The 109,164-nt window shown below is 69.1% G+C and carries 118 protein-coding genes and 1 pseudogene (2 of these 119 cut by a window edge); 60 read left to right on the plus strand and 59 right to left on the minus strand.

The window, feature by feature from the left end:
• The 4 genes from AB0M01_RS13665 to AB0M01_RS13680 all read right to left on the minus strand — a co-directional run.
• A protein-coding gene (locus tag AB0M01_RS13665; RefSeq protein WP_363669001.1) for a type 1 glutamine amidotransferase domain-containing protein crosses the window boundary here: on the minus strand, positions 1 to 148 show its 5' end (the start). Its footprint begins 437 nt before the window's first position; the window shows 148 of its 585 coding nt (coding positions 1–148); the start codon lies at positions 146 to 148; its stop codon lies beyond the left edge, outside the window.
• A 1-nt stretch (position 149) separates the two neighbouring features.
• A complete protein-coding gene (locus AB0M01_RS13670; protein WP_363669003.1) occupies positions 150 to 1,304 on the minus strand; it encodes a glutathione-independent formaldehyde dehydrogenase in 1,155 nt (384 codons plus the stop codon).
• A 156-nt stretch (positions 1,305 to 1,460) separates the two neighbouring features.
• Entirely contained in the window at positions 1,461 to 4,319 is a 2,859-nt protein-coding gene (locus AB0M01_RS13675; RefSeq protein ID WP_363669004.1) for an alpha-L-fucosidase, read from the minus strand.
• A 106-nt stretch (positions 4,320 to 4,425) separates the two neighbouring features.
• Positions 4,426 to 5,631, minus strand: a complete 1,206-nt coding sequence (locus AB0M01_RS13680; protein ID WP_363669006.1) for an ROK family protein — start codon at positions 5,629 to 5,631, stop codon at positions 4,426 to 4,428.
• Between the two features lie 115 nt (positions 5,632 to 5,746).
• Between AB0M01_RS13680 and AB0M01_RS13685 the strand changes: the two genes are divergently transcribed.
• From AB0M01_RS13685 to AB0M01_RS13710, 6 genes are all read left to right on the plus strand, one after another.
• Positions 5,747 to 7,045, plus strand: coding sequence for an extracellular solute-binding protein (locus AB0M01_RS13685; RefSeq protein WP_363669008.1), 1,299 nt, complete (start codon positions 5,747 to 5,749; stop codon positions 7,043 to 7,045).
• A 30-nt stretch (positions 7,046 to 7,075) separates the two neighbouring features.
• Positions 7,076 to 7,948, plus strand: a complete 873-nt coding sequence (locus AB0M01_RS13690) for a sugar ABC transporter permease (RefSeq protein WP_363669010.1) — start codon at positions 7,076 to 7,078, stop codon at positions 7,946 to 7,948.
• Complete coding sequence (locus AB0M01_RS13695; RefSeq protein ID WP_363669012.1) at positions 7,945 to 8,760, plus strand: carbohydrate ABC transporter permease; 816 nt, start codon at positions 7,945 to 7,947, stop codon at positions 8,758 to 8,760. The genes AB0M01_RS13690 and AB0M01_RS13695 overlap by 4 nt, the downstream gene beginning before the upstream one ends.
• On the plus strand, positions 8,757 to 10,874 hold the full coding sequence (locus AB0M01_RS13700) for an alpha-galactosidase (protein ID WP_363669014.1): 2,118 nt from the start codon (positions 8,757 to 8,759) through the stop codon (positions 10,872 to 10,874). The genes AB0M01_RS13695 and AB0M01_RS13700 overlap by 4 nt, the downstream gene beginning before the upstream one ends.
• Positions 10,875 to 11,003: 129 nt before the next feature.
• Positions 11,004 to 11,939 carry a ring-cleaving dioxygenase gene (locus AB0M01_RS13705; RefSeq protein WP_363669016.1) on the plus strand — a complete coding sequence of 312 codons (936 nt, stop codon included), beginning with the start codon at positions 11,004 to 11,006 and terminating at the stop codon, positions 11,937 to 11,939.
• Positions 11,939 to 12,634 carry an alpha/beta hydrolase gene (locus AB0M01_RS13710; protein ID WP_363669018.1) on the plus strand — a complete coding sequence of 232 codons (696 nt, stop codon included), beginning with the start codon at positions 11,939 to 11,941 and terminating at the stop codon, positions 12,632 to 12,634. The genes AB0M01_RS13705 and AB0M01_RS13710 overlap by 1 nt, the downstream gene beginning before the upstream one ends.
• A 721-nt stretch (positions 12,635 to 13,355) precedes the next feature.
• Here AB0M01_RS13710 and AB0M01_RS13715 read toward each other — a convergent pair.
• Positions 13,356 to 14,153, minus strand: a complete 798-nt coding sequence (locus AB0M01_RS13715; protein WP_363669020.1) for an NPP1 family protein — start codon at positions 14,151 to 14,153, stop codon at positions 13,356 to 13,358.
• A gap of 242 nt (positions 14,154 to 14,395) precedes the next feature.
• On the opposite strand from AB0M01_RS13715, the gene AB0M01_RS13720 reads away from it, so the two are divergent.
• The 4 genes from AB0M01_RS13720 (at position 14,396) to AB0M01_RS13735 (ending at position 17,475) form a co-directional block, all read left to right on the plus strand.
• Positions 14,396 to 15,280, plus strand: coding sequence for a patatin-like phospholipase family protein (locus AB0M01_RS13720; RefSeq protein ID WP_363669022.1), 885 nt, complete (start codon positions 14,396 to 14,398; stop codon positions 15,278 to 15,280).
• 89 nt (positions 15,281 to 15,369) lie between these two features.
• A complete protein-coding gene (locus AB0M01_RS13725; RefSeq protein WP_363669024.1) occupies positions 15,370 to 15,945 on the plus strand; it encodes a TetR/AcrR family transcriptional regulator in 576 nt (191 codons plus the stop codon).
• 86 nt (positions 15,946 to 16,031) lie between these two features.
• Entirely contained in the window at positions 16,032 to 16,799 is a 768-nt protein-coding gene (locus AB0M01_RS13730; protein ID WP_363669026.1) for an SDR family oxidoreductase, read from the plus strand.
• A 4-nt stretch (positions 16,800 to 16,803) separates the two neighbouring features.
• Positions 16,804 to 17,475 (plus strand): GNAT family N-acetyltransferase, encoded by a 672-nt coding sequence (locus tag AB0M01_RS13735; RefSeq protein WP_363669028.1) that lies wholly within the window; start codon positions 16,804 to 16,806, stop codon positions 17,473 to 17,475.
• 27 nt (positions 17,476 to 17,502) lie between these two features.
• Here the strand turns inward: AB0M01_RS13735 and AB0M01_RS13740 are convergent, their stop codons facing one another.
• Positions 17,503 to 18,498 carry a hypothetical protein gene (locus AB0M01_RS13740; protein WP_363669030.1) on the minus strand — a complete coding sequence of 332 codons (996 nt, stop codon included), beginning with the start codon at positions 18,496 to 18,498 and terminating at the stop codon, positions 17,503 to 17,505.
• Positions 18,499 to 18,542: 44 nt separating this feature from the next.
• On the opposite strand from AB0M01_RS13740, the gene AB0M01_RS13745 reads away from it, so the two are divergent.
• The gene (locus AB0M01_RS13745; RefSeq protein ID WP_363669032.1) at positions 18,543 to 19,103 is read left to right on the plus strand and encodes a helix-turn-helix domain-containing protein; all 561 of its coding nucleotides are present in this window, start codon (positions 18,543 to 18,545) and stop codon (positions 19,101 to 19,103) included.
• A gap of 34 nt (positions 19,104 to 19,137) precedes the next feature.
• On the opposite strand, the gene AB0M01_RS13750 is transcribed toward AB0M01_RS13745, so the two are convergent.
• Both AB0M01_RS13750 and AB0M01_RS13755 read right to left on the minus strand, forming a co-directional pair.
• Positions 19,138 to 20,538, minus strand: coding sequence for an amidase (locus AB0M01_RS13750; protein WP_363669034.1), 1,401 nt, complete (start codon positions 20,536 to 20,538; stop codon positions 19,138 to 19,140).
• Between the two features lie 11 nt (positions 20,539 to 20,549).
• Positions 20,550 to 20,954 carry a nuclear transport factor 2 family protein gene (locus AB0M01_RS13755; RefSeq protein ID WP_363669036.1) on the minus strand — a complete coding sequence of 135 codons (405 nt, stop codon included), beginning with the start codon at positions 20,952 to 20,954 and terminating at the stop codon, positions 20,550 to 20,552.
• Positions 20,955 to 21,055: 101 nt separating this feature from the next.
• Between AB0M01_RS13755 and AB0M01_RS13760 the strand changes: the two genes are divergently transcribed.
• The 3 genes from AB0M01_RS13760 to AB0M01_RS13770 all read left to right on the plus strand — a co-directional run bounded on the left by AB0M01_RS13760 (position 21,056) and on the right by AB0M01_RS13770 (position 23,671).
• The gene (locus AB0M01_RS13760) at positions 21,056 to 22,447 is read left to right on the plus strand and encodes an MFS transporter (RefSeq protein WP_363669038.1); all 1,392 of its coding nucleotides are present in this window, start codon (positions 21,056 to 21,058) and stop codon (positions 22,445 to 22,447) included.
• Between the two features lie 15 nt (positions 22,448 to 22,462).
• Positions 22,463 to 23,140 (plus strand): alpha/beta hydrolase, encoded by a 678-nt coding sequence (locus AB0M01_RS13765; protein ID WP_363669040.1) that lies wholly within the window; start codon positions 22,463 to 22,465, stop codon positions 23,138 to 23,140.
• 93 nt (positions 23,141 to 23,233) lie between these two features.
• On the plus strand, positions 23,234 to 23,671 hold the full coding sequence (locus tag AB0M01_RS13770; protein WP_363669042.1) for an SRPBCC family protein: 438 nt from the start codon (positions 23,234 to 23,236) through the stop codon (positions 23,669 to 23,671).
• Between the two features lie 23 nt (positions 23,672 to 23,694).
• Here AB0M01_RS13770 and AB0M01_RS13775 read toward each other — a convergent pair whose 3' ends face one another.
• From AB0M01_RS13775 to AB0M01_RS13800, 6 genes are all read right to left on the minus strand, one after another.
• Complete coding sequence (locus AB0M01_RS13775) at positions 23,695 to 24,210, minus strand: 2'-5' RNA ligase family protein (RefSeq protein ID WP_363669044.1); 516 nt, start codon at positions 24,208 to 24,210, stop codon at positions 23,695 to 23,697.
• A 35-nt stretch (positions 24,211 to 24,245) separates the two neighbouring features.
• Complete coding sequence (locus tag AB0M01_RS13780; protein WP_363669046.1) at positions 24,246 to 24,734, minus strand: DUF427 domain-containing protein; 489 nt, start codon at positions 24,732 to 24,734, stop codon at positions 24,246 to 24,248.
• 74 nt (positions 24,735 to 24,808) lie between these two features.
• Positions 24,809 to 26,410 carry a cytochrome bc complex cytochrome b subunit gene (locus AB0M01_RS13785; RefSeq protein ID WP_363669048.1) on the minus strand — a complete coding sequence of 534 codons (1,602 nt, stop codon included), beginning with the start codon at positions 26,408 to 26,410 and terminating at the stop codon, positions 24,809 to 24,811.
• A gap of 99 nt (positions 26,411 to 26,509) precedes the next feature.
• The gene (locus tag AB0M01_RS13790; RefSeq protein ID WP_363669050.1) at positions 26,510 to 27,394 is read right to left on the minus strand and encodes a MerR family transcriptional regulator; all 885 of its coding nucleotides are present in this window, start codon (positions 27,392 to 27,394) and stop codon (positions 26,510 to 26,512) included.
• 119 nt (positions 27,395 to 27,513) lie between these two features.
• Positions 27,514 to 28,032, minus strand: coding sequence for a fasciclin domain-containing protein (locus AB0M01_RS13795; RefSeq protein ID WP_363669052.1), 519 nt, complete (start codon positions 28,030 to 28,032; stop codon positions 27,514 to 27,516).
• 11 nt (positions 28,033 to 28,043) lie between these two features.
• Positions 28,044 to 29,522: a cryptochrome/photolyase family protein gene (locus AB0M01_RS13800; RefSeq protein WP_363669054.1), complete on the minus strand. Its 1,479-nt coding sequence runs from the start codon at positions 29,520 to 29,522 to the stop codon at positions 28,044 to 28,046.
• 63 nt (positions 29,523 to 29,585) lie between these two features.
• On the opposite strand from AB0M01_RS13800, the gene AB0M01_RS13805 reads away from it, so the two are divergent.
• Positions 29,586 to 29,903: a hypothetical protein gene (locus AB0M01_RS13805; protein WP_363669056.1), complete on the plus strand. Its 318-nt coding sequence runs from the start codon at positions 29,586 to 29,588 to the stop codon at positions 29,901 to 29,903.
• 140 nt (positions 29,904 to 30,043) lie between these two features.
• On the opposite strand, the gene AB0M01_RS13810 is transcribed toward AB0M01_RS13805, so the two are convergent.
• Complete coding sequence (locus AB0M01_RS13810; RefSeq protein WP_363669058.1) at positions 30,044 to 30,376, minus strand: hypothetical protein; 333 nt, start codon at positions 30,374 to 30,376, stop codon at positions 30,044 to 30,046.
• Positions 30,377 to 30,496: 120 nt separating this feature from the next.
• A complete protein-coding gene (locus AB0M01_RS13815; RefSeq protein WP_363669060.1) occupies positions 30,497 to 30,637 on the minus strand; it encodes a hypothetical protein in 141 nt (46 codons plus the stop codon).
• Positions 30,638 to 31,089: 452 nt separating this feature from the next.
• Here AB0M01_RS13815 and AB0M01_RS13820 point away from each other — a divergent pair, with 452 nt between their 5' ends.
• The 3 genes from AB0M01_RS13820 (at position 31,090) to AB0M01_RS13830 (ending at position 33,275) form a co-directional block, all read left to right on the plus strand.
• Positions 31,090 to 31,692: a matrixin family metalloprotease gene (locus AB0M01_RS13820; protein WP_363669062.1), complete on the plus strand. Its 603-nt coding sequence runs from the start codon at positions 31,090 to 31,092 to the stop codon at positions 31,690 to 31,692.
• 139 nt (positions 31,693 to 31,831) lie between these two features.
• Positions 31,832 to 32,236 carry a hypothetical protein gene (locus tag AB0M01_RS13825; RefSeq protein ID WP_363669064.1) on the plus strand — a complete coding sequence of 135 codons (405 nt, stop codon included), beginning with the start codon at positions 31,832 to 31,834 and terminating at the stop codon, positions 32,234 to 32,236.
• A gap of 322 nt (positions 32,237 to 32,558) precedes the next feature.
• Positions 32,559 to 33,275, plus strand: a complete 717-nt coding sequence (locus AB0M01_RS13830) for a DUF6193 family natural product biosynthesis protein (protein ID WP_363669066.1) — start codon at positions 32,559 to 32,561, stop codon at positions 33,273 to 33,275.
• A gap of 28 nt (positions 33,276 to 33,303) precedes the next feature.
• Here AB0M01_RS13830 and AB0M01_RS13835 read toward each other — a convergent pair whose 3' ends face one another.
• The 4 genes from AB0M01_RS13835 to AB0M01_RS13850 all read right to left on the minus strand — a co-directional run bounded on the left by AB0M01_RS13835 (position 33,304) and on the right by AB0M01_RS13850 (position 37,153).
• Positions 33,304 to 34,524: an MFS transporter gene (locus AB0M01_RS13835; protein ID WP_363669068.1), complete on the minus strand. Its 1,221-nt coding sequence runs from the start codon at positions 34,522 to 34,524 to the stop codon at positions 33,304 to 33,306.
• Positions 34,514 to 35,089: a helix-turn-helix domain-containing protein gene (locus AB0M01_RS13840; protein WP_363669070.1), complete on the minus strand. Its 576-nt coding sequence runs from the start codon at positions 35,087 to 35,089 to the stop codon at positions 34,514 to 34,516. The genes AB0M01_RS13835 and AB0M01_RS13840 overlap by 11 nt, the downstream gene beginning before the upstream one ends.
• 63 nt (positions 35,090 to 35,152) lie before the next feature.
• Positions 35,153 to 36,268, minus strand: coding sequence for an epoxide hydrolase family protein (locus AB0M01_RS13845; protein ID WP_363669072.1), 1,116 nt, complete (start codon positions 36,266 to 36,268; stop codon positions 35,153 to 35,155).
• Between the two features lie 102 nt (positions 36,269 to 36,370).
• The gene (locus AB0M01_RS13850) at positions 36,371 to 37,153 is read right to left on the minus strand and encodes an SDR family oxidoreductase (RefSeq protein WP_363669074.1); all 783 of its coding nucleotides are present in this window, start codon (positions 37,151 to 37,153) and stop codon (positions 36,371 to 36,373) included.
• Between the two features lie 165 nt (positions 37,154 to 37,318).
• Between AB0M01_RS13850 and AB0M01_RS13855 the strand changes: the two genes are divergently transcribed.
• Complete coding sequence (locus AB0M01_RS13855) at positions 37,319 to 38,170, plus strand: helix-turn-helix transcriptional regulator (protein ID WP_363669076.1); 852 nt, start codon at positions 37,319 to 37,321, stop codon at positions 38,168 to 38,170.
• Between the two features lie 44 nt (positions 38,171 to 38,214).
• Here the strand turns inward: AB0M01_RS13855 and AB0M01_RS13860 are convergent, their stop codons facing one another.
• Entirely contained in the window at positions 38,215 to 38,763 is a 549-nt protein-coding gene (locus AB0M01_RS13860) for a carboxymuconolactone decarboxylase family protein (RefSeq protein ID WP_363669078.1), read from the minus strand.
• Positions 38,764 to 38,825: 62 nt separating this feature from the next.
• A complete protein-coding gene (locus AB0M01_RS13865; RefSeq protein WP_363669080.1) occupies positions 38,826 to 39,542 on the minus strand; it encodes an SDR family oxidoreductase in 717 nt (238 codons plus the stop codon).
• Between the two features lie 203 nt (positions 39,543 to 39,745).
• Here AB0M01_RS13865 and AB0M01_RS13870 point away from each other — a divergent pair, with 203 nt between their 5' ends.
• The 8 genes and pseudogenes from AB0M01_RS13870 to AB0M01_RS13905 all read left to right on the plus strand — a co-directional run bounded on the left by AB0M01_RS13870 (position 39,746) and on the right by AB0M01_RS13905 (position 47,242).
• On the plus strand, positions 39,746 to 41,146 hold the full coding sequence (locus AB0M01_RS13870) for an FAD-dependent oxidoreductase (RefSeq protein WP_363669082.1): 1,401 nt from the start codon (positions 39,746 to 39,748) through the stop codon (positions 41,144 to 41,146).
• Positions 41,147 to 41,174: 28 nt separating this feature from the next.
• The gene (locus AB0M01_RS13875; RefSeq protein WP_363669084.1) at positions 41,175 to 42,413 is read left to right on the plus strand and encodes a beta-propeller fold lactonase family protein; all 1,239 of its coding nucleotides are present in this window, start codon (positions 41,175 to 41,177) and stop codon (positions 42,411 to 42,413) included.
• 55 nt (positions 42,414 to 42,468) lie between these two features.
• Positions 42,469 to 42,771 (plus strand): urease subunit gamma, encoded by a 303-nt coding sequence (locus AB0M01_RS13880; RefSeq protein ID WP_363669464.1) that lies wholly within the window; start codon positions 42,469 to 42,471, stop codon positions 42,769 to 42,771.
• A 7-nt stretch (positions 42,772 to 42,778) separates the two neighbouring features.
• Positions 42,779 to 43,075: pseudogene (ureB, locus tag AB0M01_RS13885) on the plus strand (urease subunit beta); the annotation flags it as partial.
• A gap of 80 nt (positions 43,076 to 43,155) precedes the next feature.
• Entirely contained in the window at positions 43,156 to 44,874 is a 1,719-nt protein-coding gene (ureC, locus tag AB0M01_RS13890; RefSeq protein WP_363669086.1) for an urease subunit alpha, read from the plus strand.
• Positions 44,874 to 45,587, plus strand: coding sequence for an urease accessory UreF family protein (locus AB0M01_RS13895; RefSeq protein ID WP_363669088.1), 714 nt, complete (start codon positions 44,874 to 44,876; stop codon positions 45,585 to 45,587). Before ureC ends, AB0M01_RS13895 begins: the two co-directional genes overlap by 1 nt.
• A gap of 18 nt (positions 45,588 to 45,605) precedes the next feature.
• The gene (ureG, locus tag AB0M01_RS13900) at positions 45,606 to 46,307 is read left to right on the plus strand and encodes an urease accessory protein UreG (protein ID WP_363669090.1); all 702 of its coding nucleotides are present in this window, start codon (positions 45,606 to 45,608) and stop codon (positions 46,305 to 46,307) included.
• Entirely contained in the window at positions 46,304 to 47,242 is a 939-nt protein-coding gene (locus AB0M01_RS13905) for an urease accessory protein UreD (protein WP_363669092.1), read from the plus strand. The genes ureG and AB0M01_RS13905 overlap by 4 nt, the downstream gene beginning before the upstream one ends.
• A gap of 4 nt (positions 47,243 to 47,246) precedes the next feature.
• Here AB0M01_RS13905 and AB0M01_RS13910 read toward each other — a convergent pair whose 3' ends face one another.
• Both AB0M01_RS13910 and AB0M01_RS13915 read right to left on the minus strand, forming a co-directional pair.
• Positions 47,247 to 49,931: an AAA family ATPase gene (locus tag AB0M01_RS13910; RefSeq protein WP_363669094.1), complete on the minus strand. Its 2,685-nt coding sequence runs from the start codon at positions 49,929 to 49,931 to the stop codon at positions 47,247 to 47,249.
• Between the two features lie 8 nt (positions 49,932 to 49,939).
• Positions 49,940 to 50,806, minus strand: a complete 867-nt coding sequence (locus AB0M01_RS13915) for an alpha/beta hydrolase (RefSeq protein ID WP_363669096.1) — start codon at positions 50,804 to 50,806, stop codon at positions 49,940 to 49,942.
• A gap of 241 nt (positions 50,807 to 51,047) precedes the next feature.
• On the opposite strand from AB0M01_RS13915, the gene AB0M01_RS13920 reads away from it, so the two are divergent.
• Positions 51,048 to 52,481, plus strand: a complete 1,434-nt coding sequence (locus AB0M01_RS13920) for an amidase family protein (RefSeq protein ID WP_363669098.1) — start codon at positions 51,048 to 51,050, stop codon at positions 52,479 to 52,481.
• A gap of 36 nt (positions 52,482 to 52,517) precedes the next feature.
• Here AB0M01_RS13920 and AB0M01_RS13925 read toward each other — a convergent pair whose 3' ends face one another.
• The 4 genes from AB0M01_RS13925 to AB0M01_RS13940 all read right to left on the minus strand — a co-directional run bounded on the left by AB0M01_RS13925 (position 52,518) and on the right by AB0M01_RS13940 (position 59,497).
• On the minus strand, positions 52,518 to 53,957 hold the full coding sequence (locus AB0M01_RS13925; protein WP_363669100.1) for an ATP-binding protein: 1,440 nt from the start codon (positions 53,955 to 53,957) through the stop codon (positions 52,518 to 52,520).
• 62 nt (positions 53,958 to 54,019) lie between these two features.
• The gene (locus tag AB0M01_RS13930; RefSeq protein ID WP_363669102.1) at positions 54,020 to 56,794 is read right to left on the minus strand and encodes an AAA family ATPase; all 2,775 of its coding nucleotides are present in this window, start codon (positions 56,792 to 56,794) and stop codon (positions 54,020 to 54,022) included.
• A gap of 186 nt (positions 56,795 to 56,980) precedes the next feature.
• The gene (locus tag AB0M01_RS13935; RefSeq protein ID WP_363669104.1) at positions 56,981 to 58,465 is read right to left on the minus strand and encodes a LuxR C-terminal-related transcriptional regulator; all 1,485 of its coding nucleotides are present in this window, start codon (positions 58,463 to 58,465) and stop codon (positions 56,981 to 56,983) included.
• A gap of 228 nt (positions 58,466 to 58,693) precedes the next feature.
• Complete coding sequence (locus AB0M01_RS13940; RefSeq protein ID WP_363669105.1) at positions 58,694 to 59,497, minus strand: SDR family oxidoreductase; 804 nt, start codon at positions 59,495 to 59,497, stop codon at positions 58,694 to 58,696.
• 208 nt (positions 59,498 to 59,705) lie between these two features.
• On the opposite strand from AB0M01_RS13940, the gene AB0M01_RS13945 reads away from it, so the two are divergent.
• The gene (locus tag AB0M01_RS13945) at positions 59,706 to 60,584 is read left to right on the plus strand and encodes an alpha/beta fold hydrolase (RefSeq protein ID WP_363669107.1); all 879 of its coding nucleotides are present in this window, start codon (positions 59,706 to 59,708) and stop codon (positions 60,582 to 60,584) included.
• Entirely contained in the window at positions 60,584 to 60,835 is a 252-nt protein-coding gene (locus AB0M01_RS13950; RefSeq protein WP_363669109.1) for a hypothetical protein, read from the plus strand. Before AB0M01_RS13945 ends, AB0M01_RS13950 begins: the two co-directional genes overlap by 1 nt.
• Before the next feature lie 14 nt (positions 60,836 to 60,849).
• Here AB0M01_RS13950 and AB0M01_RS13955 read toward each other — a convergent pair whose 3' ends face one another.
• The gene (locus tag AB0M01_RS13955) at positions 60,850 to 61,980 is read right to left on the minus strand and encodes a beta-propeller fold lactonase family protein (protein ID WP_363669111.1); all 1,131 of its coding nucleotides are present in this window, start codon (positions 61,978 to 61,980) and stop codon (positions 60,850 to 60,852) included.
• A 46-nt stretch (positions 61,981 to 62,026) separates the two neighbouring features.
• Positions 62,027 to 63,262 (minus strand): cytochrome P450, encoded by a 1,236-nt coding sequence (locus AB0M01_RS13960; RefSeq protein WP_363669113.1) that lies wholly within the window; start codon positions 63,260 to 63,262, stop codon positions 62,027 to 62,029.
• A 177-nt stretch (positions 63,263 to 63,439) separates the two neighbouring features.
• On the opposite strand from AB0M01_RS13960, the gene AB0M01_RS13965 reads away from it, so the two are divergent.
• Both AB0M01_RS13965 and AB0M01_RS13970 read left to right on the plus strand, forming a co-directional pair.
• Entirely contained in the window at positions 63,440 to 63,799 is a 360-nt protein-coding gene (locus AB0M01_RS13965; RefSeq protein ID WP_363669466.1) for an STAS domain-containing protein, read from the plus strand.
• Complete coding sequence (locus tag AB0M01_RS13970; protein WP_363669115.1) at positions 63,769 to 64,065, plus strand: hypothetical protein; 297 nt, start codon at positions 63,769 to 63,771, stop codon at positions 64,063 to 64,065. Before AB0M01_RS13965 ends, AB0M01_RS13970 begins: the two co-directional genes overlap by 31 nt.
• Before the next feature lie 34 nt (positions 64,066 to 64,099).
• Here the strand turns inward: AB0M01_RS13970 and AB0M01_RS13975 are convergent, their stop codons facing one another.
• The 6 genes from AB0M01_RS13975 to AB0M01_RS14000 all read right to left on the minus strand — a co-directional run bounded on the left by AB0M01_RS13975 (position 64,100) and on the right by AB0M01_RS14000 (position 70,495).
• Complete coding sequence (locus AB0M01_RS13975) at positions 64,100 to 64,993, minus strand: ribokinase (protein ID WP_363669117.1); 894 nt, start codon at positions 64,991 to 64,993, stop codon at positions 64,100 to 64,102.
• A complete protein-coding gene (locus tag AB0M01_RS13980; RefSeq protein ID WP_363669118.1) occupies positions 64,990 to 65,820 on the minus strand; it encodes a carbohydrate ABC transporter permease in 831 nt (276 codons plus the stop codon). The genes AB0M01_RS13975 and AB0M01_RS13980 overlap by 4 nt, the downstream gene beginning before the upstream one ends.
• Complete coding sequence (locus tag AB0M01_RS13985) at positions 65,817 to 66,683, minus strand: sugar ABC transporter permease (RefSeq protein ID WP_363669120.1); 867 nt, start codon at positions 66,681 to 66,683, stop codon at positions 65,817 to 65,819. Before AB0M01_RS13985 ends, AB0M01_RS13980 begins: the two co-directional genes overlap by 4 nt.
• On the minus strand, positions 66,680 to 68,035 hold the full coding sequence (locus AB0M01_RS13990; RefSeq protein ID WP_363669122.1) for an extracellular solute-binding protein: 1,356 nt from the start codon (positions 68,033 to 68,035) through the stop codon (positions 66,680 to 66,682). Before AB0M01_RS13990 ends, AB0M01_RS13985 begins: the two co-directional genes overlap by 4 nt.
• A 1-nt stretch (position 68,036) precedes the next feature.
• Complete coding sequence (locus AB0M01_RS13995; protein WP_363669124.1) at positions 68,037 to 69,353, minus strand: ADP-ribosylglycohydrolase family protein; 1,317 nt, start codon at positions 69,351 to 69,353, stop codon at positions 68,037 to 68,039.
• Between the two features lie 146 nt (positions 69,354 to 69,499).
• Positions 69,500 to 70,495, minus strand: a complete 996-nt coding sequence (locus tag AB0M01_RS14000; RefSeq protein WP_363669126.1) for a LacI family DNA-binding transcriptional regulator — start codon at positions 70,493 to 70,495, stop codon at positions 69,500 to 69,502.
• Between the two features lie 169 nt (positions 70,496 to 70,664).
• On the opposite strand from AB0M01_RS14000, the gene AB0M01_RS14005 reads away from it, so the two are divergent.
• Complete coding sequence (locus AB0M01_RS14005; protein WP_363669128.1) at positions 70,665 to 71,720, plus strand: nucleoside hydrolase; 1,056 nt, start codon at positions 70,665 to 70,667, stop codon at positions 71,718 to 71,720.
• Between the two features lie 30 nt (positions 71,721 to 71,750).
• Entirely contained in the window at positions 71,751 to 72,308 is a 558-nt protein-coding gene (locus tag AB0M01_RS14010; protein WP_363669130.1) for a sigma-70 family RNA polymerase sigma factor, read from the plus strand.
• Positions 72,309 to 72,389: 81 nt separating this feature from the next.
• On the opposite strand, the gene AB0M01_RS14015 is transcribed toward AB0M01_RS14010, so the two are convergent.
• Positions 72,390 to 73,103 (minus strand): alpha/beta hydrolase, encoded by a 714-nt coding sequence (locus AB0M01_RS14015; protein ID WP_363669132.1) that lies wholly within the window; start codon positions 73,101 to 73,103, stop codon positions 72,390 to 72,392.
• A gap of 80 nt (positions 73,104 to 73,183) precedes the next feature.
• Here AB0M01_RS14015 and AB0M01_RS14020 point away from each other — a divergent pair, with 80 nt between their 5' ends.
• The 5 genes from AB0M01_RS14020 (at position 73,184) to AB0M01_RS14040 (ending at position 76,000) form a co-directional block, all read left to right on the plus strand.
• Complete coding sequence (locus AB0M01_RS14020; protein WP_363669134.1) at positions 73,184 to 73,795, plus strand: TetR/AcrR family transcriptional regulator; 612 nt, start codon at positions 73,184 to 73,186, stop codon at positions 73,793 to 73,795.
• Positions 73,796 to 73,950: 155 nt separating this feature from the next.
• Entirely contained in the window at positions 73,951 to 74,196 is a 246-nt protein-coding gene (locus tag AB0M01_RS14025) for a hypothetical protein (protein WP_363669136.1), read from the plus strand.
• The gene (locus AB0M01_RS14030) at positions 74,197 to 74,814 is read left to right on the plus strand and encodes a DUF4394 domain-containing protein (RefSeq protein ID WP_363669468.1); all 618 of its coding nucleotides are present in this window, start codon (positions 74,197 to 74,199) and stop codon (positions 74,812 to 74,814) included.
• Positions 74,811 to 75,344: a sigma-70 family RNA polymerase sigma factor gene (locus AB0M01_RS14035; RefSeq protein ID WP_363669138.1), complete on the plus strand. Its 534-nt coding sequence runs from the start codon at positions 74,811 to 74,813 to the stop codon at positions 75,342 to 75,344. Before AB0M01_RS14030 ends, AB0M01_RS14035 begins: the two co-directional genes overlap by 4 nt.
• The gene (locus tag AB0M01_RS14040; protein ID WP_363669140.1) at positions 75,341 to 76,000 is read left to right on the plus strand and encodes a zf-HC2 domain-containing protein; all 660 of its coding nucleotides are present in this window, start codon (positions 75,341 to 75,343) and stop codon (positions 75,998 to 76,000) included. The genes AB0M01_RS14035 and AB0M01_RS14040 overlap by 4 nt, the downstream gene beginning before the upstream one ends.
• Positions 76,001 to 76,105: 105 nt before the next feature.
• Here the strand turns inward: AB0M01_RS14040 and AB0M01_RS14045 are convergent, their stop codons facing one another.
• From AB0M01_RS14045 to AB0M01_RS14065, 5 genes are all read right to left on the minus strand, one after another.
• Positions 76,106 to 76,624 (minus strand): hypothetical protein, encoded by a 519-nt coding sequence (locus tag AB0M01_RS14045; protein ID WP_363669141.1) that lies wholly within the window; start codon positions 76,622 to 76,624, stop codon positions 76,106 to 76,108.
• Between the two features lie 123 nt (positions 76,625 to 76,747).
• A complete protein-coding gene (locus AB0M01_RS14050; RefSeq protein WP_363669143.1) occupies positions 76,748 to 77,065 on the minus strand; it encodes a hypothetical protein in 318 nt (105 codons plus the stop codon).
• Between the two features lie 215 nt (positions 77,066 to 77,280).
• On the minus strand, positions 77,281 to 77,910 hold the full coding sequence (locus AB0M01_RS14055) for a ferritin-like domain-containing protein (RefSeq protein WP_363669145.1): 630 nt from the start codon (positions 77,908 to 77,910) through the stop codon (positions 77,281 to 77,283).
• Positions 77,911 to 77,922: 12 nt separating this feature from the next.
• Positions 77,923 to 78,582 carry a ferritin-like domain-containing protein gene (locus AB0M01_RS14060; protein WP_363669147.1) on the minus strand — a complete coding sequence of 220 codons (660 nt, stop codon included), beginning with the start codon at positions 78,580 to 78,582 and terminating at the stop codon, positions 77,923 to 77,925.
• A 79-nt stretch (positions 78,583 to 78,661) separates the two neighbouring features.
• A complete protein-coding gene (locus AB0M01_RS14065; RefSeq protein WP_363669149.1) occupies positions 78,662 to 79,294 on the minus strand; it encodes a class E sortase in 633 nt (210 codons plus the stop codon).
• Positions 79,295 to 79,537: 243 nt separating this feature from the next.
• On the opposite strand from AB0M01_RS14065, the gene AB0M01_RS14070 reads away from it, so the two are divergent.
• Both AB0M01_RS14070 and AB0M01_RS14075 read left to right on the plus strand, forming a co-directional pair.
• Positions 79,538 to 80,773: an Nramp family divalent metal transporter gene (locus AB0M01_RS14070; RefSeq protein WP_363669151.1), complete on the plus strand. Its 1,236-nt coding sequence runs from the start codon at positions 79,538 to 79,540 to the stop codon at positions 80,771 to 80,773.
• Between the two features lie 337 nt (positions 80,774 to 81,110).
• The gene (locus tag AB0M01_RS14075) at positions 81,111 to 82,103 is read left to right on the plus strand and encodes a ferritin-like domain-containing protein (RefSeq protein WP_363669153.1); all 993 of its coding nucleotides are present in this window, start codon (positions 81,111 to 81,113) and stop codon (positions 82,101 to 82,103) included.
• A gap of 33 nt (positions 82,104 to 82,136) precedes the next feature.
• Here AB0M01_RS14075 and AB0M01_RS14080 read toward each other — a convergent pair whose 3' ends face one another.
• Positions 82,137 to 83,000, minus strand: coding sequence for a helix-turn-helix transcriptional regulator (locus AB0M01_RS14080; RefSeq protein ID WP_363669155.1), 864 nt, complete (start codon positions 82,998 to 83,000; stop codon positions 82,137 to 82,139).
• Between the two features lie 101 nt (positions 83,001 to 83,101).
• Here AB0M01_RS14080 and AB0M01_RS14085 point away from each other — a divergent pair, with 101 nt between their 5' ends.
• From AB0M01_RS14085 to AB0M01_RS14100, 4 genes are all read left to right on the plus strand, one after another.
• Complete coding sequence (locus AB0M01_RS14085) at positions 83,102 to 83,995, plus strand: oxidoreductase (protein WP_363669157.1); 894 nt, start codon at positions 83,102 to 83,104, stop codon at positions 83,993 to 83,995.
• A 47-nt stretch (positions 83,996 to 84,042) separates the two neighbouring features.
• Positions 84,043 to 84,837, plus strand: coding sequence for an SDR family NAD(P)-dependent oxidoreductase (locus AB0M01_RS14090; protein ID WP_363669159.1), 795 nt, complete (start codon positions 84,043 to 84,045; stop codon positions 84,835 to 84,837).
• A gap of 33 nt (positions 84,838 to 84,870) precedes the next feature.
• Positions 84,871 to 85,320 carry a DUF6069 family protein gene (locus tag AB0M01_RS14095; RefSeq protein WP_363669161.1) on the plus strand — a complete coding sequence of 150 codons (450 nt, stop codon included), beginning with the start codon at positions 84,871 to 84,873 and terminating at the stop codon, positions 85,318 to 85,320.
• A 63-nt stretch (positions 85,321 to 85,383) separates the two neighbouring features.
• Positions 85,384 to 86,256: a nuclear transport factor 2 family protein gene (locus AB0M01_RS14100; RefSeq protein ID WP_363669163.1), complete on the plus strand. Its 873-nt coding sequence runs from the start codon at positions 85,384 to 85,386 to the stop codon at positions 86,254 to 86,256.
• A gap of 66 nt (positions 86,257 to 86,322) precedes the next feature.
• On the opposite strand, the gene AB0M01_RS14105 is transcribed toward AB0M01_RS14100, so the two are convergent.
• The 6 genes from AB0M01_RS14105 to AB0M01_RS14130 form a co-directional block, all read right to left on the minus strand.
• Entirely contained in the window at positions 86,323 to 86,904 is a 582-nt protein-coding gene (locus tag AB0M01_RS14105; RefSeq protein ID WP_363669470.1) for a GAF and ANTAR domain-containing protein, read from the minus strand.
• On the minus strand, positions 86,793 to 87,539 hold the full coding sequence (locus AB0M01_RS14110; RefSeq protein WP_363669478.1) for a GAF domain-containing protein: 747 nt from the start codon (positions 87,537 to 87,539) through the stop codon (positions 86,793 to 86,795). The genes AB0M01_RS14105 and AB0M01_RS14110 overlap by 112 nt, the downstream gene beginning before the upstream one ends.
• The gene (locus tag AB0M01_RS14115; protein WP_363669165.1) at positions 87,529 to 88,230 is read right to left on the minus strand and encodes a GAF and ANTAR domain-containing protein; all 702 of its coding nucleotides are present in this window, start codon (positions 88,228 to 88,230) and stop codon (positions 87,529 to 87,531) included. The genes AB0M01_RS14110 and AB0M01_RS14115 overlap by 11 nt, the downstream gene beginning before the upstream one ends.
• Positions 88,231 to 88,316: 86 nt before the next feature.
• Complete coding sequence (locus AB0M01_RS14120) at positions 88,317 to 89,147, minus strand: sigma-70 family RNA polymerase sigma factor (protein WP_363669167.1); 831 nt, start codon at positions 89,145 to 89,147, stop codon at positions 88,317 to 88,319.
• A gap of 150 nt (positions 89,148 to 89,297) precedes the next feature.
• Positions 89,298 to 90,449, minus strand: coding sequence for an MFS transporter (locus tag AB0M01_RS14125; RefSeq protein WP_363669169.1), 1,152 nt, complete (start codon positions 90,447 to 90,449; stop codon positions 89,298 to 89,300).
• Positions 90,450 to 90,490: 41 nt separating this feature from the next.
• Complete coding sequence (locus tag AB0M01_RS14130; protein ID WP_363669171.1) at positions 90,491 to 90,976, minus strand: MarR family winged helix-turn-helix transcriptional regulator; 486 nt, start codon at positions 90,974 to 90,976, stop codon at positions 90,491 to 90,493.
• 97 nt (positions 90,977 to 91,073) lie between these two features.
• Between AB0M01_RS14130 and AB0M01_RS14135 the strand changes: the two genes are divergently transcribed.
• From AB0M01_RS14135 to AB0M01_RS14145, 3 genes are read left to right on the plus strand one after another with little or no spacing between them, the layout of a single operon-like run.
• On the plus strand, positions 91,074 to 93,386 hold the full coding sequence (locus tag AB0M01_RS14135; protein ID WP_363669173.1) for a molybdopterin oxidoreductase family protein: 2,313 nt from the start codon (positions 91,074 to 91,076) through the stop codon (positions 93,384 to 93,386).
• Positions 93,386 to 93,844 (plus strand): hypothetical protein, encoded by a 459-nt coding sequence (locus tag AB0M01_RS14140; RefSeq protein ID WP_363669175.1) that lies wholly within the window; start codon positions 93,386 to 93,388, stop codon positions 93,842 to 93,844. Before AB0M01_RS14135 ends, AB0M01_RS14140 begins: the two co-directional genes overlap by 1 nt.
• 37 nt (positions 93,845 to 93,881) lie before the next feature.
• Positions 93,882 to 94,208 carry a hypothetical protein gene (locus AB0M01_RS14145; RefSeq protein WP_363669177.1) on the plus strand — a complete coding sequence of 109 codons (327 nt, stop codon included), beginning with the start codon at positions 93,882 to 93,884 and terminating at the stop codon, positions 94,206 to 94,208.
• On the opposite strand, the gene AB0M01_RS14150 is transcribed toward AB0M01_RS14145, so the two are convergent.
• Positions 94,209 to 95,036 (minus strand): sigma-70 family RNA polymerase sigma factor, encoded by an 828-nt coding sequence (locus tag AB0M01_RS14150; RefSeq protein ID WP_363669179.1) that lies wholly within the window; start codon positions 95,034 to 95,036, stop codon positions 94,209 to 94,211. It lies immediately after the preceding gene.
• Entirely contained in the window at positions 94,960 to 95,271 is a 312-nt protein-coding gene (locus AB0M01_RS14155; RefSeq protein WP_363669181.1) for an SDR family NAD(P)-dependent oxidoreductase, read from the minus strand. Before AB0M01_RS14155 ends, AB0M01_RS14150 begins: the two co-directional genes overlap by 77 nt.
• Before the next feature lie 137 nt (positions 95,272 to 95,408).
• Between AB0M01_RS14155 and AB0M01_RS14160 the strand changes: the two genes are divergently transcribed.
• A complete protein-coding gene (locus AB0M01_RS14160) occupies positions 95,409 to 96,302 on the plus strand; it encodes an SDR family oxidoreductase (RefSeq protein ID WP_363669183.1) in 894 nt (297 codons plus the stop codon).
• A 59-nt stretch (positions 96,303 to 96,361) separates the two neighbouring features.
• The gene (locus AB0M01_RS14165; protein ID WP_363669185.1) at positions 96,362 to 97,297 is read left to right on the plus strand and encodes a helix-turn-helix transcriptional regulator; all 936 of its coding nucleotides are present in this window, start codon (positions 96,362 to 96,364) and stop codon (positions 97,295 to 97,297) included.
• On the opposite strand, the gene AB0M01_RS14170 is transcribed toward AB0M01_RS14165, so the two are convergent.
• The gene (locus AB0M01_RS14170; RefSeq protein ID WP_363669186.1) at positions 97,294 to 97,983 is read right to left on the minus strand and encodes a GAF and ANTAR domain-containing protein; all 690 of its coding nucleotides are present in this window, start codon (positions 97,981 to 97,983) and stop codon (positions 97,294 to 97,296) included. The two genes, AB0M01_RS14165 and AB0M01_RS14170, sit on opposite strands and share 4 nt — an antisense overlap.
• Before the next feature lie 220 nt (positions 97,984 to 98,203).
• Between AB0M01_RS14170 and AB0M01_RS14175 the strand changes: the two genes are divergently transcribed.
• From AB0M01_RS14175 to AB0M01_RS14200, 6 genes are all read left to right on the plus strand, one after another.
• On the plus strand, positions 98,204 to 99,253 hold the full coding sequence (locus AB0M01_RS14175) for an NAD-dependent epimerase/dehydratase family protein (RefSeq protein WP_363669188.1): 1,050 nt from the start codon (positions 98,204 to 98,206) through the stop codon (positions 99,251 to 99,253).
• Positions 99,250 to 99,900, plus strand: coding sequence for a hypothetical protein (locus tag AB0M01_RS14180; protein ID WP_363669190.1), 651 nt, complete (start codon positions 99,250 to 99,252; stop codon positions 99,898 to 99,900). The genes AB0M01_RS14175 and AB0M01_RS14180 overlap by 4 nt, the downstream gene beginning before the upstream one ends.
• A gap of 1 nt (position 99,901) precedes the next feature.
• Entirely contained in the window at positions 99,902 to 100,387 is a 486-nt protein-coding gene (locus tag AB0M01_RS14185) for a CinA family protein (protein WP_363669192.1), read from the plus strand.
• A 107-nt stretch (positions 100,388 to 100,494) separates the two neighbouring features.
• Positions 100,495 to 101,451, plus strand: coding sequence for a TIGR03557 family F420-dependent LLM class oxidoreductase (locus tag AB0M01_RS14190; protein ID WP_363669194.1), 957 nt, complete (start codon positions 100,495 to 100,497; stop codon positions 101,449 to 101,451).
• 29 nt (positions 101,452 to 101,480) lie between these two features.
• Positions 101,481 to 101,828, plus strand: a complete 348-nt coding sequence (locus AB0M01_RS14195) for a hypothetical protein (protein ID WP_363669196.1) — start codon at positions 101,481 to 101,483, stop codon at positions 101,826 to 101,828.
• A gap of 72 nt (positions 101,829 to 101,900) precedes the next feature.
• A complete protein-coding gene (locus tag AB0M01_RS14200) occupies positions 101,901 to 102,230 on the plus strand; it encodes a DUF3140 domain-containing protein (protein WP_363669198.1) in 330 nt (109 codons plus the stop codon).
• Between the two features lie 34 nt (positions 102,231 to 102,264).
• Here the strand turns inward: AB0M01_RS14200 and AB0M01_RS14205 are convergent, their stop codons facing one another.
• The 7 genes from AB0M01_RS14205 to AB0M01_RS14235 form a co-directional block, all read right to left on the minus strand.
• Entirely contained in the window at positions 102,265 to 102,948 is a 684-nt protein-coding gene (locus AB0M01_RS14205; protein ID WP_363669200.1) for a DUF6766 family protein, read from the minus strand.
• An 87-nt stretch (positions 102,949 to 103,035) separates the two neighbouring features.
• Positions 103,036 to 103,428 carry a hypothetical protein gene (locus AB0M01_RS14210; protein WP_363669202.1) on the minus strand — a complete coding sequence of 131 codons (393 nt, stop codon included), beginning with the start codon at positions 103,426 to 103,428 and terminating at the stop codon, positions 103,036 to 103,038.
• A 122-nt stretch (positions 103,429 to 103,550) separates the two neighbouring features.
• Positions 103,551 to 103,991: a GNAT family N-acetyltransferase gene (locus tag AB0M01_RS14215; RefSeq protein WP_363669204.1), complete on the minus strand. Its 441-nt coding sequence runs from the start codon at positions 103,989 to 103,991 to the stop codon at positions 103,551 to 103,553.
• 72 nt (positions 103,992 to 104,063) lie between these two features.
• Entirely contained in the window at positions 104,064 to 104,639 is a 576-nt protein-coding gene (locus tag AB0M01_RS14220; RefSeq protein WP_363669206.1) for a hypothetical protein, read from the minus strand.
• 1 nt (position 104,640) lies between these two features.
• Positions 104,641 to 105,648 (minus strand): DUF6286 domain-containing protein, encoded by a 1,008-nt coding sequence (locus tag AB0M01_RS14225; RefSeq protein WP_363669208.1) that lies wholly within the window; start codon positions 105,646 to 105,648, stop codon positions 104,641 to 104,643.
• Positions 105,641 to 105,823, minus strand: a complete 183-nt coding sequence (locus AB0M01_RS14230; protein ID WP_363669210.1) for a hypothetical protein — start codon at positions 105,821 to 105,823, stop codon at positions 105,641 to 105,643. The genes AB0M01_RS14225 and AB0M01_RS14230 overlap by 8 nt, the downstream gene beginning before the upstream one ends.
• 152 nt (positions 105,824 to 105,975) lie before the next feature.
• Positions 105,976 to 106,443, minus strand: coding sequence for an Asp23/Gls24 family envelope stress response protein (locus tag AB0M01_RS14235; protein ID WP_363669212.1), 468 nt, complete (start codon positions 106,441 to 106,443; stop codon positions 105,976 to 105,978).
• A 211-nt stretch (positions 106,444 to 106,654) separates the two neighbouring features.
• On the opposite strand from AB0M01_RS14235, the gene AB0M01_RS14240 reads away from it, so the two are divergent.
• The 4 genes from AB0M01_RS14240 to AB0M01_RS14255 all read left to right on the plus strand — a co-directional run.
• The gene (locus AB0M01_RS14240; protein ID WP_363669214.1) at positions 106,655 to 107,254 is read left to right on the plus strand and encodes a sigma-70 family RNA polymerase sigma factor; all 600 of its coding nucleotides are present in this window, start codon (positions 106,655 to 106,657) and stop codon (positions 107,252 to 107,254) included.
• Complete coding sequence (locus AB0M01_RS14245) at positions 107,251 to 107,814, plus strand: hypothetical protein (protein WP_363669216.1); 564 nt, start codon at positions 107,251 to 107,253, stop codon at positions 107,812 to 107,814. The genes AB0M01_RS14240 and AB0M01_RS14245 overlap by 4 nt, the downstream gene beginning before the upstream one ends.
• Positions 107,811 to 108,191: a hypothetical protein gene (locus tag AB0M01_RS14250; protein WP_363669218.1), complete on the plus strand. Its 381-nt coding sequence runs from the start codon at positions 107,811 to 107,813 to the stop codon at positions 108,189 to 108,191. The genes AB0M01_RS14245 and AB0M01_RS14250 overlap by 4 nt, the downstream gene beginning before the upstream one ends.
• A 99-nt stretch (positions 108,192 to 108,290) precedes the next feature.
• Positions 108,291 to 109,164: the 5' portion of a DUF929 family protein gene (locus AB0M01_RS14255; protein ID WP_363669220.1), read on the plus strand. 20 nt of this gene lie beyond the right edge of the window; only the first 874 of its 894 coding nucleotides appear in the window; the start codon lies at positions 108,291 to 108,293; the stop codon falls past the right edge of the window.

Genomic DNA, 109,164 nt, shown 5'->3' on the forward strand with positions numbered 1-109,164 from the left:
CCTGGATCTTGCCGCTGGTGATGGAGACGACGTTGGTGGCGGCACCGGCGTCGTCCAGGGCCTGGCGCGGCCGTTCCAGTTCGACCCGCTCCACGCCGTCGGCCGCGAGAATGGCGATCCGGCGTCCTTTGAGTACCGTGGTGGACATCTCAGGCACCCGCCGTCGCCGGGTGCAGCACGACCTTGGTCCAGCCGTCGTCGCGCTTGTCGAAGTGCTCGTAGGCCTCGGGCGCCTGGTCCAGCGGCAACTCGTGGCTCACGATGAACGACGGCTCGGCCTTGCCGCCGGCGATCAGGTCGCGCAGCTGCCGGTTGTACTTCTTGACCGGCGCCTGACCCGCCCCGAGGTGCTGGCCCTTGAACCAGAACATGCCGTAGTCGAACGCGAGTTTGCCCTGCTTGGCCAACTCGTCGCCGGCCCCGGGGTCCTCGGGCACGAAGACGCCGACGCACCCGATCTTCCCGGTGAACCGCACGGACGCGACCAGCCGGTTCATCGTCAGGTTGGGTTGCTCTTCGCCGCTGGGGTCGTGCGCCTGGTAGCCGACGCACTCGCAGCCGTTGTCGGCGCCCAGTCCCATCGTCTGGTCGAGCACGGCCTGGACCGGGTCGACCTTCGAGTCGTCGATGGCGATCGCGCCGATGGACTCGGCCAGCCGCAACCGATCGCGCTGCCGGTCGACGACCATCACCTTGCTCGCGCCGCGGATGGTCGCCGAGAGCGCGGCCATCAGCCCGACCGGCCCGGCGCCGTAGATGACGGTCTGGTCGCCGGGTTTCACGCCGGCCATCTCGGTCGCGTGGTAACCGGTCGGGAAGATGTCGGCCAGCATGACGTAGTCGGTCTGCCGCTGCTCGGCGTCCTCACCGAGCCGCAGACAGTTGAAGTCACCCCACGGCACGCGCAGCAGCTCGGCCTGGCCCCCGCCGTACGGGCCCATGTCGGCGAAGCCGTACGCGGCACCGGCCAGCTTCGGCTCCGGCTGGGCGGTCAAGCAGTAGTTGGTGAGCTGCCGCTCGCAGTTCTTGCAGTGCCCGCAGGCGATGTTGAACGGCATGACCACCCAGTCGTCCACCCGCACCTTGTCGACCCCGTCACCGACCTCGACGACCTGGCCCAGGTTCTCGTGCCCGAACCACCGGCCGGTCTCGAAGTCGGTCCGGCCCTCGTACATGTGCAGGTCCGAACCACAGATGTTCGCCGACGTGATCCGCACCAGTACATCGGTCGGCCGCTCGATCCGCGCGTCCGGCACCTCCTTGACGCTGACCTTCCCCGGGCCTTCGTACACCACTGCCTTCATGCTGCCTCCTCGTCGCGGATACGTCGTACGGTCCTGACCACGCGCTTCCATTAGAGCCAGCGCGCCCCGTACGCCGGTATCGGCAGAACTACCGACAAGGGAACGCGGGCGGGACCCCCGTCGGAGGTCCCGCCCGGGATTCGGGGTTAAGTGAGGTCAGCCGATGGAGATGCGGTCGAGGTCTGGTGCGGAGTCCTCGTTGTTGAAGACGCGGATGGTGTTGGCGCCCGCCTGGAGTTGGATCGGTACGGAGACGGTCTGCACGGTGGAGTTTCCGATGCCGGACACCGAGGCCTCGACCGGGGCGCCGTTGTTGACGGACACGAAGTACGACCTGGTGCCGTTGACGGTGTAGTCGAGGTAGAGCGTGTACGGGCCGGCCGCCGGTGCCGTGACGTCGGGGAAGACGACATGTGCGTCGTCGGAGCCGCCGAGGTTGCGGACCTTCTGGCTGCCCGAGCACCCGGAGCAGCTGGTGATGCCGGCGCTGCCGATCTGGTTGAGGGAGCTTTCGGCCTCGCGCACGAAGACGCGGTCAGCCGGGCGGATCTGAACCGGGACGGTCTTCGTGACCTTGTGCGGCAGGCCGACGGTTTCGAAGGTGAACTCGATCGGGATCTGCGCGGCCGCCGAACCGGTGAGGGTCCAGGTCCCGCTGATCGTCTGGCCGAGCCGCATCCGCGATGCCGTGACGGCGGGACCGGAGATGGTCCATCCGGTCGGCGCCACCGGCGTGAGGCGGACGTTGTCGACCGAGTCCTCGTCCAGCCGAACGTCGGCGGACACGGTGACCGACTGCAGGCCGGGGCCGACCCACACGATGCCCGACGGCTTCACGGTCATCGTGGTCTTCGGCGTGTACGACGCCGGCGGCATCGGGCCGACGCTGATCCGGTCGAGGCCAGGCTTGCCGGACACCTGCACGGTGTTCCGGCCGGCCCGGAGCTGGACGGCGATCGCCGTCGATCCTGGGACGTCCGGGTTGCCGGCGTCCAGGACGGCGCTGACCGGGGAACCGCCGTTGACCCGGACCGAGAAGGTTCCGGCCGCTGACGTCGTACCGTCGAGCTGGAGCCGGTAGGTGCCGTCAGCAGGTGCTTCGATGTTCTCGTACGTCGCGCCTCCGATCACCTGGGCTGATCCGGAGCAGGCGGTGCAGAGGTCGAGGCGGGCGCCGGGGCTTCGGTTGAGCTCGGCCTCGAGCGGCAGCGGGTTGAGCAGCGCCTGGGGACGGGCGTACCCGACCTTCACCTCGTCGATCTTCAGCTTCTTGTAGTACGTCGGCGACTGCGGCCCGGCCCAGGTGTCGAGCACCTCGAGCTTCACGTACCTGGCCAACTGGTCGCCGATGTCGATGAACTGCACCGCGCGACGGCTGGGCATGGCGTCGTTCCGGACGGATTTCCAGTGCTTGCCGTCAATGCTGACCGAGACCTTGTAGTCCTTGATCCGCGCGGAGTCCTCCGGCCGCCCGAACGACTCCCGGGCGTGCGTCGGCGACCATTCGGTCTGGTTCACCGCCAGGTACGTCGCGAGCCGCGGCCGGCCAAGGTCGAGCGTCATCGCGACCGGGAACTGCCCGTTCGCGTCCCAGTACGACGGGAAGCTGCCGTCGACCAGGTTCGCCGCCGGGTGGTCGGTGGTCTGAGCCGAAGCGGTTGCCTTGAGCATCGACTGCGGGTACAGCCCGAACTGCCCGGCGGTGGTCACCTTGAACACCGTGTCGTACGCGTCCCACGCTGTGACGCCCAGGATGCTGAGGTAGCCGCCCGACTGGTTGAACCGGAACCGCTTCCCGGTCCGCACGTCGGTGACACCGGTGACGACGTACCCGTTGTCGCGCAGCCGCACGTAGTCCTGCGAGGTGGGTTTGGTCAGCACGTGCACGTACTGCGTGCGCGCGTTGTCGGCGACGGTGATCACGCCGTGCGCGCCGTCGTTCCAGAACCCGGGCTGCATCCCGCCGTACAGGTAGCCGCCGCCCTGGGTCCTGGTCAGCGACGAGGTGATCGGCGGCAGCCACTGCGCCATGAAGTTGTTGAAGTTCGCCTGCTGCGGCGGGAACTTGCCGTTGACCATCGCGGTCTCGGCCATCAGTGACTTGATCGACGAGCCGGCGTTGGCGACGTACCGGCCGATGCTGAGGCCGTAGTCGACCTTGCTGTCACTGCCGTCGTACCACCACTGCCCGGTGGTCGGCAGCTTGTAGTCGGCCTCGGTCAGCCGCGGCATCGGAGTGAAGGTGGCCTGCGGGTAGTCGTAGGCGGGTGTGATGCCGGTCTTCTGCTCGTTGCTGACCGTGTCCATGATCGGTGTGTCCTCGTTGTTGTTGCTCAGCAACCACGAGGGCCTCTGCTCGCGGATCTGTTCGTACAGACCGTTGCGCTCCCAGTAGGCGTTGTCGTTGTCGATCCAGAAGCCGGACAGGTCGGCGTAGCGGTCCATCACCTCGTGGAACAGGTCGTAGCTGTACTCGCCGAACCCGTCGCGGGTGGTCAGGTCGACCTGCTTGCCCTTGTACGCCGAGTAGGCGGCCGAGTCGAGCGTCTGGACACCCGGGACTTCGTTGTGCCACTGCGGGTCATCGGTCATGTAGAGCAGCACCCGGACGCCCTTGGCCTTGCCGGCGGCCACCAGTTCGCCGAGGAAGTCGCGCTTGGTCGAGCAGCTGCCCGGGATCGAGGACGGCCACGGCCGCGCGTAGCCGAGTCGGCTGTGGAACGTCGCGAGGACGATGTACGACGCGTGCAGCTTCTGCGCCTCGTCGACCCAGTAGTCGGCGTTCCAGCCGCCTTCGGTGACGTCGCGTTCCCAGGCCGCGCAGTCGGTGTGGCGGGGTGCGGTGAACATGCCCCAGTGCAGAAAGAGCCCGGCGGTGGAGTCGCGCATCCACTGCTGACGCGGGTGTTCGACCTCGGCGCGGGCCGGGGTGGTGCTGAGCAGCGCGGCCACGAGGGCCAGCGCGAGGGCGGCGGCGGTCAGGCCACGGCGCCGCCAGGGTAGTCGGAGGACCATCGGATCTTCACTCCTCGGGAGTGGCAGGCGGAATAATGACAACAAGCTTGCCTATTCAGAGATCCGATGATTCCAACGGTTCCGCCCCGAGGTCAAGACCCCGGCCTCAGCTTCCCGGTACGGCGAGCAGGTCGGCCAGTACGGCGTCGAGCGCGGTCCGGGCGGCGCCGAGCGCGACCGAGTCGGCGCCCATCGTCGACGTGAGCACCTCGATCGGGACCAGCGTCCATCGGGCCAGCTCGCGCCGGAACGGCTCGGTGACGATCGCGCCGCCCCGTGACATGCCGCCGCCGAGCACCACGACCTCGGGGTCGACCGCCAGCGCCAGGACGGCGGCGCCGCGCGCCAGCACCTCGCTGAACTCGGTGAGCACCGCGAGGCTCTCGGCGTCCTGCCGGGCCGCCGAGGCGATCACCAGCTCACCTTCGCGTCCCGGGGTGACGCCCTGCGAGGCCGCGAGCGCGGCGCCGCGGGCGTGCAGGCGGTCCACCGCGGCCTCCCAGCCGAGCATCGGCATCGCGCCGATCTCGCCGGCCGCGCCGTGGCGTCCCTGGTGGACCTGACCGCCGATGAGCACCCCGGCGCCGGCGCGGTGGCCGGCGAACATGTAGACCACGTCGCGGTGCTCCCGCGCGGCGCCCTTCCAGTGCTCGGCGAGCGCGGCGAGCTTCACGTCGTTCGCCACGGCGACCGGTTTGCCCAGTTCTGCGCTCAGTTCCGCCGCCACGTCGACCTCGGTGAATCCCGGCAGCGAGTACGGCGCGAGCCCGGCGCCGACCGGGCCTTCCCGGACGTCGTGCACGCCTTCGGCCGCGTGCAGCGTCCCGGTGACTCCGCAGGCGATCGCGGAGATGTCGCCCGGTTCGAGGCCGGCCGTGGACCAGCACTGCCGCGCGGCGCAGACCGCGGCCTGCAGCCGTTCGGCGGCGGGCAGAGCGGGGTCGAGCTCGATCCGGTGCGAGGCGAGCGCGGTGCCGCGCAGATCGGTGACCACGGCCATCACCTTGTGCGCGCCGATGTCGAGCCCGCTCACGTACCCCGACTCGGCGCGGAACCGGAAGTACCGCGCGGGCCGGCCGGCGCCCCGGCCCGGCAGGCGGCGTGGTGGTGTCGTCTCCTCGACCTTGCCCTCGGTGAGCAGTTCGGCGAGCAGGTCCTCGGCCGTCGGCCGGGACACCCCGATGGCCGCGCGCAGATCGCGCAGGGTCAGCGCCTCCGCGTCGAGGAAGGTTTTCAGTGCCGCGGTCAGGTTCATCCGCCGCAGCAGCGACGAGTCGCCCATCCGGCCGCCGGCGGCTGTGTCTTGACTCATCCGATGAATCGTCCCTATGCTCGCGCCAATATTGCTAACTGACCTGCATATTACCGCCGGAGCGGTTATCGCAGGGTCGCCGGTGGCCGCTCGGCCGCCGTACGGAAGGAATCCGATGGCTTCACGGTGGAGAGCGGCGGTCGCCGCGGCGACGCTTCTGACGGTAGCGCTCGGCGGCTGCACGAGCGGTGGCACCACGGCGAACAACGCCGGCAAGAACGACGGCACGGTCGAGCTCACGATGCTGACGTTCGAGACGCCGAACCTGCCCGCCGCGCTGTGGGACTCGGCGATCGAGCGCGTCTCGGCCAGGGTCCCGGGCGTGAAGATCAAGAAGCTGGTCACCCCGAACGTGGACCGGACGACGTACGCCAAGCAATTGGCCAGCTCCGGGCAGCTTCCGGACATCATGCTCGCGGTGAACCCGCAGGGATTCGCCGAGGGCGGCCAGCTGGCCGACTTCACCAAGGAGGAACTGGCCGGCTTCGCCAGCCCGGAGGCCGGTGCGATCAAGGGCAAGATCTACCAGCTGCCCACGAACGCGCAGCCGCAGTCGTTGCTGTACTACAACAAGGCCGACTTCGCGAAGGCCGGCATCACGGCCCCGCCGAAGACCTGGACCGACTTCCTGGCCGCGTGCGCGAAGCTCAAGGCGGCCGGTACGACGCCGATCGCCGTCGGCGGTGGCGGCCAGGACACCTTCGCCGCGATGTACCCGTGGGTCGGAACGGTCGGCACCGATGTGTACCTCGAGGACCCGAAGTTCTCCGCCGGGATCGCCGACGGGTCGAAGACGTTCGCCGATGCGGCGTTCGTGAAGGCGACGGCCAAGATCGCCGAGCTGGCGAAGCTCGGCTATCTCGACAAGCAGGGCACCAGCCGTTCCTACGCCGACCACGAGAAGGCCTTCCGGGGCGGCTCGGCAGCGATGTACCCGATGGGGTCGTGGTTCGCGACCTCGGCCGACAACGACAAGCCGCCGTTCGAGGTCGGCGTGTTCGCGTGGCCGTCGGACGACGGCCGGGCGGTGGTCCCGACACTGACCGGCGGCGGGCTCAGCGTCAGCGCACAGGCCGAGAACGTCGACCTGGCGAAGAAGTTCGCGCTGGAGTGGACCAAGGACAAGGAGACCTCGGACGCGTTCACCCGCGCCGACGGCACCTTCAACACCGTCAGCGGGTACCAGCCGCCGGCGGACATGGGCCCGTTGTTCAAGGCAACTCTTGCCCTCTACAACCAGGCGGTGAAGGACGGCACCGTCACGCCGGCGCTGTCGATCGAGCAGGGCGACAACGGGCTCCCGGCCGACCTCACCGTGCCGACCCAGCAGCTGGCGGTCGAGTTGCTGAACGGCAAGTCCGACGCACAGGGGGTCGCGGCGAAGCTCGACAAGGAGTACGCCGCGCTCAAGTAGGCCCTGCTCACCCCGACTGGAAGGCGCGAGATGTTGCGGCGTGTCCGCGAGTTCTCCGGGTTCGCCCTGCCCGGACTGTTGTTGTACGGCGTACTGGTGCTGGTCCCGATCGGCTGGACGGTGGCGCAGGCGTTCACCGACCGCAACCGGTTCGCGGCGTCGACGCACTGGGTCGGCCTGGACCAGTTCCAGCGGCTGGTTCAGGACGACCAGTTCTGGCTGGTGCTCAGGAACACGGTCGTGGTGACCGCGATCGTGGTCGTCGTACCGAACGTGGTCGGCCTGGCGATCGCCCTGCTGCTGGATCGCGAGACCCGCCTGTACCGGCTGCTCCGCTCGGTGTTCTTCACGCCGGTGATTCTCAGCGGCATCGTGGTCAGTGTCATCTGGCAGAGCCTGCTCCGGCCCGACGGCGTACTGAACGCGCTGCTCGCTGACGCGGGTGTCGAGTCGGCGCCCGGCTGGTTGTCGGATCCCGGCATCGCGCTGTTCTCGATCGGCGGCATCCTGTGCTGGCAGATGCTCGGGTTCTGCGTGGTGGTGTACCTCGCCGGGCTGAACGGCGTACCGCGAGAACTGTACGAAGCGGCGGTCGTCGACGGCGCCGGATGGTGGCGCCGGTTCGGCTCGGTGACATGGCCGATGATCGCGTCGTCGGTGACGATCAACACGGTCATGCTGCTGATCAGCGGCTTCAAGGTCTACGAGCACATCCTGGTCCTGACCAACGGCGGACCCGGCCGCAACACCACCGCCTCGATCGCGTTCGACGTGATCGAGAAGGGCGTCCGCGGTGACCGGATCGGATTCTCCGCCGCCGAGGCGACCGTCATGCTGGCGATCATCGTCGTCCTGAGCGGCGTCGTACTGAGGCTGCTTCAGCGCCGGGAGGTGCACCTGTGACGCGCGTGATCCGTCCGGTCGCGGCGATCGCGCTGGCTGCCGTGTTCTTCTTCCCGATCTACGTCGTGGTCACCGGGCTGCTCAAGCCGGCCGACCAGATCCAGTCGTCACCGCTCGGGCTGCCGAGTCGGCCGACCGCGGACAACCTGAGCGCTGTGCTCGGCCGGGAGGACGGTCTCTACTGGTCGGCGCTGCTGAACAGCGTCCAGATCACTGTGCTGTCGGTGGTCGCGCTGACGCTGCTGTCGGCAATGCTGGCGCACTACCTGGTCCGCTCGACAGCGCGCTGGACCAAGCCCGCGTTGCTGATGCTGCTCGCCGGGCTGATGATCCCGCCGGCGGTGATCCTGCAGCCGGTCACCCAGGTGCTCGGCGCGTTCGGCCTGATGAACTCGGTCGTCGGAGTGGTCTGCAGCAACGTCGCGTACTACCTGCCGTTCGGCGTGTTCGTGTTCTCCGGTTTCATCGCGACGGTGCCGGTCGAGATCGAGGAAGCGGCGAGCATCGACGGAGCCGGGCGGTTTCGGATGTTCTGGCAGGTGGTCTTCCCGACCCTGCGGCCGGCCGCGGCCAGCGTGATGATCTTTCTCGGCGTCTGGGTGTGGAACGACTTCCTCAGCCCGCTGGTGATCCTCGGCCCGGAGGCCGGCACCACGGTCACGGTCGGCGTCTACCGCTCGGTCGGGGAGTACTCGACCAACTTCGGCACGCTGTACGCCTTCTCGTTCCTGGCGTCGTTGCCGGTGCTGCTCTTCTTCGTTGCCCTGCAGAAGCAGTTCGTCGCAGGCCTGACCGCGGGATCCGTCAAATGAACGCACATGTCTCCTTCACCGATCGCGTCCTTCTCCTGCAGACTCCGGGTACGTCGTACTCGGCGTACCTGGGTGCCGGCGACGACATCCCGATCCACACCTACTGGGGTCCGCGCGTCACCGCGGCCGACGCCGCACAGCTCGCCACCGCGACGGCCGACCGCCTGGCGGGGGAGTGGACGAGCTTCCGGTCCGCGGCGAACGGGCACGAGGAGCTTCCGCTCGACGGACGGCTCCAGTTCGGCCGCGCCGCGGTCTCGCTGGAGTTCGCCGGCGGCGTCCGCAGTACGGAGTGGACGCTGACCGAGCCCCGGATCCACGACGACGCCAGGCACCTGGAGCTGGTCTTCGACGTCGAGCGTCACGAGGTCGTGCTGAGCCTGCACTACCGGGTGCACGACGACTCCGACGTGATCGACCGTTGGGTTGCCATCAGCAACAACTCCGGCGAGCCGGTCGCCGTCCACCGGCTCGACTCTGCGGCCTGGGTGATGCCGGAGTGGACGCAGTACCGGATGTCGCACCTGACCGGGCGGTGGGCGGCGGAGACCGGACTGCAGCGCACCAACCTCACGAACAGCCAGTTGGTGCTGGAGAGTCGCCGTGGGATCACCAGCCATCACGCGAACCCCTGGTTCGCGGTCGACGACGGAACCGCGACCGAGGAGTACGGCGACGTCTACAGCGCCGCGCTGCACTGGAGCGGCTCGTGGCGGCTGCTCGCGCAGCGAGACCTGGACGAGCCGGTCCAGGTGCTGCTCGGCTGGGGGCACGAGGACTTCGGGCCGCGCCCTCTCGACCCTGGAGAGCAGCTGACGTCTCCAGTGAGTTCCGGGCTGTTCAGCAACGCGGGCTTCGGTGCGGCGAGCCGCGCGTGGCACACCTACGCGCTGAACCACGTCCTGCCGCGGTCGAACGAGCTTCGGCCCGTCCTGTTCAACTCGTGGGAGGCCACGGAGTTCGCAGTCGACGAGGCGAGTCAGCGCAAGCTCGCCGCGCAGGCCGCCGAGCTCGGGTGCGAGCTGTTCGTCCTCGACGACGGCTGGTTCGGGCGCCGCAGCGACGACCGGACCGGTCTGGGCGACTGGTGGGTGAACCGGGACCGCTTCCCGGGCGGCCTGCAGCCGTTGATCGACGAGGTGCACGGGCTCGGCATGGACTTCGGTCTGTGGGTCGAGCCGGAGATGGTCAACCCGGACTCCGACCTCTACCGGGCGCATCCCGACTGGGTCTACCACTACGAAGGCCGGGCGCCCGCGGAGCTGCGCAACCAGTTGGTGCTCAACCTGGCGCGGCCGGACGTGCAGCGATGGATGCTGGAGCAGCTGGACGGGTTGCTCGCGGCGCACGACATCCAGTTCGTGAAGTGGGACATGAACCGGCCGTTCGCGGACACCGGCTGGCCCGCGGAGCCGGAGCGGCAGGGTCGGATCTGGTTCGACCACGTCACCGGGGTGTACGCCGTACTGGACGCGCTGCGGGCGAAGTACCCGAGCGTCGCGTTCGAGGCGTGCTCCGGCGGTGGCGGCCGGGTCGACCTGGGGATGATGCACCGGACCGACCAGTTCTGGACCTCGGACAACACCGACGCCGTGGACCGGCGGACGATCCAGCACGGGTTCAGCCAGCTCTACCCGGCCCGCACGATGTCGTGCTGGGTGACCGACGTCCCCTCGTTCATCAACAAGCGGCGCGTTCCGCTGGCGTACCGGTTCCACGTCGCAATGGCCGGCGTGCTCGGCATCGGGGGTGATCTCGACGCCTGGTCCGACGAAGAACGCGAGCAGGCCCGCGAGCTGATCGCGCAGTACAAGACGATCAGGCATGTGGTGCAGCACGGCGCCCAGTACCGGTTGGGAGAACCCGGCAGGTCCGCGTCGGCGGTGCAGTACGTGACCCGCGACCGGACCGAGTCGGTCGTGCTGGCCTATCAAGACTCCCAGCAGTACGACAGCCAGCCGCCACCGATCCGCCTGCGGGGCTTGGATCCGCGCGCCGTCTACGAGCTGGAGGGCGCAACCTGGTCGGGTGCGGCGCTGATGGCGCACGGCCTCCATCTCCATCTGACCGGCGACTACGCGAGCCGGCTGATCACGCTCCGCGCGGTGACCTGACGGACGCCGCTCTGGTGGTGATCCGGCGTCCGGTCGTACTGTCGAAGAGGGCGGCGCGGCCGTCCACGGTCTCCGGGGCGGGAGGGTTGGACGATGGGTGACGCGGTTGCACCACACGGACTACATCATGTGACGGCGATTGCGGAGGATCCGCAGCGAAACGTTGATTTCTACACGACGGTGCTGGGGTTGCGGCTGGTCAAGAGGACGGTCAACTTCGATGCTCCGGACACCTACCACCTGTACTACGGGGACGCCGCGGGCCGGCCGTCGACGCTGCTGACCTTCTTTCCGTGGCCGGGAGCGCCGTACGGCAGACAGGGGACGGGGTTGACGACAGCGACAGCTTTCAGTGTGCCGCCGGAGTCGATGGGGTGGTGGCAGCAGCGGTTGCAGAGCCTGGGGGTCGCGTCGGACGGTCCGGTGGCAGGCTCTGACCAGGAGATCCTGCGGTTGCGGGATCCCGACGGCTTGGTGATCGAGTTGGTGGCGTCCGACGGCGACTCCCGATCGGGGTGGGACGGGGTGGCCGCGATCGGGGCCGACAACGCGATTCGCGGTCTGTTCTCGGTCACGATGACGGAGAAGGCACTGGACCCGACGGCCGAGATGCTGGCGGGCATGCTGGGGATGCAGCACGGCCGGGACTCCGCCGAGGGTTCGCGGTTCGTGATGTCGGGTGGAGCCGAGGGGACGGCGGTGGACGTCGTACCGAGCGACGCCTCGCGCGGGCTCCAGGCGGCCGGAACGGTTCACCACATCGCGTTCCGGGCACCCGACCGTGAGACGCAGACGAAGTGGCGCCAGGAGCTGATCGAGGCCGGGGTCCAGGTCACGGAGATCCTCGATCGGCAGTACTTCACCTCGATCTACTTCCGGGAGCCGGGCGGCGTCCTGCTGGAGATCGCGACCGATCAACCGGGTTTCACGGTGGATGAGCCGTTGCTCGAGCTGGGTCAGCACTTGAAGCTCCCGCCCTGGCTCGAACCGGACCGCGAGCAGATTCAGGCATCGCTGCCGTCGTTGCGCGTGCCAGAGGCTCCCGCGGCGGGCGAGTTCGGCTGATGGGCGAGGACCTCCTCCGGCGACCGCACGTGTGGCAGCCGGGCTCGGCCGACCCGCCGCTGCTTCTGCTGCACGGCACCGGTGGCGACGAGCACGACCTGCTCGGACTGCGCGAGCATCTGGCGCCGGGTGCTCCCGTGCTGTCGCCCCGAGGAACGGTGCTGGAGCAGGGGATGCCGCGGTTCTTCCGGAGGCTGCGGGAGGGCGTGTTCGACGAGGACGATCTCCGGGCCCGAGCCGACGAGCTCGCCGCGTTCCTCCACGCGGCCGAGGCGAAGTACGACGTACCGGCCGGCTCCTGGCTGGCGGTCGGCTTCTCCAACGGCGCCAACATGGCCTCCGCCCTGCTCCTGCGCCACCCCGAGGCGCTCGCCGGCGCGGTCCTGCTGGCCGCGATGGTGCCGTTCGCCGACGACGAGCCCGAGGATCTCGCTCTGGCAGGCAAGCGGGTCCTCATCGTCAACGGCGACAGCGACCCGATGGCCACTCCCGGCCAGACCACCCGGTTGGCCGAGCAACTCCGCCGACGCGACGCACACGTCGAACTGCTGCCGTTCCCCGGCGGCCACACGATCGATCCCGCCCAACTGCCCCGCATCCGGCAGTTCATCGGTGCGGGCGGGGTGGGACCTGACCTTGCCCCAGTGGTCACGGGCCAGCGATGCCCGCATCTGATCCAGCTGTGGAGTCCATGAGGCGAAGTGCTTCGGGGTGCGCCAGGGCCCTGCGGGTCTACACGGCCAGGCTCACGCGTGTGGTTAAGGTGCGTGTTCCCCCTCGGACACATATCGACGGGCTGATGGAGACATCAGCCCGTTTTTCTTTGTCGTCCTCCGTGATCGCCAGGCCGAGCGCGACTTGGGCCTCGGGAAGCGGGCTCCGCGCGGCACATCGGTAGAAGACCACGTGGTTCCTGGGAGCGGCTTCCTTCTTCCGCCCGCACCGCGGGCACCGAGTGGCGACCGAAAGACGCGGACCCGCTTCGCGGTAACCTGGGTTCGCTCGCGCTTGGAAAAGTTGGTCGGTTCAGCTCCTCGCCGCGATCGCATCACCAGTTGCGCGTTGGCTGGGCCACAACGCCTGGCTGTACGCTGTGGTAGGAAGACGGTCCGGTTCAGAGCGGTTGCTGCCTTCGGACGGGGCCAGGGGTCGGTGAAGTCCGGTGACTCGATGACTGGGTTTTGTCGCCGCTGTCGCCCTCGCAACGTTGGGGAGGGTCACGTTCGGCAACGGCGTCGAGGTCGTTGCCTCCGGCCCTAAGACTTCCAGTTGGGTGAACACCAGGCCCGCCCATGAGATCGGTGCACACCTGGCGTTGCTGCGCTCACCGGATGACACGCAGATCGGCAAGAGATGGCCGCAGCGGCGTGGCCGCCGGTCTGTGGTCCGGCGGCCACGTTTCGTGTTGTGTGTTGGTCAGGCCCAGGGGTTGAAGGGGATGCCGCCGGGCTTGGTGCTGTTCAGGAGGTTGCGGAAGCGGTCGTCGCGGTCGGCGATCTTGATCGTGGCCGAGCCGAAGTTGTAGTTCATGAGGGTGTCGCGCATGCCGGTGCTCGGCCAGCCGTTCCAGCCGACGAGCGGCGGGTAGCGCCAGTTGTGGTAGTGGTTCTCCGGCGGCTCGTCGTTGCCGTTGGCGAGCCGGAAGTAGTGGGTGAAGCCGCCGTCTTTGTGGTAGACGACCTTCGGGTGCGAACCGTCGAAGCGCACCTGCGAGCGCGGGAAGGTCTTCGATCCGCTGTGCACGGTGGTCGACACGTACTCGACCTGGTTCGAGGACTGGTTGACCCAGGAGATCACGTGCTCCCAGTCGTTGCGGTGGCCGTTGGTCCCGCCGGCGATCTCACCGACGCCGTTGGAGGCTTGGTCCTTCTCGAAGTAGCTGGCGTAGACGATCGCGCACCAGCCGTTGTTGCACTTGGACCTGGAGTAGGTCTGGGACCGGTCGAGGTCGATCTGGTCGTGGCAGTTGCCGTTGACCGCGCCTCCGAGGCCGAGGCCGTTGTTCACGTGCCAGTCGGGAGCGATCGCGGAGACGGCGTAGCAACCGTTGCCGTCGTAGTCGTACGCCGGGGAGAACGACTGCTCGTACCCGTCGGCGTTCTGGGGGAGGTTTCCGATGGACTCGGCTGACGCGGCTGTCGCGGTCAGCGTCGCGGTGACGACAACGAGCCCCAACACGGCGGCCAGCCGGGAGACAATGGGCGGTTTTCGCATACCTGGCTTCTTTCTCGTTGATGGCAACGGGACCTGGGCAAGTCCCGGAGCGTACGAAGTACACCTGCCATCGCGGAGGCAACCAGCCCGCCCTATACGTTCCATACACGCCGGGATACAGGCGGTGACCGGGCGTGCGGACGGTCGCTGCACAACTCCTCGCGGTTCCGCGCAAATCTCGTCTATACGTTTTGTAAACGAATGCGTTTACAGGAGATGGGTTCTTGCCTACGCTGGTCGTCGTGACGACCGAGGCGGTGTGCTGGGTGTCGAGGGGGTTGGTGCTGGGTGGTGGAGGGCCTGTCGGTCGTGCCTGGCAGACGGGGCTGATGTCCGCAGCACTTGAGCATGGGCTTGACCTCGACGCGGCGGACTTGATCGTCGGCACCTCAGCCGGCGCGATCGTCGGCGCCGAGCTCGCCCTTGGGCTCGACCTGCGTGCTGTCCTTCCGAGCCCGACTCCTTCGCAGGCGAGCGTGGCGCCTTCGCGGCCCGACGCGGCGATCATGGCGATGATCGGCCGCGCTGCCACCTCCAGTGATCCGGACGAAGCTCGCCGACGCATCGGAGTGGCTGCTCTCGAGGCGGAGACACCCGACGAGACGGCAGCGATGGACCGGCCGAACGTCGCCGCGATGCGCGGAGTTCCGTGGCCGCCACGGTTCACAGCCACAGCGGTCAGCATCACCACAGGCCGTCTCGTGCTGCTGGACGAGTCGTCGGGAGCGTCGCTGCAGCAGGCGTTGGCGGCCAGCTCGGCGCTTCCGGGAGTATGGCCACCGATCACGATCGGTTCGGATCGCTACATCGACGGCGGTGTGCGGAGTTCGCTGAATGTGGACGCCGCCGTAGGCGCGGATCGCGTGCTGGTCATCAGCTGCCACTCGGTCGGCGGGACCGGGGGACGCCCGGGCGTACTCGCTGAGGAGATCGAGACCGCGCGACGTCAGGAGGTCGGCGTGGAAGTCGTGGCGCCGGACGAGGTGTTCCTCAGTCTCACCGACGGCGGTCGTGACCTCCTCAATCCGGGGCTCGAGGCCCCTGCTTTCGAGGCAGGCAGGCGGCAGTGGGATGTCGAGGCGGATCGGGTCAAGGCCTTCTGGGCCGGCAACGCCGACCATCGTTGATCGACGGCTGAACAACGCGTTGGGGCCCAGTCTTTTGATTCTCCGCGTAGTATGTAAGACAGGATATATACCTGTGAGGAGAACGTGCCATGCCACGGAGAAGTGACGCCCGGCAGAAAATGATCGATGCGGCTCGGGGACTGATCCGTGAGCGCGGGCTGAACGCGACGGCGATCTCTGACGTCCTGGAGCGCAGCGGGGCGCCGAAGGGGTCGGTGTACTTCCACTTTCCCGGGGGCAAGGCGCAACTGGCGGTCGAGGCGGCCGCTTCCCATGCTCATCAGCAGGTACGGATGATCGACGAGTTCGCGGCCGAGTCCTCCTCGGCGGCAGAACTGATCGGGTGGTACGTCGACGCCGGCCGGGACGGCATGCTGGCCAGCGATTTCTCGCGAGGCTGCGGCCTGGCGCCGCTGGTCACCGAGGGGCCGCACGACCTCGAGGAGGTTGCCGGGACGAGCAGGCGCGGATTTACGGAGATGGTCGATCGGGTCGCGTTCCACTTCGTTGCCTTCGGCATTGACCGTGCCGCCGCCCGGAGTCTTGCGGACGCGGTCGTCGCGGGCGTGGAAGGCGCGATGATCACCGCGCGAGCGTTCCGCAGTACGAGCCCTTGGGACGCGGTGAAGGCTGCTCTGCTGGCGTACGAGAAGACCATCCGCTGACTCGAGTCCGCCGGAGAAGCTCCCCTTTCAGCAACACGTACTATGTATGATGGACTACATAGTAAACCGATGAAAGGGCGAGAGTCATGGCACGTGTACTCATCACCGGCGCCTCACGCGGCATCGGCCGCGGCCTCGTGGTCGAGCTGTCGAAGCGCGGCCACGAGGTCATCGCGACCGCCCGGGATCTCTCGTCGCTCGACGACGTTCCGGCCGCGCAGAACCTCCAGCTCGACGTCACCGACCAGGCGTCCGTCGAGACCGCGATCGCGGCCGCCGGGCGCGTCGACGTGCTGATCAGCAACGCCGGTGCGACCGTCCGTGCTCCGCTCGAGACGGTTCCGCTGGACGAGGTGAGCCGGCTGTTCGAGCTGAACACCTTCGGCGCGCTGCGCGTCGCGCAGGCGGTGCTGCCGCAGATGCGCGGGCGCGGGTCAGGACGGATCGCGTTCGTCTCCAGCGTGCAGGGCAGGCTCGCGATCCCGCTGATCGGGCCGTACTCGGCGTCGAAGTGGGCGCTGGAGGGAATCGCGGAGAGCCTCGCGATCGAGGTGCGGCACTTCGGCGTCGAGGTGCAGGTGTTCGAGCCGGGTGCGGTGTCATCGGGCGGCGCCGAGCGGGCGAAGGTGTTCCTCGACGAGGACGACCCGTACTTCCCGATGCTGGAGCAGCTCGCCGGGTTCCGGACCGCGCCGGTCACCGTCGAGGAGTTCGCGACCGTTGTCGCCGACGCGATCGAGAGCAGCGACGTACCGTTCCGCATCCCCGTCGGCGAGGCCGCCATCGCGCAGCTGCAGGCCCGCAAAGCAGCACCTGAGGATCAGCCGTTCGTCGCAGCACCGCTGAACTGGTGACTCGATGATCGACAACTCCGTACTACGGTCGCTCGCCGGCCCACATCACCACCTGGCCGTCACCTCCGGCCGGGTCGCTCGCTACCCGGCAGACGTCTCACCGTTCATGGCGATCCCGGCCGACGCTACGGCTGAGGACTGGGCACGACTGAGCGAGCTGGCTGGAGGCGACCCGGTCACCCTGATCGACCCACCTCCAGCGCCGCGGAGTTGGGCGCTGATCCGCGATCTGACGGTCGTCCAGATGATCGGCCTGGGTGTGAACCGCGCCGTCGAGGAGCCCGACGTGAAGATCGTGCCGCTGGACGACAACGACGCTCCGGAGATGCTCGAGCTGGCCCAACGCACCAAACCCGGTCCGTTCGCGGCGCGGACCCACCGGCTCGGTTCGTACTTCGGGGTCCGCGACAACGGCGTTCTCATCGCCATGGCAGGAGAACGCCTGCGCCCAGGCGGCTGGACCGAGGTCAGTGCGGTGTGCACCGATGAGACCTACCGGGGACGCGGCCTCGGCCGTGCCCTGATGGAACGTGTGATCGGCGGCATCCGCATTCGAGGCGAGGAGCCGTTCCTGCATGTCGCCGCGACGAATGCCGGCGCGATCGGTCTCTACGAGCGGATGGGCTTCCGAGCCCGCCGGACCTCACAGGTGACCGTCTTCGACCCAGGCGCCTGACCCAGAACTGCCCGTCGCGTCGCGCCCTCACGCGACGCGGCGGGCTTCTCGCGCTCGAACAGTCGTCTCGATGGTGCGCACCGCAACGAAAAGGATGAACGCAGTGGTGCATCCCAGTGCCACCCAGACGTACGCCGACCAGCCGGGCGGCCGGACCGCGGAGAACCAGCGGATCGCGTAGTTGGCTGTCGATGCGAGCGGGAAGGTGAAGATCCACCAGCCGCCGTTGAAGGTGAGGGTGCGGTACTCGCCGATCAGCGCGCCTTGCACGAGCAGCATCAGGATGAGGACGCCGGTCATCAGCTCCTGCGCCTGGTCGACACGTCCGGGGTGGGCGATGATCCAGGCGAGGTTGGCGGTTGAGGTGCCGGCGACGAACGCGGTCATCGCCGGCCGGAGCGCGTCGGGGAGCCGTTCGCCGACGAGCATCCGTACGGCGACGATCGCGGTCATCGCGACCCAGAAGAACAACCCCGCGCCGATGGCGGCGATGGCGAGGGATCGCAGCCCGATGGTCGACAGCCCGATACTGGCGATGAACGGTCCGGCGACCGCGGGGATGTAGTACCCCGGATGGATCGTCCGGAGATCGACGGCGCCGCTCAGCCAGTGAGCGATCAACTGGGCGACGACTACGGCCAGCGCCACGATCGCCGCGCCGCAGATCCAGGCGAACACCGTGAAGCTGTACGCCGTGTAATGCGCGGACAGCAGCACGGCGACGAGCGGGATCACCGACGCGAACGGCCCGCTCATCGGATGCCGCAGGTCGTCGCCGAACGCGCCGCGCGTCCGCAGGCCGCCGCGCAGGTACGTGATCACAAAGGCGAGCCAGAGCGCGTCGCTGACGCCGAAGAAGATCTCGGCGGGCCAGGTGGGTGCGTGGACGGCGGTCGCGGCGGCTGACCAGGCGCCGCCGAGTCCCGCCATCCCGAGCGGCATGCCGAAGAGGTTCAGCGGGAGACGCTGGTGGGTGTCGATGATCTCGATCCTTATGTAAACGGCGTCGTTTACCAGGAGCATATCGGGATGATGGACGTAGGTAAACGGCGGCGTACACTTCTGAGATGACCGAGACGGTGAGACCGGCGGCCGGTCGCGGTGCCCGGGAGCGGATCCTGACCGCGGCGACGCGGTTGTTCCGCGCGCAGGGGATCGTCGCCACTCAGATGGAGGCGGTGGCGGCCGCGGCGCCGGTGTCGAAACGCACGCTCTACAAGCACTTCCGCGACAAGTCCGAGCTGATCGACGCGTACCTGCAGCAACGCGACCGGCGGATGTTCACCGAGCAGCTCGGGTCGGACGAGGATGCGCGCGGGCAGATCCTCGCCCTGTTCGCCCGGACCAGTAGCGACGGCCCGATCGGCGCCTGTCCGTTCGTTGCCGCGTCGACCGAGTTCCCCGAGCCGGGCAGTGCGCCGCATCGCGCCGCCGTACGGCACAAACGGGCGTTCCAGGAGCGGCTGCAGCAGCTGGTCGCCGGTGCGGGCGTCGAGAATCCCGACCAGGTCGGAGCCTTGATTTCGCTGTTGTACGACGGCGCGATCAGCCGTTCGCAGACGCTCAACGACCCGCGTCCACTCGAAGAGGCCCGCGATCACGTCGCCGCCTTGCTCGGGCCGGAGTAGCGGGGTCCGTCAGCGAGTGCCGGACCCCGCTCGCTCAGATCTCGGGATGCAGGTCCCGGACCGCGCTGGCCTCTTCGAGAAGGCCGCCGATGTGCAGGACGGTCGACTCGGCATGCCACGTGGCAGCAACCTGTACGCCGATCGGCAGCCCCTCCGAGCTGGTCCCGAAGCGCATCGACAGCGCGGGCAGCCCGGTCACGTTGAACTGGACCGTGTACGACTGGATGTGGCCTGCGTCGACGGTCTGTCCGTCGACGACGAACTCCGATGCGCCGTGCGGGTAGGCCGGGATCGGCAGTACCGGTAGCACGACGGCGTCGTACCGGGAGAAGTACTCGGCGTACCCGTCGCGAATCCGGTCGAAGGCCTGCTCGACGTCGACGTACTCCTCCACTGGCGTGAGCGGTGTCGCCATCAAGGCTTTCGTGTACTTGTACATCTGGTCCTCGTGCCCAGCCGTTGCCGCGGCGACGGCCGGCTTGAGCTCGTTGACGTGCTGCTTGTAGAACAGCGCGAGCGGGGTGTCGGCGCGCAGTGCGGGAATCGAGACTTCCTCGACCTGTACGCCGGCCGCCTCGAGCGCCTTGGCGGCGTTCCGGACGGTCTCGGCGACCTCCGGGTCGACCGGCCCGAGCCCGGAGTCGACGAACCACCCGACGCGCAGTTGCCGCGACGTACCGGTCCCGGCGTCATACCCGTGCGGAGCGACCGACGCGCCGTCGTGGCCGTCCGGGCCGTTGAGCACGGAGTACGCCAGCGCGACGTCACGGACCGAGCGGGCCATGGGGCCGACGTGCCACACCCGGCGGGGTTCGCGCGGCCAGATCCCGGTCATCGGAACCCGGCCGTACGTCGGCTTTAGCGCCACGATGCCGGTCAGGGACGCCGGGCCGCGCACCGAGATCGTCAGGTCGGTGCCGAGCCCGATCGGGCTCAACCCGGCCGCGATCGCGGCGGACTCACCGCCGCTGGACCCGCCCGGGGTTCGCTCGAGGTTCCACGGGTTGTTCGTCGTACCGGTGAGTAGGTTGTCGCTCTCGCAGGCGTAGGAGAACTCGGGCAGGTTCGTCTTGGCGAGCAGGATGCCGCCGGCTGCCTTCATTCGCGCGACGCTCGTGGCGTCGGCGCCGGGAACGCGTCCCGCGAAGATCGGCGATCCGCGCTGGGTGAGGACGCCGGCGGTGTCGATCGAATCCTTCACGGTGAACGGCACGCCGTGGAACGGGCCGACCGCTTGCCCCGCGGTCAGTGCCTCGTCGGCCGCCCGTGCTTCGTCGAGGGCGTTCTCGTTGAGCGTGACGATCGCGTTCAGCTGCGGATCGACGGCGCGGATCCGGTCGAGATGCGCCTGGACGACCTCGACCGAGGTCATCTTCCCGGTGCGGATCAACTCGGCGAGGGCCGAGGCGTCGGAGTAGATCAGTTCGGTGTTCATAATTCTCCTTCTCACGCGCCGGTGGCGGCGGCGGTGTCGGCGTACAGCTGGGCTTGCGAGATGCGGCCGGCGGTGATTTCGAACAGCCAGAGGTTGTGGATGACCTTCTGCCTGCCAGTCGCTCTCGGGATGACGGTGTCGGTGAGTTGGACGACCAGGTATCCGTCGGCCTCGATGACTCGGTCGACCCGAATGTCGAAGGATTCCCAGACCGCGTCTCCGCCGGGTGGGCCGACGAACAGGTCCTCGAACGGCTTGATGCCGGTGAACTCGCCGCCGTACGGCAACGAGGCCGGCAGCTTCAGGGTCAGGTCCTCGCGGAGCATCGGTCTGATCGCGCTGGTGTCGTTGCGCTCGAACAGCTGGGTGAGGGCTTGGGTGAGCTCGGCCGTGCTGTACGACGTCTTGGCGTGCATGGGGCTCCTCTCAGCGGCCGCAGGGGCGGGTTGGCTGTTGGGTCAGCCATCGTGGACCGATACTATGTAGGTCACTATACATAGTTAGAGGATGCCATCTGATGACTGGAACGCGCTCGCAGCGACCGGCGGTCCTGCTCGCCCTGCTGTGCACGGCCACGTTCATGACCACGCTGGACGTCTTCATCGTCAACGTCGGGCTGCGGCCGATCGGCGCGGCTCTGCAGCACAGTGCGCTCGCGGATCTGAGCTGGATCCTGAACGCGTACGCGATCGTGTTCGCGGCACTTCTGGTTCCCGCCGGCCGCCTGGCCGACCGGTACGGCGTGAAGGCAACCTTCTGTTTCGGGCTGGCGGTCTTCGGCGCCGGCAGTCTGGGCGCGGCCCTGGCCGGGAACGTCTGGCTGCTGGTCGCGTTGCGGGCTGTCCAGGCGGTCGGCGGCGCGGCGATTGTGCCGACCAGTCTGGCGCTCATCCTCAACGGCATGCCGAAGGACCGCGTCGCCCGGTCGATCCAGATCTGGGCGATCAGTGGTTCTCTCGGGGCGTCAGCCGGTCCGACGCTCGGCGGCCTGCTGGTGGAGGCGTCGTGGCGCTGGATCTTCATCGTGAACGTGCCGATCGCTCTGCTCGCCCTCATCGTGGCGGTGTGGACGGCGCCGGACCCGCGGCACCACCCGGATGCGAGCAGGCCGGACCTGCTGGGCGGTGGGTTCCTCATGGTGGGGATCGGGGCGCTGACGCTCGCCCTGGTGCAGGGACCGACCTGGGGCTGGGGGAGTGCCGCGATCGGCGGCGCTTTCGTGGTGTCCGTCGTGGCGATCGCCGCGACCGTCCTGCGCTCGGCCCGCGCGAGTTCTCCGGTGATCGATCTGGCCCTGTTCCGGGACCGGACCTTCGCCTGGGCCAACATCGCGACCTTCCTGCTGGCGCTGGCATTCGGGCTGCAGTTGCTCGGACTGGTGTTCTGGATGCAGGAGGCTTGGGGCTGGTCCGCGATCCGCACCGGCCTGGCGATCTCGCCCGGGCCGATCATGGTCTCGGTGGCCTCACTCGGTCTGCGGCGATTCACCGCCAGGATGCCGGCCGGTCTGGTCGCCGCTCTGGGCGGCGTTGCTCTGGGCCTCGGCGCTGTGCTGATCGGTACGTCGCTGGGAGCGCAGCCGCAGTACCTCGACGTCCTGCCGGGCTGGATATTGTGCGGTATCGGCACCGGTCTGTGGACGCCGACCCTGCTCGGTACGGCGACCAGCGGCCTGGCCCGCCACCAGACCTCGACCGGCAGCGCCATCGTCCAGATGAACCGGCAGATCGGCCTGACCCTCGGTGTCGCCGTCCTGGTCGTCATCGTCGGATCCGCGCAGCTCGACCTCGCTGCGCTGCCCCGTTTCGTGCACGCCTGGTGGTGGTCGGCGGCAACGGCCTCGATCGGCGCGCTCACCTGCCTCGCCCTGCTGCGCCGTACCTCGGCCGTGGCCACTGTTGCCAAGTAGCTCCAGGAGTCTTCGATGCGATATCCCACCCTCGTCCTGGTCCACGGCGCCTTTCACCACCAGGAAATGTGGAACCCGTTGATCGAGCACCTCGCCGGCGTCGACGTGCGCACCATTCAGCTCCCGTCCGTCGATCGGCTGGGCAGCATGTACGACGACGCGCAGGCGATCAAGGATCTCGTCCTCGCCGTCGACGAACCGGTCGTCGTCTGCGCCCATTCGTACGGCGCTGTCCCTGTCACGCAAGGGCTCGCGGGAGTCGGCGCGGTGCGGCACATCGTCTACCTGAACTCCTTCGTGCTCGACGTCGGCGAGTCCATGCTCGGCAACCGCGGCGGCAGCTATCCGCCGCACTGGCGCGTCCACGAGGAGCGGTACGTCGAGATGCTCGGCGCCGAGCAGGTGTTCTACAACGACCTGCCCCCGCGGGAGGCGGAGGCCGCGGCGCGGAGCCTGGGGACCCAATCCCTGAGCTCGATGCAGCAACCCGTCACCCAGGCGGCTTGGCACACCACACCAGGCACGTACGTGATCGGCGAGCGCGACGCCGGCCTGCCGGTCGCGATGCGGGAGAAGTTCGCAGCCCGCATCGGCAACGTCCGCCGGCTCGACACCTCGCACTCGCCGTTCTACTCCCGTCCCGCGGAAACGGCGGCCGTCGTGCGGGCCGCGCTCACGAGAGCGTCGGCATGAACGAATCGTCCGACCAGACCGCGGTCGGTGTGCGTAGGGGACGGCCTGCAGGGGAACCGGTGCGGTTCCAGCAGCTTCGTCGAGGGAGAGTAGATGCCCACCGTGTCACGGACGTTCGTGGTCGAGGCCGTGCCTGGCGTCGTCGTACCGTATCTGGCGGATTTCGGGAACGCCGAGGAGTGGGACCCGGGGACCGAGCGTTGCGTTCGCAACGACGGTGGGCCGGTTCAGGTTGGTTCCTCGTGGCACAACAGCTCGAAGATCGCGGGTGTGTCGACCGAGTTGACCTACACGTTGGAGCAGCTGTCCGACGACCGGGTCGTGCTCGTGGGGCGGAACGACACCGCGACCTCGACCGAGACCATCGAGGTGATCGCTGACGGGACCGGGTCGCGGATCACCTACACGAACGAGATCGAGTTCAACGGTGTTGCCAAGGCGGCGGCGCCGTTGAGCAAGGTCGTGTTCGAGAAGGTGGCCAACGACACCGAGAAGCAGTTGACCGATGTGCTGAACCGCTTGCCCCGGTAGGGACGGCGGAATGACCGGTCGGCCTACGGACCGAACGGGACTTGGGCCTCGGCGGCCCAGGGGCCGCCCAGGTAGCGCCACAGCGACCAGTCGGTGGCCAGAGCGGTCGGCCAGTGCCGGACTTCGGCGAGATCCGAGTGCAGGCGCCGGGCTTCAGTTGGGTCGACCTTGTTCTGGACCGTGATGTGTGGGCGAAACGGTTGCCGGTCCTGCGGTACGAGCCACGGCTGCCACCGGTCGGACAGTTGCCGGTGCAGGACGGTGAGCTGCGCGGAGCGGAGATCGATCGCGACGCCGCGGCCGAGTAGGCGCGGTCGGGTGACCACCAGGTCGAACGGCGCGGGGCGGATCTCGTGCAGGTCCGCCAAAACGTTGTCGAGCCGGTCGCCCGGGAGTTGGTGGAACAGGGTGAGGTGTGCGCCGACTCGGTTGAGGTGGGCGGGGAAGTGACGCCGGCGGAGGTCGTCGAAGATCGCGGTGCTGTGCTCGTCGAGGCCGAGCGTCAGGATCAGAGGAGGTTCGGGGGAGGTGGTTTCCACGTGTCTGCTCCTGATCGTCGCGTGAAGCGCCGAGCTCACCAGAAGCTCGTACCGGGGGAGCCTTTGAAGGGACCGACGATGCGGGAGGTGATCCAGCCGCCGTAGAAGCCGCCGGGTTGCGGTTTCACCGGCTCGCCGTCGACCGTGCACAGATCCACGGCCCCCGGGTACAGCGCCACGTGGTCGCGCAGGGCGGCGAAAGGTTCGGTGGGTCGTGGGTAGTACCAGGCCTGACGTTCTGCGACGCGATCGCCGCTGATGATGTCCAGATAGGCTGCTGAACCTTTCCATTCGCAGAACGACGATCCGGCGGCCGGTCGCAGGCTTCCGTCGACGAAGGCGGATCGCGGCAGGTAGTACGTCGGCGGATGGCTGGTTTCGAGCACTCGCCAGGAGCGCGAGGTCTCGGCGATCGCGCGACCGCCGTACGTGACGATCAGGTGCTCCGTCGACGGTTCGAGCCGTGGTGGCCTCGGGTAGTCCCAGACCGACTCCTGGCCAGGGTTGGGGACAACTCGCTCCATCGTTCCTTCTTCCTGTTGCATACCGGCACTACGGCCGTCACCAGATCGTCCCCAACCACCAGCCGTGCTCGGACTCAGCGATGGTCGGCCGACTTCAGTTGTTTGGGGGAGTCGGCCGACGCGGTGAGTTCGGGAGTCGTGTCGGCGAAGTAGAACCGCGAGAGTGCCCGGCGAAGGCGGTGCAGGCGACGACCTGGCCGGGCGACGCCGTTCGGATCAGTGTCCGGCTCCTCGTCGAGCACCACGTCCTGGGCGCGAGCACTCAGGGCGTACGCCTCGTACTTCGAGATCGGGGCGTGCCGCTCGGTGTACTCGCCATCCGGCGAGCGCATGATGACGCCGGTCTCCAGACCGTGCAGCAGCCGTTCCCGGTCGGCGCGCTGCAACGAGATGGCGATTCTCCGCGTGATCCAGAAGGCGATCGGTGGCCCGAAGATCACCAGGATCCGGCAGATCCAGGTGATCGTGTTGATCGAGCTGTGGAAGTGGGTTGCGATCAGGTCGTTGCCGCTGTTCAGCCACAGCACGCCGTAGAAGGTGATGAACGCGGCGCCGATGCCGGTGCGGGTCGGGACGTTGCGCGGCCGGTCGAGCAGGTGGTGCTCGCGCTTGTCACCGGTGATCCACCGCTCGATGAACGGGTACAGCGCGACGAGCAGAATGAACAGCGGCGGCACGATCAGTGCCGGCAGCAGGATGTTCCAGCTCAGCGTCACGCCCCAGAAGTGGGACTCGAAGCCGGGCATCAATCGGACGGCGCCGTCCAGCCAGCCCATGTACCAGTCGGGCTGGGAGCCTGCCGTCACCTCGGCCGGGTTGTACGGGCCGTACAGCCAGACCGGGTTGATCTGCAGCAGCGCGCCCATCACCGCGGTGACGCCGAACACCACGAAGAAGAACCCGCCGGCCTTGGCGGCGTACACCGGAAGCAACGGGAACCCCACCACGTTCTTCTCGGTCCGGCCGGGACCCGGGAACTGCGTGTGCTTGTGGTACACGACCAGCATCAGGTGCACGGTGATCAGTGCGAGCAGCAGCCCGGGGATCAGCAGCACGTGCACGGTGAAGAACCGCGACACGAAGTCGTCGCCGGGGAACTCGCCGCCGAAGATGAAGAAGCTCAGCCAGGTGCCGATCACGGGCGAGGCAAGGACCAGGCCCTCGGTGATCCGCAGCCCGGTCCCGGACAGCAGGTCGTCGGGCAGGCCGTACCCGATGAACCCCTCGACCACGCCGAGGAACAACATCGCGATCCCGATCAGCCAGTTCAGCTCGCGTGGCTTGCGGAACGCGCCGGTGAAGAAGACCCGCAGCAGGTGCACGCTCATCGCCGCGACGAACAGCACGGCCGCCCAGTGGTGGATCTGCCGCATCAGCAGCCCACCGCGGATGTCGAACGAGATGGTCAGCGCCGACTCGTACGCCTCGGACATGTGCAGGCCCTTGAGCAGGCTGTACGAGCCCTGGTACTCGACCTCGGCCATCGACGGCTTGAACCACAGGGTGAGGAAGACGCCGGTCAGCAGCAGGATGATGAAGCTGTAAAGGGCGATCTCACCGAGCATGAACGACCATTGGTCGGGGAAGACCTTGCGCAGGTTCTTCTTGCCGAGCTTGGACAGCCCGGTCCGGTCGTCCAGCCACGCCACCGGTGCCGGTAGTTCCGTGCCCGCCATCGCAACCTCCTGGCTGATGGATCGCCGTTCGGTCGAACTTATTCAAAACTTATGCACCGCCGGGTGTGAAGTAAAGCCTGGTGCTGCGATTGCACAAGTTCAGGAGTGCGCGGTCAGGCGGCCGGCGGCGTCATCGAGGCTGGACAGCGGATGCAGTCGTTTCGGCCACCCTGGTCCGGCCGGCAGCGCAGGCCTGCCGGTCGCACTCACGGCGGAGAGCAGGCTCGCCTGGCTTGCTCGTCTGATGCTTGACCAGAGGACCACGACCAGTGGGCTGACCCGTTGGACGAACTCGAGGATCGCGGCTCGGGTGGTGTCCGGCCCGAGCAGGACGACGGGCTGCGATCGCTCCAGCAGGACCGCGCGAAGCGCGACGAGCGGCAAGGAATGTCGTTCGGCCGGGCAGTGGACGAGCAGGACCGGCCGATCGCCCTTCGGGTCGAAGCGTCCGCCGGCCAGGTATCGCTCGACAGCAGACTCGGCGGCACCGGCCAGGACGAGCTCGATGTCCGTGCAGTCGCCGTCGGAGGCGAAGCGGGCCTCCAGCTGCCGGAACGCCGGTACGAGAACCTCGTTCCACGTCCACCGAACGCCCCGGCCCTCGAGGCAGCTGTCGAGATGATCCCCGATCTCACCCACCGCAAGAGACTCCGCAGCGGTGATCAGATGGACGGAGTGGTCGATCACGTCGGTGCCACGAGTCGATGGTTCGGTGGCGTAGCCGGAGGTGCTCAGTCTCGCGGCCTCGCGCGGGGGCGTGCCTCGTCCGATGAGCCGCTGCATCGTGCGTAGCTGATCGATGTCGGCCTCGGTGTAGCGCCGGTGCTGTCCGGGGCTGCGCTCCGAAGGGCCGATGCCGTAGCGCAGCTCCCAGCTGCGCAGCGTGATGGCCGGAACCCCGAGCAGGGCGGAGACATGTCCCACCGGAACGACGGGCTGCGTCGGGGCGACCTCGCCCTCAGCAGGGTCCTCACCGGACGCCATGCACCCAAGACTGGCACAACTGGGGCCTCATCGGCGGCGATGAGTAACTTTGCGGCCTGGTTCAGCCGGCTCCTGAGGGCCGACACCGAGTGGACCGGACCTCAGGAGCGGGCCGGAACTCAGATGTCGAGCGGGCGAAGGACCAGCCAGATGCCGTGCGCGATCTGCTTGTTGCCCTTGTTGATGTCCAGAGCGTACGGGTTGAGCAACGGGTCGGCGTCGTTGCGGTCGGCGTCGATCAGCCGGATCAGCCGGTAGCGTTTGCTGAGGACATCGACCTCGAGGGTCCCGCCGGGCAGCGCCGTGGTCAGCTTCGCGCCGTCGGACTTGAGGGCGGTCCGGCTGCCGATCGTCGCGCCCGGAATCACGTGGTACAGCAGAACGGACTCGATCGTGTCCACGCCGAGCGTGGTCGCCAGGCCGCTGAACAGCTGACTTTCGGAGCGGTACCACTTGCCGGTCAGGTCCTTGGCGAGCAACTGGAACGCGCGATCGCTCGGCAGGAAGGCGGTCAGTGGCACGGTGCCGTCGGCGAGCACCTTGACCGGACTGTTCGGCTTGGCGGCCAGTACGGCGCCGACGGCCTGGGTCAGCACGTCGTAGTCGTTGGACGGCACCGATCGGATGCAGTTGGGCACGGCCGTGAGGATCACGGGGCGTCGTTTCCGCGTTTCTGCTCCTGGTCGACGAGGTCGGGCAGGTCGTCGAGGCGTTGGCGCGCCGACAGCTGGCGGGCGATGCGCTGGTTGCCCTGCAGGCGATCGGCGTTGCGGTCGAGGAACCACCAGTACCCGGCGGTGAACGGGCAGGCGTCGTCGCCGACCCGGACCTTCGGGTCGTAGCGGCACGACCCGCAGAAGTCGCTCATCCGGTCGATGTACGCGCCGCCGCCGGCGTACGGCTTGGTGGCGAGCAGGCCGCCGTCGGCGTACTGCGACATCCCGACGACGTTGGCCACCATCACCCAGTCGTAGCCGTCGACGAACGACCGGTGGAACCAGTCGGTGACCTCGTCCGGGCGCCAGCCGCGCTGCATTGCGTAGTTGCCGAGCACCATCAGACGCGGGATGTGATGGACCCAGCCGTGCTCGCGGACACCGCGCAGGGTTTCCGACAGGCAGCGCGCTTCGACGGTGCCGTCGGCGTCGAGGTCGGCGAACCAGTCCGGGACGTGCCGGCGGGCCAGGAGGGCGTTGCGGTGCCGGTAGTCGGCGCCGAAGTGCCAGTACAGGTGCCAGATGTAGTCGCGCCAGCCGATCAGCTGCCGGACGAACCCTTCCACCGAGCTCAACGGCGCGGCACCCGTCCGGTAGGCGTCCTCAGCTCGTTCGACGGCCTCGAGCGGATCGAGCAGGCCGAGGTTCAAAGGTGCTGAGAGCAACGAGTGCGCCATCCAGTCGTCGCCGGTCAGCATCGCGTCCTCGTGCGGACCGAACGCCGGCAGCCGGTGCGCGACGAAGTCGCGGAGTACGTGCAAAGCCTCCCGCCTGGTGGCGGCGAAGCGCCGCGGTCCGTCCTGACCGGTGAACCGTACGTCGCCGTCGCGCTCCCAGCGGTCGAGATCCGCCCGGACCTCGTCGTCGATCTCGTCCTCGTGGGGCCACCACGGCTCGGTCAGGCCCAGCGTGGGTTGGTGCGGCGGGGGTTCGCGGTTGTCGTGGTCGAAGTTCCACTGCCCTCCAGTGGGGTTCGAGCCATCCATGAGGACCTCGAGCCGGACCCGGGCCTCGCGGTAGAAGTCCTCCATCAGCAGCCGCTTCGAGCCACGCCGCGAAGCCCACTGCGCGAAGTCGTCCCGACTCGTGCAGAACCCACGGGCCGGCAGCACCTCCACGCCGTCCAGGCTCCGGACGAACCGGTCGGCGGCGTACGAGGTCGGCGCGCAGACGGACAGGTCGCCGCTGACCTCGGCGAGTGCCTCGCGATAGGTCCCGGCCTTCAGGTAGCGGACCTGGTCCCCGAGCTCCGCGGCCCGGTGCCGCATCGCCGACAGCACCAGGTGCGCCTTCTGGCGATGGAACCGACGGCGCGTGAACACGCCGCGCGACTCGATCATCAGCGCCGGCTGCCCGGGCTCGTCGAGGAAGTGCGGTCCCAGCTGGTCGCCGAACAGCCATCGAGTTCTCATACCGTCCCAGGTACCCATCGAGCCCGGGAGTTTGATTGCCTCCGGGTGGGATACCCGGAGGGTGTGAGCGGTCAGTTGACGAGGACGGAGCATCTACGGCGCGGGTCGGGCAGACTGACCGCGACGGCGCTGCTGGTCGGTGCGCTCGCGGCGCTGTGGCTCAGTACGCCGTACGCGGTCGCCGCGGACCCCACCGGCCCGACGCTGGGAGCAACGACCACACCGATCCCGGCACCGCCCGGCGACACCGACGGCGATCCCGACGACTGGAGCGGCACCCCGTGGGTGATCGCCGGAGTCGTTGTTTTCGTGATCGCCGTCGGGGGACTCTCGTACCTCAGGTACAGATCACTGAAGAACCGCGACCAGGCACCGATGTGACACCGTTCCGAGGCCCGGATGGTCTCCATCCAAACTTCGTGAGCCGAGTACCCCGGACCACGCGCCCGTGTGCGCGATCTGCCCAGAAGCCTCCAGGTCATCGGTCACCCGCGGTCAATGACCATGTCCCAAGCGTGTGGTTAAGGTGCGTGTTCGCCCTCGGACGCCGACCTTGGCCACACGCGGGCTGATGGAGACATCAGCCCGTTGCTTTGTCGTCGTAATGTGATCGCCAGTCCGAGTGCCTTGTAGAGCTCGGCCAGGTCGCCCCGACCTGCGCTGTTCAGCACGCGGGCCATGTCACCCAGCTCAGCGATCATCTTCGTGACATCGCCGACCGTCAGCCGCTGGGCCGGCTGAATCGCGGCCATCGCCGCCTCAGCCGCCCGCTTGTCCAGGGCAGCGGCGTTGTACTGACTCGTCAACCTGTCCGGATCCCACCCAGCATCGAGCGCGCGCTGTAGCCGCTTCATCGTTGCTTCCGCCTCAGCGATCCGCCGACGAGCTGCAGCCTGCCTGCGCCTTCCTCGTCTTCGGCGCCGACGAGAGCATCCACGGTGTCCGCCAGGTGCGCGACTGAACAGCCGAGCGATTCACTTGTTCACCGGCCGCGTGAGGTGGTCCTCGCGGACGTACACGGTCGGCGGGTGCTCGAGTGCCACCTTGGCCTCCGGCAGCAGGCTCCGAGCGGCACACCGGTAGAAGATCGCGTGACTCCTCGGAGCGACCTGCATCTTCCGCCCACACCGCGAGCAGCGAATCGTCGACAGGAAGACACTTCCGCCCTCCGCACTCTCTGGGAGGGCTGCTTTCAGCAAGATACCTCCCCGACCGACCCCATCACCTCCCACCGCGAACTCGACACCGCGCTCCGCCGACTTCGCGAGTGGACGTCACGCTTCGGGTGCTCGCACGCCACCCGCAGGGCAAGAAACACCGAGAAGGTAAGCATCAGGTCCAGATCGTGGTGTTCGGCATCGGTTGGGCTCCTGGTCATCGCGCGGGTTCGTTGCCAATGGCACCGGTGAGTGGCGAGGTGCGGTCGCAGCATCCGCAGCGTCAGGGTATTCGCTCTCGCAGTCCCGACCTAGCCGTCCTGCAACTAGCTGCAACTTCAACCCGAAACCGACCGTCGCGCCCTCTGCCGGTCATACGGTCAGCTCACCCACGACAGAGGAGATTCACTGTGATCAAACGCATCCTGGTTGCTGCCCTGGCGTTAGCCGCCCTCGCGCCCGCCACAACGGCGTTCGCGGGTTCGCAGCCTGGCTTCATCGGTTGCCAGTTCCCCCCGAGTAGCGGGAACGACCTGAAGTGGGAGGACGCAACCACTTCCGTTCAGTACTCGAACGCCGCGGCCGCTGCGATCCAGGACTGGAATTCGTCCAGCACCCAGTTCAACCTGGCAAAGGTGAACTCGGGAGCCAACATCCGGGTTGCCAATGGCAACTTTGGCGCAGTCTGGATGAATCTCGAGCTTTGGGGAGTCACGCTGAACACCAGCAAGGAGGTCCCCACGACCAGTTGTAAGGACAACGATCAGCGCTGGGACACGACCATCGTCACCTGGCTGAACACCTACTACATGAACAGCTCCACGACCAACAAGCGGAAGGCCATCTACGTCCATGAGATTGGTCATGCCCTCGGCTTGGCGCACACCAACGACAAGAACACCTGCGATATCTCCATCATGCAGATCGACATCGTCGACAAGTACGAGACCTGCGGCAAGATCTCGTCACCTCAACCGGAAGACGTCGCTGCGGCGAACTACCTGTACGGGTGACTTTCGTGCGCTGGCAGCCAGCGTGCTGCTGGCGTGTCTGGTCGTCATAACCGGATGCTCATCGACCGGCCAGGCTGCTCCATCGCCCACTTCACCGCAAGCCCAGATTCATCTGACTCAAGGTAACCGGATCGCGGATGTGGCTGCGCTGACGAAGCGTAGCCAGACCATCGTCATCGGAGTCGCTGGACCGAGTACGGTGACCGAAGTTCGCGGCATACCGGTGACGACCACGCAGGTCACCATCGCCGAGTCGCTGACCGGTGGCCCGCCGGTCGAGGCTGTAGAGGTCTCCCAGGTCGGATCCGATCAGGTGTCAGCACCGGAGCTGGCCGGATTGATGAAGGAGGGGGCCACCTACCTACTGTTCCTGGCTACGGAGAAGTCCGACGGCCAGCAACGCACACTGGTCACCGGTGGCGATGGCATCTACGAAAGACAAGGTAACCGGTACGTGTACTCAGGAGGGCCCGGAAGCTCACTACCGGCTCTGCTGTCTCTTGAGAATCTCAAGACTCAGATCGAGCTCGGCGTCAAGAGGTAAGTCGCTCGAAACTGGAGTCCGGTCGCCGCAGTGCTGAAATCGGGCATCAGCGGGCGGAAGGCCCGACTTGCAGGTAAAGCGGTCAGTGGCGTTGCCGTGGTGGCCATCAACTCATCACGGCAACGCTGCATCGTCGTCTCTCGGCGCAAGATACGTACCTTGTGCGCCGCTGGCGCAACCTGGCCTACGAGGGAGAAGTCAAGCGTGACCGCGACATAGGATCCTGAGCCAAGGTCAGCGACAGGGACCCCAAGATCGGCGACTTCCTGGTCGGCGTCAGGCGAGGCAGCATCCGTTCGAGGGTTCCGGAGATCGGAACATCATGAGTCGTGAACGAGACCCAGCCGTCCTCTACCCGGATGTGGCCGTCCACGGCAGCCTCGCCGCGGCGCTCCAAGCCGCGGCCGCTGACCAAGGTCTGTCCCTTCCCCTGGCCGTCACCGCGTCCGATCCACTGCGCCATGCCACGATCACCAGTGTCGTCCCACATCGCCACTCGTCCTACGTCTCGGCGTGGCATCACGAACGAAACTGGACCATCTGGGGCTCGTCCAACGACAGGCTCATGATCTGCGGCACGATCAAGGACCTAAGTGCTCTTCCGACAGTGATCCGCGGCTGGGCGGAGGGGGCCAGTCTTGACGAGATCAGGCAGGCCGCGACCTTCGACCTCCTGACCGGACGTTTCGAGGTCCCCGACAACAACCCGGCCGATGTGATCGCCTCAGAGTGGCAGTGGCTGCTGAAGGACGCTGATCACGCCAACTGGCCGCAGTACCAGGCACTCATCGAGTCCGCCCACGGCGAACCGAAGCTCCGCAGGCTCTATCCCTTCACAAGCCACTGGGCATTGAGCTTCTCCAACACGCCCAGCTACCCGTTCTCCCCGCCCTTCGTCTCGATCGACTCACCCCGGGGAAGCGGCGACTACACCATCAGAGAGTGGTGGAACGGCCCCGCGCTGCACCACGTCACCACAGCCGCCGAGGCGATCGCCATCGCTGTCGGCCGGATCCCTGCTGACCTGCGGCGGCGGTGAGTTCCGGTCCGGGATCCTCGCCCTGGCGTCAGAGTTCGGCGCGGCGTATCGCTCTGGCCGTCGCGGCGGTGAGTGCGGCCAGCAGGCATACCAAGGCGCATCCGGCGAAGAAGACGCCAGTGCCCCACGCGGCCGTGACCAGGCCGGTGAGCGGGTAGAGCAGAGGGCTCAGGCCGAGGGTGCACAGGGAGGTGACCGATCCGACTCTGCCGAGATAGCTGGGTTCGGTCGAACGCTGGAGCAGAGCGTTGGCGATGGCCATCGCCGTGCCGCTGATCGTTCCGAGCGCAGCAGCGCCGACGATGAGGGCGCCGGCCGAGGTGACCTGGCCCAAGGCACCGACCAGTACGGCGGTAGCTGTCAGGCTCGCGATGAGCACGACTCCCGCTCGTGGGACGCGAGGCAGTGCAGTCAGCAGAACTCCGGTGAGTGCACCTCCGATGCTGAACACACTCAGGGCCCAGCCGAGGACGGCCGGACCCCATTGCCGCTCGGAGGTCAGTAGGACCAGACCGACTCCGACCGGACCGCTGAAGCACAGCTCGCTCAGTCCGACCACCACGACGAGGCGGGCCAGTTGACGGTTGCTCCAGAGGTAGCGGAGCCCGGCGCGGAGATCGTCCAACGGTGAGCCGGTCGACGGCTCGGCGGTCTGTCCTCGATTGAGCCGGACCGCCAGGAGGAGGCCGAAAGACAGGCTGAACAGCAGCCCGGCAAGACCGAAGCCTGCAGCGACACCGGCGGCGGCCAACACGATCGCGGCGATCATCGGACCGACCGCGTTGCTGACCCGGACTGCCAGGACCCGCAGTCCCTGCACCCGGCCGAGTTGTCCTGGATCAGTGAGCCGGCCCGCCAGAGCCCCCACGGCAGGCATGAACAGCGCGTCGATCACGCCGAAGACCAGCGCGACGGCGTACAGGACTGGCAACCCGCCCGCGGTGAACTGCGTCAGCGCGGCAGCGCAGGCGATGATCACGCAGCGAGCGAAGTCGCTGCCGATCACCACTCGGCGCGGGCCGTACCGGTCGGCGACCACCCCGCCGGCCAGCATCAGCAGCGCCCGGGGAACGGCTCCGACGGCCAGCACCGCGCCGACCTGCGCCGGCCCGGCGACCTGCGTCACCGCCCAGGACAAGGTCAGGAAGAAGACGATGTCGCCGCTGACCGATGCGGTGTACGCCGTCGCCCAGCGCAGGACGTTGCGGTCCCGGTAGGCAGCCGTTGGCGGTGCGTGGCTAGGCGTCATCGTCTGGTTCGAGCAGTGGATAGCCGTGGAGCTGGATGGCCACTGGTGTTCCAGTTGCGTCGTCGTCGCGGCGGTACCTGTTGATCACCGCGGCGAGTTCTGACTTCAGTTCAAGCAGTTCGTCGGGGGTCAAGCGCAGTGTGTAGTTGCTGAACGTTGACGCCTCGTACCACTCGTCGGGCAGCAGCGGCGCGGTGTACGCCAGCCGTCGCAACTGATCGCTGTACGCGAGCAGCACCGCGTGCAGGTAGCCGCGGCTGTCCTCTCGCTCGTCAGGACCGCCGCGTGCAGGATCGTGTACCGACGACCGATGCCGGGCCTGCCACCAGCGGTCGCGCTTGGTGCCCCGCTGGGTGTCCTCGTCGATCAGTCCGCCGGCTGCCAACTGCCGGAGGTGGTAGCTCGCGGCGCCGGAGTCGATCTCGTAATGCTCTGCGAGCTGTCGCGCAGTCGCAGGGCCATGCTGCCGCAGGTGCTCCAGCAACGTCAGCCGCATCGGGTGCGCGAGCACACGCAAGGCAGCCACATCCAGGACGACGTCCTCTGCTGGCTCCTGAGCATTCATGAAGCACAGCCTAACCCAGAAGAGTTCTTCGCGAAGAACTCTTCTGGGTTTGTCGTTCGTCGGTCATACGGTCTGGTGCTTGAAGAAGTTTTGGATGTCGGGGACCAGGAGGTCCGGTGACTGGGTTGCGGCGAAGTGGCCGGGGCGGTCGTAGACGTTCCAGGACACGACATTCTTGTGGTCGCGGTGGACGAAGCGGCGGACCGGCATGGTGTCCTCGCTGAACTGGGCCAGTGCCACCGGTACGGTCGTCGGGGTGGTGGGGCCGTCCTGCTGGGCGAACTCGTAGTAGATGCGCATCGCTGAGGCGACGGTGCCGGTGAGCCAGTGGATCATCACGTTGGTCAGGATGAAGTCGGGGTCCAGCCCGCCGCGGTAGATCAGGCAGTGCCAGCCGAGCAGGCCGACCGGTGAATCGGCGAGCGCGTGCGCCAGCGATTGGGGTTGCTGGGTCTGGAGTACGCCGTACGCGCTCATGGTCCGCTCGAATTCTCGCTCGTTGTCCAGGGCTGCCTGCTCGGCCTCGGTGAGGTCGTCCAGCTCGCCCGGCTCGCCGGTCGGACCGGTGAAGATCTGCGTCACGTGGACGCCGGCGACTCGCTCCGGCGCGATTCTGCCGAGCTCCAGCGAGACGAACGTTCCCCAGTCGTTGCCCGCCACGCAGTAGCGGTCGTACCCGAGTCGCGCCATCAACTCCGCCCAGGTTGCTGCGATCCGGCGCGGTCCCCAGCCGCGCTCGGTCGTGGGCCCGGAGAAGCCGAACCCCGGCAGCGACGGAACGACGAGGTGAAAGGCCGTCGTGGGATCGCCGCCGTGGGCCCGTGGATCGGTCAACGGCCCGATCACGTCGAGGAACTCCGCGACCGAACCCGGCCAGCCGTGGGTGAGGATCAGCGGCCGCGCATCCGGCTCCGGTGAACGCACGTGCAGGAAATGGATCCGTTGCCCGTCGATCGTCGTCGTGAACTGCGGGTACTCGTTCAGCCTGGCCTCCCAGGCACGCCAGTCGTACTCCGTCCGCCAGTGCGCGACGAGCTCGCGGACGTAGGCCACCGGTACGCCGTAGTCCCAGCCTGCATCCGGCAACTCCTCGGTGAATCGCGCTCTATCCAGCCGCTGCCGGAGATCATCCAGCTCGCGCTGCGGAACGTCGATACGAAACGGGCTGATGGTGTGCATGGTCATCCTTCGCTGGTCAAGGTGCCTTCACAGCGAAGGTCGTAGCCGACTGACCTCCCTTTGACATTTCGTCGGCCCGCCCGGTGGCCAGCGGATCGCGGTTCACGCCCCCAGTTCGGTCAAGCGGGTTTGCAGGGCGTTGCGGATGGCGTCGATGGAGTCCTGGCCGACGGCGAGGCGCAGGGGTGGCTCGTCCATGGTGGCGACAGTGAGGATGGCGTCGGCGACCGTGTTGGGGTCGCCCAGCGCTTCCGGGGGCAGTTGCGAGATCTGTTCGAGGAACGCGCCGACCGTGGGCTGGTAGGTCTCGTTCGGCGGTACGACGTGCGCCGTACCGACGAACTCGGTGGCGAAGGTGCCGGGCTGGATGACGGTGACCTTGGCGCCGGTCGGGGCGAGCTCGTGGGCGAGGCCCTCGCTGAGCATCTCCACCGCGGCCTTCGACGCGGAGTACAGGCCGGACGACGGCCAGGAGAAGGAACCGAGCAGTGAGGACAACTGGATGATGCGGCCTTTGGAGGCGCCGATCGCGGGCAGGGTGGCTCGGAGTACGGCGAGGTTGGCGAGCACGTTGGTGTCGAAGATGGCCTTCGCCGCGTCGGCGTCGGTCTGCTCGACTGCGCCGAAGAGGCCGTAGCCGGCATTGTTGACGACGACGTCGAGGCCTCCGGCGGCGCGGACCGCGTCGGCGATCACCTGCTCGGCGGAGGCGTCGGTGACGTCGAGCGCGATCGCCGTGACCTGGCCGGGTGCGGAACTGACGAGCTCGTCGAGGCGGTCGCGGCGGCGGCCGATCGCGATCAGGTAGTGGCCGGCGGCCAGGACGCGGTCGGCGACGAGGCGGCCGAAGCCGGAGGTGGCGCCGGTGATGAGCCAGGTGGACATGGGGTTTCTCCTTCGCGATGGTTGCTGACGGCATCCAGTCAATCCATCGGGGCGGCCCGGTAGGGCGCTGGAGCGAGCCCTTTGCGTCCTGGGTCGGCGCTGCCTAGGACGCGGAGGGCCAGGTAGCTGCCGTCCAGCAGCCGGTCGGCGGAGGATGATGGCGGTATGACCCGAAACGAGGAGCTGGGAGACTTCCTGCGGGCGCGGCGGGCCGCGCTCGATCCGGCCGCGCTGGGGATCCTGGACGAGCAGAAACGCCGGGTCCCTGGTCTGCGCCGCGAGGAGCTGGCCCAGCTCGCCGGCGTGAGTGTCGACTACTACACGCGCCTCGAGCAGGGCCGGCCGATCGAGCCGTCCGACGCCGTACTGGACGCGATCGCCGGCGCGCTGCAGCTGGACCGGGCCGAGCGCAACTATCTCGAGACGGTCGCTGTGCGGGCGCGACCTACCCGCAGCCGTACGGCGCGGTCAGGGCAGGTGGTCAGGCCGGGGGTCTTCGCGCTGATCGAGCAGCTCGGGGACGCGCCGGCGTACGTGCTCGGTCGTCGCACGGATGTCCTCGCCGCGAACCGGTCGGCGCGGGCGTTGCTCGCCGATTTCCCGTCGATGCCGGCCAAGCACCGCAATGCGGTGCGCTGGGTGCTGCTCGACGACGCGGCCCGGCTGCTGTGGGCCGACGAGTGGGAACGCATCGTCGCCGAGCTGGTCGGAGCCCTCCGGATGGACGCGGCCCGCTACCCGGACGACCCGAAGACGACCGAGCTGGTCGGCGAGCTGTCGATCAAGAGCGAGCACTTCCGCAAGTGGTGGGCCGAGCAGAAGGTGGTCGAGTTCAGCCACGGCACCAAGCGTCTGCACCACCCGGTCGTCGGCGACCTCACCGTCGAGTCCGAGGTGGTCACTTTCCCCGGCGACCCTGACCAAGCCCTGTTCGTGTACCTGGCCAAGCCCGGTACGCCGTCCGAGCACGCCCTCAAACTGCTCGCCTTTCCTGACCTCGATCGGAGCACCACGTAGGGATCGGGCCGCAGGTAACTGCGGCCGGTCCGTCGGTTCCGGGGTCAGGCGTGGTCGTGCGGCATGACCACCGGGAGGTCGGGGTCGGTGTCGGCGACGATGTTGAAGTAGTTGGTGAGGATGTTGAGCGCCAGGTTGCCGATCACCTCGCTGATCTCGGCGTCGGTGACGCCGGCGGCGCGGGCGGTCTTGAGGGCGACCTCGTCGACGGTGCCCTGGCCGCGGGCGATCGCGTCGGAGAGCGTGAGCAGCGCGGCGACGTGGGGATCGGACGACTGGGCGTGCCGGGCGCGTTCGATCTCGTCGGTGTCGAGCTTCGCGACGTTCTTGCCGAGGTAGGTGTGGGCCGACAGGCAGTAGGTGCAGCGGTTGTACTCGGCGGTCGCGAGGGCGAGGCGCTCGCGGACGGCGACCGGCAGTACGCCGGTGGCCAGGGCGCCGGACAGCGCCAGGTAGCCCTGCAGCACGGCGGGGCTGTTGGCCATCGCCTTGGCCATGTTGGGGATCGAGCCGATGCTTCGCTTCAGCTCGCCGAGCAGCTTGGCGGCCTCGTCGGAGGCGTCGTCGAGCTCGATCTGGGGGAGTGCAGACATGGGAATGCCCTTTCGTGACGACCGTCAGGTCTGGTTGTGGGTCAGGTGGACCGGCGGTCCGGTCAGACGAGGGGTTCGCCGCCGTCGACGGCGAGCGAGACTCCGGTGAGGAACGTGTTGGTGAGGGCGAAGACGACCGCTTCGGCGATGTCGTCCGCGGTACCGATCCGGCGGACCGGGTTGGTCTCCGAGCGCTGAGCGAACAAGGCGGCCTTCCGGTCCTCGCCGAGCGCGTCGTACGCGCCGGTGTCGATGGTGCCGGGGGAGATCGCGTTGACCCGGATCGGTGCGAGCTCGACGGCGAGGGATCGGGTGACCACGTCGACCGCTCCGTTCGTCGCGGCGACCGCGAGCATCCCGATCGACGGTTTGCGAGCCGATGAGCCGGAGAAGAGCACGAACGAACCGTCGGCCGGCATCCGCGGCGCGAAGTGCTTGGCCAGCAGGATCGGGCCCAGCACCTTGGTGTCGAACGACGCCAGCATCGTGGCCTGACTGAGTTCACCGACCTGTCCTCTGGCCCGTGCCGAGGCCGTCGACACGATGTGGTCGACCTGGCCCAGCCGTTCGGCCAGCCGCACGACGCTCGTTTCGTCGGTGAGGTCGACGGTCTCGGCGGCGACTCCGGGGTCGTCGTACGCCGCACGCAGCCGGGCGGCGTCACGGCCGGCGACCACGACCTTCGCACCGTGCGCCAGGACCGCGCCCACGACGGCGCGGGCGATCCCGCTCTCCCGTCCGACCACCAGGATCGTGCGTTGCTCCAGTGCTGCGGTCACAGTGTCTCCTCCTCGTCGCGGCATGCCGTCGGCCAGCCAAGCGGTGAGTCGTTGCCGTTCGCGTCCGTGTCTGCCCGGGGGAGTGCCCAGTCCCGGAAGCCACCAGGGTGCGGGGCTCGGGGATTCCTCGATGCGGGGGTGGGACGCAAGCCCGAGTCTGGGTGGCGTAGCGCTGGAACCCCTGAGGTGTAGAGGCCGACATCATGCGAAACAACGAGAGTTCACTACGGGCAGACCTCCTGGTCGTCGGTTTCGGCAAAGGGGGAAAGGCGGTCGCGGGTGCGATGGCGCGACTGGGCCGACAAGTCGTGGTCGTCGAGCAGTCCGACCAGATGTACGGCGGAACCTGCCCGAACGTCGGATGCGTGCCGACCAAGGCTCTGGTCCACGCTGCCAACAACCGCCGCCCCTCCGACGAGCCCCAGGAGTGGTACCAGCGGTCTGTCGGGGAGGTGCACGAGATCACCTCGCTGTTCCGTCAGGGGAACTTCGACGGGATGAACAACCTGGACACCGCTACGGTGCTGACCGGGCACGCGGAGTTCATCGACGACCGCACGGTGCGGGTGGGCACCGTGCAGGGTCCGGTGACGGTGAGCGCCGAGAACATCCTGATCAACACGGGGTCGACGCCGGTGATCCCGGCGATCGCCGGCCTGCGGGACAGCAAGTACCTGGTGACCAGTACGGACCTGATCCACCGCACCGAGCTGCCGAAGCACCTGGCGATCGTGGGCGGGGGTTACCTGGGTGTCGAGTTCGCGGCGATCTACCGCCGCTTCGGCTCGCAGGTCACGCTGTTCGAGTCGGGCGCCGCGATCTTCGACCGCGAGGACGACGACATCGCCACGGTCGCGGAGAAGATCCTTGTCGACGAGGGGATCGAGATCGTCACCGGTGCGAACATCACCCAGGTGCGCGACGGCGACAGCACCGCGACGGTCGTGTACCTGAACGACGGCCGCGAGGAGACGCTGGAGGTCGACGCCGTCCTGGCCGCGGCAGGGCGCAGGCCGGCGACCGACGGTCTCGGGCTCGAGGCCGCGGGGGTCCGCACGACCGCGGGTGGCGCGGTCGAGGTGGACGAGTACCTGCGCACCAGCCGGCCACACATCTTCGCGCTCGGCGACGTGAACGGCGGGCCGCAGTTCACCTACATCTCGCTGGACGACAGCCGGATCGTGCTCGACCAGTTGGTGGGCGACGGCAAGCGAGCCACCACGGACCGGGTGGCGATCCCCCGGACCTTGTTCATGACTCCGCCGCTGGCGAACGTCGGCCTCACCGAGCGGGAGGCCCGCGAAGCGGGGTTCCGGATCAAGGTGGCCAGTCAGCCCGTGGCCGACATCATCTCGATGCCACGCGCGTACGTCGTACACGAGACCAGGGGCGTGATGAAGTTCGTCATCGACCTCGACACCGACGAGATCCTCGGCGCGACGCTGCTCAGCGTCGACGCGCAGGAACTGGTCAACCTCGTGGCGCAGGCGATGCGCCACGGCGTCACGGCGAGCCGGCTGCGCGACGCCGTGTACACCCACCCGTCGTCCACCGAAGCCTTCAACGACGTCATCGATGCCGTCGTACGCACCGACGAGCGCTAGACCAGACCAAGAAGCGAGGACAACAGTGATGGAGCAAGGCATGCGGGCCCCCGGGCACCTGTACATCCAGACCAACGAGGTCAGGAACTTCGTGATCCACTACGCCCGGGACACCGACGGGACGATCACCGAGGTGGAGCGGGTCGCGACCGGTGGTGCGGGGTCCGGGGTGTACAAGCCGATCAGTGGCCAGGAGAGCGCGCCGAACGCGTTCGAAGCGGCCGGCAGCGTGATCCTGAGTGCCGACAAGCGCTTCCTGTTCACCACCAACGGCGGGGACAACTCGGTCTCGAGCTTCGGGGTCGGCGAGGACGGCAAGCTGACGCTCGTCGACGTCAAGCGGACCGGCAACCTGGTGACCGGCCGCAGCGGTACGGCGAAGTCGCTGGCGTACCTGCCGGCGTCCGGCACGTTGTTCGTGCTGCACTCGTTCGGTCCGGACCACGTACGGCTGATGTCGGTCGATGCCGACGGCAAGCTCAAGGCCCGGCCCGAGGGGTACACGGTGAACACCCCGGACAAGCCGCTGCGAGTGTCGACGATGGTGGTGCTCTCACCGGACGAGAAGTACCTCGTCGTCGGGACGACCTTCGACGAGCCGGCCAAGGCCAACCCGGACGGTTCTCCGATCCTGTGGGCCGACCAGCCCGACGGATCGAAGAAGTCGGTCGCGTCCAACGCACCCGATCCCGACGGGATCGTGGTGTTCCCCGTCCAGCAGGACGGCTCGCTGGGCGAGGGCCTGTTCCAGGACGGCGGTGGCGGCTCGCCGTTCTACCCCGCGTTCCTGCACCACCGGCCCGACCAGTTCGTGATCGGGTACGCCGTGGCCGACGGTGTCGCGCTGGCGTCGCTCGCCGAGGACGGCAAGATCGGTACCGGACCGGTGGTGAAGATCGACACCAGTGCCGGGCTGCCGTCGGAGCTGTGCTGGCTCGCGGTCTCGCCGGACGACCAGTGGGTGTTCGCCACGAACTTCGGCTACAGCAACATCAGCAGCTTCCGGATCGACGGCGACGTCGTCTCGCTGGTGCACAACTCCGCGTGCCCGAAGGTTCCCGGCGACGGAACGTTCCGCGCGCTCAACGGAACGGTCAGCAGCGGCCCGAGCGACAACCTGATCACCCCCGACGGCAGCTACCTGTACCAGATCTACGCGAACGCCTCGAAGCTGATCGGGTACGCCGTCCAGGCGGACGGCTCGCTCAGCGAGATCACCAGCGCGCAGATCCCGTACAACAGCCCGCAGGGCCTGGCCGGGTTCTGAGCCGATGACCGACGGTGCACCCGGGGAGCCGCGCATCGAGGCGACGGTGTCGTCGCTGATGCTGACTCCCCGGGAGGTCGAGAAACTGGTGATCTACCAGGTCGCGGACCTGGCCCGGCGGCGCCGGGAGCGCGGCCTGAAGCTGAACTTCCCGGAGTCGATCGCACTGATCACCGAGGCGTTGCTCGAAGCGGCCAGGGACGGCCGGTCGGTCGCCGAGGTGACCGAGCTCGGCAAACAGGTGCTGTCCCGCGACGACGTACTGCCGGGCGTGCCCGAGATGGTCAACATCGTCCAGGTCGAGGCAACGTTCCGGACCGGGACCCAACTGGTGGCCGTGGCCAACCCGATTCCGTAGGGGCGAGATGATTCCAGGCGAGTGGCTGCTGTCGGACGAGCCGATCGAGATCAACGCCGGCCGGCGGACCGTGCGACTGGCGGTCCGCAACGCCGGTGACCGGCCGATCCAGGTCGGGTCGCACTACCACTTCTTCGAGGTGAACCGGGCCCTGGACTTCGACCGGACGGCGGCGCTGGGCATGCGCCTCGACGTCCCGTCGGGTCAGTCGGTCCGGTTCGAGCCGGGCGACGAGCGGGACGTCGACCTGGTCGAGTTCGGCGGGTCGCGGCGCGTCGTCGGGTTCAGCGGCCTGCTGGACGGCGCGGCGTCCAACCCGCGGTCGCGTGCTCAGGCGCTCGCCGCGGCCCGCGAGCGAGGCTTCTCGGGAGCGGGGGAGCAGCGATGACCACGGTCTCCAGACGGCAGTACGCCTCGCTCTACGGGCCGACCACCGGCGACCGGTTCCGGCTGGCCGACACCGAACTGTTCGCCCGGGTCGAGCGCAGCCTGATCCTCCCGGGGGAGGAGGCGATCTACGGCGGCGGCAAGTCGATCCGGGACGGCATGGCCGAGGTGCCGGGGCTACGGAACGCGGACGGGGCGCTGGATCTGGTGATCACGTCGGTCGTGGTGATGGACGCGGTGATCGGGATCGTGAAGGCCGACATCGGTGTCCGGGACGGGCGGATCGTCGGGATCGGGCAAGCCGGCAACCCCTACCTGCAGGACGGCGTGTCGGCGGACCTGCTGATCGGACCCGGGACCGAGGTGATCTCGGGCGAGGGACTGGTCGCGACGGCCGGTGCGATCGACACCCACGTGCACTTCCTGACCCCCGCGCAGGTCCCGCACGCCGTGGCGAGCGGGATCACGACGATGCTCGGGGGCGGCACCGGTCCCGCCGACGGTTCCAAGGGAACGACCTGTACGCCGGGCCCGTGGAACCTGGCCCGGATGCTGGAGGCGACCGCGACCTTGCCGGTGAACGTGGGCTTCATGGGTAAGGGCAACAGCAGCCGTCCGGAGAGTCTGCGCGAACAGGTCGAGGCCGGCGCCTGCGGGCTGAAGGTGCACGAGGACTGGGGTGCCACTCCGGCGGCGCTCGACTGTGCGCTGACCGTGGCCGACGAGTACGACGTACAGGTGGCGCTGCACGCCGACACGCTGAACGAGAGCGGGTACCTGGGGGACACGCTCGACGCGATCGACGGCCGGACGATCCACAGCTACCACACCGAGGGCGCCGGCGGCGGGCACGCACCGGACATGATGGCGATCGCGTCGCTGCCCAACGTGTTGCCTTCGTCAACCAATCCGACGCGTCCGTACACCACCGACACGACCGACAACCTGTTCTACATGACGATCGTGACCCACCACCTGAACCCGGACAATCCCGAGGACGTCGCGTTCGCGCAGTCGCGGATCCGGGCCGAGACGGAGGCGGCCGAGGACGTTCTGCACGATCGCGGCGTTCTCAGCATGTACTCGTCGGACTCGCAGGCGATGGGCCGGGTCGGCGACACCGTGACGACCTGCTGGCGGACCGCGGACAAGATGAAGAAGGTCGCCGGCAGCCTGCCGGGGGAGACCGCCGGCGACGACAACCAGCGGATCCTGCGGTACCTGGCGAAGCTGACGATCAACCCGGCGCTGACCCACGGCATCGCGCACGTGGTCGGGTCGCTGGAGCCGGGCAAGCTGGCCGACATCGTGCTGTGGCCGACTAACACGTTCGGCGTCAAACCGAAGTACGTGATCAAGGGCGGGATGGTCGCCTGGTCGGTGATGGGCGATGCGAACGCGTCGATCCCGACGCCGGAGCCGGTCTTGCTGCAACCGATGTTCGCCGGACTCGGCAAGGCCGCGGGGCGTACGTCGGTGACCTTCGTGTCGCAGGCGGCGCAGGACGCGCGGGTGATGGAACGGCTCGGGGTCGACCGGTGGACCGAGGCCGTCCGTGGGTGCCGGACGGTCGGCAAGGCGCAGATGGTGCGCAACGACCTGACGCCACAGATCACCGTGGACAGCGAGACCTACCAAGTCAGGGTCGACGGTGAACCGGCTGTCGTCCCGGCGTCCGAAGAGGTTCCGATGTCCCAGCTCTACTACATCGTCTGATGCCCGATCGCCTGGCTGGGCTGTTGTCCGTGCTGCAGCTGAGCGACTCGGCGTTTCCGAGCGGCCGGTACACGCTGTCGTACGGATTGGAGACGCTGGTGCAGTCGCGACGGCTGACGATGCCGAGCGCCCCGTCGACGCTGGCGGCGCTGCTGCGCGACCAGGTGCGGTTGTCGGTCGGCCCGTCGGACGGTGTGGCGCTGGCTTGTGCACATCGCGCGGTGAACGGCCCGGACTCGCTCGATCTCGACCTGGTGCGCAGGGCCGACGAGCGGCTGACGGCGGTGAAGGTGTCGCGGGAGGCGCGTGAGACGTCGACGCGGACCGGGCGGGCCCTGCTCAGAGTGGCGCGCCCGGCGTTCGACACCGCGGCACTGACGATTCTCGCGCACGAGGTGGCCGGCAAGCGGGCCCAGGGCAACCATGCGGTCGTCCTCGGAGTGCTGAGCGCCTCCTTGGGCGTGCCCCGTCCCGAGGCGGTGGCGGGTGAACTGTTCGCGTTCGCCGCCAGCTGGGTGGCCGCGGCTGTCCGGCTCGCTGTGACCGATCACGGTACGGCGCAAACGGTCCTGCACGACGTACGCCCGCACCTGGCCTCGGCCGCGGAGGCCGCCGCCGGGAAGGACGTTCCCGACATCACCAGTTGCACACCGCTGCTGGACGTGATGGCGATGCGGCACGAGGAGACCGAGCTCCGGCTGTTCGCCAGCTGACGAAGGAGAGACAGATCCATGGACGCACACGGTCACGGACACGGGCACGGGCACGAGCCGGCTCCGCAGTTCGCCGAGGTCCGGGCACCGGGGATCCCGCGCATCGGTGTCGGCGGGCCGGTCGGCTCGGGGAAGACGGCGCTGATCGAGGCGCTGGTCCCGCTGCTGATCGCCGCGGGGCACCAACCGTTGGTCGTCACCAACGACATCTTCACCAGCGAGGACGCCCTGCACGTACGCCGTACGCTCGCCGGCGTGCTGGCACCGGAACGCGTGGTCGGTGTCGAGACCGGCTCCTGCCCGCACACCGCCGTCCGCGACGACCCGACGATGAACCTCGACGCGGTCGCGGAGCTCACCGACCGGTTCCCCGACGCCGACGTCGTCCTGGTCGAGTCCGGAGGCGACAACCTCACGCTCACCTTCAGTGCGGCGCTGGCCGACTACTTCGTCTTCGTGATCGACGTCGCCCAGGGCGACAAGATCCCGCGGAAGAGAGGCCCCGGAGTGACGCACTCCGACCTGCTGGTGATCAACAAGGTGGATCTGGCCGACCTGGTCCGATCCGATCTCTCGGTGATGGACCGCGACGCCGGCGCCGTGCGGGAAGGCCGGCCGTTCGTCTTCACCAACTGCTTCACCGGCGACGGGCTCGACGAGGTGGCCGGCCGGATCGGTGAGGTGATCGCCCGGTACGCGCCTGCCGCCGATCCCGTATGACCCGGCGCGACGATCGGGCTTGGTGCACTCCGAAGGGGTTGCCGCAGGAGGTGCTGGCGTTCGGTGCGGAGGTCCAGGGTGGGTTGGGGGTCGGAGCGGCGGGGAAGCTCGGGGTACTGGATCTGGCGGTCGCGCCGAGGGCCGGCCGGACCAGGGTGGTGCGGCAGTACCAGCGCTCCCCGTTGTACATCTACCGGCCGATCTACCTGGACCCGCTGCGGCCCGGGATGGCCTTCGTGTTCCTGCAGCAGCAGGGGGACGGGTTCGTTCAGGGCGACCGGTACCGGGTGGACATCGACTGCGCGGCGGGATCGGCCGTGCACGTCACGACGCAGGCCGCGACGAAGGTCTTCAGGGCGCAGGACGACTTCGCGACGCAGCTGGTCAACCTGCAGGTCGGCGCCGGCGGAGTGCTCGAGTACCTGCCCGATCCGGTGATCCCGTTCCGGGGATCACGGCTGTACCAGCGGACGTGTCTCACCGTGGCGGACGACGCCACGGCGATCCTCGGCGAGATCCTGCTGCCGGGCCGGGTGGCGCGGGACGAACTGCACGTCTACGACCTGTTCTGGGCCGACACCGAGGTCCGGGCACCGGACGGGTCGCTGCTCTTCGCCGACACGTTGCGGCTGCGGCCCGGTGAGATGGACGCCCCCGGCGCACCGGGAGTTCTGGGCGAGTACGACGTCGTGGCCGGCTTATACGTGCTCTGTCCGGCCACGCCGGCGGCGGAGCTGGTGGCCGCTCTGCGGGACGCGCTCGCCGGCGTACCGGACATTCTGGCGGGGGTGACCGAGCTGCCCGCTGGTCGTGGTGCGGCGGTGCGCATTCTCGGCCACCGGTCGAAGGTGGTTCAGGCCGCGATGCGCACCGCCTGGGACCGGGCGCGGCGCGAGGTGCTCGGTGCGCCCGCTCCCGATCTGCGCAAGGGCTGACCGATCACGGCGGCCCGTCGGCCAGGACGAGGTGGAGCTCGGTGCGGGACGTGATGGCCAGCTTGGTGAACACCTTGTGCAGGTGGTACTCGACGGTGCGCGGACTGATCGACAGCGTGGTCGCGATCTCCGGGTTGGAACGGCCGTCGCGCGCCAGCGCCGCGATCCGGTTCTCCTGCGCGGTGAGCGTGGACGGTGCGGTGAGCTCGCGCCGCCGTGCCCGCTCCCCGGTGGCGAGCAGTTCGCGCAGCGTCCGCTCGGCGAAGGCCGCGGCGCCCATCGCGACGAACGACTCGTGCGCGGCGCGCAGGGGACCGCGGGCGTCGACGCGCCGGCCCTGCCTGCGCAGCCACTCGCCGTACAGCAGGTTGGCCCGGGCCAGCTGAGTTCTGATCCCGGACCGGTCCAGCCGGTCGATCGCTTCTTGGTAGGCGTCCTCGGCGGCCCGGCCGGTGAGCAGCAGAGCGCGCGACTGCGCCTCGGTGCCCAGCGCCCAGTTCGTCCCGGCCAGGCACGCTCGTTCCGACAGCCGATCGAGCGCTTCGGCCGCTGTGTCGAGGTCACCGGCACGGACCGCACCTTCGACGAGCTCGGGAAGTGACCATCCCTGCAGCTCGAAGGCGTCGTGATCGAGGACCGCTCGGGTGGCTTCGACCGCTCGCCCGTAGGCGCCGGCGCCGTTCGCGAGGATCGCCGCGGCGTAGCGCGCCACGCCGGCCGCCGCACCTCGGCCGTTCCGTTCCGGCGCCGGGAGGGCCGGTGCGTCCTGACCGCGCCAGGCCGCGAGCAACCATGCCGCATGCGGGAACGCAGGTGTGCCGACCGCTCTGGCGGTCGCCGTCGCCTCCGCCACCAGCGATTCGGCGGCGCAGAACTCGCCGGTCTGGATCTCGGCCAGCGCGCGGTGGGTCAGTACGTACGGCAGCAGCGTCCGTGCTCCTGTCAGCCGAGTCAGCTCGAGCTGCTCACTGGTCAGCACTCGCCAGGCGGAGCCGTCCCACAACTCCGCGGCGACCAGACAGGACAGCAGGCGCGAGCGGGTGTCCTCCGCGGGCTCCTGGTCGAACGTCTTCAGCGCCAGCTTCAGCGGCTCGACGGCGGCGGCGTAGCCGGATGTGCAGAGCTGGGCGACACCTTCGATCAGCCGGTCGCTTCCTCCGGGTTGCTGATCGCAGAGCCGGACGAGAGCTTCGTCGACGAGGTCCACGTGCCCGGTGAAGACGGCCGCGCCCATCGCCTCGACGTACGCCGGGCCGGCGAGCTCCGGCCGGCACTGTTCGAGGTCCCGGGCGGCCTCCATCAGCTGGCCGACGGCCGCGCGGCCGCGGCTCGCGTCGAACGCCATCCGGGCGCGGACCCGCTGGATCCGTGCCCGGCCGAGTGCGTCGGGCGCACCGAGCTCGGCGGCGGCGAGCAGCCGGACGGCCGCGTCGGCCGCGCCTGCCGAGTGGTACGCGTCAGCCGCCAGGACGGCACGTTCGACCCGGAGTCCGGGATCGGCCGAGCAGATGGCCGCGCGCTCGAGGAAGGCCGCGGCGGCCGCCAGGCCCCCACGCTCCAGGGCCTTGCCGGCCGACCGCGCCAGCTCGTCACCGACCGCGTCGTCGGTGCCCACCAGGCTGTGCGCGAGGTGCCACACCCGGCGGTCGGGCTCGGTCAGCGGATCGGTCACCAGGGCCAGTGCCTCGTGCGCGCGGCGCCGCTCCGCGCCCGAAGCCAGCCCGTAGATCGTCCAGCGCAGGCGGGGATGCCGGAACACGACCCAGGCGCCGAACGAGACGAGGTTCATGGCTTCGAGCTGCTGCGCGGCACCGGCCTCCAGACCGAGCCGGGCCGCGGCCCGCCACAGCCGCACCGGGTCGCCCATCGGTTCGGCGGCCGCGAGGATCAGCAGCGACCTGCTGGCCGGCGCGAGGCCGTCGAGGAGAGCAGGCTCGCCGCGGTACGACGGGTCTGAGTCGTAGCCGCCCGCGAGCGTCACCGGCGACGCGGTGCGGACCGAGTCCAGCAGCACGCGTGGATTTCCTCTCGCCTCCGCGATCATCCGCTCGAGTACGGCGTGATCCAGGACAGCGGGCAGCGCCGCGTCGATCAGTTGGTGCGCGTCCAGGTGGGTGAGCCCGTCGAGGACGAGCTCCGGCAGGCCGGTGACCCGATCGCCGCGATCGGCGAACAGCAGCGCGACGGGGACCGGTCCGACCCGTCGAGCCACGAAGGACAGGACGGAGGTCGACGGTTCGTCGAGCCACTGCAGGTCGTCGACGACGCACAGGACCGGCTGCTCCTCGGCCGCGAGCGTCAGCAGCGACAGCACCGCCACGCAGAGGACGAAGCGATCGGGTCGCGGGCCCGCACGCAGACCGACGGCCGTCTCCAGCGCGTCGCGCTGATGAGTCTCGAGTCGCGCGAGCTCGACGGGGAGTGCGGAGCACAGCAGGTGCAGAGCCGCGTACGCCATCGCAGCCTCCGCGACGGTCCCGCGGATGCGGATCACCCGATGGCCGGTGGCGTTGGAGGCCAGGTCTTCCGCCAGGGCGGTCTTGCCGAGTCCAGGGTCACCACGCAGGACCAGAACCGCGCTCCGGCCGGACACCGTCGTCGCCAGCAGCTGCCGTAGCCGAGCGCGCTCAGGTCCGCGCCCCGCGAGGGGTAGCTGCGGACTCGGAACAGTCAGACCGTCTGCCGTCATGGTGGTGGTCAGAGCGGGATCCGGTCGAGGAACTGCCCGACCGTGCTCGCCACCGTGTCCAGGTGGCTCTCCAGCAGGAAGTGACCACCGTCGAGCAGCGAGATCTCGGCGTGCGGTGCGTCCTCGGCGAAGGCCAGTGCGCCCTCGGGACAGAAGATCTCGTCGTTGCGTCCCCAGATCGCCAGCAGTGGAACCCGGCTGTCCCTCAGGTACGCGTGCAGCCGGGGGTACAGGGCCAGGTTGGTCGCGTAGTCGGCGAGCAGCGCCAGCTGGACCTGGTGGTTTCCCGGCCGCGAGACCATCGCGAAGTCGTGGTACCAGGCTTCCGGACTCACCAGGCTCTGGTCCGGCACACCGTGCAGGTACTGCCACCGGATCGCGTCCAGCGTCATCGCCTGCCGGAGCGCGGACTCGGTCTCGGGCGTCTGCCGCTCCCAGTACGCGCGCACCGGTCGCCAGAAATCCTCCGCCAGCCCGGCCTCGTAGCCGTTCCCGTTCTGCGAGACGATCGCGGTGACGGCCTCGGGGCGGGCCAGCGCCAGCCGCCAGCCCACCGGTGCACCGTAGTCCTGGACGTACATCGCGTACCGGGTGACACCAAGCTGCTCCAGCAGACTCGCGGTGAGGTTCGCGAGCGCGTCGAAGGTGTACCCGAACTCGTCGGCCGCCGGCGCGTCGGACAGCCCGAAGCCGAGGTGGTCCGGGGCGATCACGTGGTACCGGCCGGCCAGCAGCGGCACCAGATGGCGGAACATGAACGAGCTGGTCGGGAAGCCGTGGAGCAGGACCACCACCGGGGCGTCGGCCGGGCCGGCCTCTCGGTAGAACAGCTCCTGCCCGTCGACCGTCGCGTACCGGTGGTGCACCGTCGTCATCTCGCTCCTTCGACCTGACATCCATCTCCTGGACCAGGTCCAGAGTGCGTGCCGATGGTTGCCGTGGGCATCCCCCAGTGGGTAGCCAACCCACCGGCGGGTGACCGGCTACCCAGTTGACACCCGCTGTACGGCGTACGGGCACCCGTCGGATCGCTAGGGCAATCCCTGACGCGACGTGATCGGCTGATCACGAACATCGGTGTCGCGGCGCGGACGCGCCGACGACCTGAGGAGATCGATGACCGAGGAAATCTGCCGGATGTCCGCCACCGAACTGGTGGCCAGGATCGGCGCCAGGGACATCTCGCCCGTCGAGGTGACCGAGGCCGTGCTCGACCGGATGGACCGGCTCGACCCGGTACTGCACGCGTTCTGCGAGCCCACCCGGGACGCGGCCCGCGCGAAGGCGGCGCAGGTCACCGACCGGATCGCCCGCAACGAACCGGTCGGGCCGCTGGCCGGCGTACCGGTCGCGATCAAGGACCTGATCAGCACCAAGGGGGTGCGCACAGCGATGGGATCGCCGATCTACCGCGACTTCGTGCCCGACGAGGACGACGTGGTGGTCGAACGGATCAAGGCCGCTGATGCTGTCGTCCTCGGCAAGACCACGGTGCCGGAGTTCGGCTACAGCGGAGCCGGCCACAACCCGGTGTCCCCGGCCGCGCGGAACCCGTGGAACATCGCGATGACGCCGGGTGGGTCCAGCAGCGGGTCGGGCGCCGCGGTCGCCGCGGGGATCGGGCCGCTGGCGCTCGGCACCGACGGTGGTGGATCGGTGCGGATCCCCGCGGCGCACTGCGGGATCTACGGGTTCAAGCCGTCGATGGGACGAGTACCGATGTACCCCGGCGCGCGCGACCAGAGGTACCCGGGCGCGTCCAGCTGGGAGAGCCTCGGGCACATCGGCCCGTTGACCCGAACCGTTGCCGACGCCGCGCTCGCCCTGTCGGTGCTGGCCGGGCCGGACCCGCGCGACCGGTTCTCGCTGCCGGCCGGTGACGTCGACTGGTTGTCGGCCCCCGAGGGCGGGATCCGCGGTCTGCGCGTCGCGTTCTCACCCGACTGGGGCTACCTGGACGTCGACCCCGCGGTCCGGGAGATCACCGCGCGGGCGGCCGAGGTGTTCGAGCGAGACCTCGGGTGCGTCCTGGAGGAGGCCCATCCCGGGTGGGACGATCCGTTCCACGCCTTCTGGGCGGTGGTGGTCGCCGACAGCGACCTGGCCGGGTTGCGTGCGTTGCTCGACGAGTACGGAACGCGGATGTCGCCGCACCTGGTGGACCTGCTCAGCCGGAACTGGACCGCCGAGGAGCTGACCAGCGCCCGGATGACGCGCAAGGCCGTGAACAACAAGATGTGGCGGCTGATGGCCGACTACGACCTGCTGATCACACCCACGCTGGCGGTTCCGCCGTTCCCGCTCCACACCCAGGGTCCCGAGATCATCGACGAGCGGATGGTTGCTTCGACGGCGTGGCTCGGCTTCAGTTTCCCGATCAACCTGACCGGTCAGCCGGCGGCGTCCGTCCCGGCGGGGTTCACCACGGACTGCTTGCCGGTCGGGCTGCAGATCGTCGGTCGGCACCTGGCCGACGCCGACGTACTGCGTGCGTCGGCCGCCTTCGAAGCAGCTGCCCCGTGGGCCCAGTACTGGCCGGCGATGGCCTGACAGACCCGATCCGCGGCACCGGTCCGGGCGTCGGAATCAACCGTCTCCGCGCTCCGAGGGCGGTCCGAGTGGAAGGCGGACGACGAAGCGCGTGTCGCCGGGGGAGGAGTCGACCGACAGCGTGCCGCGGTGCTTGTCGACCACGATCCGCCAGGCGATGTCCAGGCCGAGCCCGGTGCCGGCACCGACCGGTTTGGTGGTGAAGAACGGTTCGAAGATCCGGTCCTTGATCGCCTCGGCGATGCCCGGTCCGGTGTCGGCGATCTCGACCAGCAACCGGTCGTGGTCGCGCCCGGTCCGGACGGTGAGTCTGCCGTGGCCGTCCATCGCGTCCACCGCGTTGGTGATCAGGTTCGTCCAGACCTGGTTCAGCTCGGCCGCGTACGCCGGCACCGCCGGCAGGCTGCGGTCGAAGTCGGTGACCACCGTGACCCCGTCGCCGATCGTGTGGGTGAGCATCACCAGCGTGCTGTCGAGCAGCTGGTGCACGTCGACCTCCCGGTACGGCGTACGGTCCATCTGGGTGTACTGCTGGGCGGCGGTGACCAGCGTGGAGATCCGGGTGGTGGAGTCGTCGATCTCGTTCATCGACAGCTCGAGGTCGATCGTGTGGTGCAGCCAGTCCAGCACGTTCTCCAGGGCCGCCGCGTCGCCGGTGCCGCGGGAGATCGAGTCCAGCCGGTCCGCGTCCAACCCGGCCTGCGCGAACGTCGGTGCCATCCGCCAGCCGCCGGCGACACCCCGGGCGGCGAGCCAGTCGGTCAGCTCGTCCTCACGATCGGCAACGTCCAGCGGAGTCGCGACCGAGACCAGCGGCAACTGTTCGAGGAGCTGTTCCTGGAGGGTGGCGAGCCCGGCCAAGGTGGCGCTGTCGAGGCCGCTGGAAGCGATCGTCGCGAGTGCCCGGCGGAGACCGGCGACCCGCTCCCGGATGGCGGCCGTCGCCCGCATGGCCGCCGCGGTGGGGTTGTTCAGCTCGTGCATGAGCCCTGCCGACAGCGAGCCCAGGGCAACCAGTCGCTCGCGCTGACTGATCGCCCGCTGGGTGTTCTTCATGCCCAGGAACAGGCCCTCCAGCAGGTGCAGCGGCATCGGGAACCACTCCCGGACCGCGGCCGCGAACTTGTCGGCGGCCAGGACGTACAACCGGGACGGGCGGGTCGCGCGCAGCGTGTTGTCCAGGGTGTGGTCCACCCCGTCACCGAAGAAGGTCCGCCAGGCGCCGGCGTACGCACCGACCTGGCTGGTGCGGTTGATCTCGACGTCCTCGGCACCGGTCCGGCGGGAGATCACCAGTTCGCCGTCGAGCAGGACGTAGAAGTTGGTCGCGAGGTCGTCCTCACGGTAGATGTCGCCGGGCTTGAAGCGGGCCACCGATCCGTTGCGGCACAACCAGTCGAGCTTGGCGTCGTCGAGCTTCTCGAACAGGAACAGCGTCCGGAGCTCGGACTTGCGGCACGGCAGGCGTTCAGGCACACCGTCATGGTCGAGGCCACGGCCACCGGCCGCGTCCGGGAGATCACCGGTGCGGGCACTGGTCAGGTGCCGCCAACGGGTCTCAGGACGACTTCGAGCTGCTTGCGGGAGCTGACGCCGAGCTTGGTGTACACCTTCCGGAGGTGGTACTGGACCGTGTGCGGGCTGATGAAGAGCCGGCCGGCGATCTCAGGGTTGGAGAGGCCGTCGCGGGCCATCCTGGCGATCTGGGCCTCCTGGGCGGTCAGGTCGTCGTACCGGCCGGCATCGACGCGTTTGCGGGCCGCGCCGCCGGCAGCGCGGAGCTCGCGGGCGGTGCGTTCGGTGAAGGCGGTCAGCCCCATCGTCTCGAACAACGTGTGCGCGGTCCGGAGCTGTTCGCGGGCCTGGTTGTGCCGCCGCTCGCGGCGCAGCCATTCGCCGTACAGCAGGTGTGCCCGGGCGAGGTCCACGCGCAGCCTGGTCCGGCCGAGCCGCTCGATCGACTCACGGTACAGCTCCTCGGCCGCCACGTCGTGGTTGAGGAGCGCCTGGCAACGTGCCTGCAGGCCCAGCGCCCAGTCGGTCCCGCTGGCGGCGGCCATCTCGGCGAATCGCTCGTAGGCGTCGACCGCCGCGTCCTGGTTCTCGGTGCGGACCGCTGCCTCGACGAGCTCCACCAGCGCCCAGATCAGGGATCCGGCGTCCGGGAGGTACTCGACCGCTCGCCGCGCGGCGCACAAGGCCTCGTCGTAGCGCCGAAGACTGTTGAACAGCAACGCTCTGGCCCACTCCGCGAAGGTGATGCCGACGCCTTCACCGCGTTGCGTCACCCCGGGCACCATGGCGCCGTACACCTCGGACATCCGGTCCGCGCTGCCACGGAAGGCAGCCAGTCCCAGCGCGATGTACGGCGCCAAGGCGGTTCCGGCCGACTCCTTGATCGCCTGCTCCTCGTCGGCCATCGCCTCCGCGGCATCGAGTCGTCCTTCGAAGAGCAGCAGGTACGCGCGCGACGTCAGGGCGAGCGGCAGTTCGCTGAGGGCACCGACCTGCCGGGCGAGGTCGAGGTGCCGGACCGACAGCACGTCCCACCGCTCGTCGTCCCAGACCCGGAGCGCGGTCGTACAGGCCAGCCACAGCCAGCGCAGCTCTTCCTCAGCCGGCTTGTGGGCGTCGACTTCGCGCAGGGCGGTACGCAGCGTCGCCAACGATGCTGTGTAGCCGTGGTTGAAACGAGCGGCGGTGCCGTCGAGCAGGAGGTCCGGCACGCGGGGTGCACTTGACGGCGGTGCGGTCGCAGCTCGCTGCCCGACGGTGATCACGTCGCCGCCGGGGACGGCGAACCGTCCGGCGAAGATCGCGGCCGAGAGGGCGTCGAGGTAGGTGGTCCGGGACAGCTGGGGGTCGGCCGACCGCAGATGTTCCGCGGCCCGCAGCAGGAGCGGGGGCGCGTCCTTTCCGCGGTTGGTGACGAACGCGAGCTGGGCACGGACGAGGTCGGTGCGGGCGCGCTGGAGGTCGGTGAGCGGACCGGCCTCGGCCATGGTCAGCAGGTCGTTCGCCGCGGTGTAGGAGCCGGCCTGAAGGTGGGTCTCGGCGGCGGCGAGCGCGCGTACGGTCCGAAGGCCGGGGTCGACCGTGAGGGTGGCCGCACGGAGCAGGAAGGCGGCTGCCGCCGGGAGCCCACCACGAGCACGAGCACGGCCCGCGGACAGTTCGAGCTCAGTGGCCACGTGCTCGTCGGGGCCGGTGGCAGCCTGGGCTCGGTGCCACGCGCGACGGTCGGGGTCGAGGTTCGGGTCGGTGGCCTCGCCCAGCGCGTGGTGGACCTGCTGGCGTTGCTGGAGCGTGGCGGAACGGTAGATGCCTGACCGGGCCAGCGGGTGGCGGAACCGGACACGGGCGCCGAGCTCGAGCAAGCCCGTCTCGACCGCGGGGGTCGCGGCGGCGGAGTCGATGCCGAGGGCGGTCGCAGCTCGCCAGACCAGAGCGGAGTCGCCCGACGGGTCGGCGGCCGCGACGAGCAGCAGCTGCCGGGCTGATTCGTCCAGGGCCGCCGCGCGGCGTACGAAACTCTCCTCGATCCGGCCCGACAGCGGCCCAGCGCCGGGCAGCCCGAACCCGCCGGCCAGCTGCGCGGCAGTGAACTCGCGAGGCAGTTCCAGCAGCGCCAGGGGATTGCCCCGGGTCTCGGCCACCAGCTGATCACGCACCGTCGAATCGACCGGGCCGGTCAGCACACTGTCCAGCAAGGCTCCGGCGTCGGCCACCGCCAACCCGCGGACCATCAGTTCGGGCAGACCTTCGAGCTCCTGGGTCACTGATCGGGTCGCCACCACCAGACCGACCGACTCCGCGTCCAGACGCCTGGCCACGAAGGCGATCACCTGTGCCGAGGCGCCGTCGAGCCACTGGTAGTCGTCGACGAGGCACAGCAGCGGTTGATCTTGTGCACTCATCGAGAGCAGGCCCAGGGTGGCCAGACCGACCAGGAACCTGTCCGGCGCCGAGCCCGACGCGAGGCCGAGCGCGGTACGCAGCGCCGCGGCCTGCGGGGCAGGCAGATCACTGAGGCGGTCCAGCAACGGCGCGCACAGCTGGTGCAGCCCGGCGAACGGCAACTCCATCTCCGACTGGACTCCGTTGCAGCGGACCACCCGGTACCCGAGTGCCTGGACCGCCAGGTACTCGAGCAGCGCCGTCTTGCCCACGCCGGGTTCTCCGTGCACGACGAGTGCCTCGCTGTCGCCCGAACGCACAGTCGCGATCAACTGGTCCAGGAACGAGCACTCGGCTCGCCGCCCGACGAGCTCTGCCGCCCGCCGCCATCTCGACAGGTCAGCGGGCAGACGCATCCGGGAACCATGCCGGTCAGCCACTGGAACCGGACCTGCCCGGCTGCGACTCGTAGTGCCGACGTGCTTCCATACGGCGGCTCGCAGCCGACCTGGCCGGCTGCTCGTCACCTGCTGCGGGCTTGACCGTCACCGTCCTCATCTTCCACTTCTCGAAGCTCTCCGAGCGTAACCCTGCCTGGCGGCTCAACCTGACCCCCGAAGACCGATTGGGTGGTTTCGTTCGGCAGCCGTAAGGCCGTCCGGTACTGATGGCGATCCGGCCTCCAGGACGAGCCGGACGAGCTCGACCCGGGACGAGATGCCGAGCTTGCGGAACATCTGGCGGAGGTGATGAGCCACCGTGTGCGGGCTGATGTACATGCGGGCACCGATCTGCTTGTTGTTCAGTCCCTCGGCCGCCCGCCGAGCGACGTCCTGCTCGGTCCCGGTCAGGCTGTCCCAGCCGTGGCGAGGCTTGCGCTGCCCGGTCTTCCAGTGCCGGGTCCGGACCCCGGTCTTACGCAGCCTGCTGCGAACGCGGGCACCGTCGGTGTCGGCACCGGCCTCGTCGTACCAGACGAGAGCGTCCTGCCAGCACTCGATCGCTGCGTCGTACTCACCGTTGGTGAGGTGATCGACGCCGAGCTTCTCGGCCTCGTTGGCCCGGGTCCACGGGATCGACCGCTCGTCGAGGGCAGGTCGTTCGGTCCGTACGGTGGGGTACTCCGGCCGGTGGGGCGTCGGCGCGACACCGCCGTACTGGCGGACGAGAGCGCTGCGTGCCGGGCGTGGGATGAGCTCGGCAATCGCGCGCTGCAGCAGTGGGTGGCGGAAGGCGAAGGTCTCTTCCTGCACCGTGATGAGGGCCGAGTCGAGCGCCTCTTCGAGAGCCGGCAGCAGGGCCGCGGGCGAGCTGCCGACCATGTCGGCCACGTCGTCCAGGTCGAATGCCGGTCCCATCACAGCTGCCGTCGTGAGGAGCTGCCGTGCATTCGTGCTGAGCTCGTCGAGTCGGTGCCGGGTCAGCCGGTGAACGCGGTGCGGGAGTGACGACGGCGCCGGCTCGGCGCCGTCGCCGGTCAGGCCGGTGGCGTGCTCCTCCCGGAGCCCGCGGAGCAGCGCCGCGACGAGCGCCGGGTTTCCCGACGCGCCGGCCGCGAGCCGTTCCAGTGCTGCGCTGGGCCGTTGACCCAGAGTGTTCGCGAGCATCGCGGTCACTGCCGTGTCCGGCAGCGGGCCGAGCGTGATGCGGGTGGCGCCGTCCTTCTCCAGCAGGTCGAACAGGTCCGCGGCCCGGCGTGAAGTCGTGGTCGACCGAGCGAGCAGCCACGCGATCGGCAGATGGTCCACGGACTTCGGCAAGGTCCGTACGGCGGCCATGCTCGTCGGGCTCGCCCAGTGCAGATCGTCGAGGCAGATCAGGACCGGAGCCGACGGCCCGCTCGCTCGCGCGGCCTGCAGGAGCGGGAGAGCTTCGCCGACCGGGTCGGCCGTGCCCGTGACCACCGCGAATCCGTACGCGACCGCCTGGTCGGCCGAGTCGTGCAGGAGGTGGGACTTTCCGATCCCTGGCTCGCCGTCGATCAGCAGAACGCCGTCCCGTCCGTTCGCGGCGCGCTCCAGCGCAGCCTGGACGAGGTTCTGCTCCGCAGCCCTGCCCTGCGTCGGCGCTGTGGCGAATCCGGACATGTCCGTCAGGTTGCCCGACCGCCGGCCTGTCGAGCATCACCCGATGAGTAGTCTTTTACCGAATCGGTTCTCGCCACGACCTCGTCCGGGAGGGAACCGAAGCAGCCCTGCCGGCGACGGCTCGATCGAGCCTGCAGCGTCAGGCGGTCGTCGGCGGGCGCGCACTGGAGCTGAATCGCTGGGTGCGGCCCGCCGCCGAACGCGGCACTCCGGCCTGAGCGCGCCGGGTCAGTTCCGCCCCGCGGTGACGCCGCCGTCGACGTTCCAGACCGCGCCGGTGACCCATTCGGTGGCCGGCGACAGCAGGAACGTGATCGTGTTGGCGAGGTCCCGGGTGGTTCCGGTCCGGCCGAGCGGGTGGAACGGGTCGAAGCTGTGCAGCGTCGCGTCCAGCTGGTCGGACGGGACGAACTTCTCGTAGATCGGCGTCGCCACCACGGCCGGTGCCACCGTGTTCACCCGGATCCTGTGCGGCGCCAGCTCGAGCGCGAGGTTGTGCGTCAGGGCGTGGATCCCGCCCTTGGCCAGCGAGTACGCCGAGGACGGCGTCGCCCCGACCGCCTGGTGCGCCCACAGGCTCCCGATGTTCACGATCGACCCGCCACCGCCGGCGTCGGCCATGCCCTGGGCAACGGTCTGGGTCAGGAAGAAGATCGCCCGGTTCAGGTCCTGGTAGAGGTCGTAGTCCTGCCTGCTGTGCTCCAGGAACGGTTTGGGCAGGAAGACGCCGGCGGCGTTCACCAGCAGGGTCGCGTCCGCGTGCTCGGCGGCGAGCTGCCGGCGGGTGTCCTCGACCGCGGCCGCGTCGGCCAGGTCGACGGTGATCCCGAACGCCTGCCCCTCGCCGCCGAGCTCCTTGACCGTCGTCTCGACCTTCGAGGCGGTCTGGCCGATCACGACGGCGGTGCCGCCCGCGGCCGTGACGTCGAGCGCGGTCTGGCGACCCATCCCGCTGCTTCCCCCGACGACGATCAGCTTCTGTCCTGCGAACACGTCCGTGGTCCCGGACCGGTCGAGCCAGTTCATGCTCATCTGGAGCTCCTCCGCTACGCATGGTGGGCGACCGTGCCGGCGCCCTCGGTGCCTGCCACCCTCGTCGCTGCGGCGGACGTTCCACATCGCTCGATCAGGCCTGGTGAAGTCTGTCGATCTTGACGATGTGCGTCGGCGCCGGTGCCGTCAGCATTGCCGCACCGCGCTGCGCCGATCTGGCCGCGCAAGTCAACCGAAGGAGTTGGAGATGCCGACAGTTCACCACCGTTACGCCGAAATCGACGGCCGGCGGTTGTTCTACCGCGAGGCCGGCGACCCGCAGGCGCCTGCTGTCGTCCTGCTCCACGGGTTTCCGGCGAGCTCTTTCATGTTCCGCGAGCTGATCCCGGCACTGGCCGGCGAGTACCGGGTGATCGCACCGGACCTGCTGGGGTTCGGGCTGTCCGATGCCCCGCGGGTGGAGGACTTCGAATACACGTTCGACGCCTTGGCCGCGCTGACGTCCGGGCTGCTGGACTCGCTCGGGGTCACGTCGTACGCGATGTACGTGCAGGACTACGGCGCACCGATCGGCTGGCGGCTCGCGCTCGAGGACCCGGAGTCGGTCAGCGCGATCATCACCCAGAACGGCAACGGTTACGACGAGGGCTTCGTCGACGGCTTCTGGAAGACCGTGTGGGACTACCAGGCCGAGCAGACTGCCGAGACCGAGGCAGGGATCCGGCAGGCGCTGACGCTGGAACTGACGCGCTGGCAGTACCTGACCGGCGTTCCCGACGAGACTCTGGTCAGCCCCGACACCTGGCACCACGACTTCCACAACCTGTCGAGACCGGGCAACGACGAGGTCCAGCTGAAGCTCTTCCGGGACTACGTGACGAACCCGGCGATGTACCCGCGGTTGCACGAGTACCTCCGGACCAGCCGCCCGCCGGTGCTCGCGGTCTGGGGCAGCGGTGACCCGATCTTCGGTCCGGACGGCGCCCGGGCGTTCGCGAAGGACGTACCGGACGCCGAGATCCATCTTCTCGAGGGTGGTCACTTCCTGCTCGAGAGCGCGGTCGACGAGGTCGCGGCGCTGATGCGCGATTTCCTGGGCCGGCGGGTCCGGCGGGTCACGGACTGATGCGGGCCGGGGCGGCAGCAACGGTGCTGGCGGCAACGGTCCCGCCGGGTGCGCGCGAGCCACGCGGCATCGTTGCCGACCCGGCCGGACGGCGGGTGTACGTCGCGAACTTCAACAAGGACGGCGACGGGAGCGTGGCGAGTTACCGCGTCGCGGAGGACGGAACCCTGGGACCGTTGCGAGGTCCGGTGCCGACCGGTGGCCGGCAGCCGGACCTCACGAGCATCACGCTCGCCCAGTCGGCGCCGTGACAGCCGGGCCCGGGCTACAGCGCGACGATGCCCTCGGCGGAGACGCCGTGCGGAACGGTGACCGAGCCGAGCCGGGTCAGTGATCCGTCGGCGTTGATCCGGAACGCGTTGATGTGACCGTCGATGCCGGTCCGCGCGTACAGGTTCTTGCCGTCGGAGGAGGCCGCCAGGTCGGTCGTGCCGGCGTCGGCGCTGGTGGTCCCGAGAGCGGTGAGCGCGCCCCGGCGGTTGACGGTGAACCCGGAGATCGAGCTGCTCCCGCCGTTCGCGGCGTAGAGCTTGCCGTCGACGGCGACGATCCAGCAGGTCGCCACCTGACCGGTCGCGCTGTGGTCCACGGCGGTCAGCGTGTCGTCGCGGTTGATGGTGAAGGTCGCGACGGCGTTCGGGCCGGCTTCGGCCACGGCGAGGTGCCCGGCCGCGTCGAAGTCGACGGCGAACGGTACGGCGCCGGGCAGAGTGGTGACCGTCGGCCTCGCCGAGGGGCCGAACAGGCCGACCCGGAAGATGTCGATGCTGTTGGCGCCGTTCTTGGTCGTCACGACCAGGCGGGTGCCGTCCGGGGTGAACGCGATGTCGCTCGGAGCGTTGCCGGACTCCTGGGTCTGCTGCGGGTCGAGCCCGACCGACCGGTGCCACGGCCCGATCGGGACCAGTCGGCCCGCGACCTGCAGGTAGCCCTGGATCGAGCCGCCGCCGCGGGCGTTCAGCACGTAGACCAGGTTGCCGTGCACCGTGATGCTGACCGGAAAGTCGCCTCCGGACGACACGACCTGGCGGCGGACGAGCTTGCTGCCGTGGACCGCGAAGACGGTGACCGAGTCGCTGCCCGCGTTGGCGACGTACAGGTTTCCCGAACGCCGGTCGTAGGCGAGCGATCCCTGCGACGCCGTGGCGTCGATCCCGGCTCCGGCCAGGACGCCGCCCTTGCCGCCGGTCGGGTAGCGGCCGGCTTCGGCCAGGCTGCCGTCGCCACGCCGGTCGTAGGCGACCAGTGTGTTGCCGTGGGCATCGTTGTTCTGGACGAAGACCGCCCGGGACGGGCTCGTGCTCGACGACACCGTGGCGGCGTTCGCGGGCACGGTCAGGGAGACCGCCGCGACGGTCGTTCCGACCATCAGGGCAGTGGTGATGACGCGTTTCATGTGACTCCTCGCAGTGAAGTGGTGAATCGGTCAGGTGTCTCGGCGGTCACCGGGCCGGGAGGCCGAGGCGAACGGGGAGGGTCTTGTGGCCGTTGCCGAGGATGCTCGGCAACGGCTCCAGCGCGGTCGCGGGAACGGCGAGCGAGAGGTCGGGGAACCGGTCGAACAGCCGCGGCAGGGCGATCGCCGCCTCGGCCCGGGCCAGCGGGGCGCCGAGGCAGTAGTGCACACCGTGGCCGAAGGCAACGTGCCGCTTGTCCGGCCGGGTGACGTCGAACGTCTTGGCGGTCTCGCCGTGCAGCTCGGGGTCGCGGCTCGCCGCGCCGTACAACGCGAGGATCGCGTCACCCTTGCGGATCGTCTGCCCGGTCGGCAGCTCGATGTCCTCGACGGCGTACCGCATCGGCATCTGGCTGACCGGTGAGGCGAACCGCAGGGTCTCGTCGACCACCGCTTCCCAGTCAGCGACACCGGATCGCACCAGCTCGAGCTGTCTGGGATCGGAGAGCAAGGCCGTGACGGCCGAGTCGAGCAGGTTGATCGTCGTCTCGTAGCCGGCGGCGATCACCAGCAGGAGCGTGTCGGTCAGCTCCGTCTCGGTGAGGGAGGATCCGTCGCCCTCGTCGTCGCGGGCGGCGATCAGCGCGCTGGTCAGGTCGTCGGCCGGTTCGGCGCGTTTGAGCGCGACGAACTCGTGCAGCATCGTGTAGGCGTCCTGCGTCGCGCGCACCGCCTCCTCGGCGGTGTTGGTGGTGTCCCAGATCCGGTCGATCGACTCGCGGAACCCGGTGCGCAGGGAGGCGGGGATGCCGAGCAGGTCGCTGATCACCGCGACCGGCAGCTGCGCCGCGAAGGTCTGCCGCAGGTCGACGACGCCGGTGGCGTCCACGGCGTCCGTGATCGAGTCGAGCAGTCGGTCGGTGCTCGACTCGATCGCCGGCAGCAGTTGCGCGGTACGGCGGCCGGAGAAGGCCGGGCTGACCAGGCGGCGGAGGCGGCGATGATCCGCGCCGTACGCCGTGAACATGTTGTCCACCGAGACCTGCAGGTAGAGCGGCCACTTGCCGACGATCTCGCCGGCCATGAACCGGGGCCAGTGCTGACGGGGGTCCTTGGACACGCGGCTGTCGCTGAGGAGCCGGACGAGCAGGTCGTGGTGCCCGACCGCCCACGCCTTCTCGCCCAGCACGTCGACGAGCACCGGACCGGCTGCGTGGTGCAGAACTTCCTCCTCGGCGAGCCGTCGGCGACCGCTCGGATCGAGGACCAGGGGATTTTCCATGCACCGATCATCGCCACGAAAAAACGCCGGACCGGCGCTTCGGGGGTGCCTGTAAGTGGCCCGTAAGTCGTTGCTCGACCACTGGTGGGACCGACTCGGGTAATCCCTGACGCGAGCACCGCGGTGGACCTGGTCTGCTGGCCGGTGACCCTGATCGCGAGGAGGAACAACCAGGTGGTGGGTCCATGGACGCCGAGAGGGCAGCAGCTTCGGCTCCGGGTCGAGGACGGGCTGGTGACGATCGAGATCCGCGGGGTCCTGGACGCGCACACGGCCGCGATGGCACGAGCCGAGTTCCTGGTGGTCTGCGGAATCGCGAAGGCGATCACCGTCGACCTCGGCGCGGTGCACGAGCTCCGAACCGATGCCGGCCTGGAGGAGCTGCTCGGGGAGTTCCGTCGTGAGTGCGCGCTGCACCGGACCGGGCTACGGGTGGTCGCAGCGCACCCGCGAGTGCTGACGGCCTTGCGGACCTGGGGTATCGACACGAACAACGGGAGGTACGAATGGCGCACCCGATCGACTGGACTCCGGTGACGACGGCCGAGGTGGTTTCGGCGATGGAGGACTACCGGCGTCTCGGTCCGGAGGCGTTCCTGGCGGAGCACGGCTTCGGGCCCACGACCACCTACGATCTCGTCTGGGAGGAGAGCCGGTACCCACCGAAGGCGATCCTCGGCGCCGCCTACGAGCGGGCGACCGGGGCGAGGCTGGCACCCGGCGACTTCGAGGGCGGCAAGTCCGGCGCGGTGAAGGTGCTCAGCCGGCTCGGGTTCACGATCGAGCAGAGGAGAAACCGGTGAGCGACTCGTGGAAGCACCGCGACGTACGGCGAGGTCACTGGTCTGCGGTTCGACGACGGCCATGCACAGTTCGCCGGGCGGTCCGAGTCGTAGCGTCGGCGGCGAGGTAGTCCCGCAGCGGCCTGAGCGGTGGTTGTGCGCCGCTGGTACCGACCGCGGCGCCGCCGACCGCGCAGGCCGTGCTCAACGCGTCCGGAACCGGAAGGCCTTCGAGCAGGCCGACGACGAGTGCCGCGCAGAAGGCGTCTCCGGCGCCGACGGTCGACACCACCTCCACCTTCGGTGCCTCGGCGTAGGCGATCGACCGGCCGCTGCGGAAGGCGACCGCTCCCTTCGCGCCGTAGGTGACGACGACCAGGCGCGCCCCCGACAAGGCCGGTACGGCGGCGTACTCGGACTCGTTGACGACGACGAGGTCGCAGCGGTCGAGGAGGTCGGTGGGCAGCGGAACGGCCGGCGAGGCGTTGAGGGCGACGAAGCCGGTGGCACGCTCGACGGCCGCGACGGTCGTCGCCAGCGGAAGCTCCAGCTGACACAGGATGGCTGGTGCCTCGCTGAGCGTCTGGGCGACCTGGACCTCGTGGTTCGCGCCGGGAGCGACCGCGATCTGGTTCTCTCCGTCGGCATCGACGACGATCAGGGCCGTTCCGGTGGGACGGGCGACGACGGCGACACCGCTCACGTCGACTCCCGCTGCCTGCAGCGCCTCCAGCGACCGGAGCCCGGCGCCATCGTTGCCTCTGGCCCCTACCAGCCGGACGTCCGCACCGAGCCGCGCGGCGGCGGCTGCCTGGTTGGCCCCCTTTCCACCGGGGCTGTGCCGTACGTCGGCCGTGCTCACGGTCTCGCCCGGGGCCGGCAGCCGGTTCCCGACGGCGGTGATGTCCTCGTTGATGCTGCCGACGACGGTCAGCTGCGGCGGTTTCATGCGCCACCGAGCCCGGACGAGGACAGGCCGTCGATGAACCGGCGCTGCAGCACCAGGAACAGGATGAGCATCGGCGCGATCATGATGATGCCGGCGGCACTGACCAGGGTGTAGTCCTGGCTGAAACCCTGCTGGAACGTGAAGAACGTCGTGGACAGCGGCAACAGGTCCTGGTTCTGGATGAAGGTGACCGCGAACAGGAACTCGTTGTACGCCGACAACCCGGTGGTCAGCGCGACGGTCAGCAGCCCGGGCAGGGCGTTCGGGAGCACGATGCGCACCAGCACCTTAAGCTCACTGGCACCGTCGACGCGCGCGGCCTCCTCGAACTCGCGGGGGAGCGTCAGCAGGAACGACCGCAGCAGCAGGGTCGCGAACGGCGAGAACAGTCCGACGTAGATGAGGATCAGGCCGAGCCTGGTGTCGTAGAGCCCGGCCTGGGTCCACAGGTAGAACAGCGGCACCAGGAACATCTGGGTCGGGAGAGCGCTGGTCACCAGCAGATAGGTGATGAACGCCGACGAGCCGCGCACCTGGAGACGTCCGAGCGCGTACGCCGCGGAGCCGGCCACCACGCAGGTGAGCGCCGCGGTGCCGAGCACGATCACCAGCGAGTTCACCACGCCCGCACCCATGTTCGCCTGCTGCCAGGCGGTGGTGAAGTTCTCCCAGCGCCAGGCGCCGGGGACCCCCAGCGAACTGGCGGCGTACTCGCTGGGGCTCTTCAGGGCGTTGAAGAAGAACAGCACGATCGGCCCGATCGAGAAGATGGCCAGGCAGGTCAGCAGGACGTAGCTGACGGTGCCACCGCGGCGTACGGTCCTCATATCTCCCACTCCTTGACTCTGCGGACGATCAGGTACGCCGTCACGACCACCGCGCTGATCAGCGCCATCACCACACCGACAGCCGAGGCGTAGCCGGCTCGCAGGTCGGAGAAGGCCTCGCGGTAGAGGACCGTCGACAGCAGGTCGGTCGCGCCGGCCGGACCGCCCTGCGTCATGATCCAGACGTAGTCGAAGGCGAGGAACGACCAGATGATCGTCATCAGCCCGAGGAACGCGAAGGTCGGCCTGATCGCCGGCAGGGTGACCGAGAAGAACTGGCGGGTGGGTCCGGCGCCGTCGATCTCGGCCGCCTCGTAGAGCGCCGGGTTGACGCCCTGCATGGCGGCCAGGAAGACCACGACCAGGAAACCCCACCAGGCCCAGTTGTTGACGAACTGGACCGACCACAGCGCCAGCCGGCCGTCGCCGAGCGGATTGATCCCGAAGACGCTGCCGAGGCCTGATCGCGGGTCCAGGATGCTCTCCCAGATCGAGGCGTTGACGACGCTGGCCACGATGTAGGGGACGAAGTAGACGACGCGGAAGATCAGCCGGAACCGGCGGACACGGCTCAGCGCGTAGGCGCCGAACAGGCCCATCGACATCGGCACCACGAGAAAGAACGCCGTCCAGATCAGGTTGTGCCACAGGCCGTTGAGGAACTCGTCGTCACCGAACAGCTCCCGGTAGTTGGCCAGACCGACCAGCTCGGCCGGACCTGCGCCGGTCCAGTCGGTGAGGGAGTAGTAGACCGAGAACACGCTCGGGATCAGGACCACGAACAGGTTCACGATGATCAGCGGTAGCAGGAACAGCCAGCCGCTGGTCCGTGGGTCGCGGAGCTGACGGCGCAGCGCCGTCATGACAGCTGAACTCCCGGTTTGGGTGCCGTCGGCACCTTTCCGGCCCGGAGCTCGGCGGTGAACCTCTCCTGGATTCCGGCGCAGTAGTCAGCGGCGCTGAGCTTGCCGGTGATCACCTTCTCGAAGGAGTCGATCAGGTAGGTCTCGGTCTGCTGCGGGAAGAAGGTCCACGTCGTGTACCCGATCGTCCTGGCCGTCGAGAGCGTCGTGTAGAGCCGGACGGTCCTCGGGTCGGCGCCGGAGCCGAAGTCGCCGGGTGCGATCTTGATCGGTGGCGGTGCGGCGTTCTGGTCGACCAGCGCCTGCAGGATCGCGGTCTTGCCGGTGGTGAGGAAGTTCAGGTACGCCGCGGCGTTGTCGACGTTGCCGGACTTGGCGTTGATCCCGGCGGACTGGCCGATGGCCAGGTCCCAGACGTCGGTCGGTACGTCGCGGCCCAGCGACGGGAGCGCCGCCCAGTCCCACTTCGCGTCGTTGCCGGCCTTCGCACCGAAGTACGACGGCAGGTAGGCGAACTCCCAGCTGCCCGAGATCAGGCCGGCCGCCTTGCCGCCGGCCAGCTGCTCGTACTGGATGGAGAACTTGTTCGTGAAGTAGTCGTTCACGCTCCCGCCGAACCAGCCCCGTTCGAAGTAGCCGGTGTACCGGGTGACCGCGTCGACGAAGACCGGGTCGGTCCACGCGAGCTTGCCCTGCAGGGCTTCGTAGACGGCGGCCGGTCCGGCGCCGTGGTTGAGCGCGACCACCATGTGCCACTCGTTGGCGCCCTTCCAGTCGGCGTTGCCGGCGGCGACCGGAATCAGGCCCTTGCCCTGGGCCTCGGTGCAGTACGCCTCGAACTCGGCCTGCGTCCGGGGCACCGGGACCCCGAGCTTGTCGACCGTCGCCGGGTTGAAGTAGAAGGCCATCGTCTCGTACTGCGTCGGCACGGTCCTGAGCTTCCCGTCGATCCGGGAGGCATCGAGTGCCCAGGAGGCGAAGGTCCGGTCCCAGTCGTACTTCGCGGCGTAGCTGTCCAGATCGACCAGGTAGCCGGCCTTGGTGTACTCCGTGGTGCCGGTCGACGGGCCCGGGGTGACGATGATGTCGGGACCCGAGCCGGCGGCCAGCGCGGTCTGGATCAGCCGGTCGATCGTGTCGGTGGACTTGTTCGAGAACTTGACCTTGCCCGGTCCGGGGTAGGCGTCGACGAAGTGCTTCTCGAAGTAGGTGACCAGGTCCTGGTTGTCGAGGTTGTTCCAGAACTGGATCACCGACGGGTCCGAGGACGCCGGCTTGTTGCAGGCGGCCAGGCCGCCGAGCAGGGTGAGCGCTCCGCTGGAGATCAGGAAACGCCGGCGGGTGATGGTCATGTCAGTCTCCCAGTGGTGTGGCCCCGAGGCCGTCGACCGCCAGCCGCACGGTCCGCCGGGCGAGGTCGGAGATGGCGGAGTTGTCGAAGCCGAACAGCGCGGACCGGGTCCGGTCGTGCAGCGGATCGATCAAGTGGTGGGGGAGCCCGGCGCTCCCCGCGAGGATCGCGGCGACGGACCCGACGGTGGCGCCGTTGGAGTCGGTGTCCCAACCGCTCATGACGACCCGGCCGACCGCGGTCGTGTAGTCGCCGTCGGCCCACAGCAGCGCGGCCACGACAGCAGCCGCGTTGTTGATCGTGTGGACCCAGGAGTAGTGGCCGTACGCCGTACGAATGTCGGCCAGGGCTTCGTCCCAGGTGCCCCCGGCGGCCTGCAGGTCGAGCACTCTCCTGATCGCCTCCGCCAGCCGCGACTTCGGCGGCACGACCTGCAGTGAGGTCTCGATCGCCTCGCGGGCGTCCGCGGCGGTGAAGGCAGCGGCAACGAGGGCCGCGGCCCACATCTCGCCGTAGATGCCGTTGCCCACGTGGGACAGGGCGGCGTCCTGGTAGCTCAACCGGGCGGCGCTCCAGGGGTCACCGGCGAAGACGTAGCCGAACACGTCACCGCGGATCTGCGCCCCGATCCACTCCCGGAACGGGTTGCGCCGGGTGGCCGTCTCCGGTGGCCGGTGCCCCTGGACCATGTTGACGTAGGCGGCTCGCTCGGCCGTGTAGACCTGTTCCAGCGGGAAGAGGGTGCGCCACGCGCGGCCGACGTGCTCCGGGGTGAGACTCGCTCCGTGGCGCTCGAGCAGGTGCAGGGTCAGGATCGGGTAGTCGATGTCGTCGTCGCGGGCCGACCCGTTGACGTTGCCCTTGGTGGTTTCGGGCCAGTTGTCGACCAGTTCGAAGCCGGCCGGCATCGGGTCGAGTACCGGCACGTAGTCCCGCAGCGGGTAGGCCCCGGCGATCTGCAAGTAGTCACGAATGTGGTCGGCGGTCCAGTGATCGCCTTGTTCCACCGGCTTGCCGAGGTTGCAGCCCGCGATCCGGCCGAGCCACGCGGCGCCGATCTTGTCCGACAGGTCGGCGGCGGCGACCCGCTCGGCGCCCGGTGCGCTCGGCAACGACTCCCGGAGGTCGTCGAAGGCGGTCGGTTCCTCGTACGCCCATTCGCCGGTTCGCGACAGGTCGGACATCTCGTCGACCAGGCTGAACAGGGCGGCGTTGTCGGAGGGGTCCAGGCTGTTCGCCGCCTTGATCGCCTCGCTGACGTCGTACCCGGTCTCCTGCCGTTGGGCGACCTCGTAGGCGACCAGGACGCGGCCGTCCAAGGGGTCGTGCCCGACCAGCTGCTGGAAGTCGGAGCTCAGCGCGGAGCTCGATTCTGGGAAGACTGAAATGGTCCTGCTCCTCTGTTCGAAGGCGTGCGGCACCGACGGCCCGGCATCGTGCCGGTCCGGGGCTGGTGGTGCGATGGTCAGGCGGAGTCGCGCCGCACCAGGTGGGTGGGGAGAGCGTCGACGGTGTAGGCCTCGTCGGGACCACGCTCGATCCGCCGCAGCAGAGCACGCGCACAGGCCGCGCCGACGTCCCGCGCCGGGTTGACGACCGTGGTCAGGTGAGGCGTGATGAGGTTCGCGGTGTCGATGTCGTCGAAGCCGATCACGGCGAGGTCGTCCGGCAGGCTCAGCCCGGCCTCCCGGGCCGCGTCGATCAGGCCGACCGCGATGATGTCGTTCGCGCAGATGATCGCGCGGGGCCGGTTCGGCAGAGCCAGCAGTCGCCGGCCGGCCTCGAGCCCACCTGCCCGCGTGAAGGGCACGTGGTCGATCCACTCCTCGGCCACCGTCACGCCGAGTGCCTGGGCGGCGGCCCGGAAGGACGCGAGCCGGAGCGTCCCCGGGCTGCGGCCCTCGGGACCACTGATGAACCCGGCCTCCCGGATCCCGCGGTCACTCAGATGCCGTACGGCGGCCGCGATCCCCTCGCAGTCGTTGGTCTGCACGCGGTCGGCGTACAGCTCACCCTCGTGGTCGGAGATGAGGACCAGCGGCAGCGGACCGACGATGCGGCGGATCTCGGCCGGCGTCAGTGACATCGGCTGGATGATGATGCCGTCGACGTTGCGCGCGACCATGTCGCGGAGCAGCATCTCCTCCGCGGCCGGCTCGCCGTAGGTGATCCCGATCAGACTGACGTAGCCCTGGTCGGCCAGCCCGTCGTGAACGGCCTGGACGACCGTGGGGTAGTACGGGTTGGAGATGTCGACGACGAGGAAACCGACGCTCTTGGTGCGCTGGATCCGCAGGCTCTTGGCCACCAGGTTCGGGTGGTAGCCGAGCTCGTCGACGGCCTGCAGGATCCGCTCGCGGGTGGCCTCCGAGACCGGCCGCCGGCCGCTGAGGGCGTGCGACACGGTGGTCGGGCTGACCCCCGCTCGCACGGCGACGTCGCCGATGTGAACTCGCTTCATCGAGACGCCTCCTCGTTGTGCATATCGATTTGCATCGCCGGACGCCTTCATCGTGGGCGGGCCTTCGCAGCAGTGTCAAGACGATCGCCGGTGCAAACACAGCCAAAACTTTTGCGCTTGTTTTGCGTGCATAGTGGTGCCACCCCGCACCCGGAGGAGGACTGCTGACATGGCCGGACCCCGGCGCCAGGTGGTCGTCGACACCGACACCGGCCTGGACGACGCACACTCGCTGCTCTACCTCCTCGCGCAGCCCGACCTCGAGCTCCTGGGCGTGACAGCGATCTTCGGGAACACCACGGTGGATCAGGCGACCCGAAACATCGCGGCAGTGCTGGAGGTGGCGGACCGGGCCGACGTCCCGATCTTTCGCGGTGCGGCCGTGCCGCTGGCCGGCGAGCTCCGCATCGATCCGTGCTGGCACGGGGTCGACGGCCTGGGGGACCGCGGGCTTTCCGGTGCGGTCCCGGTGCCGAGGAGTGAGTCCGCCGCCGACTTCCTGGTCCGGATCGCCAACGAGCGGCCCGGTCAGGTCGATCTGCACCCGATCGGCCCGTTGACCAACGTCGCGCTGGCGCTGCGACGGGACCCCGACCTGCTGACGAAGTTCCGATCGGTGGTGCTGATGGGAGGGGGTGGTCCGTACCCGCCGCCCGGTGGACTCACCTTGACCGACGCGAACTCCGACCACGACCGGGCCGCGGCCGAGATCGTGTACACGGCGCGCAACACCGGCAACGTCGTCATGGTCGGGGTGAACGTCACGCTGCAGGCGCTGCTGTACGAACACGACTACGACCGGCTTCGCTCCGCCGAAGGCCGATGGCCACAGTTCGCGGCGACGATCCTCGACGCCTCCAACGCGACGTACGAGCACGTCTGGGGGCGCCGGATCTCCGCGGCGCACGACGCGCTGGCCAGTGTCGTCCTGCACCGCCCCGAGATCGCCACCGGGTGGGTCGAGGGGCCGGTGACGTTCACGCCGGCCGCGGGCTCGTTCGCCGTACAGGTGGCCCGTACGCACGACGGGCGGCCGCTGTCGTTCAAGACCCCCGACGGGCCGGTCGTCAGAGCTGTCACCAGCTTCGACCACGGCGAGTTCGTGCGAGTCCTGATGGACGCGCTGCTCCACGGTGCACCTGGGCAGCACCGGGGTGCGGTGCCAGGGGATCTCCCTGGGGCGAACGCCGGTCGATCCGGGAATCGTGGAGGCCGGGACACCTGACCGCCAGGTGCCGGACCGAAGGGCGAGGCGATGGACGACGCAACCCCCGTCTCCTGGGACGAGATCGTTCGAGTGCATTCGGTGCGCGTCTACCACTTCGCGTACCGCCTCACCGGCAACCGGCACGACGCCGAGGACCTCACCCACGACGTCTTCGTCCGGGTCTTCCGCTACCTGCACACCTACCGGCCGAACACCTTCGAGGGGTGGCTCTACCGGATCACCACGAACCTGTTCTTCGACCAGCTACGTCATCGCAACCGGCTTCACTTCGACGGCCTCGCACCCGGCACGGTCTCCGACCAGGACCTCGACCCGGCGCACCTGTACGAGTTCCGCACCCTCGACGACGACATCCGGATCGCCCTGAACGAGCTGACCCCACAGATGCGTGCGGTCGTCGTACTGCGAGACATCGAATCGCTGTCCTACCGGCAGATCGCCACCACCCTGGGCGTCGAGGTCGGCACCGTCGGCAGCCGGCTCCACCGCGCGCGATCCAACCTCAGGGCGTCCCTCGCGCACCGCGCGTTCAATGGCTCTGGTGGAGCAGAGCCATTGCCATCTGCAACTGCTGCCGGCCGGTGAGGGGTCGGTGTGAGACCCAGTGCGACGGCGCTGACCAGCGTCAGCAGGACCCGTCGGCCGTACGGTCTCTGGAAGGACTGGTCACCGGTCCGTGTCGGCGGCGTCCTTCAGCTCGGTGGTGACGATGGCGGCGAGCTCGGCCGGCTGGGAGAGGAACGGTGAGTGTGCGCTCTGGATCGGGATCACCCGGTCGCTGCGCAGGCTGAACTGCCGGAAGCGTTCGGGGTGCACGTCCTTCTCGGCGTGGATGTAGGTGCTGGGGACGGTGCGCCAGGCGGCTTGGGTGAGGGGCTGGTTCATCGCCGCGACCGATTGTGGGCCGAGCGTCGCGGCGACCTCGGCCGCCTTGGCGGGGTCGACGTCGGGGAAGAAGACGTGCTCGGCGTCGAGGATCTCGTAGAAGCCGTGCTCGGCGTACTTCGGTCCCCAGAACGGCGGGCGCTCGCCGCCGAGGCTGCTCAGCACCGACTCGCCGACGTCGAGTTGGAACGCGCACAGGTAGACGATCCGGCGCAGGTTGGGCAGGCCGACGAGGCCCTGGGTGGCGGGTGCGCCGCCGTAGGAGTGTGGCATCACGACGACCGGGCCGTCGACGGCTTGGACGGCGGCGCGGATCGCGGCGGCGTCGTCGTACAGATCGCCCAGCTGGGTCGGGTTCACCGGTGCGCTGGACGGGAGCTGAACCGTGCGCACGTCCAGGTCGGACGGCAGGCGCTCGATGAGGTCGTTCCACATGTTGGTGCGGTGCCAGGCGCCGTTCACGAGGACGAGGGTGGGCAGGTCGGTCTTGGGCAAGGGGATCTCCGAGATTAGAAAGAACGATCGGTCGTTCTAAGTCTCGAAGATAGTACGCACGGTCGTGCTATCTTTTCAACGTGGCTGAGCAGCGGGCGCGGAAAGCGCGGGTGGACGGCGAGCGGAGCCGGCAGGCGATCGTGACGGCAGCGGCCGGGCTGGCCACCGTGCAAGGGATCGACGGGCTGTCGATCGGTGGGCTGGCCGATCACGTCGGGATGAGCAAGAGCGGGGTGTACGCACACTTCGGCTCGAAGCTGGAGCTGCAGCTGGCCGCGATCGAGGCCGCGAACGCGGTCTTCGCCGCGGAGGTGGTCGAGCCGGCGATGGCGTTGACGGCGCCGCTGGAGCGGCTGCGGGCGTTGTGTGAGAACTTCCTCGACCATGTCGGGCGCGAGGTCTTTCCCGGTGGGTGCTTCTTCGCGTCCGCGGTCGCCGAGATGGGCGCCCGGACGGGGACGGTCGCCGACGTGGTCGCCGAGGCGCAGCTGGAGTGGATGGCGGTGCTGACTGACCAGATCACCGCGGCCCAGGCCGACGGATCGCTCGCTGGCGACCTCGATCCCGACCAGCTCGCGTTCGAGCTCGAGTCCGCGCTCTACCTGGCCAACTCGCTGTTCGTCCTGCACCGCCGAGCCGACGTGCTCGACCGGGCGCGGCGAGCGGTGGCGGGCCTGCTCGACCGGAGCTGACGGCACGGCTGGTCCACCTGGCCGGATTCATACCGAGGCCGAGCAGGGTCGCTCACGTCCGGAAGCGGGTCGGCACCGAATCACTTGCTGGATGAACGCGCGGAGGCGGTTCGCCGTACACACCGCTGTTCTGTTCGTCGAGCAAGGAGCCAGACATGAGGAAGTTGCCTGCCGTACTCGTTGCCCTCGGGCTTGCCGCGACCACGGGGGTCGTGGCGGTCCAGCCTGCCGCGGCCACGCCCAGCCGGGCGGGGTCGTCGCTGTACCTGCTGGAGAGCAACGGGACGCTGAGCGTGCGGGACGCCAAGCTGCCGCTGCTGACCGAGCACCGGGTGAAGATCCGCGGGCTCAAGGCCGGTGATCGGCTGGTCGGGCTGGACACGCGGCCGGCGACCAAGTAGCTGTACGCCGCCGGCAAGTCCGGGCAGCTCTACACCCTGAACGCACGCACCGGGCAGGCCACCAAAGTCGGTACCTCGGCCGGCGCGGTCGGTACGGCGGTGGGCTTCGACTTCAACCCGACCGTCGACCGGATCCGCCTGGTCACCGAGTCGGGTCGCAACCTGCGCCTGCACCCCGACACCGGCGCGATCGCGGGCGTCGACACCGACCTGACCTACGCCTCGGGCAGCAAGCCGCGGGTCGCGGCGTCGGCGTACACGGACAGCTTCGCCGGGGCGACGAGCACGGGGCTGTACGGGCTCGACGCGGCCAAGGACACCCTCGTCACCCAGGGCTCGCTGCCCGGCCGTACGCCGGTGGTCTCGCCGAACACCGGCCAGCTCTTCACCGTCGGCTACCTCGGCCGCGACATCAGCGCGGTGAACGGCTTCGACATCGAAGGACGCGGTTCAAGCTCGTACGACGCTCGCGACTACACCGCGATCGCCGCCGTCCGCACCAGCGGGCTGCTCGCCGGGTCGAAGCTCGTCAAGGTCGACCTGCGCACCGGCCGGACCAGCCCGCTGCTCGCGCTGGGCCTCGGAGACGTCGTCGGGCTGACCTTCGCGGCGCGATGACCAGAGCCGTGCACGACCTCAGCCGTGAGGACGGCGTACGGGCCGCGTACGCCGAGCACGGCGCCGAGCTGTACCGGTACGCGTTGCGGCAGCTCGACGACGAGGGCGCTGCACGGGACGTCGTCCAGGAGACGTTCCTGCGGGCCTGGCGAGCGGCGGACCGCTACGATCCGTCGCTCGCCAGCCTGCGGGTGTGGTTGTTCGCGATCACCCGCAACGTGGTCGTCGACGAGGCCCGCCGGCGTTCGCTGCGACCGGCGAGCCCGCAGCCGCTCGACGTACTGACCGCGCTTGGGCCGGCGACCGCGGCCGATGACGACAGGACCGTCACCGGCTGGCTGATCGAGGAAGCGTTGCAGCGGATCCGGCCGGAGGCGCGCAGCGCGCTGGTGGAGACGTACCTGCGTGGCCGCCCGTACGCCGAAGTCGCCGCCGAGCAGGGCGTTCCGATCGGGACGCTGCGCAGCCGGGTCTTCTACGGTCTGAAGGCGTTGCGCCTGGCCATGGACGAGATGGGAGTCGAACTGTGAACCCCGAGGAACACAGAGCACTGCGCGAGCAGCTCGGCGCGTACGCGCTCGGGCAGCTGACTCCTGCCGAGGTCACCGCCGTACGAGCGCATCTCGACGGTTGTCCGGAGTGCCGCGCCGAGCTCGCGGCGATCGCGCCGCTCGCGGAGCCACTGCGACTGGTGGACGCCGACCGGGTCAGCGCCGAGCCTGCCGCGCCTCCGGCGGCACTGGAGGCGTCGATCCTCGCCGCGATCGGGAGCGAGCCACGGCGTCGCCGGCCGATCGGGCGGTGGCTGGTCGCTGCAGCCGCGGTTGTCGTTGTCGGTGCTGGGGGAGTGGGGATCGGGTACGGGCTGGCGCCGAAGCCGCCGGAGATCCCGTTGGAGCCGGTCGCCGTCGCGGTCGCCGATCCGGCCGTCCACTCGACCGCCGACGTCGTACCCCACACCTGGGGAATGGAGATCAAGCTGACCGCGACCGGATTCGCCAGCGGCCGGACCTACCGGGTCGTGGTCGTCACTGCCGACGGGCGGACTGCGCCGGCCGGAGAGTTCATCGGCACCGGGAATCGCGAGATGCTCTGCAACCTCAACTCTTCCGTACTGCGCCCGGACGCGACCGCGTTCCGAGTCTTGGACGACCGGGGGCGCAACGTCGCGACGGCCGAGCTGTAGACCAAACGAGACCCCGGCGGCGTCCCTTCGAGACGCCGCCGGGGTCTCGGCCGCGGGGCAGATCAGTTTCAGTCACACTCCACCCAGCTTGTCGAACTTTGCCGGTTACCGTGCGAGGCGGGAGTCGGCGTTGCGAGTGTTGCGAGCGACTGGGGCTGTTGCCGCAGGACGTCTTGCCGCCTCGCGTGGCTCGGTCTTGCAGACGATGCAGGTGCACACGGTGGTGGTGCCGGGGAGGTCGCTGTAGCGGTGTTGCCCGCAGACGTCGACGGACCTGCTGACCGAGGCGGTGCTCGCTTCGGTGCTGCCGGCTGGCACGTAGGCCACGTTGCAGTAGGAGCCGGGACAACCGGGGCCCGACAGCCAGACGGCGTCGCCAGGCTTGGAAAACGCGATCTGTCCATGCAGGCTGCCGGTGGACGTGTTGCGCCACAGGCGGACGCGCTGTCCCCAGTTCGGTTTCTCGGAAACGAGTGTGTAGGACGCTGTCTTGCCGTCCAAGACCTGCGTCACCGTGTCGCCGACCTCGAGGTCGGCGGTCGGGGGCGCGGCAGCGGCCTGGCCGACCGTGATCAACGGCGCGATGGCCACGATTGCGGCGACAGCAAGTGCGCGAGTCCTCATCATCTCTCCATCGACGTAGTTGGGAATCAGAGTCGCGGTCGCGAGAGACCCTGACGGCTGTCCAGGCCGCGGCCCGGGCAGCCGTTCAGTGCTGGTCTGTCACGGCCGCTTCAGCAGGGGTACTTACCGGAACTCTGCGAGGATGCGGGTGACGATCCCAGTGCCCGCCGGGCAGCTTGCCGACGTCAAGTTGCCGAAGGGGTTCCAGTTCCCGTACTGGTAGGAGCCGTTCTCGCACTGAACGATCGCCCGGAACTGCGACGTGCCGTCAGGGCCGCTGTAGCAACGAAGGAGGCCCGTCGAGCCGTTCGGGGACACCTCGCAGTCGACGGCCGCGGTTCCCGTGGTTGCCGCGGCGGCCGAGGTGGGCATGGACACGCCGACCGCGAGGAGGCCCGCGGTGGAAACGGTGGCGACGGCAACTCGGCGAAGGATGAACATGTTCTCCCCTGAGGTTGTGAGACGACCCACCGCTGCTGCGGAGGTCGACTGAAACCGTACGGAGAAAGGGGTGTAGGGCAACAGCTATCTCACGATCACGCAAATGCTTTCGTCCAGCGGATCGGCAGTGATACGTCCTGCGCGCGAGCTCAGCCCAGCTGTGAAAGGACAACGGTCCCGGCACCATCTCACCTGGTGCCGGGACCGCCCCCAGGTCAGTAGGTGATCGCGGCAACGACCTTGTCGGGGTCGACCAGGAACGGCGCGACCGCGGTGAGCACGTTGGTCTTCGACGCGGGCTTCTCGAACGAGCCGTTGTAGACGCCGCCCTCGGCCTTCAGGCCGAGCAAGTTGCCGACGACCGCGGCGTGCCGGGCCTCGACGCCGAAGATGCCGGCCGCGGCCTGCAGGATCATCTTGTCCTTCACGAAGCCGGCCGCGCCGAGGTAGGCGCCGACGCCCTTGTTCTCGAAGATGTGCGCGGTGGTCAGGTACGACTTGCGGGACTCGAAGGCGCCGCCGAAGTCGACCGCGGGTGCGCCGACCGGCGTACCGCCGAGTTTCTGGATAGTGGCGGTGAGGGTCGCGACGTGCGAGGCCTCGTCGGCGCCGATCTGCATCAGGTACTGCTTCTCCTTGCCGGAGACCAGGTTGGCCGCGTTGCCCTGGCGGTAGAACTCGGCCTCCAGGTACTCCAGCGTGAGCGCGTAGTTCAGCACCTCGAGGTCGTTGCCGAAGTCCTTGGCCGACACGAGGTGGAACCCGTTGTTCAGGGCACCGATCGCGACGCCGGCCGGTACGGCGGACGCGTTGCCGTGGATCAGGTCTGCAGTGGTGTCAGTCATCGGTGGCTCCTCTCACTTCGCGATGAACGGCATGGCGGCCTTGAGGACCGGACCCATCCCGAGGTTGGCCTCGATCGGCGCCGGGAACGGGTTCCCGCCGCTGATCTGGGCGATGATCGCGGCGTGCCGCGACTCGACACCGGCGATCGAGGCCGCGGCCGCGAGCAGGTCGGGGTTCTTCACGAGCGTGACCTGACCGTGGTAGGCCTTCACGCCGAGCTCCTCGAAGGTCGCCGCGGTCTTCAGGAACGCGGCCCTGCTCGCGAACGTGCCGGCCGGGAACTTGACCTTCGGCTGGGCGACGGGACGGCCGCCGAGGTCGGTGATCGTCGTCCGTACCACGTTCACGTGGTCGGCCTCGTGCTGCTGGATCGGGTCGATCAGCTCCTGCTCGCGACCCTTCAGCAGGTTGGCCTTCAGCCCGGCGGTGTAGAACGCCGACTCCAGGTACTCCAGGGTGAGCGCGTAGTTCAGAATGTCCAGATCGCTCTTCGCGGCGTCGGTGCCGAACCCGCGATCAGCGTTGCCGAAGGCAACGGGATCGCCGGGCCGGGTGGCCACGTAGGTGACGCCGACGCCGATCAGGGCGGCGTTGCGCAGGAAGCTGCGCCGGCTGTGCTCGTCGGCGAACTCGAGGACCGGACGGCCCCCGAACAGTGACTTGATACCCATGAACTTTCTCCTTGACCGCATCCGGTCCGGGACGGTCGCCCCGGGGTGTCGCTGGAGAGTGCAGGGGACACCAACCTCCTCAGGCGGCACGCGCCTCGACGACGATGCGCTGGTAGTGGGCGGTGACCGGGTTGCAGGCGAACAAGGTCAGCACCTTGGCGCCCGGCTGCGCCGGCTTGCGCAGGACGAACGGGACGTACTTCTCCTGCGGCACGATGGTCGTCTTCACGACCTTGTACGTCGTGCTCCTCGCGCCGACCGTGACCGTGATCGGGTCACCGGCGCGGAGCCGGTCGAGGTACCGGAACGGTTGTCCGTTGGTGACCCGGTGCCCGCTGATCACGCTGTTGCCGACGGCACCGGGCAACGGCGTACCGGGCCAGTGCCCGACACCCTTCACCAGCGCGGGCTCGTCGACGCCGTTGTTCAGCACCCGGTCGACGCCCAGCTTCGGGATCTGCAGCCGGCCCAGCCGAAGCTGCTCGCCGGGCTTGGCTTTGATGGCTTCGATCGGTACGCCGGCCGCCGGGTTGTCCCCGGCCGCGAACTGCGGCTCGACCGGCTTGCCCTCGCGGAGCTGGTCCAGCATCCGGTTGACCAGCGCCTCGTCGTCACCGTCTGTCGACGGTGTCGCGCTCGGTGACCCGTTGGGGCGGGCCGCTGGTGCGTCGCTGACCGGTGAGGTGGAGTCGCGCGAACCGAACAGAACCACACCAACCGCTACCAGGACGGCGAATCCGACGCTCGCGCCGACCCATCGCCAGACAGGTTTCCAGGCTCGCACTTCCGACCATCTCCTCACGACGGAATCAGCACGGGCTTCGGAGCGCCGCCGCGGACCGGATGGGTCGATGACCGAACTTTCTTCCACGGCAGCGAATTCGTGTCGTCGCCGATCCGGCCGGACCGTCGCTCCGAAGGCCCCCGGACGTGTTCGCGACCGGAAGGCCCGCTCATGTACGCACCCGCCCCGCTGCGGCGTGGACTCAACCGTTCGGGGTTGTTGCTGCTCGGCCCGGCGTTCGTCGCGGCGGTCGCCTACGTCGATCCGGGCAACTTCGCCACGAACATCGCCGCGGGCGCCGACTACGGCTACCTGCTGTGCTGGGTCGTCGTCGGCGCGAACCTCCTCGCCGTACTGGTCCAGTACCTCGCCGCGAAAGCGAGCATCGCGACCGGCAAGACGCTGCCGCAGCTGTGTCGCGACCACTTCAAGCGCCCGGTCGTGTTCGGCCTGTGGGGACAGGCCGAGCTCGTCGCACTGGCCACGGATCTCGCCGAGGTCGTCGGCGGCGCGATCGCGCTCAACCTGCTGTTCGACATCCCGCTGCTGCTGGGCGGCGTGATCACCGGTGTCGTGTCCTTCGGCTTGCTGATCTACCAGTCCCGCCGTGGCCAGCGTCCGTTCGAGACCGCGATCATCGGCCTGCTCGCGGTGGTCCTGGTCGGCTTCGTCGTCTCCACCATCGAAGCTGCACCGTCGGCCGCAGGCGTCGCCGGCGGTCTCGTTCCACGCCTCGACGGCACCGACTCGCTCGTCCTCGCCGCCGGCATGCTCGGCGCGACCGTCATGCCGCACGCCATCTGGCTGCACGGCTCGCTCATCACCGACCGCCACGGCAAGACCCTCCGTACGCCGGGCGGCCGCGAACGCGTCCTCAAGGCGACCCGCGTCGACGTCGCGATCGCGATGGCTCTGGCCGGCGCGGTGAACCTGGCGATGGTGGTCGTCGCCGCGGCCGCGCTCACCGGAAGCGGCGTCGAGAGCCTGAGCGACGCCCACGCGGCGTTCGGCGTACGGCTGGGGGAGACGCCTGCGCTGCTGTTCGCACTCGCGCTCCTCGCGAGCGGGTTCGCCTCGTCGTCGGTCGGCACGTACGCCGGCTCGGTGATCCTCGACGGGTTCCTGCGGCGTCATGTACCTGTCGTGGCCCGCCGGCTGATCACCCTGGTTCCGGCGCTCGCCGTACTGGCCATCGGCATCGACCCCACGCGTGCCCTGGTCGTGTCCCAGGTGGTGCTCAGCTTCGGCATCCCGTGCGCGCTGTGGCCGCTCGTGCGCCTGACCGGCTCACAGCGCGTGATGGGCGCGATCGTGAACCGGCCGATCACCACCGTCGCGGCCTGCCTGGTCGCAGCGGCGGTCAGTGCGCTGAACGTCGTACTGATCGTACTCACCTTGCGCGGCTGACCCATCTGCTCGCTGCCCGGCTCCGAAGCACCTGCGTCGATCGGCGGCCGGCAACTGTACGCCGGCAGCAGACGTTGCCTGAGTCAATTGATTCGGTACGTCGGCTGTCGCGTCCAGGCGGGGCCGTCCGCCGGTCGGCCCTGTGCTGGTGCCGTCCGCGGCCTGACGATCCCTGCGGGCGGTGCCGGCCAGGTGGTGCAGAACGACCTGCCACGGATCAGGCGGTTCGGTACGACGGAGTGGCTTTCGGCGGGTTGGTTCGTTGATCTCGATGGATCGTCAATCCACTGCCCGGCGGAACAGCTGGGCGAACCGGAACATCGGAGAGTCTCCGCACATGTTCGACAAACTGTTCATCCGTAACGCGATCGACCGCAGCGCCGAGAACGGCGTCGACCGGCGCAAGTTCCTCCGCGCGGCGGGAGTCACCACCGTCGGCGCGGGCCTGGCCGGCGGCGGCCTGCTCGCCGGCGGGGTCCTGAACCCCGCGGCGGCCGAGACCGGCCCGCTGGGCCTGGACCTCGACCTCGGGCTCGGCCACGAGGACCACCACGGCAGCCAGCCGAGCGACGGTGCTGTCCTGAACTTCGCGCTCAACCTCGAGTACCTGGAGGCGGAGTTCTACCTGCGCGCCGTCCGCGGGTACGGCCTCGCGGCGACCGAGGTGCTCGGCAAGGGCAAGCCGGGCGCCGTGCGCGGTGGCCGGAAGGTGAAGTTCCAGACCAAGGCAGTCAAGGCGTACGCCGAGGAGATCGCCGCCGACGAGCTCGCCCACGTCCGGTTCCTGCGCAAGGCGCTCGGTGGGGCGGCGGTGGCGCGGCCGGCGATCGACATCGACGCGGCGTTCACCGCGGCGGCGACGGCCGCCGGGCTGATCAAGCCGGGGCAGAAGTTCGACGCCTACGCCAACGAGAACAACTTCCTGCTCGCGGCGTACGTGTTCGAGGACGTCGGTGTCACGGCGTACAAGGGTGCTGCTCCGCTGATCTCCAACAAGACGTACCTGGAGGCGGCGGCCGGGATCCTCGCGGTCGAGGCGTACCACGCGGCCAACATCCGCACGAGCTTGGTCGCGGCCGGTCTGGAGGTTCCCTCGGTGGCCATCTCCAACGCCCGCGACAGCCTCGACGGCAAGACCGACCTGGACCAGGGCGTCACGTTCAAGGGCAAGACGAACGTCGTCCCGACCGACGCGAACGGCATCGCGTTCAGCCGCGGCGCCGACCAGGTCCTGAACGTCGTCTACCTGACCCCGAAGAAGGCCACCAAGGGGGGCTTCTTCCCGGCCGGCGTGAACGGCTCGATCAACACCAGCCGCGCCAACGGCTGACCGCTCCCGGGCCGCTGAGCACCGATCCGGTGCTCAGCGGTCGCCGCGTAGGCGGCCGGCGTACAGGGACGCGAGCAGGCGGAGCCGGTCGGCGTCGGGGCTGTCGGGCTCGGCGGTGAAGACGAGGAGCATCGGGCCGGGGCTGCCGGGGAGTGGGTAGGTGTCCCACTCGAGGGTGAGGTCGCCGACCTCGGGGGCGTGGAAGGTTCCGTGTCCGCTGGTGGTGGTGCTGATGTCGTGGAGGGCCCAAAGGCGACGGAAGTCCGCGCTGCGGATGCTCAGCTCGCCGACGACCGCTCGGGCCCGGGGATGGTCGGGATCGGTCGCGACGGAGGCCCGCAGCAGTCCGATGTACTGCTGGGCCTGGGATTCCCAGTCCTGGCAGCCCGACTCGCGGACGTGGACGTCGTCGAACATCAGCATCAGCAGGTTGAGCCGATCGCGCGGGTAGTCGCCGAAGTCACCGAACAGCGCCTCGGCGGCGACGTTCCACTCCAGGACGTCGAGGTGGCGGCCGAGGACCAGGGCGGGTACGTCGATTGCCGCGAGCAACCGCTGGGTGCTGGTCGGCACCCCTTCCGGTCGCCGGTCGACACGGTCCGGCATCGGCTGCCGGGCGGCGCGGGCCAGAGTGAAGAAGTGCCGGGTCTCGTCCTCGTCGAGGTCGAGTGCATCGGCCAGCGCGGTCAGTACCTCGTCGGACGGGCGCATCTCCCGGCCCTGCTCCATCCGCTGGTAGTAGTCCGTGCTCAACCCGGCCAGGAGCGCGATCTCCTCCCGCCGCAGCCCGGACACCTTGCGGCGGCCGCCCGGCTCCAGCCCGACGTCCTGCGGACGCAGCCGATCGCGCCGGGCACGGAGGAACTCGCCGAGTTCACGAGCGTACGGGTGCGTCATGCCGTCCAGTGTGCCAACTCCGGCCTTCAGGAAGGTAGGACGAGGAAACCTAGGGAATCCAGTACGACGGAGCCGCGCGTGCGCGTCCCTAGCTTCGTGACATGACCTCGATCCTTCCCGACCAAAGCGGCCGAGTGGCCGTCGTGACCGGCGCCAACTCCGGACTCGGCCTGGTCACCGCCCGCGAACTGGCCGGCCGCGGCGCGCGAGTGGTCCTTGCCGTGCGCAACGTCGTCGCGGGCCAGGAGGCCGCCCGCGGAATCCAGGGCGAAGTGGAGGTTCGGCCACTGGATCTTTCGTCCACACCGTCGGTCAAGGCCTTCGCGGACGGCGTCACCACCGACCATCCCGTCGTGGACCTGCTGATCAACAACGCCGGCACGATGCTGCTCGGCCCTCGCCGTACGGACGACAACGACTTCGAGTTGCAGCTGTCCACGAACTTCCTGGGCCATTTCGCGCTCACCGGACTGCTGCTGGACAACCTCCGGGCCGGACCGGCCGCGCGTGTGGTCAACGTCAGCTCGCTCACCCACCGCAACGCGCACCTGGACTTCGCCGACCTGATGTCCGAACGGGACTACCAGGGCACCGCCGCGTACGGCCGGTCGAAACTCGCTTCCACGGTCTTCGGCATCGAGCTCGACCGCCGCCTGCGCGCCACCCGGTCATCGGTGCTCAGCGTGCTGGCCCACCCCGGACTCACCCGGACCAATCTGACTCCGCAGGCCTGGCAGCATCGCGGCCTCTTCGGGCGGCTGGTCTCCACGACGGTGCTGCTCGGTGCCCAGTCTGCCGAGCGCGGCGCGGCGCCCCAATTGCACGCCGCGACCAGTCCGGCAGTGCGAGGCGGCCAGTTCTTCGGGCCGTCCGGTCCAGGCGAGCTGCGTGGTTCCGTCACGACTGCACGGTTCAGCGCCGAAGCGACCGACCCTGCCGTCGGCAGACGCCTGTGGAGCGCGGCCGAACAGCTGACCGGAGTCAGCTACCTCTGAACACCCGGCCCGGTCAGGGCCGCACGAAGAACACCAGGAGCGACCACGTGACACACATCGAAGTACCCGCCGACAGGTTCGGCCCGTGGGCTGTCGTCACCGGGGCCTCGGCCGGCATCGGCCGCGAGTTCGTCCGGCAGCTGGCCGCGAACGGCCTCGACGTCGTGATCTCCGCCCGCCGCTCGGCGGCGCTGGCCGACCTCGGATCGCAGCTCGAGCGGGAGTACGGCGTACGCCACCGGGCCGTCGTCGCCGACCTGAGCCATCCTGACGGCCCCGGCCGGTTGCTCGAAGCAACCGAAGACCTCGACGTCGGGCTGCTCGTGTCCAACGCCGGCGACCTGGTCCCCGGCGAGTTCCTCGGCCGCAGCCTGCAACCTGCGCTCGACTCGTGGCAGCTCAATGCCGGCAGCCACCTCGTACTGACTCACGAGTTCGGTCAGCGGCTCGCGGCTCGTGGTCGCGGCGGAGTCCTGCTGGTCGGCGCGGCCGGCGCCGAGAACGGCATCCCGTGGCTGGCCGCGCACGCCGCCGCGAAGGCCTACACGAACACGCTCGCCCGCGGCCTGCACTCCGAGTTCGCCGACCGCGGGATCAACCTCACGGTCCTGACGCCCGGACCGACCCGAACCGAGCTGCAGAACCGCCGGTCCGTTCCCGACACCGGCGGTACGACGGTGTCCGCCAGCGTCTCTGCCGCGCTCAAGGGCCTCAAGGCCGGTGACATCGAGGTCACGCCGGGTCTGGCCGCCCGGCTGCTCAACAAGTTGCCCGCATCGATGTCACGGCGGATGTCCGGCCGCACCATGGCCGCCATCGTTGCCCAGGGCAACGCGGGCTGATCCAGATTCGATCCACACCAAGAGAGAAGGCCCATGACCGGTCAAGCTGTCGTCCGTCCTGCCCGTAGCTCCGCCGCCGCGATCACGGCCGGCATCATTGGAGCCGCTCTGCTCTCGACCGCCCTCAACACGGCGGTCGCGGGAATCGCCCGGGCGGCCGGAGCCTCCCCGGACTTCGTCCCTCTGGACCTGCAGACCTACACGCCCTGGACCGTCATCGGCGTCCTGGCCGGCTTCGCAGGCTGGGCCGTCGTCCGCGCCCGCGCCACCCGCCCGCGGCGACTGCTGCGCCAGTTGGTACCCGCCGTGGTATCGACCAGCTGGACACCCGACTTCATCGTCGGCTTCAACAACTCGATGGCCGGCACCAGCTGGGGCGCGATGATCGCATTGATGATCATGCACGTCGTCATCGGTGTCGTCGTCGTGATCAGCTGCATCCGCCTGCTACCGCTCCCGGCCGACCGTCCGCCGCGGCAGTAGGACTGACAAACCCAGGCAAGCCAGTACGACGGAAGCCGCGCGCGGCGCACCTAGGTTCTCAACATGAAGCTCAAAGCAACCATTGCAGCAGCGATGACCCTTCTGATGACAGCGAGCCCGACCGTCGCCTCGGCGTCCCGCGTGCCGAACCCGGTGACCTGGCAGGAGATCCGGAACGAACAGGTGGCGAAGGCGGTGGTGCACGAGTTGTTCAACCGGCACGACCTCAGAGCCGTCGATCGCTACTTCCGACAGTCGTTCGTCCAGCACAGCCCGGAGATGGCCAACGGCGCCACTGGCCTCAAGCAGTTCATCCGGAACAAGCCCAAGCTGCGGTACGACGTGTTCAAGGTGATCGCGGACGACGACTTCGTCATGCTGCACTCCAGGGTCACCGGCCGCGGCCCGGTCACGCAGATCGTGATGGACGTCTTCCGCTTCGACCGCGGCAAGATCGTCGAGCAGTGGGACGTCGTCATGACCGAGGTACCCGCCTCGGAGTCCGCCAACGGGAACCCGATGGTCACCCGCCTCAGGCCCAGCAAGCCGAATCGCCACGACAACGAACGCATCGTCGCCACCGCCCTCAACGAAACCATGGTCAAGCGCAACCTCAGCATCATCCCCCGCTACTACAAGGAGCCGTACACCCAGCACGACCCGCTCACCCCCAGCGGCTTGGTGCAGCTCCGCAAGTCCATCCTCGCCCTCCCGCCGGACGCCACCTTCGAGCCCGGCCTGATCATGGCCGAAGGCGACGAGGTCGTCGTCCACGCGCGCCTGCGCAACATCACCCCGACCCCGGTGATCGCCATGCACGTCTACCGCGTCGACAACGGCAAGATCGTCGAGCACTGGGAGCTCTACCAGTACGAAGTACCGCGCGACCAGAGCCTCAGCGGCAACGACATGATGACCCCTCGGGTCGGCCCCTGACCGCCGCGTACCCCTGACGGCCCCTTCGCCTCACCAGGCGAAGGGGTGTTCGCGCGACCGATCCCATCACGAGCGCTGACCGGTGCCGTTGACGATCTCTTCGGCGATGTCGCGGAGCTTGCGGTTCGACTGCTGGCTGAAGCGAGTCAGCACCGTGAACGCGCGGTCGGGGCCGAGTCCGTAGCGCTCCATCAGGATGCCGATCGCGGTGCCGATGTCGCCACGGCTCTGGATCGAGGACTCGAGGTTGTCGGCGTTCTGGACGTCGGCGAAGGCGATCGCGGCGTGGGTGGCGAACAGCAGCCCCACGTGCTCGGACTCGTCGGTGAACGCGTGCGGGCGCGCGCCGTACAGGTTGAGCGCGCCGAGGTTGTGGCTCTCGACGAACAGCTGGAACGACAGCATGCTGCGTGCGCCGAGCGTGGCGGCCGCGCGGGAGAACTTCGGCCAGCGTTCGTCGGTGAGCAGGTCGTCCACCCGGACGGTTCGTTGCTTCCACACCGCGTCGAGGCACGGCCCCTGACCCACTGCGAGCATCAGCGCGTCGATGCGGACCGGGAGGTCGCTGGAGGCGGCGCGGTGCTCGATGGCGTGCTTGCGCACGACCCGGCTGATCGAGCCCTCGGCGGTGCCGGGGATGAGACTGATCGCGCCGGCGACGATCTCCTGGAGGACGTCCTCGGGTTTGCGCAGACTCTGCAGCGTCCGGGCGATCCGGCTGAGCCCGGCGGCCAGGGTGTCCTGCCCGGACGCCGTACCGGTGTTGTCCCGCGACGGAAGACGACGATGGCGAGGGTCGCCAGGTCGGAGAAGGCGTGCGCGATCGCGTCGATCGACGCGGGGACCGGGTGCCGGGTGAAGAAGAGGTTCAGCGCGCCGAGTGTCGTGTCCTGCCACTTCATCGGGTGCGCGTGGACCGCGGACACTCCCTGGTCGTGCAGCGCGGCCGCGACGTCCGGCCAGCGCTCGTCGTACTCGTCGGCACGCACGGTGATCGCCGCGCCGTCGCGGATCGTCTCCGCGGCCGGTCCGCCGCCCTCGTGAACCTGGAACAGCTCGAGCTGCTCGGCTCGGTGACTGGTCGCCGCGAGGAAGTCCAGTACGCCGGTGTCAGGGTGCGCGACCACGATCCCGGCCGCTTCGGTGTTGACGGAACGCACACAGCCGGCCAGGACACCGGTCACCGTCCCGATGACGTCGTGGCGGGCCACCAGCGTCGAGGCGGCGGTCGCGAGCTCCTCCACGGCGCGGTCCGAGGTGCCGGCAAGGCCATCAGCGGTCATCGCTACCTTCTCTGAAGTCGATGGTGCGGTCGATGACCGACTCGGCCACCTCAGCCAGCGTCCGGCTGGTCGCGTAGGCGTGGGCGCGGAGGATCGCGAGAGCGTCGGCCGGTGGAACCCGCAGCTGTGCAACCACCATGCCGGTGGCGTTGTGGATGCGCGACCGCGACGTCCACGGGCCGTCGCCGTTGAGCTCGGCCGGAGGCCCGTCCTGCAGCAGCGCCGCGCCGATCGTGTCGGCGAGGAACTGTGCGGTGTCGTCCGACTCGGGCAGGGAGCGTCCGTCGGTCACGTACACGCTGATCACTCCCACAGTGTGCCCGCCCGGCTGCATCGGGAAGGAGTACATCGTGACCGGCCCGACCGCTTGCAGCGCGGCCCGGGTGAACTCGGGCCACGTCCGCCGGGCACCGTCTCCCAGCCGGGCCACCGTGGACCGGGCCGTCCGGTACGCGTCGCGGCACGGTCCTTCGCCGGTGATGTCCTGGAGATCCTGCAGCCGGTCCGCCGCCGGGGTCGTGGCGCAGAGCGTCGTACGGTTGACCGAGTCGTTCGCCACCGTGATCGCGGCGCCGTCGCCGCCGAGGATCAGCTGGTACGCCGATCCGAGCCGCAGCGCGAGGTGGTCACGGCCGGCGTTCGCGGCCGTCAGCGTGGCGAGCCTCGCGAGGAGCGCGGCCTTGTCGGTCATAGGTGCCCAGCCTTTCACGGAACGACCAACCGGTACCCGGACGCCACTCCGGCGCCCGGGACGTTCCGTTCACGACTGCGTCGGCATCAGGCGGCGGCGGCCGTGGTGGGAGCCAGCCGGACGCGGAGATCGGCGAGGATCCTGCTCAGCAGGCGGGAGACCTGCATCTGGCTGATGCCGAGCTCGGTGCCGATGTCGGCTTGTTTGCGGTTCTCGATGAAGCGCAGCTCGAGGATCCTGCGGTCGCGCGGTGCGAGGTCGTCGAGGATCGGACCGAGCATGTCGACGGTCTCGAAGTGGTGCAGGTAGGGGTCCTCGGCGTCGGCGATGGAGTCGCCGAGCGGGAGGTCGGTCTCGCCGGCCGGGCGGTCGAGCGAGATGACGTTGAAGCAGCCGCGGGCGGACTCGGCCTGGCGGATGTCGGCCGGGCTGACGTTGAGCCGTACGGCGATCTCGTCGAGGTCGGGTTCGCGGCCGAGCTCCTGGGTGAGGATCGGCAGGACGCGGGCGATCTTGCCCTGCAGGTCCTGGAGGCCGCGGGGGATGCGGACGGTCCAGGTGCAGTCGCGGAAGTAGCGCTTCACCTCGCCGCGGATCGTCGGTACGGCGTACCCGATGAACGGGACGTCGGTGTCGGTCCGGTAGCCGGCGGCGGCTTTCATCAGGCCGAGGAAGGCGACCTGTTCGAGATCCTCGTCCTCCGCGCCGCGCCCGCGGTAGCGCTGGGCGATCCCGCGGGCGAGCTCGAGGTTGAGCTCGACGGCTTGCTCCAGCAGCCGTCGGCGCTCAGCCTCGTCGGTGGTTGCGGCTCTGGTGGTGAGGAGCTCCCGGGTGGCCTGGTCGCGGCGGGCGCGGTCGTCGGCGGTGGAGCAGTGGGTGGGCACGTCGGTGCCGTCGAAAGTGGAGAGCGTGAGCATGATCGTGACCTCGCGATGGATTCATCACGGCGCGGCCGCTTCCCTGGACCGCGGTCAGAACGTCGCTGCCGAAGTACCCACCTGGTAAACGCTTGTTTCGGCTACTCCTCGGACTCTGCGTCACCGGCGAGCAGCCGTTGCCGCAGGTGATCAGCGCGAGCGGCGCAGGTCGCGGATCGTGAGTGCGGCGAGGCCGGCGAGGGCGCACGCGGTGGCGGAGATCGCGAGGATCGCCGCAGGGGAGAGGTGATCGATGCCCAAGGCACCGACGGCTGCGCCCAACGGCGCGGCGATCGCGAGGAGGGCCCGCTGGGTGCCGAAGATCCGGCCGTGGTCGGCGGGGTCGGTCCAGCGGTGCAGAGCGGTGGTCTCGATGGCGGAGTACGGGCCCCAGATCGCGCCGCTGATCGCGAAGCCGATGGCCGCGATCGGGAGGTCGTGCACGAAGGCCAGCGGGATCATGAGCGCGCCCCAGATGATGGCTCCGACCGCGTTGACGACGCCGGGGCGGTGCCGCGAGAGGCCGGCGGCGAGGGGGAGTGTCAGCAAGGCGGCCGCGCCGAACAGTGACCAGATGAGGGTGTAGCCACCGAGACCTGATCCGAGGTGGTCGCGGACGAAGTACGGCGTGACCGTCTCGTACGGGCCGTAGGTGAAGTAGTAGACGACCGAGAGGGCGATCAACGCGATCACCCGCGGCGGTCGCCTGGTACGGCGTCGCGCTGGGCCGGCGCTGGCTGTCGTTGGGAGATGCTGTTCAGCCGATCGCAGGCGTACGGCGATGGCTGCCACTCCCAGCAGCATCGCGACAGGTAGCAGGAAGGCGGGTCCGGTCCCGAACAACCCGAGGGCTGGACCGGTGAGGACGGCGCCGAGCAGCAGCGGGAGCTGATCGCCGATGCTCAGCATCGCGTTGGCCTTACCGAGAGCGCCGGGGCCGACAAACCGCGGTACGAGCGTCCGGGCAGCCGCGTAGCTGAGGGGCGCCGTCGTGCCTGCCGCGGCGCCGATGGCCAGCACGATCCAGATCTGCAGCTCGCCGCCCCAGGAGGTGACGGCCAGTGCGGCCATCAGGATCGTCCTGGCGACCGCGTCGAGCAGAATCATCGGCAACGCGCCGAAGCGATCGACGGCTCGTCCGCCCAGAATCCCACCGGCAACAGCCGGGAGCCGGATCGCGACCACGAGCAGGGCGGTCTGCTGACCGGACCAGCCTTGCGGCCCCGCGCTCCACAGCAGCACGAACAGGAGGAAGGCGTCCGCAGTCGAGGCGAGCGTCCACCCGGCGGCCAGCCACCTCATCGCCGATGGGAGGGCCGTGGGTGCGGCACGGCTCGTGACGGTCACGACGTGTCCACCGACTCGTCCACCGGGCAACGCGCGCACGCCGACCAGTCGCACAGCCGGCACGTCGTGTCGGCGTCCACGCGCAGGCGCTCCTTGCCGCGCAGCGCTCGTCCGAGCAAGGTGTTCAGTTGCTTGCGTTCAGCTGGTGAGAGGCTGCTGAGCACGTCTTCACCGGCGGCCTCTCTCGCCTCGTTCCACTCCGTCAAGGCGTCCAGTCCGGCCGGCAGAAGCGTCAGCCGTACGCCGCGGCCGGCTCGCGCGCGGGACAGGTACCCGAGCCCCTCGAGCCGGTCGACCAAGCGGACCGTGCCGGACTGGGTCAGCCCGATCCTCGCCAGGAGCCAGTCCACGGAGCACTCCGGATGACTCTCGATCAGCGTCAAGGCGGCAGCATCCCGCAATCCCAGCCCTGCGGGCAGGGCCGCGGTCAGCACGTCGTGACTGCGCAGCGTCCAGGCGGCCCACAGGTTGCTCTCATGCATGACTCATGCATATATCAGCTCCCGCGTGCCTGCAATGGCCCGATGAGGAACAGCTCACCGCGGTGTGGCATCGAGGAGCCGGGGTACCGGCGCTGCCATGAGCCAGGACAGGGTGGCGGAGATCTGGGGCCGTCGTACGCCCCACGCGCGCGACACCGAATGGCCGGTACGGGTCGATCAACACCTCCGGGACGGGGTTGCGGAGGGTGATGTCGATCGCTGGGTGCAGTCGGCGTGTGTGTTGTGCAGCAACGGGTGTGCGTGTGACATCGCGGTGAAGGACGGCCGGATGGTCGGTGTGCGTGGCCGGGCGAACGACCGGGTTAACCACGGTCGCCTGGGGCCGAAGGGCTTGTACGGCTCGGTCGAGTGGAGCGACCAGGACCGGCTGACCACACCGCTCGTCCGCCAGGGCGATCGCCTGGTCGAGACCAGTTGGGACGATGCCATGGGGCGGATCGTCGCGGAGTCCAAGAAGCGCCAGCCGTTGGCGCACGGCTTCTACACGTCGGGTCAGCTGTTCCTGGAGGAGTACTACGCGCTGGCCGTGATCGGGAAGGCCGGGCTCGGGACGCCGCACATGGACGGCAACACCAGGCTCTGTACTGCGACCGCCGCCGCGGCGCTCAAGGAGACCTTCGGGTCGGACGGGCAGCCGGGCAGCTACAACGACATCGAGTCGTGCGACGCGCTGTTCCTGTTCGGCCACAACATGGCGGCGACGCAGACGGTGCTGTGGTCGCGCGTGCTCGACCGGGTGGAGGGTGCGGAGCCGCCGGTCGTGGTCGCGGTCGACCCGCGCGCGACGCCGGTCGCGGACGTTGCGGTCCGGACCGGCGGTGTCCATCTCGCTCCGCTGCCGGGGACCAACCAGGCGTTGATGAACGGCCTGCTGCACGAGGTGATCGACCGCGGCTGGATCGATCGCGAGTACGTCGACGCGCACACGATCGGGTACGACGAGCTGGCGGCGACGGTGGCGTCGTACCCGCCGGACCGCGTCGCCGAGCTGTACGGCGTACCGGCCGAGGACATCCGGCGGGCGGCCGAGATCTTCGGCACGTCCGAGCGGGTGCTGTCCACGGTCCTCCAGGGCTTCTACCAGTCCCACCAGGCGACCTCGTCGTCCTGCCAGGTGAACAACCTGCACCTGCTGCGCGGCCTGATCGGCAAGCCCGGCAGCGGCATCCTGCAGATGAACGGCCAGCCGACCGCCGAGAACACCCGCGAGTGCGGCGCCGACGGCGACCTGCCAGGCTTTCGCAACTGGGCGAACCTGGACCACATCGACGAGCTCGCCCGGCTCTGGAACGTCGATCGGCTGGTGATTCCGCACTGGGCACCACCGACGCACGCGATGCAGCTGTGGCGCTACGTCGAGCAGGGCTCCATCGACTTCCTCTGGATCTCGGCCACGAACCCGGCCGTCTCGCTGCCCGAACTGCCCCGGATCCGGGAGATCCTTGCCCAGGACAACTTGTTCCTGGTCGTCCAGGACGGCTTCCTGACCGAGACCGCGCAGTACGCCGACGTGGTGCTCCCCGCGGCGCTGTGGGGCGAGAAGCAGGGGACCTTCACCAACGCGAGCCGTACCGTGCACCTGTCCGAGCAGGCCGTCGAGCCGCCGGGGGAGGCCCGCAGCGACCTGGACATCTTCCTGGACTACGCGCGGCGGATGGACTTCCGCGATCTCGACGGGAGACCGCTGATCGACTGGGCCGGTCCTGAAGAGGCGTTCGACGCGTGGAAGGAGTGCAGTCGTGGCCGGCCGTGCGACTACTCGGGGCTGACCTACGAGCGGCTGCGCGGTGGCAGTGGGATCCCGTGGCCGTGCACCGACGATGTACCGGACGGGACCGATCGGCTGTACGGGGATTCGCGGTTCCCGACCGATCCCGATGCGTGCGAGGACTTCGGCCATGATCTGCTCACCGGTGGAAGCACATCGCCGGAGAAGTACAAGGCTCAGGCGCCGGGTGGCCGGGCGTTCCTGAAGGCGGCGGAGTTCACCGAGCCGCCGGAGTGGATTTCCCCGGCGTACCCGTTGATCGCGACCACCGGACGTTCGCCGTACCAGTTCCACACCAGGACGAAGACGGGTCGCTCGCGGCGGCTGCGGGACGCGGCGCCGTCGGTGTGGGTGGAGTTGTCGAAGCGGGACGCCGACGAGCTCGGTGTTGCCGAGGGCGACAAAGTGCGGGTCGAGTCCGCCCGCGGTTCGATGGCCGGCTCGGCGCGTATCGGCGAGGGGCGCGACGGCGTGGTCTTCGTGCCGTTCCACTACGGGCACTGGGACAACGACACCGGCGATGCGACGGCGGCCAACGAGTTTACGCTGACCGAGTGGGACCCGGTGTCGAAGCAACCGATGTTCAAGGTGTCGGCGGTCCGCGTGAGCAAGGAGGACTGATGCATCTCGCGAGCTACCTCGGGCTGCTGCGGGACTCGGAGCGGTCGCTCGGCGACGCGTTCCGGATGGTTGCCGAGCACCACCAGGACGAGCCCGATGTCGAGCACCTGTGCAAGGTGCTGGGGGACCAGGCAACGAACCACTCGGGCGCGTTGCAGTCCGTCGTACGGCGGTACGGCGAGCAGGCGGACTCCGAGCCGCAGGAGTTGGAGGCGGCCGAGTTCGGCGGGACCCGCGAGGGCGGTGTCGGGCTCCTGCGTGATCTGCAGGATCTGTACGCGCTGGCGTCGTTCGTGGACATCACCTGGACCGTCGTCGCGCAGGCCGCCCAAGCCCTGCGCGACCAGGAACTGCTGGACGTCATCGACGCCGGCGAGCAGGAGACGACGCAGCAGCTGACCTGGCTGAGAACCCGGATCAAACAAGCAGCACCACAAGCGTTGATCGCGGCGCGGTGAACTGACTGAGCGCTGGTTCGGACTGTCGACCGCGTTGATGCTGGCCGACGACGACAACCGCGCCTCGATCGAACGCTTCGTCACCGAGGTGATGCGGGTTCGACGAGTTGGGTACCGGAGCGTCCAAGCGCTCGAGCGGAGGAGCAGGTCGATGGCGGAATCGAAGTCGGCACCGGACAGCGGTGAAGAGTGGAGCGACGACGAGGTGCGGCGGCTCATGGAGCTTGCTGAAATGAACACGCCGACGGAAGCGATCGGTGCCGAGCTAGGTCGCACCGAGGACGCAGTTCGGTCCAAGGCGCAGGCCGTGGGCGTCTTCGTGCCGCCGTCGAACAGGCCGCCGTACGACGACGCTTTCGAGTGATCAAATCATTGCCGCACTCGGGTCGAGGCGGGTGCGTAGGCGCTGGAAGATCTTGTGGAGCAGGCGGGAGACCTGCATCTGACTGATGCCGAGTTCGGTGCCGATGTCGGCCTGTTTCAGGTTTTCGATGAAGCGGAGTTCCAGCAGCCGGCGGTCGCGCGGCGACAGGTCGTCGAGGACCGGTGCGAGCATGTCGACGGCCTCGAAGCGGTCCAGGGACGGGTCCTGGTGGTCGGCAACACAGTCACCGAGGACCAGGCCGTTGTCGTTGATCGGTCGGTCGAGGGACGCGACGTTGAAGCAGCCGTAGGCGGCCTCGGCGCGTCGTACGAGGGCAGGGCTGGTGTTCAGGCGGACGGCCACCTCTTCGAGTGACGGTTCGCGACCGAGTTCCTGAGCGAGCAGCGGTAGAGCCGCGGCCATCCTGGTTTGGAGATCCTGCAGGGTCCGCGGGATGCGGACGGTCCAGATGCAGTCGCGGAAGTAGCGTTTGACCTCGCCGCGGATGGTGGGGACGGCGTAGCCGATGAACGGCACGCCCTCGTCGGGGCGGTAGTTGGTAGCCGCCTTCATCAGGCCGAGGAACGCGACCTGCTCGAGATCTTCGCTCTCGGCGCCGCGGCCGCGGAAGCGTTTGGCGATCCCACGGGCCATCTCCAGGTTGAGGCGTACAGCCTCGTCGAGAAGGTCCTGACGCTCGGCGTCGTCGGTCGAGGAAGCTCTGGCAGCCAGCAGTTCGCGAGTGGCGGCGTCACGACGATTGCGATCTTCCGGGGAGTTGCACCGAGTGGGTACAGCGGCAGTGTCGAATGCGGTGGGAGCAGTCACCGACGAGAGTCTGCAGACGTCGTACGCCGTCAGAGGTGGCGAGGTCCAGCTGGGCCGCCTCCACCTGTACGGGGTGGTCGCCCGCGGTCCGCAGGGTCGGAGCGACGAACTCGATGGCGTCGTCCTCGGCGACGACGACCAGGTCGTAGCCGTCACGGGCGAACAACCGAGCCAGCTCCAGCCCGATCCCACTCGATGCTCCGGTCACCAGCGCGAGCGGTCGGTCCTCGGTCATGATTCGTTCCTTCCGGTGGTCGCTCGGACCAGGTCCCGGTACCCGGGGCGCCCGTCGCGGAACATCCGGCGGACTACGAGTCGCCGGCCTGGGTACCGCCCAGGCGTCAACGCCGTTCGTTCGAAGGAGCCCTGACGATGTCCGACCAGCACCAGCCCGGCGACCCGACCACGCAGCACCCCGGGGCCGACGCTCAGGGGCCGGAGCAGATCCCGCATCCGGGCCGGACGGGGGAGATGGATCAGCGACCTGACCACGGTGAGGAGAGCTACCGCGGTTCCGGGAAGCTGACCGGCAAGCGAGCCGTGATCACCGGTGGTGACTCCGGGATCGGCCGGGCGGTGGCGCTCGCGTTCGCCCGCGAAGGCGCCGACGTGCTGATCTCGTACCTGGAGTCGGAGGAGTCCGACGCGCAGGAGACGCGGAAGCTGATCGAGGCCGAGGATCGTACGGCGGTGCTGGTCGCGGGTGACATCTGCGAGGAGGCGCACTGCTCGGAGATCGTCGGCCGTGCGGTGAAGGAGCTCGGCGGGCTGGACATCCTGGTCAACAACGCGGCTTACCAGATGGCGCAGGAGGGGATCGAGGAGATCAGCACCGAGCAGTTCGACCGGGTGCTGAAGACCAACCTGTACGCGATGTTCTGGCTGTGCAAGGCCGCCGTACCGCACCTGAAGCCGGGCAGCAGCATCATCAACACCTCGTCGATCCAGGCCTACCAGCCGTCGCCGAACCTGCTCGACTACGCCACCACCAAGGCGGGCATCGTGAACTTCACCAAGGGCCTGGCCCAGGAGCTGGTGCCGAAGGGCGTCCGGGTCAACACCGTTGCCCCGGGCCCGATCTGGACCCCGTTGATCCCGGCAACGATGCCGGCCGAGAAGGTGGACGAGTTCGGCGCCGACACCCCCCTCGGACGGGCCGGTCAGCCGGCCGAGCTGGCGCCGGCGTACGTGTTCCTCGCTTCGCAGGAGTCGAGCTACATCACCGGCGAGCGGATCGGCGTCACCGGAGGGCAACCGCTGCCCTAGACGCCGAGCCGATGGACCGACGACAACAGGTCGCCGGTGGTCCGGCGTACTCTGGGTCGATGGTGGTTGCCGAGTTCCACAGTGACCAGGTCGACGCGACCGAGGACTTCCTGGTCAAGGCGTACACGAAGATGCAGATCGGGAGCAGCTCGAAACGGTTCCACGCGCGGGTGGCGCGGGGGATGGTCGGCGGGATCAGCCTGGACCGGCTCGAGATCGGGTTCGACATGCGCTACGACGCGAACCCGCTCGGCAAGGTCTGTCTGTGCACCGTGCAGACCGGCCGGATCACCGACCAGACCACCGACGGGTGGGTCGACGACTTCGGGCCCGGCGACGTGGTCTCGTTCGCGCCGTTCGACCGGCCCTACAGCGGCACGATCCGCAACTCGCACTACACGATCACGATATTCGACCCGGCGCTGCTGTCCAAGGTCGCCGGTACGACGGACCGCCGCGCCGAGCCGGTCCGGATCCTCGGGCACCGGACGGTCGACGACGCGGCGGCGGTCCGGCTGCGCAGCACGATCGACTTCCTCCGTGAGCAGGTGGCGGCGACGCCCGATCAGCCGCTGGTCGGCTCGACGGCGTCGATGTTGCTGGCAGCAACGGTTCTGTCCGCCTTCGAGACCACGGCCGGCGACCCGCGGTCCGGCGACCGCCGCGACAGTCACCCGGGGACGGTCCGCCGGGCGGTCGCGTTCATCGAGTCGCACCCGGACGGCGACATCGGCCCGGCGGACATCGCGGCTGCCGCCCACGTGTCGGTGAGGGCGATCCAGCTGGCCTTTCGCAAGCATCTCGGGACCACACCGATGGGGTACCTGCGCAAGGTGCGGTTGGCCCAGGCTCACCAGGAGCTGCTCGCGGGCGGACCGGGCGTGTCGGTTTCGGGCGTCGCGGCGCGCTGGGGTTTCTTCCACCCGGGCCGGTTCGCGGCGGAGTACCAGACGGCGTACGGCGTGAGTCCGAGCGCGACCCTGCGAGGCGTCTAGGAGCTGCCGCGGGTCTGTGGGAGGCGCCGGGTGCGCATCAGCTCCTCGGCGACGTCGTGGAGCTTGCGGTTGCTGTTCTGGGAGTAGCGGTTGAGGACGGCGAAGGCCTGAGCGGCGTCGACGCCGTACCGCTCCATCAGGATCCCGACCGCCTGCCCGATCCGTTCGCGGGTCTCGGCGGCCGTGGTGAGGGTGTCGGCGATCCGGGCGACGTCGAGGGCGACCGACAGGTGGACGGCGAGCGGTTGGAGTACGCCGAGCAGCTCGGCGTCGAGGATTGCGGGACGGGGGTCGGCCACGCTCAGGACGCCGAGGTTCGATCCGCCGCGGCCGGCGAGCCGGATACTGACCCAGCTTCGCCAGCCCAACTGCTGCGCTGGGGGCGCCCACGTGGTCCAGCGCTCAGACCCGGCGAGATCCTGGCAGCTGACCGGTTGCGTACCGGACAACGCGTCGTAGGCGGGTCCTTCGTGGTACTCGACCTGGAGCTCGTCGGCGAAGGTCATCCGGGGATCCGAGGCGGCCAACGGTGTCAGCCGGCGACGCCGGACGAACATCAGACTGACGCCGTCCCACCCCACGAGCCGCGACACTGCCTGGACCGCGGCGGTGGCCACCTGGTTCTCGCCGCTCAGTTCGTGCAGCAGGCCGACCAACTGAGTAGTCGGAGAGGTGGTCGGCAACACGGGTTCACCTGTCGTCGGAGTTGTGGCGCTCGTCCATCCTCGGCGGGCTGTCGGGTGGCCACAATCCACTCCGCGCACGGTCCGCGAACCCAGCTTCGTTTGGCGGACAGCTGCTGAACTTGGCTGGCGTTTCCTCCAGGTGCGTGCCGCGGGATCGAAGGGGTACCGGCGAACGGACCAGGAGCTGTGCACCGGCGCCGCGGTCGAAGGAGGAGAGCGAATGCGCATCGTCGTGACGGGCGCGAGCGGGAACGTCGGCAGTGCCTTGCTCCGGCGTTTGCGGCTCGACGGTGAGCACGAAGTCGTCGGGGTGGCTCGCCGTGTCCCGGCGGGGGTTGTTGACGGAGTGCGATGGGTCTCGGTCGATCTGGCCGAGCCCGGCAGCCGGGGGAGGCTGTGCCAGGCCTTCGCTGGGGCGGATGCGGTGGTGCATCTGGCGTGGGCGTTCCAGCCGTCGCACCAGGTGGGGTACCTGGAGTCCGTCGGCGTCGGTGGGTCGCAGCGGGTGCTTCAGGCGTCTGCGGTCGCGGATGTCGCGCACGTCGTCCACGTGTCTTCGGTCGGCGCTTACTCGCCGAAGCGCGACGACCGTGCGGTGGACGAGTCGTGGCCGGTCGACGGAGTGCCGACGTCGTCGTACAGCCGGCACAAGGCGGCAGTGGAGCGATTGCTCGACGGGTACGACGGCCCGCCGGTGGCACGGCTGCGTCCGGGCATCGCCGGTCAGGCGTCGGCCGGGAGCGCGCTGCTGCGGTACGGGCTGCCGGTTGTGGTGCCGGCCAAGATGGTCGGCGCGCTGCCCGCGCTGCCGATGCCGGCGGGGCTGACCATCGCGATGGTCCATGCGGATGACCTGGCCGACGCGATCGTGCGGGTGCTGGAGCGGCGAGCCGAGGGCGCGTTCAACCTGGCCGCGCCGACGCCGGTGACGGCACCGATGATCGCGGAGGTCCTGGGCGCGCGCTGGGTCGACACACCCGCGGGGCTGGCTCGCGGCGCGTTGGCGCTGAGCTGGCACGCACGGCTGCAACCGCTCGCACCGGGCTGGTTCGACCTGGCCTGCGGCGTGCCTGCGCTGGACAGCTCCCGGGCCGTGGACGAGTTGGGTTGGTCTCCGAAGACGGACGCCGTCAGCGTGCTGCGCGAACTGGTCGAGGGGATGAGTCGAGCCGGGGCCGGCGACACCGCCGTACTGCGTGAGCGTTCGGTCCGGAGCGAGCTCGCCGACCTGTTCCGCCACGGCCCGGTCAGCCACCGGGTGCGCCCGTGAAGCATGCGGCGGTCTCGTCCCTCTTCTCCGCGATGGCCCAGGTGCGTCGAGCCCCCGCGGTGCATCCTCAGCGACTTGGATTCGCAGGCCGGCTCGAGATCACGACCGACAATCCACTCCTACCGCTCGGCGTCTTCCCGGCCGATGTCCAGCTCTCGAAGGGCGCTGGTACGCCGGGCAGCTCACCCGACGTTCTCGGCGTCGCCCTCAGAGTCCGCCTGGCCGGCGCGCCGTGGGACTTCCTGTTCTCCAGCGCCGGGCACGGGCGCCTGACCCGCTGGCTGCCGATCCCGGCATCTGACTGGGCGGCAGCCCGCTACGGCACGCTCGCGCCGTACGACGTCGGGGGAGAGCGCCGTTGGCTGATGCTGACCCCGGACGGTCCCCGGACCGGGCACGCCTCGATCGATGCCCTGCGCAAGCACTCGCCGTCGGCCTTCACTCTCTCCGCCGCGAGCGCAGCCCCGCGGTGGTGGCCGATCGGGCAGCTCGAGGTGTTCTCGCCGTCGACCGAACTGCTCACGTTCGATCCGATCGTCAATCACTCGGAAAACGCCCACCCGGCGCCCGCGTGGCTTCGGCGGCTGCGCGAGCTCGCCTATCAGGGCAGCCGGCGAGGGCGGCGGACTACCGATGCAGAATGGTGAGATGTCCGATCCTGCTCAACTGACCGAAGAGGCGCACGCGATCGCAGAGGCTGTGGCGCGTCGGCTCGATGGCAGCGGGCGCACGGTGGCTGTTGCGGAGTCGCTGACCAGCGGGAGCATCGCCTGTCAGTTGGGGGCGGCCACGAACGCGGGCGCCTGGTTCGCCGGTGGGGTCATTGCCTATGCCACTGCCGTGAAGGTCGAGGTGCTGGGGGTCGACCCCGGTCCTGTGGTCACCGCGCGATGCGCTCGGCAGATGGCTCGTGGCGTGGCGGCCCTGACGCACGCCGATTTCGCGGTGTCCGTGACCGGTGTCGGAGGTCCTGATCCCGACGAAGGCCGACCGCCCGGAACGGTCTTCGTGGCGGTCGCCGGCGCTGACGGCGAAAAGGTTGCCGAGCATCACTTCGACGGCGAACCGGCCGATGTCGTCCAAGCAGCCACCACTGAGGCGCTGAGGATGCTGCTCGCCGCGGTGACCGCCTGACCTTCAGGCGTCGCGACGAGTGCCTGGTTTCAACGAGTCGTTGCTGGCTACCGGGCAGCTGTGACAACGGAGCCGGATCGTGTCGTGCCTGATCGGAGGAGTGTGTCGTGAAGCTCGGGTTCAAGTTGATCGCGGAGGCCTACGGCCCGGTCGAGATCGTCGAGCAGGCGGTGCGGGCCGAAGCGGCGGGGTTCGACTTCGTCGAGGTCAGCGATCACTTTCATCCGTGGGTCAGTGAGCACGAGCACTCGGGATTCGCGTTCTCGATGCTGGCGGCGATCGCTGCGCGGACGTCGGGGATCGGGTTGGCGACCGGGGTGACGTGTCCGTTCATTCGCTACCACCCGGCGATCGTGGCGCAGGCCGCGGCGACCGTCGCATTGTTGTCCGGCGGTCGCTTCACGCTCGGTCTGGGTGCGGGCGAGCGGCTCAACGAGCACGTCGTCGGTGCTGGCTGGCCGGCGGTGACCACGCGGCACGAGATGTTGCGGGAGGCGATCGAGATCATCCGGTTGCTGTGGAGCGGCGGGTACCACTCGTACGACGGCAAGCACCTCCGACTCGAGGACGCCCGTGTGTTCGACCTCCCTGACGAGCTGCCGGAGATCGCGGTCGCCGCCGGTGGGCCCGAATCGGCGCAGCTGGCCGGTGAGCTGGGTGACGCTCTGTTCGTCACCGAGCCGCGGGCTGACCTGGTCACGGCGTACGAGAAAGCCGGTGGGAGCGGGAGCCGCTATGCGGAGGTGCCGCTGTCGTGGGCCAGGTCGGAAGACGAGGCGGCGGAGTCCGCGCGGAGACTGTTCCGCTTCGGGCTGACGGGCTGGAAGGTGCAGGCCGAGTTGCCGAACCCGGTCAACTTCGACGCTGCCACCGAGCTGATCACCGCTGACCACCTGCGCGATCAGTTCGGGTGCGGACCGGACGTCGACCGGCATCTGGAGATCGCCAAGCCGTTCGTCGAGGCCGGCTACGACCATCTCGCGTTGATCAACGCCGGTCCGGATCCGGACGGGTTCTTCGACTTCTTCACCAAGGAGCTCGGGCCTGCGCTGCGGGCTCTGTGAGGCAGCCGGACAGAGGGAAGGAGCAGGCAATGACCGTCAAGCTCAATCAGAAAGCCTTCGACCACGCCAAAGGTCTGATCGACGCGGGCCGGACCGCGAAGGACGAACGCGACGACTGGAGCGAGCACGCGCCGACCGCGGACCAGGAGAACACCTACCTGGACAAGCACGGCTGGCAGGACTACAGCCAGTGGTACCTCGGCCTCGAGACCGACATGGACGAGGAGACCAAAGGTCGCTACAAGTTCCCGTACGGCGACTTCCGCCGGCTGCATCGGTGCGGCGTGATCAGCGCGGAGTCGCGGGCCGCCCAGAACGACTACGACGACGTCGCCAAGGCGCTGAAGACTCTGCTCGAGCTGCTCGACAGCGACTGACGGACCTAGCTGGCGAGCTCAGGAAAGGACAGCTCGGATGACCACCAGCAGATCGACGACGGAGAGTGCATCGTGAGCGGCGACGACCAGACGTACCGCGAGTTTCGCGACGCGGTGAACATGGCGCCGGGCGAGTTGCGCACGTGGTTGGACACCGACGAGTCGAAGCGAGTCGGGCAGAAGAGCGATGGTGGCGGTGAGTCGGTCGGGCATCGCAGTGGCCGGCGCATCGTCGAACTGCTCGAGACGCACAAGGCTGATCTGAGCGACAGCGACTACCAGCACATGCGCAAAGTCGTCGGCTACGTCCATCGGCATCTTGAGCAACGCCCGAAAGGCGATGTGCAGGAGACCGACTGGCGGTACTCGCTGATGAACTGGGGCCACGACCCCAGTGCTTGATCGGCGAACGTCCTGCGTGGGTACGCCTACCCGATCAGCCGGCGATACCGGTGGAGTCGTGCGAAGTGCCGACGGGCTTGCTTTCGGGGGAGTCGCGTTGGCGCAGGTAGATGCTGAGCACGGCCATCGATCCGACGGCGAGGAACTCGGACTGCCAGTTCTGCAGGCTGCGGCTCCAGAAGTCGGCCGAGCCGACGTACCCGAACCAGGACAGCGGGTCCTGCAGCTGCTTGAGCTGTTCTTCGTTGTACGTCGACCAGCCGGCCACCGACTGGACCAGCCAGCAAGCCAGGAAGACCAACGCCATCACCAGGCCCAGCGACGACGAGTAGAGCTTCGTCCGCCAGCCGCCGGTCTTCGCCCAGCGTGGTGAGTCGAGTTCGGCGTGAACGCCGATCTTCTGCTTCTCGTCGGACTCACGGCCGCGTTCCTCGACCGTCTTCGACTCCGGCGAGCCGCGCTGGACCCACCAGACCGTGAGCACGATGTAGAGCAGGAACTGCAGGTACTCGCTCTGCCAGTTCTCGGTCACGTCGACGGCGAAGTCGGCCGAGGTGACGTAGCGGCCGAGGGAGATCGTGGCCAGTCCGTCGGCGACCTGCTGGTTGTTGTACTCCGCGAGCCCGGCGAAGGCCTGGCCGACCAGTGCGGCCAGGAACAGTGCGCCGAACCCGAGGCTCAGCGAGTTCTCGCGGAGGAACCGCCGTACGCCGGTCATCGGTGCAGCAGCCCGAGCGTGAGCAGGTAGGCCAACCCCAGGATCACGACGCCGAGGTAGAGGGCGAACATCACGCGCATCCGCCGGTCACCCTTCCACCTTGCAGTCGTAGGGCCGCTCGCCGCGTGGTGTGCAGGCGGCCGCGACGACCTTCCAGCCGTTGCCGAACTCGGCGAGGAAGGCGGTGTCGCCGCTGAGCCGGACCTGCGCCTGGTCGCCGTACTGGTGAAGGCCGGTGACGGCGCCGGCCGCGGGGATGTCCTCGTCGAGGATCGCCGTCCGGCAGGGTGCTTCGGCGGAGTCCTCGACCTCCTCGCGCGTCTGTGGTGCCAGCAGTTCGCAGGCAGCCGCGCCGTCCCCGGCGGCGAGCGCTCGGTAGAACTGCTCCGCCGCGTGCGAGGACGGCGAGGAGAGGTTCGTCCCGCAGGCTGTTGCGGTCACCAGCACCAAGCCCGTCAGGATGACCGCCGTCGACTTCACCAGTTCAGAGTCGCAAAGCCGATCCGCGGACGGCAACAGGCTCGCCGGGTGGCCCGCGGCGATGATCGCGTTCATGGACTCGCCGTACTGGTAGCCCGCACTCTCGGCGGTGTGCTTCGCGCTCAGCGCAGCCGGCGCCACATCGTTCGGTGCGGGATGCCGTCCTCGACGTACTCGGGGCCTTCGGCAACGTAGCCGAACTTTGCGTAGAAGCCCTCGACGTAGGTCTGCGCGTCGAGGACGCTGTCGGCGTCGCCGACGATCTCCAGGGCGTTCTTCATGAGTTGGGCCGCGAGGCCCCGGCCGCGGGCGTCGGGCGCGGTCACCACGCGGCCGATTCGGAGCGCGGTGGGCTCGGTGAGCACCCGGAGGTAGGCCTGGATCGTGGGCTCGGCGGGGGAGCTGTGCTCGTCCTCGATCCAGAGGTGGTGGGTGCCGGGCAGCAGGTCGCGGCCGTCGATCTCGGGGTAGGCGCACTGCTGCTCGACGACGAACACGTCGACCCGCAGCTTGAGCAGGGCGTGCAGCTGCGGGGCGGTCAGCTCGGTTCCGATGATGTGCACGGGGCCTTCATAGCAGATTCGTGACGAGGCCGAGTCTGCGCGGCGGCCGGGGGCCTGGCGACGGGACGCCGGTCACCGGACCCGGCTGACCGTCGTGGTCTTCGGGCTGCGGGCGACGTGGAGCTGGACGCGGTGGTGGAGGTCGTCGCGGGCGATGACGCGGTGCAGTTCCTGGGCGGTGCGGCCGGCGGCGGCGCGGACGGTTTCCAGGTCGGCGGTGGGGTCGAGGGTTGCGGTGAGCTCGGCGACGAGCTGGCCTCGGTCGAGGAGGATTCGTCCGGAGGCGTTCTGTACGCCGGGGGCGCGGGCGAGGACCTCGCCGGCCGTCGCGGCGGCGGCGGTCGCGTCGGCGGTGAGGCGTCCGGTGGAGTCGGTGCTGTTCAGGCGGAGGCGGCCGGTGCCTCGGCGGGGGAGGTGGCGCGTCAGCCAGAGCAGGCCGAGGACGACCAGGAGCGCGCCGGCGCCAGCCGTTGCCCAGGGCCACCATTCGGTCCGGGGCAGGTCGGTGAGACCGGTGATCTCGAGGCGCCCGGTGGCGTCGGGGATGAGGTCCTGGCGCCAGGCCAGGGCGGATGCGCCGAGGGCGATCAGGACCGCGGCGAGGAGCAGGGCGGTGAGGCGGTCGAAGGCGATCAGGCCGCGGCGCATGTCAGTTCTCCTCCGCTGTGACCCGGGTGTGGATCCGGAAGCCCGGGGTGATGGTGTCGAGTCGCTGGTCGATCGCGGTGGTCAGTTCGTCGCGGACTCGGGGGTCGTTGTCGAGGGTCGTCGCGGTGACGCGCAGCCTGCGGCCTCGTGCTCTGACCGCGGCGGCGGTGACGGAGTCGACCTGGGTGGCGGTCGCGGCGGCCAGGCGGGCGGCGTCGCGGGCGCGGATCCAGACGCCTTGGTCGCCGACCGCGAGGTGGGTGGCTTTGCGGGGCTTCAGCGCTGCGATCAGGATCAGCAGGCCGAGCAGTACGGCGGCGATGCCCGCGGGGGTCATCCAGCTGACGGGTTTCAGTACCTCGGCCTTCGTCAGCAGCCACTCCAGCCAGGGGGCGCCGCCGATCAGACCGGTGCTGACGAGTGTCTCGCGGATACCGATCGCGCCGGCAGCGATGACGGCCAGTGCGGCCAGTACGCCGACAACCGCGGCAGCAGGCGCCGCGACGGGCTTCTTGGCAGGAACAGACGCCGCGACGTGCCCCGTCGTGGGAACGGAAGCCGCGACCGCGCTCGTCGCGGGCGCAGGTCCGCCGGTGGGCTCGTCTGCCAGGGTGCTGCCGACGGATGCCGTGCTTGGCTCATCCGGCGCACCGCGCACCGGCTCGGGCGCAGCGAGCGCCGAGATGTCCACGTGGACACCGGCGACGGCCAGCCCGGTCAGCTCCGGCACCGCGTGCGTCAGCACGCGCCGGACCTCGGCCGCCACCTCGTCGAGCGGATGCCCCCACTCGATCGCGAGCTCGACGGTCACCCGGACGCGTTGGCCGGCGAGGTCGGCCCGGGCCTTGGGCAGGCCGCGGCCGAACGTCGCCGGGCGGCGTACGACGCCCTCGACCTTGAGCGCGGTGATCTCCGCGATCCGTTCGACCGCGCGGGGGCTGATCTCCAGCGTGCCCCGGCGGCCCGCGTCGGCGAGATCCGGGGGCGCGAGCGTGGCGGTGTCAGCCACGGCCGCGGCGTGACATCAGGTCGTCCAGGCCCTTGCTGCCGTCGGACAGGAAGCGTCCGGCCACGAAGCCGACCGCGCCCAGGACGAGCGCGAGCAGGAATCCGGCGAAGCCGCCGGCCGCCGCGGCGACGGCGATCAGCAGACCGGCGAACAAGCCGATGGTCGAGGTGCTCACGAGTCTCTCCAAGGTAGGGGGCCCGGGCTCGGTGCCCGGTGCCCGGCGTACTGCGGACGGCGGTTGGTCAGGCGGCGCCGGCATCGAGCGCGGCGCCGGCGTGCTGCGCGACGGTCAGGCGCTCCGGCTCACCGGTCGAGCGCCGCTCCGGCTCACTGGACGCGGCGCTCGACCGGCTCGGCCTCGGTGTCGGTGTCGTCCTCGCCGTCCAGGTGGATGTCGCTGACGACGATGTTGACCTCGGTGACCTCCAGGCCGGTCATCCGCTCGACCGCGCCGATCACGTTGCGGCGGATCGCGGTGGCCAGGTCGGCGATGCTCACGCCGTACTCGACGATGATCTGCAGGTCGATCGCGGCCTGCGTCTCGCCGACCTCGACGGTGACGCCCTGGGACAGGTTGGTCTTCGAGCCGGGGATCCGGTCCCGGATCATCCCGACCGTGCGCGCCGTGGTCCCGCCCAGGTCGTGCACGCCGCCGACCTCGCGGGTCGCGATGCCGGCGATCTTGGACACCACCTGGTCGGCGATCGAGGTCTTGCCCAGCGCGCCACTCAGGTTGCCCTCGGCAACGGGCGTGGTGGCGGCGCTGAGCTTGCTGGCGGGGGTGGTCTGGCTCATCGGTCGTTCCTCCGTCGGTCGGGTTGTTGCTCGGTCTTCGGTACGACGACGCCACCGGATCGTTCGTCACGGCCGGGCGGAAGATCGGCCGGTGTGTTCGTGATCACCCGAAAATACCGGCTCGGCACCGTGACATCTGCCAAGGTGTTGTCGTCATTCCCCAGTAAGGCCCGGCGACGGGCGGGTGGACGGGACGCCGAGGAGGGCAGCGGTGACCACTGCAGGACCGGCGACGCCGAGCGAGGCGGAGCCCGCCGGTGGGCTCGTCGAGCTGGACGAGGCCACGCTGGTCGCCAGGGCGCGCGACCGTGACCCGGCCTCGTTCGAGCTGCTGGTCCGCCGCTACCAGCGCCGGATCTACACGCTGTGCCTGCGGATGCTGAACGGCGCCAGCGGCGACGCCGAAGATGTTGCCCAGGAAACCTTTCTGACCGCGTGGCGGCGGTTGCCGGAGCTGCAGCACGACGCCGCGTTCGGCGGCTGGCTGTACCGGACCGCCACGAACAAGTGCCTGACGATCCTGCAGCGCCGCAAGCCTGTCGACGAGCTCGACGACCGCAACGAGCTGGCCGAGCCGAGCGCCACGGGTGATCCGGACCGCTCGGTGCACAACAGCGAGGCGATGAAGGCGCTGACGCTGGCGCTGGCCCAGCTTCCGCCGCCGCAGCGGGCCTGCTGGCTGCTGCGCGAGGTCCACGGCCGCTCGTACAACGAGATCGCCGAGCTGGTCGACGCGACCCCGACAGCGGTCCGAGGACGAATAGCCAGAGCACGAGCGGAGCTAGCGGAGGTGATGAAGCCGTGGAGATGAAGCCCACCCAGGAAGCCGCGCACCCGCTGCCCTGCGGCCGCAGCGTCGAGGAGGTCTGGGACGACATGGAGGCCGGCCGGGTCTCCGAGCACGCCCTGCACTGCCCGCACTGCAGCACCGCGCGAGCCGGCCTGGACGACCTCACCGAGGCCACCCGGGCCCTGATCGACGACCCGGTCAGCCCGCCGGCCGGGTTCCTGGACAAGATCATGACCGCCGTACGGGCCGACCTGAGCCTCGGTGCGGCGATTCCGTTGCCGAGCCGGACCGGGCAGGTGGACATCTCGACGTACGCGCTGGCCGCCGTCCTCCGGTACGCCGTCGACGGCGTCGACGGTGTCCGGGCTTACGAGTGCCGGATCGCACTCTCCGGCGACGACCCGCGCGCTGTGACGGTGTGGATGTCGGTGGCGCTGCGCTTCGGGTCCGGCCAGGTCGCTGCCCTCGACGAGGCGCGCCGCCGGGTCGGCGCCGCGCTGCGGGAGCGGATCGGGCTGGAGCTCGAGGTGCTCGACTTCGAGGTCGTGGACGTCTGGACCGATCCGGGGGAGCGGCGATGACGACTCCGTGGGCGCCCGGCGCCCTGGTCCCGCCGAACCTGCTGGTCGAGATCCGCGCGGCCGAGGCCGCGGCGTCGGCGGCGAGGGCGGTTCCGGGCGTCGTACGGTTGCAGCCCGGTGTCTGGGGGCTGCTGCGTCAGTTCGCGTCACAGGCGTGGACGCAGGCGACCGGCAAGGCTCTGCCCGACATCGCCGGTGTGGACGCCGACTTCAAGGCCGGCCGGTTGCGGATCGAGTTGCGGATCGTCGTCAGCGTCCACCACCAGGCCGCCGAGGTCGGCGAAGCCGTCGCCGCAGCGGTCGCCGCCGCGATCGACACGCCGGCCGAGGTCCTGGTCCACATCGTCGAGATCGACCTCGAGCCGTTACCGCGCTGACCGGGCTCGGCAGAAAGTTCGCTGTCCCGCGGAACTTACATTGGTCTCCGATAGTTATCGCTGGTGGACGAATCCGTCAGGGCGAGAGGTCGGGCGACGATGAGCAGGCGTGTGGAGCAGAAGACCCGGGCGCGGGCGCGGGTCGCCGCGGAGCTGGCGGCGCAGGCTCGGGCCGAGCGGCGGCGGCGCGTGCTGGTGGCGGTCGGTGCGGTGGTGGTCGTGGTCGTGGTGATCGGCGGACTGGTCGCGATCCGGGTCGCCGGCGGCGGCAAGGAGACCGCGACCGGAGCCTCCGGTACGGCGGACAGCGCGATCATGACGGCGCTGACGTCGATCCCGGCGACGACCTTCGACCAGGTCGGGTCCGACGTGCAGGCCAAGCCCTCGCCGATCGACGCACCGGCGCTGACCGCCGGCGGGAAGCCGAAGGTGCTCTACATCGGTGCGGAGTACTGCCCGTACTGCGCGGCCGAGCGCTGGCCGGTCACCGTGGCGCTGTCGCGGTTCGGCAGCTTCAGCAACCTCGGGACGACGCACTCCGCGGGCGAGGACGTGTTCCCGAACACCGCGACGCTGTCGTTCCACGGAGCGTCGTACTCCAGTCAGTACCTGGCGTTCACGGGCGTGGAGACGACCACCAACGAGCGGTCCGGCAACGGCTACGCGCCGCTGGACACGCCGAGCGCCGATGACGACCAGGTCTTCCAGACCTACAACAAGCCGCCGTACGTCAAGGACGGTGGCGCCATCCCATTTGTTGACCTGGGCAACAAGTTCGTCTCGTCCGGGGCGACCTACAGCCCGGAACTGCTGGCCGGGAAGACCCAGCAGCAGATCGCGGACGCGCTGAAGGATCCCGGGAGCCCGATCGCCAAGGCGGTCGACGCCTCGGCGAACGTCTACACCGCCGCGCTCTGCAAGCTGACCGGGAACCAGCCGGGTGCGGTCTGCTCGAGCCCGGCGGTGACCGCGG

This window comes from Kribbella sp. NPDC051770 (genome assembly GCF_040681455.1).
GTDB lineage: Bacteria > Actinomycetota > Actinomycetes > Propionibacteriales > Kribbellaceae > Kribbella.

Excerpts from the sequence above, each read along its gene's own strand:
- AB0M01_RS14075 (WP_363669153.1), top strand. The coding sequence starts at position 81,111 with ATGTTCGACAAACTGTTCATCCGTAACGCGATCGACCGCAGCGCCGAG.
- AB0M01_RS14070 (WP_363669151.1), top strand. The coding sequence starts at position 79,538 with ATGTACGCACCCGCCCCGCTGCGGCGTGGACTCAACCGTTCGGGGTTG.
- AB0M01_RS13960 (WP_363669113.1), bottom strand. The coding sequence starts at position 63,262 with ATGGAAAATCCCCTGGTCCTCGATCCGAGCGGTCGCCGACGGCTCGCC.
- AB0M01_RS13790 (WP_363669050.1), bottom strand. The coding sequence starts at position 27,394 with ATGGCGTCCGGTGAGGACCCTGCTGAGGGCGAGGTCGCCCCGACGCAG.
- AB0M01_RS13985 (WP_363669120.1), bottom strand. The coding sequence starts at position 66,683 with ATGACGGCGCTGCGCCGTCAGCTCCGCGACCCACGGACCAGCGGCTGG.
- AB0M01_RS13975 (WP_363669117.1), bottom strand. The coding sequence starts at position 64,993 with ATGAAACCGCCGCAGCTGACCGTCGTCGGCAGCATCAACGAGGACATC.
- AB0M01_RS14175 (WP_363669188.1), top strand. The coding sequence starts at position 98,204 with ATGCGCATCGTCGTGACGGGCGCGAGCGGGAACGTCGGCAGTGCCTTG.
- AB0M01_RS13730 (WP_363669026.1), top strand. The coding sequence starts at position 16,032 with ATGGCACGTGTACTCATCACCGGCGCCTCACGCGGCATCGGCCGCGGC.
- AB0M01_RS14095 (WP_363669161.1), top strand. The coding sequence starts at position 84,871 with ATGACCGGTCAAGCTGTCGTCCGTCCTGCCCGTAGCTCCGCCGCCGCG.
- AB0M01_RS13770 (WP_363669042.1), top strand. The coding sequence starts at position 23,234 with ATGCCCACCGTGTCACGGACGTTCGTGGTCGAGGCCGTGCCTGGCGTC.
- AB0M01_RS13835 (WP_363669068.1), bottom strand. The coding sequence starts at position 34,524 with ATGACGCCTAGCCACGCACCGCCAACGGCTGCCTACCGGGACCGCAAC.
- AB0M01_RS14000 (WP_363669126.1), bottom strand. The coding sequence starts at position 70,495 with ATGAAGCGAGTTCACATCGGCGACGTCGCCGTGCGAGCGGGGGTCAGC.
- AB0M01_RS13930 (WP_363669102.1), bottom strand. The coding sequence starts at position 56,794 with ATGCGTCTGCCCGCTGACCTGTCGAGATGGCGGCGGGCGGCAGAGCTC.
- AB0M01_RS13765 (WP_363669040.1), top strand. The coding sequence starts at position 22,463 with ATGCGATATCCCACCCTCGTCCTGGTCCACGGCGCCTTTCACCACCAG.
- AB0M01_RS14115 (WP_363669165.1), bottom strand. The coding sequence starts at position 88,230 with ATGACCGACAAGGCCGCGCTCCTCGCGAGGCTCGCCACGCTGACGGCC.
- AB0M01_RS13760 (WP_363669038.1), top strand. The coding sequence starts at position 21,056 with ATGACTGGAACGCGCTCGCAGCGACCGGCGGTCCTGCTCGCCCTGCTG.
- AB0M01_RS13685 (WP_363669008.1), top strand. The coding sequence starts at position 5,747 with ATGGCTTCACGGTGGAGAGCGGCGGTCGCCGCGGCGACGCTTCTGACG.
- AB0M01_RS14080 (WP_363669155.1), bottom strand. The coding sequence starts at position 83,000 with ATGACGCACCCGTACGCTCGTGAACTCGGCGAGTTCCTCCGTGCCCGG.
- AB0M01_RS13970 (WP_363669115.1), top strand. The coding sequence starts at position 63,769 with ATGGCGCACCCGATCGACTGGACTCCGGTGACGACGGCCGAGGTGGTT.
- AB0M01_RS14035 (WP_363669138.1), top strand. The coding sequence starts at position 74,811 with ATGACCAGAGCCGTGCACGACCTCAGCCGTGAGGACGGCGTACGGGCC.
- AB0M01_RS13725 (WP_363669024.1), top strand. The coding sequence starts at position 15,370 with ATGCCACGGAGAAGTGACGCCCGGCAGAAAATGATCGATGCGGCTCGG.
- AB0M01_RS14155 (WP_363669181.1), bottom strand. The coding sequence starts at position 95,271 with ATGACCGAGGACCGACCGCTCGCGCTGGTGACCGGAGCATCGAGTGGG.
- AB0M01_RS13875 (WP_363669084.1), top strand. The coding sequence starts at position 41,175 with ATGGAGCAAGGCATGCGGGCCCCCGGGCACCTGTACATCCAGACCAAC.
- AB0M01_RS13745 (WP_363669032.1), top strand. The coding sequence starts at position 18,543 with ATGACCGAGACGGTGAGACCGGCGGCCGGTCGCGGTGCCCGGGAGCGG.
- AB0M01_RS13780 (WP_363669046.1), bottom strand. The coding sequence starts at position 24,734 with ATGGAGCGAGTTGTCCCCAACCCTGGCCAGGAGTCGGTCTGGGACTAC.
- AB0M01_RS14005 (WP_363669128.1), top strand. The coding sequence starts at position 70,665 with ATGGCCGGACCCCGGCGCCAGGTGGTCGTCGACACCGACACCGGCCTG.
- AB0M01_RS14085 (WP_363669157.1), top strand. The coding sequence starts at position 83,102 with ATGACCTCGATCCTTCCCGACCAAAGCGGCCGAGTGGCCGTCGTGACC.
- AB0M01_RS14045 (WP_363669141.1), bottom strand. The coding sequence starts at position 76,624 with ATGAGGACTCGCGCACTTGCTGTCGCCGCAATCGTGGCCATCGCGCCG.
- AB0M01_RS13850 (WP_363669074.1), bottom strand. The coding sequence starts at position 37,153 with ATGTCCACCTGGCTCATCACCGGCGCCACCTCCGGCTTCGGCCGCCTC.
- AB0M01_RS14135 (WP_363669173.1), top strand. The coding sequence starts at position 91,074 with ATGAGCCAGGACAGGGTGGCGGAGATCTGGGGCCGTCGTACGCCCCAC.
- AB0M01_RS13905 (WP_363669092.1), top strand. The coding sequence starts at position 46,304 with ATGACCCGGCGCGACGATCGGGCTTGGTGCACTCCGAAGGGGTTGCCG.
- AB0M01_RS14050 (WP_363669143.1), bottom strand. The coding sequence starts at position 77,065 with ATGTTCATCCTTCGCCGAGTTGCCGTCGCCACCGTTTCCACCGCGGGC.
- AB0M01_RS13670 (WP_363669003.1), bottom strand. The coding sequence starts at position 1,304 with ATGAAGGCAGTGGTGTACGAAGGCCCGGGGAAGGTCAGCGTCAAGGAG.
- AB0M01_RS13735 (WP_363669028.1), top strand. The coding sequence starts at position 16,804 with ATGATCGACAACTCCGTACTACGGTCGCTCGCCGGCCCACATCACCAC.
- AB0M01_RS14060 (WP_363669147.1), bottom strand. The coding sequence starts at position 78,582 with ATGGGTATCAAGTCACTGTTCGGGGGCCGTCCGGTCCTCGAGTTCGCC.
- AB0M01_RS14120 (WP_363669167.1), bottom strand. The coding sequence starts at position 89,147 with ATGCTCACGCTCTCCACTTTCGACGGCACCGACGTGCCCACCCACTGC.
- AB0M01_RS13910 (WP_363669094.1), bottom strand. The coding sequence starts at position 49,931 with ATGACGGCAGACGGTCTGACTGTTCCGAGTCCGCAGCTACCCCTCGCG.
- AB0M01_RS13860 (WP_363669078.1), bottom strand. The coding sequence starts at position 38,763 with ATGTCTGCACTCCCCCAGATCGAGCTCGACGACGCCTCCGACGAGGCC.
- AB0M01_RS13815 (WP_363669060.1), bottom strand. The coding sequence starts at position 30,637 with ATGCAGGTCGCTCCGAGGAGTCACGCGATCTTCTACCGGTGTGCCGCT.
- AB0M01_RS14245 (WP_363669216.1), top strand. The coding sequence starts at position 107,251 with ATGAAGCCCACCCAGGAAGCCGCGCACCCGCTGCCCTGCGGCCGCAGC.
- AB0M01_RS13920 (WP_363669098.1), top strand. The coding sequence starts at position 51,048 with ATGACCGAGGAAATCTGCCGGATGTCCGCCACCGAACTGGTGGCCAGG.
- ureC (WP_363669086.1), top strand. The coding sequence starts at position 43,156 with ATGACCACGGTCTCCAGACGGCAGTACGCCTCGCTCTACGGGCCGACC.
- AB0M01_RS14235 (WP_363669212.1), bottom strand. The coding sequence starts at position 106,443 with ATGAGCCAGACCACCCCCGCCAGCAAGCTCAGCGCCGCCACCACGCCC.
- AB0M01_RS14055 (WP_363669145.1), bottom strand. The coding sequence starts at position 77,910 with ATGACTGACACCACTGCAGACCTGATCCACGGCAACGCGTCCGCCGTA.
- AB0M01_RS13840 (WP_363669070.1), bottom strand. The coding sequence starts at position 35,089 with ATGAATGCTCAGGAGCCAGCAGAGGACGTCGTCCTGGATGTGGCTGCC.
- AB0M01_RS14250 (WP_363669218.1), top strand. The coding sequence starts at position 107,811 with ATGACGACTCCGTGGGCGCCCGGCGCCCTGGTCCCGCCGAACCTGCTG.
- AB0M01_RS14185 (WP_363669192.1), top strand. The coding sequence starts at position 99,902 with ATGTCCGATCCTGCTCAACTGACCGAAGAGGCGCACGCGATCGCAGAG.
- AB0M01_RS14010 (WP_363669130.1), top strand. The coding sequence starts at position 71,751 with ATGGACGACGCAACCCCCGTCTCCTGGGACGAGATCGTTCGAGTGCAT.
- AB0M01_RS14025 (WP_363669136.1), top strand. The coding sequence starts at position 73,951 with ATGAGGAAGTTGCCTGCCGTACTCGTTGCCCTCGGGCTTGCCGCGACC.
- AB0M01_RS14110 (WP_363669478.1), bottom strand. The coding sequence starts at position 87,539 with ATGACCGCTGATGGCCTTGCCGGCACCTCGGACCGCGCCGTGGAGGAG.
- AB0M01_RS14205 (WP_363669200.1), bottom strand. The coding sequence starts at position 102,948 with ATGACCGGCGTACGGCGGTTCCTCCGCGAGAACTCGCTGAGCCTCGGG.
- AB0M01_RS13680 (WP_363669006.1), bottom strand. The coding sequence starts at position 5,631 with ATGAGTCAAGACACAGCCGCCGGCGGCCGGATGGGCGACTCGTCGCTG.
- AB0M01_RS13675 (WP_363669004.1), bottom strand. The coding sequence starts at position 4,319 with ATGGTCCTCCGACTACCCTGGCGGCGCCGTGGCCTGACCGCCGCCGCC.
- AB0M01_RS14145 (WP_363669177.1), top strand. The coding sequence starts at position 93,882 with ATGCTGGCCGACGACGACAACCGCGCCTCGATCGAACGCTTCGTCACC.
- AB0M01_RS13715 (WP_363669020.1), bottom strand. The coding sequence starts at position 14,153 with ATGCGAAAACCGCCCATTGTCTCCCGGCTGGCCGCCGTGTTGGGGCTC.
- AB0M01_RS14140 (WP_363669175.1), top strand. The coding sequence starts at position 93,386 with ATGCATCTCGCGAGCTACCTCGGGCTGCTGCGGGACTCGGAGCGGTCG.
- AB0M01_RS13855 (WP_363669076.1), top strand. The coding sequence starts at position 37,319 with ATGACCCGAAACGAGGAGCTGGGAGACTTCCTGCGGGCGCGGCGGGCC.
- AB0M01_RS13935 (WP_363669104.1), bottom strand. The coding sequence starts at position 58,465 with ATGTCCGGATTCGCCACAGCGCCGACGCAGGGCAGGGCTGCGGAGCAG.
- AB0M01_RS14165 (WP_363669185.1), top strand. The coding sequence starts at position 96,362 with ATGGTGGTTGCCGAGTTCCACAGTGACCAGGTCGACGCGACCGAGGAC.
- AB0M01_RS13945 (WP_363669107.1), top strand. The coding sequence starts at position 59,706 with ATGCCGACAGTTCACCACCGTTACGCCGAAATCGACGGCCGGCGGTTG.
- AB0M01_RS14100 (WP_363669163.1), top strand. The coding sequence starts at position 85,384 with ATGAAGCTCAAAGCAACCATTGCAGCAGCGATGACCCTTCTGATGACA.
- AB0M01_RS14220 (WP_363669206.1), bottom strand. The coding sequence starts at position 104,639 with ATGCGCCGCGGCCTGATCGCCTTCGACCGCCTCACCGCCCTGCTCCTC.
- AB0M01_RS13895 (WP_363669088.1), top strand. The coding sequence starts at position 44,874 with ATGCCCGATCGCCTGGCTGGGCTGTTGTCCGTGCTGCAGCTGAGCGAC.
- AB0M01_RS13870 (WP_363669082.1), top strand. The coding sequence starts at position 39,746 with ATGCGAAACAACGAGAGTTCACTACGGGCAGACCTCCTGGTCGTCGGT.
- AB0M01_RS13950 (WP_363669109.1), top strand. The coding sequence starts at position 60,584 with ATGCGGGCCGGGGCGGCAGCAACGGTGCTGGCGGCAACGGTCCCGCCG.
- ureG (WP_363669090.1), top strand. The coding sequence starts at position 45,606 with ATGGACGCACACGGTCACGGACACGGGCACGGGCACGAGCCGGCTCCG.
- AB0M01_RS13710 (WP_363669018.1), top strand. The coding sequence starts at position 11,939 with ATGGGCGAGGACCTCCTCCGGCGACCGCACGTGTGGCAGCCGGGCTCG.
- AB0M01_RS13915 (WP_363669096.1), bottom strand. The coding sequence starts at position 50,806 with ATGACGACGGTGCACCACCGGTACGCGACGGTCGACGGGCAGGAGCTG.
- AB0M01_RS14160 (WP_363669183.1), top strand. The coding sequence starts at position 95,409 with ATGTCCGACCAGCACCAGCCCGGCGACCCGACCACGCAGCACCCCGGG.
- AB0M01_RS13740 (WP_363669030.1), bottom strand. The coding sequence starts at position 18,498 with ATGCTCCTGGTAAACGACGCCGTTTACATAAGGATCGAGATCATCGAC.
- AB0M01_RS14130 (WP_363669171.1), bottom strand. The coding sequence starts at position 90,976 with ATGCATGAGAGCAACCTGTGGGCCGCCTGGACGCTGCGCAGTCACGAC.
- AB0M01_RS13940 (WP_363669105.1), bottom strand. The coding sequence starts at position 59,497 with ATGAGCATGAACTGGCTCGACCGGTCCGGGACCACGGACGTGTTCGCA.
- AB0M01_RS13830 (WP_363669066.1), top strand. The coding sequence starts at position 32,559 with ATGAGTCGTGAACGAGACCCAGCCGTCCTCTACCCGGATGTGGCCGTC.
- AB0M01_RS13690 (WP_363669010.1), top strand. The coding sequence starts at position 7,076 with ATGTTGCGGCGTGTCCGCGAGTTCTCCGGGTTCGCCCTGCCCGGACTG.
- AB0M01_RS13785 (WP_363669048.1), bottom strand. The coding sequence starts at position 26,410 with ATGGCGGGCACGGAACTACCGGCACCGGTGGCGTGGCTGGACGACCGG.
- AB0M01_RS13980 (WP_363669118.1), bottom strand. The coding sequence starts at position 65,820 with ATGAGGACCGTACGCCGCGGTGGCACCGTCAGCTACGTCCTGCTGACC.
- AB0M01_RS13810 (WP_363669058.1), bottom strand. The coding sequence starts at position 30,376 with ATGAAGCGGCTACAGCGCGCGCTCGATGCTGGGTGGGATCCGGACAGG.
- AB0M01_RS14125 (WP_363669169.1), bottom strand. The coding sequence starts at position 90,449 with ATGAGGTGGCTGGCCGCCGGGTGGACGCTCGCCTCGACTGCGGACGCC.
- AB0M01_RS13700 (WP_363669014.1), top strand. The coding sequence starts at position 8,757 with ATGAACGCACATGTCTCCTTCACCGATCGCGTCCTTCTCCTGCAGACT.
- AB0M01_RS14195 (WP_363669196.1), top strand. The coding sequence starts at position 101,481 with ATGACCGTCAAGCTCAATCAGAAAGCCTTCGACCACGCCAAAGGTCTG.
- AB0M01_RS13800 (WP_363669054.1), bottom strand. The coding sequence starts at position 29,522 with ATGAGAACTCGATGGCTGTTCGGCGACCAGCTGGGACCGCACTTCCTC.
- AB0M01_RS13750 (WP_363669034.1), bottom strand. The coding sequence starts at position 20,538 with ATGAACACCGAACTGATCTACTCCGACGCCTCGGCCCTCGCCGAGTTG.
- AB0M01_RS13845 (WP_363669072.1), bottom strand. The coding sequence starts at position 36,268 with ATGCACACCATCAGCCCGTTTCGTATCGACGTTCCGCAGCGCGAGCTG.
- AB0M01_RS13755 (WP_363669036.1), bottom strand. The coding sequence starts at position 20,954 with ATGCACGCCAAGACGTCGTACAGCACGGCCGAGCTCACCCAAGCCCTC.
- AB0M01_RS13990 (WP_363669122.1), bottom strand. The coding sequence starts at position 68,035 with ATGACCATCACCCGCCGGCGTTTCCTGATCTCCAGCGGAGCGCTCACC.
- AB0M01_RS13955 (WP_363669111.1), bottom strand. The coding sequence starts at position 61,980 with ATGAAACGCGTCATCACCACTGCCCTGATGGTCGGAACGACCGTCGCG.